Genomic DNA, 114,535 nt, shown 5'->3' with positions numbered 1-114,535 from the left:
GCGTTCCAGGTTCGGGGTACGCGGCATGCTGGGCGTGTCGGGCGTGGCCACGGCCGGGTTCTTCGCGGTCGTGCTGATGGCCCCGGCGGCGCTGGTGGCGGTCTCGGCGATGTTCTTCGTCGGGCTCGGCGTGGCCACGATCGCGCCGCTGACGCTGTCCCTGGCGGGCACCGCGACCGACGCGCCCGGACCGGCGATCGCCCAGGCGGGCGCCATGGGCTACGCGGGCCTGCTGCTCGGCCCGGTGGTGATCGGCTTCCTGTCGGACGCCACCTCGCTGCGCGGCGCGCTCGGCATCGCGGTCGTCCTGGGCGTGCTGATCGCCGTGGCCTCGCGGTTCCTGCCGCGCAAGGAGACGCCGGTGTTCGCGGCCGTTCCCGTCCGGGAGCCGGTGAAGGTCGCCGCGTAGGACATTTGTCATGGCAAGCCTCGTACATCCGTCCATGTCTGATCCAGGGCGGGCGTGCGAGGCTAAAGCCGTGTTCAAGCCATATGTCACCGCTGTCGTGTTCGTGGTCACGGCGGTTCCCAGCCTCCTCCAGTTCGCCCTCCCGGGGCTGGAGCCCGCGTGGATGCGGGACCCGGCCGCGATCTCGGGCGGCGAGTGGTGGCGGCTGGGTACGGCGCTCGTGGTCCAGGACGGCGGCGTGTTCGGCGTCCTGTTCAACCTGGCGTTCCTCGCGGTGCTCGGCTACGCCGCCGAGCGCGCGTTCGGGCCCGGCCGCTGGCTCCTGCTGTACGCCTCGGGCGCGATCGCGGGCGAGGCCGCCGGCTACCTCCTGAACGACCCCGGCGCCGGCAACTCCATCGCCCTGTGCGGCCTGGCCGGCGCTCTCGCCGTGGCGGCCCCCGGCACCCTGGAACGCTCGCTGGGCGCGTTCTACGCGGTGGTGTCGGGCGCCTGGGCGCTGTCGGCGTTCGGGACGGTCGGCGTCGTCCTCATGGTCGCGCTGGCCGCCGGCGGCTTCCAGCTCGTCGTGCACCGCGACCGCGTCCCCGGCCCGCTGTTCCCCGCGGTCGCGGCGGTGGCCGCTGTCGTCCTGTGCGTCCTGCCCGACCTGCACGGCTTCGCGCTGCTGGCGGGCGTCCTTGCGGGATGGGCCGGCGCGTACGCCCGGACCACGCCCGCGAGGACCGCGTGAAACCGCCGGGAACGGCCGAAGGCGGCGCCGCACGTCGTGCGGCGCCGCCTTCGCCTGGAACCTACTTGCGCTTGTCGACCTCTTCGGTGAGCTGCGGGACGACCTGGTGCAGGTCACCCACGACCCCGTAGTCGGCCAGCTCGAAGATCGGCGCCTCCGGGTCCTTGTTGATCGCGATGATGGTCTTCGCGGTCTGCATGCCGGCCCGGTGCTGGATGGCGCCCGAGATCCCGGCCGCGATGTAGAGCTGCGGCGAGACCGTCTTGCCCGTCTGGCCCACCTGGAACTGGTGGGGGTACCAGCCGGCGTCCGTGGCGGCGCGCGAGGCGCCCACGGCCGCGCCCAGCGCGTCGGCCAGGCCCTCGATGACGGAGAAGTTCTCGGCGGAGCCGACGCCCCGGCCGCCCGAGACCACGATCGCGGCCTCGGTCAGCTCGGGCCGGGCGCCCTTCTCCTGCTTGACGCGCTCGACGATGCGGGCGGCCTTGGCGGCCTCGCTCAGCGCGACCGACACCGCCTCCACCGCACCGGCGCCCGCGGCGGCCTGCGGGGCCGTCGAGTTCGGGCGTACGGCGACGATCGGCGTGCCCTTGCTCACCTTGGAGTGGACGTTGACGCCGCCACCGAAGATCGACTGGTCGGCCACGAAACCCTCGGACAGGCCCACGGCGTCGGTGATGACGCCGGAGTCGGTCTTGACGGCCAGGCGACCGGCGACCTCCTTGCCCTCGGCCGTGGCGGCCACGAGCACCGCGGCGGGCGACTTCTCGGCGACGAGCTGGGCCAGCAGCTCGGCCTTGGGCGCCACCACGTGGTCGACGATGTCGGCGGACGCGGCGTCGTAGATCTTCTCGGCGCCGTACTCGGCCAGCTTGGCCTTGGCGGCGTCGCCGAGGCCGGGACCGGCCCAGACGGCGGCGGGCGTGCCGAGCGAGCGGGCCAGGGTCAGCAGTTCGAGCGTGACCTTCTTGACCTCGCCTTCGACCTGCTCCACGAGAACGAGAATCTCCGACATATCAGTAAAACCCCCGTTCTCAGATGAACTTCTTGGAAGCGAGGAAGTCGGCGGCCTTCGTGCCGCCGTCGCCCTCGTCCTTGACGATCGTGCCGGCGGCGCGCGGCGGCGCGGCGGCGAAGTCGACCACCTCGGACCAGGCGGCGCCCAGGCCCACCTGCGCGGCGTCGATCTCGGCGTCGGCGATGGCGAGCGTCTCGACCGGCTTCTTCTTGGCCGCCATGATGCCCTTGAAGGACGGGTAACGCGGCTCGTTGATCTTCTCGACCACGGACACGACGGCCGGCAGCGAGGCCTGGACCCGGTCGAAGCCGTAGTCGGTGAGGCGCTGGACGGTGATCGAGGAGCCCTCGACGTCGACCTTGTTGGCCAGCGTGAGCTGGGCCGTGCCGAGGCGCTCGGCCAACATCGCGGCCAGCACGCCGGTACGGGCGTCGGTGGACTCCGAACCCAGGACGACCAGGTCGAACCCGATCTTCTTGAGCACCTGGGCCATCGCGTACGAGGTGGACAGCGCGTCGGAGCCGTGGAGGGCGTCGTCGCTCAGGTGGACGGCCTTGTCGGCGCCCATCGCCAGGGCCTTGCGGATGGTCTCGGTGGCCCTGCCCGGACCCATGGTGAGCACGGTCACCTCGCCACCGTGGGCCTCCTTGAGCTTCAATGCCTCCTCGACCGCGTACTCGTCAAGCTCGTTGACCACGCCGTCGACGGCGTCACGATCGAGCGTGTTGTCATCGGACCGCAGCTTGCGCTCGGTCGCCGTATCGGGGACCTGCTTCACGCAGACGACGATGTTCATGGCCGGTGGCCGACCTCCCGTGTTCGCGTGCGCCCACCGCGTCGCTGCGATAGGCGCCGAATGCAATGCTGACCAGACTGCCAGGTTCCCGGCGGGCTCCTGACACGGGGTGGGTCAGAGTCGTACCCTGGCTCCCGCGGTCATGTTACCCATGGGTAGCTTACGCGCAAACCGGCAGCTCCGTGCGACCGGCCCCGATAAGCCCTTTCCGTTCCCACCATACCGAACTTTATTCGGTACGGCCGTGTCACCCCGGGCGAATCAGGCGGACAGCAGGAAGACGATGCCCACCACCAGAGCCGTACCCGCGAACAGGGCAAGTGTGAACGTGCTGAACACCGCGGCCAGCCCGAAACACATCCCCACCGCCCCGGCCACGCTCGCCAGATCGACGATCATCCGGGCTCGCCGGTGGGGCCCGCGCGAGAACAGCGCCACGCCCGCGTCGCTCACGACGCCCAGCGCGTAGGCGGCCAGCAGGAAGAGCGCCACCTCGGGCAGCGGCTCGCGGGCGGCCGCGGCCAGCAGCGACACGAACAGGCCCGAGCCGATCAGCCACCGCCTGCGGACCTTCTCCCGGTGCCGGGCCCGCGACTCCTCCACCGACCGGCGGTGCCCTTCGGCGCCCGGCCGCCACTCCCTGGTGCTCATGTCGTCCGCGGGCCGGGGGCGCGCCGCCGCGGCGGACGGCTGGGGGCCGGACTGGGGGGCGTGCGAAACGGGGGCGACGCCCAGGCGGGCGCAGATCTGGGCGGCCGTGGGCCGGGCGGCGGGGTCGGTGGACAGGCACTCGCGTAACAGCGGCGCCAGCCAGTCGGGCACGCCGTCCAGGTCGGGCGGGTGGTGCACGACCCGGTAGGCCACCGCCGAGGCCGGACCCTGCCCGTACGGCTGCCGCCCGGTCGCGGCGAAGGCGAGTGTCGCGCCGAAGGAGAACACGTCGGCCTCGACGCCCGCGGCGCCGCCTTCGAGGATCTCGGGAGCCAGGTAGCCGGGCGTGCCGACCACCGCGCCCGAGGCCGTGACCGACAGCGAGTCGAGCGCGCTGGCGATGCCGAAGTCGATGACGACCGGGCCGTCCTCGCTCATCATCACGTTGGCCGGCTTGAGGTCGCGGTGGACGACCCCGGACTCGTGCATCGCGAGCAGCGCGTCCGCCAGGCCCGAGGCCAGCGGGCCCAGCCCGGCGACGGGCACGGGCACCGCGCTGAGCGGACGCCCCTGGACGTACCGGGTCACCAGGTAGGGTCTGGAGCCCTCCAGCGAGGCGTCGAGCACCTCGGCCACGTGCGGCCCGCCGACCCGGCGCATCGTCTCGACCTCGCGCGCCAGCCTGGCGAGGGCGAGACCGTCGGCCGCGACATGGGGATGCAGCACCTTGACCGCGACCGTACGCCCCTCGGCGTCGAGCGCCAGGTGCACCTCGCCGAACCCGCCCGCGCCGAGCCTGGAGAGAAGCTCATAAGGGCCGAGGCGCTCGCTCATATCTCATCTCTCCCCCGCCGAGCCGACGGGGACACTCAGGACCACGGAGTCAGGAACCCCAACCCCAGCCCGTCGAGCAGACTTTCGATGAGGCCGGTGATCAATCCGACGGTGCTCTGCCTGGCCTCGCTCGCCAGGTCGTCGATCACGCTCTGCGGAGCCCGCCAGGGTGCCCACACCGGGTCCTGGCCGAGCGCGAACATCACCGCGAACAGCGCCGCCGTACCCACCGCGACGACCGCGACCAGCGCCGCTCCGGGGCTGCGCAGCACGCCGGTGAGCGTACGGGTCACGGCCTTGCGCGGCGCGCCGCCGCCCGGCAACACGAACAGGCCACCCGCGAACGCCCCCGCCGCGAAGGCGGCGGCCTGGTTGGTGCCCATCCCGCCGGCCCAGTGGAGCGCTCCCCAGACGCAGGCGCCGAACAGCAGCGCGAGCGGCGTGTGGACCACCGTCACCAGCGCGGCCTTGACCAGCGCCCACGGCGTGCCGACCAGGGCGAGCAGCGGGTCGGCCGAGCTGCTGCCGCGGATCTGGCGCCGCTTGACCATGTCGCCGAAGAGGTATTCGCCCACCCGCAGCACCAGCGCCAGCGCGACGGCCACCGCGCCCATCACCACGGGCATCATGACGGTCAGCGCGACCAGCGTGGCCAGCAGCAGCAACCCGGTCACCTGGCTGCCGAACAGGTACCTCTTCCGCTCCGCCGGAGGCACGTGTCCGCGTGGCTGGGGCGGCGGCGTGTACGGGGGCGGCTGCCGCGGCGGCGCCGGGTAGCCCGCCACCCGCTGGTCGGTACGGGGCACCGGGCGGGCGGACGTCGGCGCGGGCACGTACGGCGGCGGCCGCTCCTCCCGCCGCGCGGGCGGCGGCGGGGGCGGCGGCGCCGGCTTGCGGTACTCGACCGGCGGCAGCAGGTCCGAGAACGTGTCCATCGCGCGCGTGCCGCCGCCCATGCGCTTGGTGCCGGTCGGCCCCTCGATCTCGTTGAACGTCGTCACCGACGGGTCGAGCGCCCTGGCCATCCGCAGCAGCTCCTGCGCGCCCGGCCGGTCGGCGGGATCGACCCGCAGCGCGCGCGACAACCAGCCGCGCAACCACGCGGGCGCGCGGTCGAGCTGGGCGCGCCCCTCCATGATGTTGAAGCAGACCGCCTCGAACGTCCCGGTGCCGAACGGCGGCGCGCCCGTCGCGGCGAAGAACACCGTCGAGGCCAGCGCGTGCACGTCGGCCGCCTGGGTGATCTCGGAGTCGCGGATGATCTCGGGCGCCAGGTAGCCCGGCGTGCCGACGAACATGCCCGTCTGGGTCAGCCGGGTCGCGTTCACCAGGTGGGCGATGCCGAAGTCGATGACCAGCGCCTCGCCGTCGACCAGCATGACGTTGGACGGCTTGAAGTCGCGGTGGATCACGTCGGCCGCGTGGATCGCGACCAATGCCTGGCACAATCCCTGGGCCAGCCTGATGACCTGCCGCGCCTCCAGGGCCCCCTCGCTCAGCACGGTCTCTTCCAGCGTGCGGCCCGGGGCGAAGCGGGTCACGACGTACGGCTGGCCCCCCACCAGCTCGGCGTCGATGACCTCGGCGACGTGCGGGCTGCGCACCCGGCGCATGGTCTCGACCTCGCGCGTGAGCCGGTCGCGGGCCTTGAGGTCGGCGGCGACATGGGGGTGGAGGACCTTGATGGCGACCTCGCGGCCCTCACCGTCGAGACCCAGGTGGACGACCCCCATGCCGCCCTCGCCGATCTTCCTGACGATGCGGTAGGGGCCGAGGCGTTCCGGCGCTTGGATGCTCATCGCCACCTTCCTCGGCTCAGCCGCCCGTCTTCAGGCTGGTGAGCTCCTTCGTCACGGGTGTGACGTCCAGCGGACTCCATACACTCCCCCTTGGCGTGTCCCCGAACGTGCCGTAGGCGAGGATCAGCGAGAGCGCGGCGCCCGCCGCCAACACTCCCGCCATCGCCATGGCCGCTGTTCTCGAGGGTACGAGCGATGAGAGCGTTCTGCGCATCTGCCGCCCCGGACCCTCGACGCCCGGACCGGCGCAGACGGTCCAGAGCGCGACCGCGGCGCCCCACGCGAGGGCGTTGGCCGAGTCCATCTTGACCACCACGCTGAGCAGCAGCGTCACCGGCAGGCCGAGGATGAGGGCGTACAGGACGAGGGCGAGCGTGATGCCCACCGACTTGGCCAGCGCCTGGGGCAGGGCGAAGACCCTGAGCACGTCGAGCGCGGCGGCCCCGGCGGGCCTGCGGCTGTTGAGTGCGGGCTGGGCCAGGTCGGCCGCGCGCAGCAGCACCGCGATCGGGATCGCCACCGCCGCCACCAGGACGGGCGCCGTCACGGCCGCCACGATCAGGAGGATCAGCAGCATGGCGCTCGCCACGCCGTACGCCTTCGAGCGCTGCAACGGCTGCCCCGGACGGGCGCCCTGCGCGTACGGCTCGTGATTGGCCTGCGAGTCCTGGGGCGGATACTGCTGCTGCTGCGCCGGGATGTAGGGCGGCGGCTGCATGGGGACCGGGCCGGGCCTGCCGTAGTCGGACTGGTCGGGACCCGCGTTCATCCGGCCGTGGTCCAGGTGGTCGGGACCGGCGTTGAGGCGGCCGAACTCGGCCGAGTCCGGGCGTACGCGCCGGGTGGGCACGTCGGCCTCGTAATGGTTGACCTGCGGCTGCGCATGCGGCTGCGGCTGCGCGTACGACTGCTGCGCGTGCGATTGGGAGTGCTGGTGCGGCGGGGGCTGTTGTTGCGGCCATGGCTGGCTGGGGCCGGCCTCGCGCTGGATCTGGCGCAGCTCCTCCGGCGACACCCGGCGGGTCGGCCACGGGTCACCGGCGCCCTGGCCCGGCAGCGCCTGGTTGGGCAGGCCCTGGCCGGGCACCGCCTGGCCGGGCGACCCGGCGCCCTGGTTGGGCAGCAGGGAGACGTAGTGCGGGTCGGCGGACGGCGGGACGGGCTGCTCCTGGCCCTCGATGAGCCGGCGCGGCGTCATCGGCGGCGTGGAGATGTCGTAGGAGGGCTTCTCCCCCAGGAACGGCGGCCGCCTGGTCGGGTAGTCCTCGGCCGGGGGCGCGTCGGGCCGCGGCACGGTGGAGATCTCCTCGGGCGCGCCCTGCGGCGGCCGCGGCAACATCCGGGCCGTCTGCTCGGCCAGGTCGGCGGCCTTGGGCCGCTTGGCCGGGTTGCGCTGGAAGCCCGCCTTGAGCAGCGGCTGAAGCTCGGACGGCACGCCGCTGATGTCGGCCTTGCCGGCGGTGATGTTGTAGAAGATCATCTCCAGCGTGCCCTTGCCGAAGGGCGGCTGGCCGGTGCCGGCGTAGAGCAGCGTGCCCGCCCAGGCGTGGATGTCGACCTCGGGGCCCGCCTCCTGGCCCTCGATGATCTCGGGCGCGAGGTAGCCGGGCGTGCCGATGAACATGCCGGTCTGGGTCAGCCTGGTCGCGTCGACCGCCTGCGCGATGCCGAAGTCGATCAGGACGGGCTCGCCGTCGAGGATCAGCACGTTGCCCGGCTTGAGGTCGCGGTGGATCACGCCGACGGAGTGGACGACGGCCAGCGCCGAGGCCACGCCGTGCGCGACCCGGACCAGCGCGGGCAGGTCGAGCGGCCCGTCGTCCTTGACGATCTCGTCGAGGGGACGGCCGGGCACGTAACGGGTGACGATGTAGGGACGATGACCGGTCACGTCCGCATCGAGCACTTCCGCGATGAATTTGCTGCGGACCCGGCGCATGGTCTCGACCTCACGCGAAAGCCGTCGCCTGGCGACCTCGTCGCCGGCGACCTCTCCGCGCAGGACCTTGACCGCCACCTGCCGCCCCTGAGGGTCGACAGCGAGGTGGACAACGCCCATCCCGCCTTCACCGAGCCGCCTGAGCAGCCGGTAAGGGCCTAGTCGGTCATCGTTCATGGCATGAAGCACCATACCGGCTTAATCCCCGCCCACGAGATGAACCATGAGGCCACATTCCCAGTCGTACAACGTCCGATACGGCCTCATCGGTTTCCCATCCAACGGTCTCGAATTGGCTTCAGTTCGGCTTCGGGGCACCTCAGGTCGTCAGGGACAGCACCTCGGCGCCCTTCAGCCCGGCCAGCGTGGCTCCCGGCACGGCGAGCTTCGACCTGCGCAGGCCGCTGCCGATCACCACTCTGGGATGGCCGGCGACGTGGGCGTCCACCAGGATCGGCCAGTCGCCGGGCAGCCCGATCGGCGTGATGCCGCCGTATTCCATTCCGGTCAGCTCGACCGCGTCGGCCATCGGCGCGAAACTCGCCTTCCGGGCGTCGAGGTGCTTGCGCACCACGCCGTTCACGTCGACGCGCATCGTCGCGAGCACCATGCACGCGGCGTAGCGCGTCTCACCGCCGCGTCTGGCGGCCACGACCACGCAGTTGGCGGACTCGTCCAGCCGTACGCCGTAGCGTTCACAGAAGGCGGCCGTGTCGGCCAGGTCCGGGTCGATCTCCGTCACCTCGGCACCCTCGATGCCCGGGACGGCGAGCGCCACCGGATCGGCCAGCAGGTCGCCGCGGTCGGTCGCGGGCACCCAGTGCAACGTCATCCTCGTCTCCTCGATCGCTCTCCCCGACCGACCCTATGCCGGTCCCGGGAGCAGCGTGCGACGTCACGTGGACTGCAGCACCCGCTGGTGCAGCAGGGTGACGGCGCTGCGGGCCGACTCCATGGCGCCTGCCTGCCAGGCGATCAAGTGGGTGAGCCAGTCGCCCGCGAAGTAAACCCTTCCGGCGGGGCGTTGCAGAAGAGTGAAGGACGAATCAAAGGACGGCCAGTACATCCAGCCTCCTTGGATGTGCTCCTGGCGGTGCCAGGCGATCGAGACGCTGCCCAGGAGGTTCTGGCGGTATTTGTCGCCGTGGATCTTCCTGCCCTGGGTGAGGGCCTTCCTCCTTCTGTCCTCGGGGGTGAGGGAGCCGTACAGGTCGGCGTTCTGCTCGGTGTTGTAGTAGCCGACGATCAGGCCGCGTTCGGAGTGGTAGCCGTGGGAGGGGTACCAGATGTGGGTGATGTCGAGGTCGGTCTCGGTGACGCCGCCGTAGATGCGGTCCTCCAGCTCCCACCAGCGGCGGCCGTACTCCAGTCCGATCTTTCCGGCCGAGACCGGTATGGGAGTGCTGAGGGCGCTGGTGACCTGGGCGCCGAGGTTGTGCGGGATCCTGGCGAGCAGGTGCGGCGGGAGGGTGGCGACGCAGTAGTCGGCCTTGACGCTGCCGCCGCTGTAGGTCACCTCGACGCCGTCGTCCAGGGTCGTGATCTTGGTGACCTTGGCGCCGGTCCTGATCCGGTCGGCCCCTACGGCCACGGTCAGCTTCCTGACGATCGCGTCCATGCCGCCGACCGGCTGGAACATGGGGGTGGCCATGTCGTAGCCGAAGTCGTTGGTGATGGCGCGGCCGGTGGCGGCGGCCAGGACGTCGTGGAGGCTGCCGGGCGGCGGGATGGGGGTGCCGGTGTCGAGCGCCGGATATTTGGTGAAACCGCGCCGGGTCGAGCCCTCGTAGTCAAGCTTGGGCCCCAGGTCGCCGAACCGGCGGAGGAATTCGAGCAGGCGTTGCTGGTCGTCGGCGGTGATGACCTTGTCGAGCGCGCCGATATTTGTGGCTTTGGCCAGCAGTTCTGCGACATATCCGTACATGTCGGCTCGGGCGGTGCGGGCCCGCACGGTCCGGCCGTTGGTGTGGACGTACGCGGAGGCGTTGTTGTTGACGAACGTCTCGATCGGGACGCCCAGCTCCCGGCAGTAGTCGAGGGTGACCATCCAGGGGGCGATGCGGCCGGGGCCGGCGTTGAAGTAGACACCCTCGCCGAACTTCACGTCCTGGGCCGGGCCGTTCAGCTCGGTCAGCCGGTCGCCGCCGCGCAGCGTGAGGTTCCGGCCGCCGGCCTTGTCCCTGGCTTCGAGCAGGGTGCAGTCGTAGCCGGCCTTGCCCAGCTCGTACGCGGCGGTCAGCCCCGCGACGCCCGCGCCGAGTATCACCACCTTGGCCGCGCCCTTGCCGCGCAGGGAGAAGTCGCCGGGCCGCGGCGCGGCGAACTCCTTGTTCTGTTCGGAGGGGGCGAGCCCGAGCGCGCCCATGGCGGCGTACATGGCGCCCGCGCCACCCACCGCCCCGATCCCGACGAGCAGCCCCCGCCGGGTCAGCGCCGCGCCTTCCACCGTCACCCGCTCCCTGAATCAGCAGTTACCGACATCTCAGCCGTAGGGCCCGCCGCAGCTCAGCCGTAGGGCCCGCTGCCGCAGGCCACCTGGCCGCCGATGGTGGCGAAGATCCCCAACAGCGCCATGATCTGGCGGAAGTCGTCGGTGGTGAACTCGATGTGCCGCGAACCGACGGACTTCACACCGGGGACCAGCGCCACAGCGGCGGCGATGGCAGTGGAGTTCCACTCCACCCCCAGCGTGTACGGCGCCTCCACCCGATAGGGCGTGAAGTCGCTCAACCGCGAAAGCCCGCGCGCCGCCGCCTCACGGATCCTTGCCTGGGCGACGCTCGGCGGCAGCAACTCGGCCGAGAACTTGTCGATCCCGCTCTTCACCGCGACCGTCTCGACGTCGCCGAGCAGCTCGCGCGCCTCCTCGCCGACGGCCTCGTCACCGGTCACCAGCACGACGGGCACGCCGTGGAAGCCCGCACATGCGGCGACCAGCCGGGTCTCGCCGCACACGTCGCCGTTGAGGTAGACGTTCTGGATCTCCTTGCCCATCCACGTGTGGTTGAGCACGCCGTGCTGGACGCCGGCCCTGGCGTGGTAGCCGACGAAGCACGCGGCCTGGAACGTCCCGTCGATGCCCTGGGCCATGCGCTGGGCCTTGCCCGGCCCGCGGATCAGGGTGGCCCGCGGGTCCAGGAGGTCGATCCGCAGGTTCTTGGTCGAGCCGTGCGCGTCGTTGACCAGCACCGACCCGGCGCCCGCGTCGAACGCGCCCTGGACGGCGGCATTGGCGTCGGCGGTCATCAGCTCGCAGCCGCGGTCGTAGCCGCGCCCGCCGGCGTGCATCTCCTCGGGGTCGGTCAACCCCGTCACGCCCTCCATGTCCACCGACAGATAGACCTTCACGCAGTCAACTCCTCGCACTTCGCCGGATCCGCCCCGAAGGCGGTCACGCGCCCCAAGTCTCCACCCGCCGCACCTCGGCCTCGGTCATGAGGCCGACCTGAGAGCTCAGGAAGGCGGCCGCCTCCGCGCGCCACGGCTCGGGGATCTCCTCGATCGCCGGGGGATAGCAGTGGTCGAGCCAGCTCGTGGACTCCTCGGTGGCCTCGAAGTGGTCCAGCGCCTTGGCGAACAGGGACCGTTCGATGCCGGGGACGCGGGCCAGGCCGTACTCGATCATCTCCTGGCCGCCGTACGGGGGCGGTTGCAGCCACTTGCGGGCGACGGGCCGGTCGGCGGTGACGGGGGTGTCCAGCGGGCGGCGCTCGACGGCCGCCTGGATCAGCTCCTTGTACAGGCACTTGCCGCAGGTACGGCAGGGGCCCTCGGTGCCGCGCAGGCACCAGCGGACCTGCTCCTTGAGCTCGGAGTTCAGGGCCAGCCGCATGGTGACGGCCTCGCTCACCCCGCCCACCGGGAGCACGATGTGCACGCCCGCCGCGGCGAACAACCGCCCCCACGCACCGTGCGGTGCCCACATGGGGTTGTCAGGCGTGAAGCGCAACAAGTAGCGGTCACCGCCGAGCCAGCGTGAACCGAGTTCATAGCCGAAGGCCAGGCCACCGAGGTTCATGCGGTCGGCGAGCAGAAGGGCGCCCGCCGCGACCGCGTGGTGCTCGGGATAACCCGGACGCGGCTCGGCGAGGGTGAACTCCAGGTCGGAGGTGACGGTGGTGAGCTCGCGGCCGGTGCGCTCGGCGAGCTTGGCCAGCACGTCCGAGCGGTAGTGCGGCCACCGGTTGGGCACCCTCGGGTGCGGCACCCGGCGGAAGTGCACGAACGGCGCGGACGGGTGGATGGCGGCGGCGGCCACGGAGTCCGCGCCGCCGCTGTAGGAGATCGCGAGCCGGGCACCGGTCCTGCGCGGTTCGGCGCCCACCGGCCCGGCCTCGATGCCCCACCCGTCGTACAGGGCGGCGGCCACCTCGGCGGAGACGGCCCGGTCGAACGTGATCCGCCGCCTGGTCCAGGGCGCCACGATCGTCCAGGCGGCCACGGCGTACAGATCGGGGTGGGCGTCGGCGGGCGCGCCGCCGATCGAGCAGGAGTTGGTCGCCAGCTTGACGGGATGGTCGTCGGCCGCCCTGCCGGTGATCTCGTCCTCGGCGTCGAGGCGGAAGGTCAGCCTGCCGCCGGACCAGGTCACGCGCACGGCCGGCCCCCCTCGGCGGCCCCCGGTACGCGGGCCCTCAGGTCGTCGATCGCCTGCCAGACGAGGACCTCGTTCTGGAGCACGTTGTCCAGCGACTTCGCGGTCTCCTGAGCCAGCCGGTACGTGTCGTCGGCCCGGGCCTTGTCGGCCACCGGCGGCCGGAGGTTCCGCAGCCGCTCGACCTCCCCCTGAAGGGTCGCCATCTCCCTGCGCAGGGTCTGGACCTCCCAGAGCGCGTCCCGGATGTCCTGCCGGTGGTCGGCGACGGAGATGTAACGGGAGTCGAACCACGTACGCACGGCTTTACGCAGCCGGGCGGGGACCGGGACGCGCATCATGGAACGCCACCATACTGGCAAACCCGCTTCCCCTTGGACGAGCTACGCCAATGGGACGGATTCGTACGGTGGGCCGGCGGTCACCGTCCGGTGAACTTGGGCTTGGCCTTCTCCGCGAAGGCCCGCATGCCGATCCTGGCGTCGTCTGTGGCGAACAGGCCCGCGAACTGCAGGCGCTCGATCTCCAGGCCCGAGTCGAGATCCACCTCGACGCCCTGGTCGACGGCCTGCTTGGCGGCACGCAGCGCCACGCTCGGACCGCCGACGAAGGTGGCCGCCCATTCCAGGGCCGCCGTGTACACCTGCTCGTCCGGCACCACCCGGTCGACCAGGCCGATGTCCAGGGCCTCGGCGGCGGGCACGTGCCGGCCGCTGAAGATCAGGTCCTTGGCGCGGGCCGGGCCGACGAGGCGGGGCAGACGCTGGGTGCCGCCCGCGCCCGGGATGAGCCCGAGCAGGACCTCCGGCTGGCCGAGCTTGGCCGACTCGCCCGCGACCCTGAAGTCGGCGCACAGGGCCAGCTCGCAACCGCCGCCCAGGGCGTAGCCGGTGACGGCGGCGATGACCGGCTTGCCGATGCGGGCCACCGTGGTGAAGCACGCCTGGAGCGTACGGGAATGGGTGGACATGTCGGCATAGGACATGTCGGCCATCTCCTTGACGTCCACGCCTGCGGCGAAGACCCGCTCGCCGCCGTAGAGGATCACCGCCTGCGTCTCGGCGTCGGCGTCGACCTGGAGCGCAGCCTCGACGAGCTCCCGCTGCACCTGGACGTTGAGCGCGTTCATCTTCGGACGGTCGAGACGGATCGTGGCGATCTGGTCGGCCACCTCGACGCTCACAAACTCAGCCATGATGCGAACCTAACAGAGCGCTCCCCGCTCACCCCGCCGCGGCAGCCCGTACCTCGTCGGCGGCCTTCTTGTCGTGCGAGACGCGCACCAGCGCCGCCGACAGGCGGACGAGGTCGTCGCCCGAGCGGGCCAGGCGGGCCAGGCCGCGTTCCTGGCGGGGCAACCCGAGCCGGGCCGCGCCGTCCAGCACCCGCCGGTCCAGATGCGGCGCGACCTGCGGCCACACGCCCTGGACCTCGCGCAGGAAGATGTCGGCGCCGGTCGGCCCGATGCCGGGGAACTCCCGCAGCAGCTCGCCGATGCGCCCGGGGTCGCCCCCGGCTTCGTCCCGCAGCCTGCGCAGGTCGCCCTTCCAGCGGTCGAGCAGCAGTTCGGCGCCGTCGCCGAGCATGGTCGAGGTGCGTTCGTCGTAGCGTCTGTAGTGGCCGCGGCCCAGGGCGTCCACGCGGTCCTGCCGGCTCGCACGTGCCATGTCACGCGGCGTACGGCAGCCGGCCGCGAACAACTCGCGCGCCGCCGCCACCGCCACCCCGGACGAGATGCGCGCGCTGAGCAGCGTGGCCAGCACGAGGAGCTGGTAGAGCGGCTGCGGCCGGTCGGCGAGCCTGATGCCCGCCTCCGCGGCGAACGACTGGCCGCACCGGTCGAGCAGGGCGTCCAGCACGTCCTTGTCCTTGACGGCGTTCTTCTCAGCCAAGACGTCAGCCATGACGGTCCGCTACCCCGGCGCCCCGCGCTCATCCCCGCGCGCGGGCGTTTGCCGCCCTGGTCACAGGGGAGGCGGGGGGTCTCAGGGAGAAGGAGCGCAATCGTGCTGACATTGACTGACAACGCCGTGGTCGCCATCCGTGACCTGATGGTCGGTGAGGACGTGCCCGCGAACGCCGGCCTGCGGATCGCTCCCAAACCGGACGAGGCGGGCACTTTGGAGGTGTCGCTCGCCAGCACGCCGTACGCCGGCGACCAGGTCATCGAACAGGAGAACGTCCGCGTCTTCGTGGCCGAGGACGCCGCGCCCATCCTCGACGACAAGTCGCTGGACGCCCAGCCGGGCACGCCGGGGCACCCGACGTTCCGGCTGGACCGGCGGACCTGACCGAGACCGTCCGGGCGGCCCGCCTCACACCCGGACGGGCCGCCCGGACGCCGTCAGCCCGCGCCGTCACACCGCGTCGCGGCCCGCCCGTACGGCGTCGGCCAGCTCGACCAGCAAGCGTTCGGTCTCCTCCCAGCCGACGCAGGCGTCGGTGATGCTCTGCCCGTACGTCAGGCCCTCCACCGGACCGGGCTCCTGCCGCCCCGGCAGCAGGAAGCTCTCCACCATCAGCCCGGCGATGCCCTTCTCCCCCGCCGCGAGACGGCCGGCCACCTCGCGCACCACCGCGGCCTGGCGCACGTGGTCCTTGCCGCTGTTGCCGTGGCTGGCGTCGATGATCAGCCGCTCCGGCAGCCCGGCCTTGGCCAGCAGCGCGAGCGCTTCGGCGAGGGGCTCGGGGCCGTAGTTGGGGCCGGTGCGCCCGCCGCGCAGGATGATGTGACAGTCGGGGTTCCCGGTGGTCGAGACGACCGCGGCCCGGCCCTCGTCGTCGATGCCGAAGAACACCTGCGGGTGCGAGGCCGCCTTGACGCCGTCGATGGCTACCTGCACGTCGCCGTCGGTCGCGTTCTTGAAGCCGACCGGCATGGACAGGCCGGAGGTGAGCTGGCGGTGCACCTGGCTCTCGGGCGTGCGCGCGCCGATCGCACCCCAGGTGACCGCGTCGGCGATGTACTGCGGGCTGGTGGGCTCCAGGAACTCGCAGCCCACCGGCAGCCCGGTGTCGAGCACGTCGAGCAGCACCGTCCTGGCCAGGCGCAGCCCGCGGTGGACGTCGTGGCCGCCGTCGATGTCCGGGTCGTTGATCAGGCCCTTCCAGCCGATGGTGGTACGCGGCTTCTCGAAGTAGACCCGCATGACCACGCACAGGGCGTCGCCGAGGTCGCGGGTGGCGGCGGCCAGGCGGCGGGCGTAGTCGAGCGCGGCCTCCGGGTCGTGCACCGAGCACGGGCCGACGATGAGCAGCAGGCGGTCGTCGTCGCCGGCGAGCACGTCGCGCACCGCGCTCCTGCTCGCCGCCACCAGGGCCTCGCGCTCGGGGCCGAGCGGCTGTTCACCGATCAGGTCGTGGGGCGTGGGCAGGGGTTCGAACGAGGTGATGCGCAGGTCGCTGGTCGTGGTCATGGGCTGTGTCCTCCGCTTTCGACAGGAGTTCGAAGGCGGTACGGCCCACGTCCGTGGCCCCCGGAACCGTCCGCCTGAACGACGAAAGGCAGAGACGGGACGTCTCTGCCTTTGGCTCCGGGTGATCAGTAAGTCAGCGCATGTGACCCTCGGCTCCACCCGGAGCCGGCACATAGCGCCAAAATCGGCTGATCACTGACATGGCATCGACGCTAGCAGACGCCGGGTGACCGCTCCAAATCCGGTCCGCTATCCGAGATCGGATTCCCAGCCGGGTTCGCGCAGGTCGCCGAGCCCGTACAGGCCGACCAGGGTGCCGTCGGCACGGGTGACGACGACGTGGTCGACGTTCGCGCCCTCCATGCGCCGGGCCAGGTCGTCGAGCTGTTCGCTGGGCCGTACGGTGGTGACGCCGGTGTTCATGGCGGACTCGGCGGTGCCGGTCAGGTCGGCGCCCTTGAGCTCGCGCGACCCGATGACCCCCTGGACGACGTCGTCCCGGTCCACCACGACCGCGAGCCCGGCCGGGTCGGCGACGATCCGCTCGGTGAGCTCCTCCAGCGGGTCCTCCAGGCCGGCCGTGACCGGGTCGCGCCGGGTGCCCGAGGCGACCAGCACGGCCTCCCCCTCGTACGGCAGGTCGGCCGACAGCCAATCCATCTTGCCGAGGCCGTAGTCGTGCACGTCGGCGAAGCCGAGCCGGGTCAGCCGGTGGGCCGCGCGCGGGCTCAGGTCGCAGAGCCAGTCGTGGCAGTAGACGACGACCGGCCGCGTCCGGTCCAGCAGGTCGCCGGCCAGCCGGTCGAGCGAGCCGAGCGGCAGGTGCACGGCTCCGGGCAGGTGGGCCCAGGCGTACTCCCGTTCGGGCAGCACCTCGGCGAGCTGGGCCCCGCGGGTCGCGAGCAGGTCCTGGACGCCCTCGCGGTCGATGATGTCCGTCATCAGGCGCTCAGCCCTCCCCCCGGCGGGGCCGTTCGGACTTGGGTCCTTCGGCGCGGTCGCCGCCCACCTTGCGCGGGCTCTTGTCCGGATCCGACTGCAGTTTCCTGGCCACCCGTTTCTTGAGCTCCTGCTCGCTCATCCCTTGCCGGTCCAGCTGCTTGCGGAGCCGGCGGCGCTCGTTGTCGTACGCGTGACTTCCGGGTCGAGGCATGACAGGTCCCCCTCTCCTCCCGATGCCCCGCTACCCCGCCCCCCACTCGGTAGTCCTTCGCCTCCTGGGCTGATCGGCCCCCCGTTAAGGGATGAAAAATATCTTCGCAAAGTTCTCGCCAGCGAAGGAAAATGTTGAGACGCTGATCTCGCACCACGCCCCCCAGTCAAGGAGCGGTTCATGCGCAGAGCGCTGGCGATCGCGGTCGTCGCCTTGTTGCCCTTAACCCAAGTTCCATCGGCCAACGCCGAAGAGCCCGCCGACCGGCAGCAGGCGTTCGCCGCCGCCGCCGACGAGTTCAAGGTCCCCGAGAGCGTGCTGCTCGGCGTCTCCTACCTGGAGTCCCGCTGGGACGCCCACGCGGGCCAGCCGTCCAGCGACGCCGGCTTCGGCCCGATGCACCTCACGGACGCGGCCGCGTACACCGACTCGAACCACCACGGAGACGGCGAGGAGGACGCCCGCGGCGACGAGAGCAGGCCCCTCGCCCCCACCCCGGTCCCCGCCACGACGGACATCCCCGCCTCGCTGCGCACGATGGAGCGGGCCGCGCAGCTCACCGGCGAGAGCCACGAGCGGCTGCGCACCGACGACGCGGCCAACATCCGCGGCGGCGCGGCGCTGCTCGCCGACTACCAGAAGAGCCTCGGCGCGCCTCTGAGCGCCAACCCGGGCGAATGGTACGGAGCCGTCGCCAAGTACTCCGGCGCGGAGGAGTCCGACGCGGCCAAGTTCTTCGCCGACGAGGTCTACGCCACCATCCAGGAAGGCGCCGAGCGCACCACGGACGACGGGCAGAAGGTCACCCTGCCCAAGGTCCCGGACCTGGAGAAGATCGAGAAGTGGCTGGAGAAGCTCGGCCTGCGGGCCCCGCGCCGCGACGGCGTCGAGTGCCCGGCCTCGATCTCCTGCGAGTGGATCCCGTCGGCCTACCAGGAGCTCCCGCCGGACGACTACGGGCACTACGACCTGGCCAACCGCCCGGTCAGCCAGAAGGTCGACTACATCATCATCCACGACATGGAGGGCTACTTCCTCCCGTCGATCAAGCTCAACCAGGACCCCAACTACGGCGCGAGCTGGCACTACTCGGTCCGTTCCACTGACGGGCACATCGCCCAGCACATCAAGACCAAGGACGTCGGCTGGCAGGCCGGCAACTGGTACATCAACGCCAAGTCCATCGGCATCGAGCACGAGGGATTCCTGGCCGAGGGTGCCACCTGGTACACCGAGGCGATGTACCGCTCGTCGGCCCGCCTCGTGCGCTACCTGGCGTTCAAGCACGGCGTGCCGCTCGACCGCGCCCACATCCTGGGCCACGACAACGTCCCGGGCACGATCCCGAGCACCGTACGCGGCATGCACGAGGACCCGGGGCCGTTCTGGGACTGGGCGCACTACTTCCAGCTCATGGGCGCGCCGCTGCACCAGCTCGGCGGCCCGAGGTCCGGCTCGGTCATGATCAAGCCGGACTTCGCCACCAACAAGCCCTACTTCTACGGCTGCGACCGCAAGAACCCCGAGGCGGCCTGCCCGCCGCTCAGCGCCGGCACGGTGTGGCTGCGCACCGAGCCCCGTGAGGACGCCCCGCTGATCAAGGACATCGGCAAGCACCCGACCGGCGGCTCGCTCTACAGCGTGTACGACCACAGCGCCAGGGCCAGCACGGGCCAGCGCTTCGCCGTCGCCGACCGGCAGGGCGACTGGACGGCGATCTGGTACCTCGGTCAGAAGGCGTGGTTCCACAACCCGGCGGCGGCCCCGACCGCGGTCCCGTCCATGGGACTCGTCGTGACCCCGAAGGCGGGCAAGGCGACCGTCCCGGTGTACGGCCGGGCCTACCCGGAGCAGGAGGCCTACCCGGCCGACATCCCGTACCAGGCGGTGACGCCGCTGCAGTACACGTTCTCGGCGGGCGAGAAGTACACGCTGGCCGGGCCGGCCGCCACCGAGTACTACCGGGCGGTCACCTTCAACCTGGCCGACCACAAGGTGGTCAAGGGGAAGACGAAGTACCTGGAGATCCAGTTCGGGCACCGGGTGATGTACGTCAAGGCTGACGACGTGCAGGTGACGTTCTCCGGGTGAACTCCTTGACGGCGCGCCTGGTGCTCGCGAGCGCCTCCTGAGAGGAGTCGAACGTACGCTGGGCGACGCCGACGAACACGCAGTCGACGACGAGGAGCTGGCTGATCCGGCTGGCCAGGGCGCCGGGACGGAACTCCGTCTCGCGCCCGGCCGAGATCAGCACGTGCTCGGCCAGCTCCGCGATCGTCGAGCGCGGGTTGTTGGTGACGGCCACCGTGGTGGCCCCCGCCTCGCCCGCCCGGCGCAGCGGCTCGATCACGTCGGGGGTTTCGCCGGAGGTGCTGATGCCGATCGCCACGTCGCCCGTCTTCAGCAGGACGGCGCTGGTCAGGGCCAGGTGGGCGTCCTGGAAGGCGTGGCTGGACAGGCCGATGCGCAGCAGCTTCTGGGCGACGTCCTCGGCGACTAAGCCCGAGGCGCCGACGCCGTAGGCGTCGATGCGCCTGGCCCCCACGATCGCGTCGACGACCAGCCCCAGGCGTTCGCTGGTGAGCTGGGCGACCGTGTCGTTGATGGCCTCGGACTCGGCCCTGGCCACCTTCTGGATGACCTCCGACAGCGGGTCGTCGGGCGCCAGGTCGCCGGGCACGAGCCGGTCGGGCTGCGCGGCGGCCGCCGCCAGGGCCAGCCTGAGCTGCGGATATCCGGCGAAGCCGAGCAGCCGCGCGGTGCGTACGATCGTCGCCTCGCTGGTGCCCGAGGCGGCCGACAGCTCCGTGATGGTGCTGCGCGCGACCGTGGCCGGATTTTCCAGGATGAGGCGGGCGACGGTCTGCGCGGCAGGCGTCAGGGATGGCAGCACACCGCGGACCGTGGCCACCAGATTGTCGGCCCGCAGGCCGTTCCCGCTGTCGTCCACGGTCCTGATTATGCACCGCCCGATCGCCGGGCCGGGCTGGTCCGGCGATCGGACATATCAGCGCAAGGTCCCGTTCGTCATCCCCACAGGCTCCTCAGGAACGGCGATCAGCCCCAATTCCGCAGGAGTGGCGGCATACGGGTGATACGGAACAACCCGAACGGTGTACCCGAAAGCCCCCGTACGGTCGAGCGGAACCCGTCCCGTCCAGTGGGCCCGGCCGTCGTCCTCCAGGGACTCCAGGGACAGCCGCGCGTACCGCGGGTGGACCAGCTCGTCGTGCGGCCCGACCTTGCCGTACGCGGCCTCGACCAGCACGTCCCCAGGCTCCAGGTCGCCGAGCGCGATCGTGGCGCGCAGTTCGACCGAGGCGCCCACCTCGGGGGTGTCCCCCACGCCCGACGCCTCGACGTGCTCGACCCGCACGCCTGGCCAGGCCCTCGCGACCCGGACGCGCCAGGCCGCGAACGCCTTGGCCGGGGCGTAGGAGTCGGCCGACAACGCGCGGGCCGACTGGGCGGCCGGCGTGTAGAGGCCGACCACGTAGTCGCGCAGCATGCGCCCGGCCAGCACCTTCGGCCCGAGGGAGGCCAGGGTGTGCTTGACCATCTCCATCCACCGGCGCGGCAGCTCGTCGAAGGGCCGGTCGTAGAAGCGGTCGGACACCTCGTGCTCGATCAGGTCGTACAGGGCGCCGGCCTCCAGCTCGTCGCGCCGGTCGGGGTCGCTCACCCCGTCGGCGGTCGGGATGGCCCAGCCGTTGGTGCCGTCGTACCACTCGTCCCACCAGCCGTCGCGGATCGACAGGTTGAGCCCGCCGTTCAGCGCCGACTTCATGCCCGAGGTGCCGGACGCCTCCAGCGGGCGCAGCGGGTTGTTCAGCCACACGTCGCAGCCCTGGACCATGAGCCGGCCGAGGGTCATGTCGTAGTCGGGCAGGAAGACGATCCGGTGGCGCACGTTGTGCTGGTCGGCGAACTTGACGATCTGCTGGATCAGCTTCTTGCCGCCCTCGTCGGCCGGATGCGCCTTGCCCGCGATCACGATCTGGACCGGCTTGTCCGGATCGAGCAGCAGACGGGCCAGACGCCGCGGATCGCGCAGCATGAGCGTGAGCCGCTTGTACGACGGCACCCGCCGGGCGAAGCCGATGGTCAGCACGTCGGGGTCGAGCGCCTCGTCGATCCAGCCCAGCTCGGCGACCGACGCGCCGCGCTCGCGCCACGACCTGCGCAACCGTTCGCGGGCGCCCTCGACCAGCCGCCCGCGCAGCTTGCCGCGGATCTCCCAGATCTCGCTGTCGGAGATCTTCTGGATGCCCTCCCAGCCGCGGGCGCGCTCGATCAGCGAGGGCAGCTCGCGGCCCGCCAGCTCCATGAACTCGCGGCCGACCCAGGTGGGCGCGTGCACGCCGTTCGTGATCGAGCCGATGGGCACCTCGTCGAGGTCGAAGCCCGGCCACAGGTCCTTGAACATCTCCCGGCTGACCTCGCCGTGCAGCTCGGAGACGCCGTTGACGCGCTGGGCCAGGCGCATGCCCATGACGGCCATGTTGAACCGGCCGGGCTCGGCCTCGGCGCCCAGAGCCAGGATGCGTTCGACGGGCACGGTCGGCCAGGCGGCCTCGCCGCCGAAGTGGCGTTCGATCAGGTCGCAGGGGAAGCGGTCGATGCCCGCGGGCACCGGCGTGTGCGTGGTGAACACCGTGCCCGCGCGTACGGCCTCCAGCGCCTCGTCGAACGACAGGCGCGACTCGGTCAGCTCGCGGATGCGTTCCAGGCCGAGGAAGCCGGCGTGGCCCTCGTTGGTGTGGAAGACCTCGGGCGCGGCGTGGCCGGTGATGCGGCAGTAGGCCCGGATCGCGCGTACGCCGCCCACACCCAGCAGCAGCTCCTGCATGAGCCGGTGGTCGGTGCCGCCGCCGTAGAGGCGGTCGGTGACGTCGCGGGCGGCGATGTCGTTCTCGGCCACGTCGGAGTCGAGCAGCAGCAGCGGCACCCGGCCCACCTGCGCCACCCACACCTGGGCGTGCAGGACGCGGCCCTCCGGCAGGCCGAGCCGGATCTTGACGGGTTCGTCGCCGTCCTTCAGCAGGGTCAGCGGCAGGCCGCCGGCGTCGAGCGCCGGGTAGTGCTCAAGCTGCCAGCCCTCTGGCGAAAGCGACTGGGTGAAGTAGCCGTGGCGGTAGAGCAGGCCGACCGCGAGGATCGGCACGCCCAGGTCACTGGCCGCCTTGAGGTGGTCACCGGCGAGGATGCCGAGACCGCCCGAGTACTGGGGCATCGCGGCGGCGATGCCGTACTCGGGGGAGAAGTAGGCGATGGCGCGGGCGACGTCGGGCAGCGTCTGGTACCAGCGCGGCGACGTCATGTACTCGCGCAGGTCGTCGGCCGCGTCGGCGAGGCGGCGCAGGAAACGGCGGTCGGCGGCCAGCTCGTTGAGCCGGGCCGGTGTGACGGCGCCGAGCAGGGCCACGGGATCGTGACCGACCTGTTCCCACAGGGCCGCGTCGACCTCGGCGAAGAGGTCGATCGTCTCCGGGTGCCATGACCAACGGAGATTGTGCACGAGCTCGCCCAGAGCGGCCAGCTCCGCGGGCAGGACGGTGCGGACGGTAAACCGGCGGATAGCTCTCACGTTTCTGCACCCTACGGGCTAGGAGGGACCTCTCAGTCCTTCACCCCCACGAAGCCCCTTCAAACCCCTCCAGGAAACAAGCATGAAGACGGACGATTGGGGCAACTTTCCTCTTTGTTGGCTCTCCCGCGAACACACTCGGGAGGTCTATCCGCTGCTGTCCACTATTTACGTGCAAGGATCGTTACCGGCGGGGTAGGCCGTATCCAGCGGCCCCTCGCGGTTGCGAAATCTTGCACCTACGGAAAGCCTCCGGCGGCACCGAGCGCGCCGCCGCAAACCCTGCGAATGCGATGATCGGACGAATTCCCATCACGGACATCTCCCCCGTCGTCGACTGCGGGCAGTGGCCCGCCAAGGCGGTCGCCGGCGAGACCTTCCAGGTCTCGGCGACCGTGTTCAGAGAAGGCCACGACGCCGTGGCCGCGGGTGTGGTGCTCACCGCGCCCGATGGACAACGTGGTCGTCTGAGACGCATGCGCGAGCTGGCCCCCGGCACCGACCGCTGGGGTGTCGACGTGAGCCTGCCGGCCGAGGGCGACTGGCTGTTCCGCGTGGAGGCGTGGAGCGATCCGATCAGCTCGTGGCTGCACGACGCGGAGATCAAGATCCCGCGCGGCCTCGACGCCGATCTGATGTGCGAGGAAGGCGCCCGCCTGTTCGAACGGGCCGCCAAGGCCGTCCGTACGGCCGACTGCCCGGCGCAGAACGGCCAGACGGGCGCCGGCAACGCCCATGCCAGGAACGGCATGGGCAACAGCAAGGGCAACGGCAACGGCGACAGCGCGTGCGGCCACCGCGCGGCGCTGCTGTCGGTCGCGGCCACGCTGCGTGACGACGAGCTCGACCCGCGCGCCAGGCTCTCCATCGCCCAGCTCCCCGAGACGGCCGCGCTGCTGGACGCGCATCCGTTCCGCGAGCTGGTGACCAGGGCGAAGCCCTACAAGGTGCGGGTGGACCGGCGCCGGGCGCTCTACGGCTCCTGGTACGAGTTCTTCCCCAGGTCCGAGGGCGCGGTCGTCAGCGAGCTGGGCGTCGCCAGGTCGGGCACCTTCCAGAGCGCGGCGAAGCGGCTGCCCGCGATCGCCAAGATGGGCTTCGACGTCGTCTACCTGCCGCCGATCCATCCCATCGGCCAGACCTTCCGCAAGGGCCGCAACAACACCCTCAGCCCGGAGCCCGACGAGCCCGGCTCGCCCTGGGCGATCGGCTCCGAGGACGGCGGCCACGACGCGGTCCATCCAGATCTGGGCACCCTTGAGGACTTCGAGGAGTTCGTCGGCCAGACCCGCGCGCTGGGCATGGAGGTCGCGCTCGACTTCGCCCTGCAGTGCTCGCCGGACCACCCGTGGGTCAAGGAGCACCCGGAGTGGTTCACGATCCGGGCGGACGGGACGATCGCGTACGCCGAGAACCCGCCGAAGAAGTACCAGGACATCTATCCGATCAACTTCGACCGGGATCCCGAGGGGATCTTCGCCGAGGTCCGGCGGGTGCTGCGGCACTGGATGGACCACGGCGTACGGATCTTCCGGGTGGACAACCCACACACCAAGCCGGTGGCGTTCTGGGAGCGCATGCTGGCCGACATCCACACGACCGACCCGGATGTGATCTTCCTGGCGGAGGCGTTCACCCGGCCCGCGATGCTCCAGACGCTGGCGAAGACGGGATTCCACCAGTCGTACACGTATTACACGTGGAAGAACTCGAAAGGGGATGTGGAGACGTACCTCTCCGAACTCGCGCATGAGACGTCCGCTTTCCTGCGGCCGAATCTGTTCGTCAACACCCCCGACATCCTGCACGAATACCTGCAGCACGGCGGCGGGCCGGCGTTCCGGATCCGGGCCGTGCTGGCGGCCCTCACGTCGCCGACCTGGGGGGTCTACTCCGGGTACGAGTTGGGGGAGAACGTCCCGGTACGTCCCGGTAGCGAGGAGTACCTCGATAGCGAGAAATATCAGTACAAGCCCCGCGATTGGGTGGCGGCCGAGCGCGAGGGAAGGACCCTGGCCCCGCTCATCACCCATCTGAATTTGTTCCGAAGAGCGCATCCCGCGCTGCAGGAATTGCGTAACCTACGGTTCCACAGGGTCGACCATCCGGACATCGTCTGCTTCTCCAAACGACTTCCGGGCGCCTACGACACGGCCACACGAAGGCACGGGCTGGGCGACGTCGTACTGGCGGTTGTCAATCTTGATCCTCACCACACCCACGAGGCGACGGTAGATCTCGACCTGCCCGCCATCGGTCTCGACTGGAACGCCGAGTTCGTCGTGGACGACGAGCTGTCAGGCGAGTCCTACCGCTGGAGGCAGAGCAACTATGTGCGTCTCGACCCTCACATCCAGCCTGCCCACATTCTCACCGTACGAGCCGCGCCACGGTAGAACAGAATTCAGCGGGGAGTCTTCAACGTGTGTGAAAGCACCCTCCTCATGAGCCCCTCGTGGGGGAGCCCATGAGCTCCACACCCATTCCCAACACCTTTGACGAGGAGAAGCCGCGCGATCCTTACTGGTACAAGCGCGCCGTCTTCTACGAGGTCCTGATCAGGGGGTTCGCCGACTCCAACGGCGACGGCACCGGGGACATCAAGGGCCTGATCAGCAAGCTCGACTACCTGCAGTGGCTCGGCGTCGACTGCCTCTGGCTGCTGCCGCTGTACGAGTCGCCGCTGCGTGACGGCGGCTACGACATCGCCGACTTCATGAAGATCCTGCCCGAGTTCGGGGACCTGGGAGACTTCGTGAAGCTGGTCGACGAGGCGCACAAACGCGGCATGCGGGTGATCGCCGACCTGGTGATGAACCACACCAGCGACGCCCACCCCTGGTTCCAGGCATCCCGGCACGACCCGGAGGGCCCGTTCGGCGACTTCTACGTGTGGTCGGACACCGATGAGAAGTACCAGGACGCCCGGATCATCTTCGTCGACACCGAGACGTCCAACTGGACCTACGACCCGGTGCGCGGGCAGTACTACTGGCACCGCTTCTTCCACCACCAGCCCGACCTCAACTACGAGAACCCCGACGTGCAGGAGGCCATGCTGGAGGTGCTGCGGTTCTGGCTGGACCTCGGCATCGACGGCTTCCGCCTGGACGCGGTGCCCTACCTCTTCGAGGAGGAGGGCACCAACTGCGAGAACCTGCCGAAGACGCACGAGTACCTCAAGCGCACCAGGAGCGAGGTCGACCGGCTCTTCCCGGACCGGGTGCTGCTCGCCGAGGCGAACCAGTGGCCTTCGGACGTGGTGGAATATTTCGGCGACCCGGTAGGCGGTGGGGACGAATGCCACATGGCTTTCCATTTCCCCCTCATGCCCCGCATTTTCATGGCAGTCCGTCGGGAGTCCCGCTACCCCATTTCGGAAATTTTGGCACAAACACCGAAAATTCCGGAACACTGCCAGTGGGGGATTTTCCTCCGCAACCATGATGAGCTGACGCTCGAAATGGTGACAGACGAAGAACGCGACTACATGTACACCGAATACGCGAAAGATCCGCGTATGCGGGCAAATGTCGGTATCCGTCGCCGGCTGGCGCCCCTGCTGGAGAACGACCGCAACCAGATCGAGCTGTTCACCGCCCTGCTCCTGTCGCTGCCGGGCTCCCCCGTGCTCTACTACGGCGACGAGATCGGCATGGGCGACAACATCTGGCTCGGCGACCGCGACGGCGTCCGAACCCCTATGCAGTGGGACCCCGACCGCAACGCCGGGTTCTCCGACTGCGACCCCGGACGGCTCTACCTGCCCGTGATCATGGACCCGATCTACGGCTACCAGGCGATCAACGTCGAGGCGCAGCAGAAGAACGCGGGCTCGCTCCTGCACTGGACCAAGCGCATGATCGAGATCCGCAAGCGCCACCCCGTCTTCGGGCTCGGCGAGTTCGCCGAACTCAACTCCTCCAACCCCAGCGTGCTCGCGTTCGTCCGGGAACTGGGCGACGACCGGATGTTGTGTGTCAACAACCTGTCGCGCTTCCCGCAGCCGGTCGAGCTTGACCTGCGCAGATTCGTCGGCGTCTCCCCCGTGGAAACCATGGGAGGGGTCCCATTCCCGGCAATTGGCGAACTACCGTATCTTTTGACGCTTCCCGGGCATGGGTTCTATTGGTTCACACTCCCACCGGCACACACCCAGGAGGAGTAGGGCGTGATAGACGAGCTCCTTGCTGCATGGATCGGCCGCCAGCGTTGGTTCGGCGGCAAGGGGCGCCCGATCGACGATCTGTCGATCGACGCGGACGTCGAGCTGACCCCGGGGCTGAGACACCTGATCGTGGCCATCTGGCAGGAGGGCTCGCGGGACCGCTACCAGATCCTGATGGGCGAGCGGCACGAACTGCCCGACCGGCTCACCCACGCCCTCATCGGCACCGTCGGCGACACCTATCTGTACGACGCCGTCCATGACGCGGACCGGATGAGCTGGCTGCTGGAGGGCATGGCGGGCGACGAGACCCGCAGCGGGCTGCGCATGCGGCACGCCCCCGGCGTCACCATCGACACCTCCCAGCGCAGCCTGGTGCTGGGGGCCGAGCAGTCCAACACCTCGCTCGTGTACGGCGACTCCTACATCTGCAAGCTCTTCCGCCGGCTGATCCCCGGCGTCAACCCCGAGCTGGAGATCATCAGCGCGCTGGCGGCCCGGCGCGCGCCGCACATCGCGCAGCCGTACGGGTGGATCGAGGCCGACGTGGACGGCACGGACACCACGCTCGCCTTCATGCAGGAGTACCTGTCCAACGCCAACGACGGCTGGGACCTCGCGCTGGCCAGCGTCCGCGACCTCTACGCCTCGCTGCCGGGCGTCACCGCCGCCGAGGCGGGCGGCGACTTCGCGGCCGAGTCCGTACGGCTCGGCATCGCCACCGCCCGCGTCCACCACGAGCTGGCCGAGTCCTTCCCGACGGAACTCGTCGAGATCCACGAGGTCAAGCGCATGGCCGAGGGCTTCAGGCGGCGGCTGGGCCGGGCCGTGGCCGAGGTGCCCGAGTTGCGGCGGCACGTACCGGCCCTGGAGAACGCCTATCACCAGGTGGAGCTGCTCACCAGAGAAGTGCCCGTGCAGCGTGTTCACGGCGATTACCACCTCGGCCAGGTGATGCGCACGCCCACCGACTGGGTCGTGCTCGACTTCGAGGGCGAACCCGGGCAACCGCTGGCCGAGCGCCGGGCGCTGTCGTCGCCGCTGCGGGACGTCGCGGGCATGTTGCGTTCGTTCGACTACGCGGCCCGGCACCTGCTGGCCGACCACTCGCAGGCCGCCGAGCTGGAACCCCGGGCCGAGGCGTGGGCCGACCGCAACCGCACCGCCTTCCTGGACGGGTATCGCGAGGGAGGCGGCGTGATCACGGTGGGGGACGCGGCGCTGCTGCGGGCGTTCGAGCTGTCCAAGGCGGTGTACGAGGTGGTCTACGAGGCCCGCAACCGCCCGTCCTGGGTCTCCATCCCCCTGGCCGCCTTCCGCCCCCGCCCCACCTGACCCACCCGGACGCCGGGGCCCGGCCTTGGCCCCCGGGGGGGCCGGGGCCGTGGGATGCCCCCGCCTGGCCGCAGGGCCCCATGGGGGGCGTTCCGAGTGGATTCGGTCGGGGTTTGGAGGGGCTAGCGGAGTTCTTCGATCAGGCTGGGGAGGCCTTCGGTGGCGTGGCCGCGGGCGGTGCGCTGGTCGATGATGGTCTTCATGGGCAGCAGGAGGTCGGGCTTGACGCGCTGCTCCCTGAACGTACGGACCAGGGTCTCCAGGCCCGCCCTGTTGACCTCCAGGTTCGACACCAGGGTCGTGTAGTCACCCGACTCGATGGACTGCACCCACTCCGGTTGCCCAGCGGCCATCGCGTTGAGCCAAGGGACCAGAAGGGTGCTGGTGAACTCGCTCAACGGGTAACCGGCCGACTCGACGAGCGCGACCGCCTCCAGGAAGCCGGCGATCTGGCCGTACATGCCGGTCAGCATCGCCAGGTCGAGCAGCGGGGCCATGCCCGGGTCGTCGCCCACGTACCGGGCGCCGGCCAGCGCGCCGAACGCCGCCTCGAAGCGGTCGTACGCCTGCCGGGAGCCGCTGTAGAGCACGAGCGCGCCGGGCCGGCCGATCATCTGCGGCACGGCCATGATGCCGCCGTCGAGGTAGTCGCCACCGCGTCCGGTCACCCAGTCCGCCGCCTCGCGGGCCTCGACGGGGCGGCCGGTGGTCAGGTTCGCCACGACCCGGCCCTCCAGCGGCACGTCGGCCAGCACTTCGTACACGGCCGGGTAGTCGAGCACGCAGACGATCACCAGCGGGCTCGCCGCGACCGCCTCCGCCACCGTCGCGGCGCGGGTGGCGCCCTTGGCGACCAGGGGCTCGGCCTTGTCCGCCGAACGGTTCCACACCGTGACCCGGTGCCCGGCGTCCAGGAGGGCGCCGGCCAGCGCCGCGCCCATGAGGCCGAGTCCGATCACCGAAATATCTGCAGACATCTCACGATTCCTTACGTTCGACTGATGCGTTCACCCTGCACGCGGGGGGTTATGGTCTGATTCGGAGTTGCTTATGGGGGGCGAGTTGCGGTTCGGGGTGCTGGGGGCGCTCGCCGTGTGGGGGCCAGGGGGCGAGCCGGTCCAGGTGCCGGAGGTCAAGGTCCGGGCGCTGCTGGCCGACCTGCTGGTCCACGCCGGGCGGCCGGTCTCCGCCGATCGCCTGGTCGAGGACCTGTGGGGCGGCAGGCCGCCGGCGAACGCCCTGGCCGCGCTGCGGGTGAAGGTGTCGCAGTTGCGCCGGGCGCTGGGTGACCGGGAGCTGGTGGCGTACCGGGCGCCGGGGTACGTGCTGCGGGTGGAGCCCGAGGACGTGGACGCGGGACGGTTCGCGGCCCTGGTCGCGCAGGCGCAGCGCAGCGCCGACCCGCGAGCCCGCGCCGGGTTGTTGCGGCAGGCCCTCGACCTGTGGCGCGGGCCCTCCTACGCCGAGTTCGCCGACGAGGAGTTCACCAGGGCGGCCGTGGCCAGGCTGGCGGAGCAGCGGCTGGTCGCCGTGGAGGAGCTGGCCGAGGCGCGGCTCGGGCTGGGCGAGCACGGGCTGCTCGCGGCCGAGCTGGCCGACCTGGTGGCCGAGCATCCGTTCCGCGAACGGCTGCGGGCCGCGCACGTACGGGCCCTGTACCGGGCCGGGCGGCAGGGCGAGGCGCTGGCCAGTTACGCCGACCTGCGGGCGCGGCTGGCCGATGAGCTGGGGCTCGATCCCGGTCCCGAGCTGGTGGCGCTGCACCAGGCGATCCTGGAGCAGGACCCGGCGCTCGACGGGCCGGCGCGGCGGCGTACGAACCTGCCCGCGCCGCTCACCGGCCTCGTGGGGCGGGACGAGGCGGTCGCGGACGTGCGCGCCCTGCTGCGGGCCAACCGGCTCGTCACGCTCACGGGCCCCGGCGGGGTCGGCAAGACCCGCCTCGCGCTCGCCGCGGCGGACACCCCCGGCCCGGCCGGGTTCGGCGGCGGCGTGTGGCTGGTGGAGCTGGCGGGGTTGCGTGCCGGGGCGCCCGCGGTCGAGGTGGCCGAGGCGGTGGCCGGGGTGCTCGGCCTGCGGGACGACGTGGCCGGCGCCGAGGCGGACCTGACCGCCCGGCTGGCGGGTGTTCTGCGGGGTGTTCCGGCGGGCACGGGGACGCTGCTCGTCCTGGACAACTGCGAGCACGTCGTCGACCAGGTCGCCGCGCTGGCCGGACGGCTGCTGCGGGCCGCGCCCGGGCTGCGGATCCTGGCCACCAGCCAGGAGTCGCTGCGCATCGAGGGCGAGGCCCTGTGGAGCGTGCCGCCGCTCGGACGGGAGGCGGCGGCGGAGTTGTTCGCCGCGCGCGCGGGCATCGAGCCCGACGACGACGTCGCCGAGATCTGCGAACGCCTCGACGGCATCCCGCTGGCTCTGGAGCTGGCCGCGACCCGGATGCGCGCCCTCACCCCGCGCCAGCTCGCCGAACGGCTGGACGACCGGTTCAGGGTGCTCGCCTCCGGCCGGCGGGGCGCGCCCGCGCGGCAGCAGACGTTGCGGGCGATGATCGACTGGAGCTGGGAGCTGCTGGGCGAGGACGAGCGCGTCGTGCTGCGGCGGCTGGCCGTGCACGCCGACGGGTGCACGCTGGAGGCGGCCGAGGAGGTCTGCGCCGAGCCGGGTGTGGACGTCCTGGACGTGGTGGCCCGGCTGGTGGACCGTTCGCTGGTGGTGCGGGCGCGGGGCGAAGGGGGGCCGCGGTTCCGGCTGCTGGAGTCCGTGGCGGCGTACTGCGTGGAGCGGCTGGGCGAGGCGGGTGAGCTGGAGGAGGTCAGGCTCCGGCACGTACGGCATTACAGGGGGCTGGCCGAGCGGGTGGAGCCGTACCTGAGGGGGCACGGGCAGCGGCGCGCGCTCGCGCAGCTCGACGCGGAGGGCGGCAATCTGCGGGCGGCGTTGGAGACCGCGGTGCGGCTCGGCGCGCCGGCCGAGGCGCTGCGCCTGGTGAACGCGCTGGCCTGGTACTGGATCCTGCGCGGCCGCCTGGGCGAGGGCAACCGCGCGCTGGAGACGGCGCTCGCGATCCCGGCGGGTGAAGGACCCGCAGGTGAGGAGCCCGGGGTCGCGGTGGCGCGGGCGTGGCTTGCGGGGATGCGGCTGTTGGTGGGGCAGCCGCCCGGCCCGGACGTGACGGAGTTGTTCGCCGCGATCACGGACCCCCGGGAGCGGGCCAGGGCGCGGTGGTTCGTCGGTTTCGCCCTGTTCGGGTACGACGACCTGTCGATCAGCACCGGGATGATCGAGACCGCACTGTCGGAGTTCGGCGAGCTGGACGACGAGTGGGGCATGGCCGCCGCGCTCGTCATCAGGGCCAGATGGGCGGGGATGCGCGGCGACCTGGACGGCATGCGGCGCGACGGCGAACGCGGCCTCGCGCTGTTCAGGCAGACCGGGGACCGCTGGGGCGAGTTGTGGGCGGCGGAGTCCCTGGGCAACCACGCCGAGATCATCGGCGACTACGACCGCGCCGCCGGGCTGCGCGCCGAGGGCCTGCGCATGGCCGAGGAGCTGGGCCTGTGGAGCTCGGTGTCCGACGCCCTTTCGCGCCTGGGCAGGCTCGCGATGTTGCGCGGTGACCACGCCACGGCCGAGGAGCACCACGAACGGGCCAGGCGGCTGGCGGTGTCGCAGTCGAACCGCCCGGCCGAGGAGTTCGCCGAGATCGGGCTGGCGCTCGGCGCGCGCCGCCAGGGACGCCTCGACGAGGCCGAACGGCGGCTGCTGCGCTGGCTGGACTGGGTGGTGGACGTGTCCGGCGAGCCGGGCGCGGCGCTGATCCTGGCGGAGCTGGGCTTCGTGGCCGAACTGCGCGGCGACGCGACGGGCGCGCCGGCGTACCAGCTTCGCGGGCTGGCGGCCGCGCGCCGGGTCGGCGACCCGCGCGCGACCGCGCTCGCGCTGGAGGGCCTGGCGGGGGCGCGGGCGCTCGGCGGCCGGTACGCGGAGGCCGCACGGCTGCTGGGCAAGGCCGCCGCGCTCAGGGAGTCCGTGGGCGCGCCGCTCCCGGCGGGCGAGCGGGGCGACGTGGACCGCATCACCACGGCCGTGGCGGCGGCACTGGGAGACACGGCACTGGCGGCCGGACGTACCGAGGGGGCCGGCAGCTCGGTGGACGACCTTCTCCAGGCCGTACCGGGCCACGACACGCCCAAGGATCATCCATGACGATCCTGCATCCTTCTGGGATCATCCCGGGATTTTGCACTTTCGGTGATTGTCACCGTGAAAGCGGGCAGTGCCTGGGATGGACGGTCATCATAAGGCAGGGTTGGGAGCATGCCCATGAGGACAGAGCTCGACCGCCTGGCTGGCGGGGCACACCACGATCCGCACTCCGTGCTCGGAGCGCATCCCGTCTCGGGCGGCGTGGTGTTCCGCGCGCTGCGCCCGCTGGCCGAGCGGGTGCAGGTGGTGCTCGACGACGGCACGGCCCATGACATGAGGCACCAGGCCCACGGCGTGTTCGAGACCACCGTCGCGGGGCTGGACAAGGTGCCCGACTACACGCTGCGCGTCCGCTACACCGGCGGGGAGCCGTACGAGGTCAGGGATCCCTACCGCCACTGGCCCACGCTGGGCGAGGTGGACCTGCACCTCATCGGCGAGGGGCGGCACGAGCGGCTGTGGGAGGTCCTCGGCGCCCGCGTGATGGAACACCAGGACGTGGACGGCACCGCGTTCGCCGTCTGGGCTCCGAACGCGCGCGGCATCAGGGTCGTCGGCGACTTCAACCACTGGGACGGCACCGCCTACCCCATGCGCTCGCTCGGCCGGTCGGGCGTGTGGGAGCTGTTCGTCCCGGGGCTGGGCACGGGTGAGCGGTACAAGTTCCAGATCCTCGGCGCGGACGGGCTCTGGCGCGACAAGGCCGACCCGATGGCCCGGCGCACCGAGGTGCCGCCGATGACCGCCTCCGTGGTCGACCAGTCGTCCTACGCCTGGGAGGACGACGCCTGGATGACCGACCGGCGCGAGCGGCCGGCGCGGCTCGGGCCGATGAGCGTCTACGAGGTGCACCTGGGCTCGTGGCGGCCGGGGTTGTCGTACGTGGAGCTGGCCGACCAGCTCTCCGAGTACGTGGCCGACATGGGGTTCACGCACGTCGAGCTGCTGCCGGTGGCCGAGCACCCGTTCGGCGGGTCGTGGGGCTACCAGGTGACGTCCTACTACGCGCCGACGGCCAGGTTCGGCACGCCGGACGAGTTCCGGCACTTCGTGGACCGCATGCACCAGCACGGCATCGGCGTGCTGCTGGACTGGGTGCCGGCCCACTTCCCCATGGACGACTGGGCCCTGGCCCGCTTCGACGGCACCCCGCTGTACGAGCACGCCGACCCGGCCAGGGGCGAGCACCCCGACTGGGGCACCTACGTCTTCGACTTCGGGCGCAGGGAGGTCAGGAACTTCCTGGTCGCCAACGCGCTCTACTGGCTGCAGGAGTTCCACGTGGACGGCCTGCGCGTGGACGCGGTCGCCTCGATGCTCTACCTCGACTACTCGCGCCGCGAGGGCGAGTGGACCCCCAATGTCTACGGCGGCCGGGAGAACCTCGACGCGGTCGAGTTCCTCAAGGAGATGAACTCGGTGTGCTACCGGGAGGCTCCGGGCATCTCGACCGTCGCGGAGGAGTCGACGGCCTGGCCGGGCGTCTCGCGGCCGGTGCACCTGGGCGGCCTCGGGTTCGGGTTCAAGTGGAACATGGGCTGGATGCACGACACGCTCGAATATTTGCGCCGCGAGCCGATCTTCCGGCAGTACCACCACCATCAGATGACGTTCTCGCTCATCTACGCCTATTCGGAGAACTACGTGCTGCCGCTGTCGCACGACGAGGTCGTGCACGGCAAGGGCTCGCTGCTCGGCAAGATGCCGGGCGACGAATGGCAGCGGTTCGCGCAGCTCAGGGCGTTGCTGGCGTTCATGTGGGCGCATCCGGGCAAGCAGTTGCTGTTCATGGGCGGCGAGTTCGGCCAGGGCTCGGAGTGGTCGGAGGAGCGCGGGCTCGACTGGTGGGTGCTGGAGTTCGACGGGCACAAGGGCGTGCAGCGGCTCGTCCGCGACCTCAACCGGATCTACAAGGAGACCCCGGCGCTGTGGGAGCAGGACGCCACGCCGGACGGGTTCCGCTGGATCGACGCCGACGACGCCTCCGGCAACACGTTCTCGTTCGTCCGGTACGCGGCCGACGGGTCGGCGGCGGCGTGCGTGGTCAACTTCAGCGGCGGGCCGCACGAGAGTTACCGGCTCGGGCTCCCGTACGGCGGTCACTGGGCGGAGGTCGTCAACACCGACGCCTACGACTACTGGGGCAGCGGCGTGGGCAACATGGGCGGCGTGGAGGCCGAGGCCGAGCCGTGGCACGGGTTGCCGTTCTCCACGACGTTGCGGGTGCCGCCGCTCGGCGCGGTGTGGCTGACCAAGGAGGCGCCGGCCGCGGCCAAGGAGACACTGGCCGAGCGCACCGGGACACCGGCCGCGAGCAGCGAGGCGCCGTCAGAGGTCGAGCTGTCCGATGTCGAGGGGACGCCGTCCGGTTCGCTGGACGTTTGAGGTGTGTGCGCTGAAAGTTCAATGAGAAACCGGGCTGGGGCCTGTGCCAGCGGGATAAATCGCCCTAAACTCCGAGATCATCCCCCTCGGAGGACGTGTGCGATTTCGCCCCCTGATCGTGTGCTCGATCGTCCTGGCCCTGCTGCCGGCCTCGGTCCCGGCCTTCGCCGACGACCCCACCACGACGCCGACTCCGACGCCCTCCCAGAGCAAGCTGGAGGAGGGCCTCGCGCTCGACGGTGACACCACCCGGGCCATCGTGGAGCTGACCGACGCCGCCCAGCACGAGCCGGTGGCCGGAACGGCGGCGGCCGAGAGCGTGGACGTGCTGCTGCAACCGCAGAGCCAGCCGTTCATGGTGGTGGAGGGCACCGCCGAGGAGCTGGCCAGGCTGGCCGAGGACCCGCGCGTGACCTCCATTCACCGGGACCGGACCTACGCCCCCACCGAGGTGAGCTCCAACCTCACCCAGATCGGCGCGGACAAGGCCCACGAGAAGAACTTCACCGGCGCGGGCCAGAACGTGGTCGTCCTGGACACCGGGATCGACCGCGACCACCCGTACTTCGGGGGCAGGCTCGTGGCCGAGGCGTGCTTCTCGGCCGTGGAGAGCGGCGTGGAGTCGCTGTGCCCGAACGGCCAGCCCCAGCAGACCGGCGAGGGCGCGGCCGACGCCACCACCGCCAAGTGCCTGGCCGACGGCGTGAACCTGTGCGAGCACGGCACGCACGTCGCCGGCATCGCGGCGGGCAGCGGCGGCGTGGCCCCCGGCGCCGGGATCATCGCGGTGCAGGTGTTCAGCCGGGTCAACGACGAGGACACCTGCATGGGCGAGTCGTCGTGCCTGCTGGCCTTCGAGTCGTCGCTGCGGCTGGCCATGGACTACGTGGGCACGCTGACGCAGCCCATCGCGGCGGTGAACCTGAGCCTGGGCGGCGCGCTGTCGGAGGGCGACTGCGACGCCACCGAGGAGGGCACGGTCTTCAAACCGAAGATCGACGCCCTGCTGGCCAAGGGCATCGCGACCGTGGTCGCCGCCGGGAACGAGTTCTTCGAGGGCGCCTCCTACCCCGCCTGCGTCTCCTCCGCGGTCGCGGTCGGCGCGAACGACGGATCCGACGCCATCGCCGACTTCTCCAACCGGGGCTCGCTGGTCGACTTCTTCGCCCCGGGCGTGGACATCGAGTCCTCGGTGCCGGACAACCAGATGGCCGTGCACAGCGGCACCTCGATGGCCACGCCGCACGTGGCGGGCGCGCTGGCGCTGATGAAGGCGGCCTCGCCGCAGACGCCGATCGCCGACCTGATCAACACACTGAAGACGACGGGCCGCCCGTACCAGTACGAGGCCAACGGGGCCCAGGTCACCACGCCGCGCCTGGACGTGGGCGCGGCCCTGGCCGGCACCGGCACGCAGCCGCCGATCACCCAGACGCCGAACCCGGTGCCCGACCCGACGGACAGCAGCGGCCCTGCGCCCGAGCCCGACCCCACGGACGACGAGCGGCCGGCGCCCGCTCCGACGCCCTCGGTCACGCCGGTCCCGCTGCCGACGGTCACGGTGACGGTGACCGTCACGCCGCCCCCCGCCCCGTCGTCCGCCGCCGTCTGCACACGCGGTACGGCCGGCGCCCGGATGACCGCCGGGAAGTGGGCCGTGGAGATCCACCGCAGCAGCGGGACGATCCCCGACAACACGCTCAACTGCTACCTGAAGCTGATCGGCAAGGCCAGCAAGGTGTTCCCCGAGCTGACGAAGGCGTCGTCGCTGGGCAAGGCGTACCGGGTGTTGAAGGGCACGAAGACGACCAGGGACAAGCTGGACAGCGCGCTGCTGACGGCCTGGCTGAACTGGGCGCACGGCACGAACGGCACGACCGTGTTGTCCGCCGCCGAGAAGGTGCGGCTGAGCAGCACGGCGTCGAAGGCGTCGCTGAAGAAGGCGACGAAGAACGTGCTCAAGTCCCTCTGAGCACCCTCATCGCGGATAGGGCCGGTCATTTTCGACCGGCCCTTTCCATTTCCTCCTGACCAGGCAAAAAGCCGCTCAGCTTTCTCCGGTTTCACATACGTCACTGACATCACACTTGTCACACCCGGGGATGCACACCTCACACCGGACGGTCTGACCTCGGAGGACTAAGTGAGGCTACGGTTCCTGCTGGCCGGCGCCACAGCGCTGGCCGCGACATCCGCCGTGCTCTGCGCGACACCACCGCTGCACGCCGACGCGCACGACACCGGCGACCCCATCATCAGCCCGGCCCTGGTCGCGGAGGTCCAGGCGAAGAACAAGGTCCGCTCGATCATCCAACTCAAACCCGGTCAGAACGTGCAGGCCGTGGCCAAGGACCTCGAACTCGCCTCCGAGGGCAGCCGGGTCCTGGAGACGACCCAGTCACCGCACTTCTTCGTGGCCGAGCTGGACGGCAAGACCCTGGCCCAGCTCACGAAGGACGACCGCGTCCAGGCGGTCTACAAGGACGAGCTGCGCCCGGCCCTCCTGGACACCAGCACGCGGGTGATCGGCTCGGACCGGGCCAACCAGGCCGGCTGGACGGGCAGGGGCACGGCGGTCGCCGTCCTCGACACCGGGATCGACCGCGACCACCCGTTCTTCGCCGGCCGGATCGTGGACGAGGCGTGCTTCTCCTCCTCCGACGCCAGTGACGGCTCGGTCTCGCTCTGCCCGAACAGCCAGCCGAGCCAGACCGGACCGGGCGCGGCGGACGCCGAGACCGCCCAATGCCTGGTGAACGGCGTCAACGCGTGCTCGCACGGCTCCCACGTGGCCGGCATCGCCGCGGGCCGGATGACGCCCGGCGCCCCCTCCGACGGTGTCGCGCCCGCCGCGGGCATCCTGCCGATCCAGGTCTTCAGCCGCATCGACAGGGCGATGACGTGCGCGATGATCGGCACCTCCGCTCCCTGCTTCCTGAGCTACACCTCCGACCAGAAGCTGGCCCTGGAGTACGTCGCGCGGGTGGCCACGGCCCAGCACGTCGCCTCGGCGAACCTGAGCCTGGGGGGTGGGGGGCCGTACCAGCAGAACTGCGACGCCGATCCGAGCGCGGCGGCGCTCAAGCCGGACTTCGACGCGCTCATCGCCCTCGGCGTCGCGCCCGTGGTCGCGGCAGGCAACAACGGCTTCGTGAACGGCGTCGCGGCGCCCGCCTGCATCTCCTCCGCCGTCGCGGTGGGCGCCACCGACGACCGGGACGCGGTGGCCGACTTCTCCAACCGGGGCCCGCTGCTCGACCTGTTCGCGCCGGGCGTGAACATCAGGTCCTCGGTCCCGGACGACGCATACGACGCCAAGAGCGGCACGTCGATGGCCGCGCCGCACGTGGCGGGGGCGTTCGCGCTGATGCGGCAGGCGTACCCGGATCTCACGGTGGCGCAGACCCTGGAGCGGTTGCAGGCCACGGGCCGCAACATCGACTACTCCACCGGCGGCGGCCAGGTGCGTACGGCCCGCATCGACCTGGCCAGGGCCACGCCGCCCGCACGGGCCACGGGCGATCCCCAGGCCTGACAGCAGCACGAAGGACGGGCCGGATCGGGATGATCCGGCCCTTTCGCGTATCAGAACAAGAAGCGATAACAGAACACAGGCGCCTCTCTGACATCTCTTGTCCAATATCTACACTTCTTTACACAAACACCCCCTGAACCCCCGGAGGATCAGTTGAGACTCACGTCTCTGCTGGCCGGTGCGATCACGCTCGCCGCCACCGCTGCGACGCTGATCACCACACCCGCCCTGGCCGACCCCGAGTCCAAGATCGACCCGGCGATCACGTCGACCGGCGAGCACCGTGTCATCGTCCGCGTACGCCAGCCCGCCCAGGTGCGGTCGGCCCTGGCCGGTGCGGAAGGGGTCAGGCAGGACAGGCGGAACGTCGAGGCCACGCCGCCCGCCGAGGTGGCGGACAAGCTGGACTTCTTCGTCTACCGCGGCACCCGCGCCGAGCTGGAGAAGGTGGCCGAGCAGCAGGACGTCGTCTCCATCCGCAAGGACCGGCTCAACGAGCCCTCGCTGGCCCAGAGCGTGCCGCTGATCGGCGCCGACCGGGCGCACCGGCAGGGCTACACCGGCAAGGGCACGGCCATCGCGATCCTCGACTCCGGCATCGACAACGACCACCCCGCCTTCGGCCGGCGCATCGCGGCCCAGGCGTGCTTCTCGGCCACCGACCCGGCCGACGGCTCGACTCCGCTGTGCCCGAACGGCAGCCAGTTCCAGATCGGCGACGGCGCGGCGAACTCCGAGACGCAGGCGTGCGTGAAGGACGCCCCGCACCCCCAGTACGGCCTGTGCTACCACGGCACCCACGTCGCCGGCATCGCCGCCGGCCAGGCCACCAAGGACTTCCCGAACCCCGGCGTCGCGCCCAAGGCGAAGATCATCGCGATCCAGGTCTTCAGCCGCTTCGACAACTCCCCCTACTGCGGCGCCGCGAAGTCGTGCGTGCTGGCCTACGACTCCTCGGTCCTGACCGGCATGGCGTACGCGAACGTGCTGGCCGACCAGTACGACGTCGCCTCGGTCAACCTGAGCCTGGGCGGCGGCAAGTACGACGCGTACTGCGACGAGGGCGACGGCGCGGACTTCAAGGCCGAGGTGGACAAGCTCCAGGCCAAGGGCGCCGCCACCGTCGTCGCCTCGGGCAACAACGGGTTCGACGCCTCGGTCTCCTGGCCCGCCTGCGTCTCCAACGTGGTGACCGTGGGCGCCACCGACAAGCAGGACGCCGTGGCCTCCTTCTCCAACCGGGGCACCCTGATCGACCTGTTCGCCCCCGGCGTCTCGATCACCGCGGCCATCAGCGGCAACGCGTACGCCACGCTGAACGGCACCTCGATGGCCTCCCCGCACGTCGCGGGCTCGTTCGCGCTGCTGCGGCAGAAGCGCGCGCACGCCACCTCCGACCAGCTTCTCGACGCCCTGAAGCGCACCGGCAAGCCCATCGCCTACACCAGCGCGGGAACCCAGGTCACCACTCCCCGCATCGACGTTCACGCCGCCCTCCGCAACCGCCACTGATCTCACCGGCGCGATTCCGGGCGGACGCCGTCACCCGTGCGTCCGCCTGGACGTCTCCCTTGGGCACGATTCGAAATGTGTCGCTTAGGGTGGCTGTATGGACGCAGGCAGGGCGATCTTCGAAACCGTCGACAAGCTTCGCCAGCGGCGCACCGGCCCGCTGGTCCTGGAGCTCGATCTCACCGAGGGCCTCACGGAAGGACCGCCGGCCGACCCGGTCGCCGCGGTGTTGTCCATGCGCAAGACCCGCCTTTCCGACGTGCTGTCCGGGCTCAGGCGGGCCCGGCGCGACTCCCGGGTCAAGGCGCTGGTGGTCAAGCTCGGCGGCAACCCCCTGGGCCTGGCCATGGTGCAGGAGCTGCGCGAGGCCGTGACCGGCTTCCGTGCCTCGGGCAAGCTGACCGTGGCCTACGCCGAGACGTTCGGGGAGTTCGGCGGCGGGACCGTGCCCTACTACCTGGCCGCCGCGTTCGAGCGCGTCTACCTCCAGCCGAGCGGCGACGTCGGGCTCACGGGCGTGGCCATGGAGCAGCGCTTCCTCAAGGGCGCGCTGGCCAAGCTGGGCGTGGAGGTCGAGGCCGGGCAGCGGCACGAGTACAAGACCGCGGTCAACACCTTCACCCAGGACCACATGACCGATCCCCACCGCGAGTCCATGACCCGCATCGTGGAGTCGGTCGCCGAGCAGCTCGTACGGGGCATCGCCGAGAACCGCCGGCTCGATCCCGCCAAGGTGCGCGAACTCCTCGACCGCGGCCCCTTCACCGCCGCCGAGGCGCAGGAGGCCGGCCTGGTGGACGGGCTCGCGTACCGGGACGAGGTGTACGACGAGGTCAAGCGTGCCGCGGGCGGCGAGGCCCACCTGCAGTTCGTCTCCCGGTACGCGCGCGGCGCGGCCGTGCGCAAGCTGCCGCACCCCATGGCCGACGGCATCGCGCTCGTCCACGGCAGCGGCCAGATCAGGGCCGGCCGCAGCGGACGCAGCCCGCTCGGCGGCGGCGGCGCGATGGGCTCGGACACGGTCAGCGCGGCCCTGCGCGCGGCCCGCCGGGACGAGCACGTCAAGGCCGTGGTCTTCCGCGTGGACAGCCCCGGCGGCTCGTACGTGGCCTCCGACACGGTGTGGCGCGAGGTGATGCTGACCCGGCAGGTGAAGCCGGTGATCGTGTCCATGGGCGACCTGGCCGCCTCGGGGGGTTACTTCGTCTCGATGGGCGCCGACGTGATCGTGGCCCAGCCCGGCACTCTGACCGGCTCGATCGGCGTTTATGGCGGCAAGCCCGTCATGACCGACTTGCTCCAAAAAATCGGGATAAATTCCGAACTGGTGGCGGAAGGGGCCAACGCCGGCATGTTCTCCACGGCCCGCGGCTTCTCCCCCGAGCAGTGGGACCGGGTGAACGCCTGGCTCGACCGCATCTACGACGACTTCGTGGGCAAGGTGGCCCAGAGCCGCGACCTCACCCGCGAACGCGTGCACGAGCTGGCCAGGGGCCGCGTCTGGACCGGCGCGGACGCCCACGCCAACGGCCTGGTCGACGAGCTGGGCGGCCTTGAGCACGCGCTCGGCCTGGCCCGCGAACGTGCCCGGCTGGCCGACGACGCCCCCGTGCGCTCCTACCCCAGGCTCAACCCGCTGGAGCGCCTGCGGGGCCCGGAGTCCAGCGAGGACAAATCCGCCGCCCTGGCCAGGATGCGCCTGGACGCCTGGGGCCCGCTGGCCCGCCTGTCGGCCGAGCTGGGCCTGCCCGCGGCCGGTCCGCTCTCTCTGCCCGGTTGGTACGTGATCAGGTAGCGCCGAAGAAGGCCGCGGCCCGTTCCAGGGCGCCGGTGTCGTGCAGGATGTCGCCGGGGCGGTTGGCGTAGCCGACGAGCGTGCCGCCCCACGACCCGAAGTACTCGGCCGAGCGGCGCAGCGTGCCGACCAGCGGATCGGCGACCGACTCGTCCTCCTCGCTGATCGTGGTGACCGCCCAGGTGGTCTTGCCCGCCATGCGCGCCTTGAAGTCGTACCCGGGTACGCGCATCCAGGCCGACCAGTAGTCCAGGTAGAGCTTGGTGGCGGCGGAGACGCTGTACCAGTAGAGCGGCGAGACGATCACCAGGTCGGTGGCGTCGAGGGTGGCCTCGGCGAGCAGCCTCTCGTTGCCCTCGGGGACGGGGTAGACGCCGTCACCGGAATGGCGGATGTCCCGGAAGGCCGGGAGCGGGTGGTCGTCGAGGCGCAGCCAGCGTTGCCGTACGTCCGGCGGGAGCGCGGCGGCGGCGTGCCTGGCCAGGGTCTCGGTGTTGCCGTCGAGACGGCTGCTGCCCAGGAGGAACAGGAAACTGCGCATTCAGGATCCCATCGGCCGGTAGCGGGCGCGCAGCCGTACCAGCGGCTGGAGCGCGGGGGCGACATAGGGGACGGCGAGGACCTGCGCGATGAAGAGCGTGTGGTCGCCGGCCGGGACGACCTGGGTCGTCTCGGCCTCCAGGGCCGCCACGCCGCCCTCGATCACCAGCGCCTCGGTGTGCGTCCCGCGGTGGTGGGGGGTGCCCGCCACCAGGAGGCGGGCGCTGGGGCGGCCCGGGGTGGCGAAGCGGCTGGCGATCGCGGCCTGGCCGCAGGACAGCAGCGAGGCCGCCCACCGGTCCTGCCGGAGCAGCACCTCGCTGAGATAGCCGCTGGAGGCCAGGCTGACCACGACGAGCGGCGGTTCGGCCGAGACCGACATCAACGCCGACACGGTCACGCCCAGGTCGTCGCGCCCGTCGCGAACGGTGATCACCGCGACGCCCGCGGCCAGTTGCGCCATCGCCTCCGTGAACTCGCTCACAGCGGAGGCCCCCATCCGGAGGCCCCCGCCGCGGGCGTCAGGCGAGGCCGTTGGAGGTCAGCCATTCCTTGGCCACCGTGGCGGGCTCGTCCTTGTTGACGGAGATCTTCTGCATCATGTCGAGCAGGGACTGCGTGCTCAGCTTGGCCGAGATGGCGTTGAGCGTGGTCCTGATCGCGTCGTTCGCGCCCGCCTTGAACAGCAGGGGCGTGACGTTCTGAGCGGGGAAGATGTTCTTGGTGTCCTGCAGCGGCACCAGGTTGTTCGCCAGCATCTTGGGGTCGGTGGTGAACACGTTGCCGACCTGGATCGAGCCGTCCTTCAGGGCGTCGGCCGTGGCCGGGCCCTTCGGCTCCCACTGCTTGAACTCGATGCCGTAGACCTCCTTGAAGCGTGCCTCCCACCGCTTCTTGAACTCGGGCGGGCCGCCGACGACCATGTTCTTGGAGACCTTGGCGAGGTCCTCCATGGTGTTCAGCGACTGCTTGGTCTGGGTGTCCTTGGTGACCGAGAGGCTGTCCTTGTCCTCGGCCGGGGAGGAGTCGAGCACTTCCAGCTCGGCCGGGAGCTTCTCCTTCAGCGCCGCGTTGACCTCGTCGGTCGTCGAGGCGGTGTTCTTCAGGTCGATGAAGGCCAGCAGGTTGCCGTTGTACTCCGGAACGATGGTCAGGCCACCGCTCTTGACCTGGTCGTAGACGGCCTCGCGGCTGCCGATGCGCGGCTTCTCCTCAACCTGCACGCCCTTGGCCTCAAGCGCCTGGGCGTAGATCGACGCGAGCAGCACACTCTCGTCGAAGTCGAAGGATCCGATGACGGCCTTGCCCCCGGCCGCGGAAGCCGTCCCACTGGGCGCCGCGCTCGTGGTGTCGAGCGGGTTGCCCCCACCGCCGCCACCGCCACCACAGGCGGCCAGCGCCAGCATCGCCGACATGAGCACCGCCGCGGTGCCGATCATGCGTCTCATTTTCGAATTTCCCTTCTAAAGCGGGAGGTAATACCGGAGACTATCGGACCTTCAGTCTCTGGCTCACCCCCGGCGAAACGGTCACCCTCTGGATGAGGGCGAACACGATCTGCACGACAAGCGCGAACAGCACGATCAGTACTGAACCCCCCACAACGCTCGCGTAATCCTTGGTCGCGAAACCGTCGATCACGAACCGGCCGAGGCCGCCGAGCCCCGTGTACGCGGCGACCGTCGTGGTGGAGACCACCTGGATCGCCGACAACCTGAGCCCGAGCAGGATCAGTGGCAGCGCCACCGGCACCAGCACCCGGCCGAGCACCTGCCCGCCGCGCAGCCCCATCCCGTACGCCGCGTCGCGCAGCTCGGGATCGACGCCCCTGATCCCCTCGTAGGTGTTGACCAGGATCGGCGGCACCGACAACAACACCAGCGGGATGATCACCGGCCAGATCGAGGACGTGCCGAGCAGCAACACGAACAACACCAGCAGGCCGAGCGTCGGCAGCGCCCTGGCCAGGTTGGCCGAGACCACCACGACGACCTCGCCGCGGCCGGTGTGCCCGATGGCCAGCCCCAGCGGCACCGCGATCAGCATCGCCAGCACCAGGGCCAGGACCGAGAACTCCAGGTGCTCCAGCAGCCGCGCCGGGATGCCGTCGGGGCCGGTCCAGTTGGCGCCAGTGCCGAAGAAGTCGGCCAGCCAGCCGAAGAACGCGCTCAACCAGTTCACGACGTCCCCTTCCGCGCGCGTACCCAGGGAGTCAGCAGGCGCTGGGCGAGGACCAGCAGGCCGTCGGCGACCAGGGCCAGCGCGACGATCAGCACGATGCCGGTGACCACCGGCGGCATGAACGGGTTCTGGTAGGCCCGGGTGAACAGGCCGCCGAGCCCGCCCTGGCCGATCAGCGCGCCCACGCTGACCAGGCTGATGCTGGAGACCGCGACCACGCGCAGCCCGGCCAGCACCACCGGCGTCGCGATGGGCAGCTCGACCTGGAGCAGGCGGCGCGTGGGCGTGAACCCCATGGCGACGGCCGACTGGCGTACGTGGTCGGGCACCGAGTTCAGCCCGTCGACCACGGCCGGGATGAGGACGGCCATGCCGTAGAAGGTCAGCGGGATGATCACGGTCGTCTGGGACAACCCGGTCACCGAGATCAGCAACATGAACACCGGCAGCGACGGCAGTGCGTACACGACGTTCATCAGGCCCGAGGTTGGCTGGTAGAGCCAGCGCCAGCGTACGCAGGCCAGGCCGAGCGGCAACGCCAGGACCAGCGCGGCCAGGATCGGGACCAGGGACATCGTCAGGTGGTCGGTCAGCAGGTTCCTGATGCTGTCGGCGCGGCCGGTGTCCCAGTTGCGCGCGATCCATTCCCAGATGCTGGGCGGACCTTCACGCATCGGCGGCCTCCGCCAGGGCCTCGTCCAGGGCTTCCCGGGTGGCCACGCCGACGACCTTGCCGTCCTCGTCCACGGCGACCGCGCAGCCGGAGGGCGACAGCAGCGCGGCGTCCAGCGCCGACCGCATCGAGTCGCGCCCGAGCACGAACGTCCCGTACGGCTCCAGCTCCTCGGGCCGCGAGCCGGCGTACCAGCCCACGGGCCGGTCGTCGGCGGTCACGACCAGCGACCACGGCTCGTCGCTCGCCACCCGGTCGCGCGCGGTCAGGTCGGTACGCAGCCGCAACCCCTTCGTGGAGACGAACTGCAGCCGCCTGATCCCCCGGTCGTGGCCCAGGAACTCGCGGACGAAGTCGTCGGCCGGCTCCGACAGCAGCGTCTTGGGGTCGGCGAGCTGGGCCAGCCGCCCGCCCACCCGCAGCACGGCCACGCGGTCGCCGAGCTTGATCGCCTCGTCGATGTCGTGGGTGACGAACACGATGGTCTTGTTCAGCTCCGCCTGCAGCCTGAGCAGCTCGTCCTGGAGGCTGGTGCGGACGATCGGGTCGACCGCGCTGAACGGCTCGTCCATGAGCAGCACAGGCGGGTCGGCGGCCAGCGCCCTGGCCACGCCCACACGCTGCTGCTGCCCCCCGGAGAGCTGGAACGGGTAACGACCGGCGAGCGCCGGGTCGAGCCCGACGCGTTCGAGCAGCTCCATGGCTCGCGCGCGGGCCTTCTTCTTGTCCCACCCCAGCAGGTACGGGACCGTCGCGACGTTGTCGACGATCTTGCGGTGCGGGAAGAGGCCGGCCTGCTGGATGACGTACCCGATGCCGCGGCGCAGCGTGGGCGGGTCGATGCCGCTCACGGGCACCCCGTCGAGGAGGATCTGTCCCTCGGAAGCGTCGATCATGCGATTGATCATCCGGAGGGACGTCGTCTTCCCGCAGCCCGAAGGGCCCACCAGCACGGTGATCTCGCCGGTGGGCGCCTCAAGGGTGAGGGCGTCCACGGCGGTCGTGCCGTCTGGATAGCGTTTGGTGACAGCGTCGAAAGTGATCACGCGTGACCTCTCGCTCGATGGCAGGGCCGCGGCCCCCCTGCCACGACCGCCGCATGATCTCGTTGGCCCACAAGACTACGGCGGTCCCCACCTCCATGTCCCCTCCGGGGATCGCTTAAGCGTTTCACTGACCAGGGAGATTTACTGAAATTCTCGATCAAGTGGTGCGCCGGACCTGGGAAAGTTGGCATGATTACCTCCACAATCTCCTGACGCGTACCCCTCGCCCTAGCGCCCGCACATTTAGCAAGAGGATCGGCCCCGTGTCCCAGCCGCTCACCGGTCAGCGCCCCCGAGCAGAACTGATCGCAGAGCTCTACGACCGCCATTCCGCCGGGCTGTTCGCGTACTGCGCGGACCAGCTCGGCGATCCGGGCACCGCGTCCGACGTGCTGGTGTCCGTGCTCGGCGGCGTCCCCGACGCCGTCCCGCCCCGCGCCGCCCTGTACGCCTACGCCCGCCGCCAGATCCGCCGCCGGGACGTCGTCTACGCCCCTCCCGTCGTGGACCCGCTCGTGGACCCCGCCTCGGCGCTCGTCGAGCGGGTGCTGCGCGAGCTGCGTCCGCAGCAGCGCGAGGTGCTCGTGTTGTGCGCGGTGTGCGGGCTGAGCATGGCCGAGCTGGCCTGGGTGCTCGACGTCGCGCCCGACACCGCCGAGGAGCTGGCCGTCGGCGCGGGTCAGCGCTTCCGCCAGGTCCTGGGCATGGCCCTCGCCGCGCTGGCCGAGGGCCGGGTGCCGCAGCCGGTCGCCGACGTGTACGGCGCGCTCGCCGTCGCGCCGCTGCGGGACGTCCTCGGACGCCTGCCCTGGCCGGAGCCGCCCGCGATCCTGCGCGTGCACTTCGCCGGCTCGGTGCCGGCCGAGCCCGGGCCGCTGTTCGTCAAGCCGCTCTGGCCCGCGCCGCCCGAGTGGCCGCAGCCGCTCGCCGAGGCGGACCCGGCGACCAGCACCGGGATCTTCCCGGCCGACCTGCTCGTGCCGCCCTCCCCGGGGCGGCCGTCCGTGCACGAGGCGACGACCGCGCCCATGCCCAAGCTGCGGGACCCGCTGGGGGCGCTGGACTCGACGAGCCTGCGCGACCCGGCCGCTCGGGCGGCGTCCGTACGGCCGTTCCTGCCCAAGTCCTCGCCCCAGCCCCAGCCTGACCCCCAGCCTGCGCCTCCCGCCGTCCAGCCGTTCAGTACGGGCGACTTCACCGCCTCGCCCGCTCCGTGGCCCCGGCCTGCGGCGCCGGCCGCTCGCGGGGAGGGCGCCGTCGTTCCCCCGCCCGGGGAGCGGCCCTTCTTCCTGGCCGCGCCCGTGCCCGCGGACGTGCTGGACGACGAGCCGGTGACGCAGGAGATGCCCGCCATCCGGGACGTGCCGGCGATCCGGGACGTGCCGGCGGACAAGGGACCGGCCCGCAACCCGCAGCGTCCTTTGGCGGGAGAGCAGCCGGGCAAGGAGGCCGCGCCGCTGTTCACCCCCAGGTCCAGGGCCGCCGCCGAGCCGGTCTACCGCATGCCGCTCCCCGAGCCCTCGTCCGAACCGGCCCCGTACGAACCGGCCGCGTCAGACTCAGCCCTGGCCACCCCCGGCCCGTCCGACCTGGCCGGCCCGTCCGACCTGGCCTCCGGCCGCAGCCGTGCCGCGGACTTCGCCTGGGAGCTCGCCCGCGAGCTCGAGGCCGACCGCGAACGTTACCCGGCCCGCGACCTCCAGGACCCGTCCCGCCGCGGGCCCCGCGCCGACCCGGCCCGCTCGCCGGGACGCGGCGGCGCCAAACCGGGCTCCAAGCCAGGCGCCAAACCGGGCGCCAAGCCAGGCGCCAAGCCGGGCGCCCGCAAGCAGCCGGCGGGCAAGAAGGCCGCGGCCAGGAAGAAGGCGGTCAAGCGGCGCCGGCAGCGGCACCACGACTGGGCCTGGGAGCTGATCGGCTTCCTGATCTGCGTGGCCATCGCGATGATCGTGTTCTTCTCCGTGCCGACGTTCCTGGGCCCGTGAGCACTACATGGTGTTCACGATCAGGCCGATGTGCGTGAAGTAGTTCAACGCGCCGAACAGCAGGAACGCCACCCCGGCGATCCCCCAGCACACGCCGGTGACGGTCGCGACCGGGCCGCCCCTGGCCCGCAACACGAACGGGAACAGCACCGCCCCCACCCCGACCAGCACGTACAGGCCGGAGATGAAGGTGGCCTCCAGCAGCGGCATGCCGGCGAAGGCCCCCGAGATGGGCTCCTGCGGCGGCGCGGCGAACAGCGTGTACGTCCACCCCGCCGCCGCGATCCCGAAGCAGGCCAGCCCCATGCCGAAAACGAACAGCGAGATCGGCCCGGCCGTACGCGCCACGACCTTGCGCCGGTCGGGCGCCACGGTGACCAGCCCCCAGCGTTTCCACAGGTAGAGCGCGGCTGCCAGCAGCAACACGCCGAACGCCAGCGAGGGCTCGCCGAAGATGATGTTGTCGAACGGGAAGCCCTGCCCCGCCAGCGGCCAGGTGAGCGTCATGTGCAGCCCGGTCACCGCGAGGATGGCCCCGACCGCGCCGAACGCCAGCGCCCACCCGTCCACGTGCTCCATCGGGTCGCCGCGGAGCAGCCGGCGGCCGAAGGCGACCACGAGCAGCAACCCGACGCCGGCGGCGACCGCCATGATCGTGTTGTACGTGGGCATCCTGGTCCAGTCGATCTTCAACTCCGGCTGGGCCAGAATCCCGCAAAATCCACTCATACAGGCACGATTACCCTATGTGGCCAAAAATGAACCGATAGTCATGCAGCCGACAGGATCAGCCCGCTCGTCGGCACGCCGGTCCCCGCCGTGACCAGGACGTTCCGTACGCCGGACACCTGGTTGGCGGCCGTGCCCCGGATCTGCCTGACCGCCTCGGCGATGCCGTTCATGCCGTGGATGTACGCCTCGCCCAGTTGCCCGCCGTGCGGGTTGACCGGCAGGCGGCCGTCCAGCTCGATGCCGCCGTCCCGCAGGTAGTCCGGGGCCTCGCCGCGCCCGCAGAAGCCCAGCTCCTCAAGCTGGGCCAGGACGAACGGGGTGAAGTGGTCGTACAGAATGGCCGTCTGGATGTCGCGCGGGGACAACCCCGACATGCCCCACAGTTGCCGCCCGACGACGGACATCTCGGGAAGGCCGCTCATGTCGTCGCGGTAGTAGCTCGTCATCATGAGCTGGCCCGCGCCCGAGCCCTGCGCGGCCGCCGTGATCAGCGCGGGCGACCTGCGCAGGTCGTGGGCGCGTTCGGCGGACGTCACCACCAGGGCCACCGCGCCGTCGCTCTCCTGGCAGCAGTCGAGCAGGTGCAGCGGCTCCACGATCCACCGGGACGCCTGGTGCTCGGCCAGGGTGATCGGCCGACCGTGGAACCAGGCGGCCGGGTTCGTGGCGGCGTGCCGGCGCATGGCCACCGCCACCCGGCCGAAGTCCTCCGACGTCGCCCCGAACTCGTGCATGTACCGCCGCGCGAACATGGCGACCCAGGCGGCCGGGGTCATCAGCCCGTACGGCACGTGCCAGCTCATCTCCAGGCCCTGCGAGGTCGGCTCGCCGGTCAGCCGGGCGTTCGGCTGGCCGAACCGGCGGCCCGAGCGCTCGTTGAAGGCCCGGTAGCAGACCACCGTCCTCGCCATGCCGGTGGCCACGGCCATCGCCGCGTGCGCGACCGTGCCGCAGGCCGCGCCGCCGCCGTACTCGACGCGGGAGAAGAAGGTGAGGTCGCCGATCCCGGTCTCCCGGGCGACGGCGATCTCCTGGTTGGAGTCCTGGGTGTAGGTCACCATGCCGTCCACGTCGGCCGGCGGCACCCCGGCGTCGTCCAGTGCGGCGAGCACGGCCTCGGCCGCCAGCCGCAGCTCCGACCGGCCCGAGTCCTTGCTGAACTCGGTGGCGCCGATGCCCGCGACCGCGGCCCGCCCGCTCAGCATCACGCGCTCCCGGGCAGGACGAAGGTGACGGTGCCGGTCGCGTGGTCGCCCAGGCTCACCCGGCCGCGCACCTCGGCGGTGTACCGGTCGCCGTCGCGCGCGACGATCACGCCGCTGAAGCTCAGCCGGTCCCCCGCGTACGCCGGGACGCCCAGCCTGACGTTGATGCTCGTGATGACCGCCTCCGGGCCCGTCCAGTCGGTGACGTAGCGTTGCACCAGGCCCATGGTGGTGAGGATGTTCAGGAAGATGTCCTTCGAGCCCTGGGCGCGGGCCTTGGCGGTGTCGTGGTGCACGGGGGTGAAGTCCCTGGTGGCCAGGGCCGTGGAGATCACGGTCGTGGGTGTCAGGTCGACGGCCAGCTCGGGCAGGGCCGTCCCGGTGGCGGGCGTCACGGCTCCTCCGGCGTCCACATCGGCAGGACGAGCTCGTCGTCCATCGGCCGGTACGTCACGCGCAGCGGCATCCCGACCTCCACCCTCTCGACCGGGCAGTCGATGACATTGCCCACGATCCGTACTCCTTCCGGCAGTTCCACCACGCCCACCACGAACGGGACCTCCCGCCCCGGCACCGGCGGGTGGTGGTGGACGACGTAGCTGTAGAGGGTGCCGCGACCGCTCACGACGACGTGGGAGCGGTTGGCCGAGCGGCAGTTCGGGCACATCGGTCCGGGCGGGTGGCGCAACTCACCGCAGTCCGCGCAACTCTGGACGCGCAGTTCGCCGTCGCGCACGCCCTCCCAGAAGAACGCGGTGTCCCTGTTGACGGCCGGCCGCAGCGGGTACGGCTCCCGCGCGCGGGCGGCGGGCGCCTTCGGCCGGAACTTCAGCACCCGGAAGAGCATCTCGGCGACCGGCCGGTCGTCGTCGCCGTACCAGGTGACGTTCCAGGTGGCGAAGAAGCCGTCGCCCAGGGCGGTGCGTTTCGGCCCGGCGAGTGAGGTGAAGCGGGTGGCGGGGGTCAGCAGCTCGCCGATCCTGACGTACCGGTGGTAGGTCTGCTCGCAGTTGGTGGCCACGACCCCGGTGTAGCCGCCGGCGTCGAGCGCGGCCATCAGATCGTCCACCGGCGAGCGGTCCTTCCCCCGCTCCCCCGGGCCCTGCATGGTCCACACCTGGGCCATCGCGGGCGGCGCGACACCCTCGTCGAGGTAGCGCGGGTTGGCGTCGCCCATGGCCGCCAGCCAGTGCCGGATCATGGGGGCGTTCACCGGGTCGGCGGCCGGGGTGCCGCGCAGCTCGCCCATGGCCACCTGCTTGGCGGCCAGCTCGTGCAGCTCCTCGTCGGTCATCGTGGCGTCGGTCATCGCGGCGTCGGTCATCGCGGCGGCCTCGGCAGGCTCAGGCCGAGCATCGCGATCAGCTCCCGCTGCACCTCGTTGACCCCGCCGCCGAACGTGAGCACCACCGCCCCCTTGACGCCGTGGTCCATGCGCTCGGCCAGCTCGGCCGTCTCCGGGTCGGCCGGGTCGCCGTACCTGGCCAGGATGTCGCAGACGACCCGGCCGATCTCCTGCATGCGCTCGGAGCCGTAGATCTTGGTGGCCGAGGCGTCGGGCGCGCCCAGCCAGCCGAGGTCCATGTTCGCCGCCACCTGCCAGTTGAGCAGCTCGTTCGTACGGAAGGCCGCCCGCACGCGGGCGAGCGCCCGCCGGACGTCCGGGTTGTCCGTCAGCCCGGTATGCCTGGCCCAGGCGAGGAAGCGGTCGTAGGTCTGGCCGAGGTTCCCGGCGGGGCCGAGGGTGACCCGTTCGTGGTTGAGCTGGTTGACGATCAGGTCCCAGCCGCGATCGACCTCGCCGACGACCATGTTCACCGGCACGCGCACGTCGGAGTAGTAGGTGGAGTTCGTGTGGTGGCGGCCGTCCATGGTGACGATCGGGGTCCAGGAGTAGCCGGGGTCGTCGGTGGAGGCGATCATCATGGTGATGCCCTTGTGCTTCTTGGCCTCGGGGTTCGTCCGGGCCGCCAGCCAGATGTACTGGGCGTAGTGCGCGCCGCTGGTGAAGATCTTCTGGCCGTTGACGACGTAGTGGTCGCCGTCGAGCACCGCCGTGGTGCGCAGGGAGGCCAGGTCGGTGCCGGCCTCGGGCTCGCTGTAGCCGATCGCGAAGTGGCACTCCCCGGCCAGGATGCGCGGCAGGAACAGCTCCTTCTGCTCCTGGGTGCCGTACTGCATGAGCGTCGGGCCCACCGTCTGCACGGTGATGATCGGGTACGGCACACCCGCGCGGGCGATCTCGTTGGCGAAGATCTGCTGCTCCAAGGGGCCGTAGCCGCCTCCGCCGTACTCCTTGGGCCAGCCCAGCCCGAGCTTGCCGTCGCGGCCGAGCCGGCGGCAGTGCTCCATGTACACCTCGCCGAACGGGTCGTCGGCGATCTTGGCGCGGTCCTCGGCGGTGAGACAGTCGCGGAAGTACGCCCGCAGCTCGTCGCGGAGCGCGCGCTGCTCGCGGGTCAGGTCGATCAGCATCAGGCGAGGGCTCCGATCAGGTCGAGCTGGGCGTCGGCGCCGCCGAGCAGGTGGGACAGGTGCTTGGCCTGCGCGAAGTAGCGGTGCAGCGGGTAGGTGACGTCGAGGCCGAGGCCGCCGTGCAGATGCTGGCAGGTGTAGAGGGCCTTGACGGCCTCGCACACGTGGAACGCGGCCAGCGCCACGTCCTCGTCGGCGGGCAGTCCCTCGGCCAGCCGCCACGCCGCCGACCACATGGCCACGTCGAGAGCCCGGCCCGCGATGTAGACGTCGGCGATCTGCATGGTCACGGCCTGGAACTCGGCCAGCGCGCGGCCGAATTGCCGTCTCGTCCTGATGTAGGAGGTGGTGAGGTCGAGCGCCCCGGCCAGGACGCCGCTCGCCTGCGCGGCGACGGCCACGGTGAAGATCAGCCCGGCGTCGGCGGCGGCCTCCGGCCCGCCCACCCGCTCGGCCGGCGTGCCGTCCAGGACGATCGTGCCGGCCGGCTCGCCGGTCGAGGTGAACTCGTGGCTCACGGGCGGCGACGACACCAGGAACAGCCCCTCGTCCGCCGTGACCAGCACATCGTCGGCCGGGTACGGCACCGAGACCTTGCGTCCCGTCAGCGACCAGCCGTCCCCGTCGGGCCGGGCGGCCGTCGCCGGCGGATCGGCGGGGGCCCGGCCTGGCTCGCGGCGCGCGAGGGTGGCCCGCGTGACGCGCCGCCACTGGCCGGGGTTGCCGTGGCGGGCGAGGGCCAGCGTGCTCACCAGCACCGGCAGCGCCGGTACGGCCGCCGCCCGCGCCCCGGTCTCGCGCAGCACCACGGCCATCTCGACGGGCCCCAGCCCGGCGCCGCCCGCCTCCTCCGGCACGCACACGCCCATGAGCCCGGCCTGCCACAACCCGGCGTCGGCCGCTCCACCGGCGCCCGCCTCCTCCCTGGTCAGAACCTCGGCGGTCAGTTTCTTCAGGTCCTGCTGGGTTTCGTCCAGATTGAAATCCATCAGCTCTCCAAGAGGTGGTGCCTGCCGTGCCGAACGAACTCCTCCTCGATCGCCTTGACGTCCACGCCGGTCAGGGGGCGAAACCCGGTCGGGGAACGCCACCAGACGGGGTCGCCGGTCCGCCACGCCTCCTTGACCAGGATGCGCTTGATGACCTTGTGCGAGGGAGTAAGCGGAAATTCCCGAGAAATCCGGATATAGCGGGGTAACGACTTGATCCCCAGGTCGGTGCGCCCGGCCAGGAACGCCGTGAACGCCTCGGCGTCGAACGCCCCCTCCATGATCAGCGCCGCCATGACCTGGTCACCGGCCGCCGCGTCCGGCACCGGGTAGACCGCCGCCTCGACCACGCCTCCGAACTCCCGCAGGGCTGCCTCAACGGGGGCCACGGCCAGGTTCTCGCCGTCCACGCGCAGGCGTTCGGTGCCGCGTCCGGCGAAGAAGACGTGGCCGCCGGGGTCGGCGTAGGCCAGGTCGCCGGACCAGAACGCGCCGTCCCTGATCCGTTCGGCGTCGGCGTCCGGGTCGTTGTAATAGCCCTCGAACAGGCCGGGGCCGGAGGTGTTGACCAGCTCGCCGACGGCCTCGTCCGGGTTGAGCAGGCGGCCGTCCTCGATGCGCGCGGGCGGGCAGGCGTGCCCGGTCAGAGGGTCGAGGATCCGTACGCCTTCGCCCAGCCGGCCGAGGCTGCCGGGCGGGCCGCCGGGGTCGGGGGTGAAGGAGATGGCCGTCTCGGTGGAGCCGAAGGCGTCGATCACCCGGCAGCCGAACCGCTCGCCGAACCGCCTGGTCGCGACCGCGCTGCCCTCGTTGCCGAAAGCGATCCGCAGGGGGTTGTCGGCGTCGTCCGGGCGTTCGGGGGTGGCCAGGACGTAGGAGAGCGCCTTGCCGACGTAGTGCAGGTACGTGCAGCCGTGCCGCCGTACGTCCGGCAGCAGGCCCGAGGCCGAGAACCGCCTGCGTACGGCCAGCGCCGCCCCTGAGGCCACGGCCGGGGCGTAGGCGGCCATCAGGGCTCCGGAGTGGAACAGCGGCATCGAGCAGTAGACGACGTCCTCGGGCGTGAGCAGCGCCGCCAGGCTCAGCCCCGGCAGGGCGAGCTTGCGCTGCGTGATCCGTACGGCCCGGGGCCGGCCGGAGGTGCCCGAGGTGAAGATCAGCATCACCAGGTCGCCGGGAGCGGACGGTGCCGGCCGCCCCTCGCCGTCGGCCGGCACCGTGGACAGCGCCATGCTCTCCAGGCCCAGCGCCTCGGCGACCGGACGGGCGACGTCCGCGAAGGGGGCGTCCCAGAGCAGGAGGTCCACGTCGGTGGCGCGGGCGTCGCGGATCAGCTCGTCGATCGAACGGGTCGGGTTCAGCGCGACCAGCACGTGCCCGCCGAGCGCCGCCCCGCCGAGCAGGAACAGCATCTCCGGGACGTTCTCCCCCAGCACGCCCACGTGCAGGCCGGTCCCGCGCCCGCTCAGCCAGGCCCCGGCGGCCCGGCAGCGGGCGACGTGCTCGCGCCACGACCACACCGCGCCCTCGAACATCAGCCCAGGTCGGTCGTCCTGCGCCCGGTCGAGGAGCAGGGCCGCCAGCGTCTGCGCGATCATCGAGCCTCCAGCAAGCGCTAGGTAAGCCGAATGGCAAACTAGAACAGATTCTAATATCTGTCCAGTACCGGCCTTCTTTGATATGTGGGGACATAGTCCTGTAACGCCTTAGACATGGGCCGATACGGCGTGTTTGTGACTCGCGGGTAACAAGCCGGGTTATCGAGAAATCAGATAACGTGTTCTTATGCGTACCTCGCCCGGGTCATTCTCCGCGCCCCCCAGCGACACCGAGGGGGCCACTGAGGGCCGCGCCGCGCCGGGCGGACGCAGTGTCCGCACCCGCAGCCAGCACCAACGCCGCAAGCGCATCGTCCAGGCCGCCGCCGCGCTGGCCTCGCGCGGCGGCGTCGAGGCCATGCAGATGCGCACGGTCGCCGAGCGCGCCGGCGTGGCGCTGGGGACGCTCTACCGCTACTTCCCGTCCAAGATGGACCTGGTCGTGGCCGTCGTGGGCGAGGAGATCGACCTGCTGGAGAGCAGCATCGAGCGCCGCCCGCCGGGGGCCTCGACGCCCGCCAGCAGGGCCGTCGACGTGCTGATGAGGGCGACCCGGGGGCTCATGCGCGAGCCCGAGCTGGCCGACGCGCTGATCCGGTCGTTGATCATGGCCGAGGTCCAGACGCCGTTCGGCGACCGCATGACAGGGCTGCTGCTGCGCGTGTCGGCCGACGGGCTGACGGTCGACCAGGCCGGCGAGGAGCAGCTCGACCTCGCGGGCTCGCTGGCCAGCGTGTGGGTGCAGGAGCTGCTGGAGATGTTGCGCGGGCGGCGCACGTACGACCAGATTCAGCGGCGCATCGAGACCGCCGCGAACCGCCTTCTAGCCGACATCTAGCACCTTCCCGACATATCCGTCACGCCCCAAAACGAGCCGGGCCGCCGCCGAAACCCGGTGTTTTGTCAGTGGCGATGGCTATACAGGGGGCATGAGCGAGAAGCCGACGAACGAGGACTTCCTCCGGCTGGCCGATCCGATGCGGCGCGAGCTGCTCGCGCACTGCTACCGGATGCTGGGGTCGGTGCACGACGCCGAGGACCTCGTGCAGGAGACGTATCTGCGGGCGTGGCGGGGCTTCGAGGGGTTCGAGGGGCGATCGTCGTTGCGCACGTGGCTCTACCGCATCGCCACCACCGCCTGCCTGACCGCGCTCGACAGCCGGGGCAGGCGGCCCCTGCCGACCGGCCTCGGCGCCCCCAGCACCGAGGCGAGCGCGCCGCTGGTCCAGGACGGCGAGGTGCCCTGGCTGGAGCCGGTGCCCGACACGCTGGCCGGGGTCGAGGCGGGCGGCGACCCGGCCTCGATCGTGACCTCGCGCGAGAGCGTCCGGCTCGCGCTCGTCGCCGCGCTGCAACACCTGCCGCCCCGGCAGCGCGCGGTGCTGATCCTGCGCGACGTGCTCAAGTGGCGGGCGGCCGAGGTCGCCGAGGCGGTCGGCGTCTCCACGGCGGCCGTCAACAGCATCCTCCAGCGGGCCCGCGCCCAGCTCAGCGAGGTGTCGCCGAGTCTCGACGACCCGGTCGAGCCGCTGTCGGCCGAGCAGCGCCACCAGCTCGACCGCTACGTCGCCGCCTTCGAGAACTACGACGTCGACGAGCTGGTCTCGCTGTTCACCAAGGACGCGATCTGGGAGATGCCGCCCTACGTGGGCTGGTACGAAGGCCCCGACGCGATCGGCGAGCTCATCTCCACGCAGTGCCCTGCCAGCCGGGCGGGCGACCTCAAGCTGTTCCCGGTCGCCGCCAACGGCCAGCCCGCGTTCGCGGTCTACTTCCGCGAGGACGACGTCTACCGCCGCTTCGCGATCATGGTGCTGGCGCTGCGCGAAGAGGGCATCAGTCACGTCGCCATGTTCTTCGACCTGCAGCTTTTCGACACGTTCGGGCTGCGTGGCGAGTTCCCCGCCGGAAGCGAGGCTTCCGCGACAAAGTAGAACGCGTTACAGTCGCGGCCAGAGCAACGTTCTGGAGGCGACTGTGGGCACACCTGTGATCGTCGAGGCCGTTCGCACGCCCATCGGCAGGCGGGGCGGATGGTTGTCGGAGCTCAAGCCGCAGCAGGTGCTGGCCGCGGCGCTCAACGGGCTGGTCGAGCGGGCGGGCCTCGATCCGGCCGCCGTCGGCCAGGTGTTCGCCGGATGCGTCACCCAGGCGGGCGAGCAGGGCGGCCACGTCGGACGCCACTCCTGGCTCTACGCCGGCCTCCCGTACCAGACGGGGGTCACCACGCTCGACGCCCAGTGCGGCTCCTCCCAGCAGGCCGTGCACCTGGCGGCGGCGATGATCAGGGCGGGCGTCATCGAGGCGGGCATCGGGTGCGGCGTCGAGGTCATGAGCAGGACGCCGCTCGGCAGCAACGTACGTCCCGCCAAGCCGCGTCCCGACGACTGGAACATCGACCTGCCCGACCAGTTCACCGCGGCCGAACGCATCGCGCGGCGGCGCGGGCTGACCAGGGAGCGGCTCGACTGGTTCGGCGCCCGGTCGCAGCGCCTGGCGGCCAAGGCGTGGGCCGACGGGCGGTTCGACCGGGAGATCGTGCCCGTCGGATCCGTACGCAGGGACCAGGGTTTACGCGAGACCACGGTCGAGAGCCTGGCCGGGCTCAAGCCGGTCGCCGAAGGGGCCATGCACACGGCCGGGACGTCCTCGCAGATCTCCGACGGCGCGGCCGCCGTGCTGGTGATGAGCGAGCAGGAGGCCCACCGGCGCGGGCTGCGGCCGAGGGCGCGCATCCTCGCCCAGGCGCTCATCGGGGCCGAGCCGTACTATCACCTCGACGGTCCCGTGGAGGCGACCGCGAAGGTGCTGACGGCGGCCGGGATGACCATGGGCGACATCGACAGGTTCGAGGTGAACGAGGCGTTCGCGTCCGTGGTGCTCTCGTGGGCCGGCGTGCACGAGCCCGACCTCGACCGGGTCAACGTCAACGGCGGGGCCATCGCGCTCGGCCATCCCGTCGGGGCCACCGGCGCCCGGCTCATCACCACCGCCCTGCACGAGCTCGAACGCTCCGACGGCGCCACCGCGCTGGTCACGATGTGCGCGGGCGGCGCCCTGGCCACGGCGACGATCCTCGAACGCGTCGCCTGACCTACCATTCAACGCACGTGCTCGATCGGGGGACCCGGTGGCGAAGACCAGGCGCAGGCCGTACTCGGAGCAGCGGCCGCAGGATCTCGGCGGCGGGGTGTGGAGCGTGCCGGTGCCCATCCCCGGCAACCCTCTCGGATACACGCTCGTCTACGCGGTCGATTCGCCGCGCGGGCCGGTGCTGGTGGACGCCGGCTGGAACCACCCCGACGCCTGGGAGGCGCTGAGCGGCGGGCTGGCCGCGCTCGGGCTCGACGTCGCGGCCGTGCGCGGGGTGGTCGTCACCCACTTCCATCCCGACCACGCCGGGCTGGCCGGCCAGGTCAAGGAGGCGTCCGGGGCCTGGATCGCCATGCACGAGGAGGACGCCGCGCTGGTCCGGCTCATGCACCGGTTCGCCGCGGAGGAACACGCGAGCTTCCAGTCCGACATGCTCAGGCGGGCCGGCGCCGATCCCGGCGAGGTAGGCGAGGCGATGGGCACCCGGCCGGACCCGCCCGCGCTGCCCGACCGCGAGCTGCGGGACGGCGACCTGGTCGACCTGCCCGGCCGCAAGCTGCGGGCCGTGCACACCCCCGGCCACACGCCGGGGCACATCTGCCTGCACCTGGAGGACGCCGACCGGCTGTTCACCGGCGACCACGTCCTTCCCGACATCACCCCGCACATCGGGATCTACCCGTACGACCGGGACGACGTCGATCCGCTGGGCGACTTCCTGGACTCCCTCAACCGGGTCGGCGAGCTGGGCCTCCTCGACGCTTTGCCAGCACATGAGTGGATATTTCATGATGTTGCCGCGCGCGCCGCCGAGATCCGCCACCATCACGAGGAGAAGCTGATCCGGTTGCGCACCCTCATGGCCGAGCGGTCGCGACCGCTGACCATCTGGGAGGTCGCCGCGATGATGACCTGGAACCGGCCATGGGACGACCTGGCCCCCGTGCTGAGAAGCATGGCGGCCGGCGAGGCCGCGGCCCATCTGCGCACCCTGGAGACCAGGGGCCTGATCCGCCGCGTCCCTGAGGTCGATCCCGTACGCTTCCAGGCTCTAGACTCCTAGACATCCGATGTCTAGGGAGAAAAGCGTGGCGGTTACCGACGCGGCCATCGACAAGATCAAGCAGATGATCCTCTCCGGCGAGCTGACTCCGGGCGATCGCCTGCCGAAGGAGGCCGACCTCGCCGAACGGCTCGGCCTGTCGCGCAACTCACTGCGCGAGGCCGTGCGCGCGCTCGCCCTGATCAACGTGCTCGACGTACGCCAGGGCGACGGCACGTACGTCACCAGCCTGGAGCCGCGCCTGCTGCTCGACACCATGTCGTTCGTGCTCGACCTGCACCGCGACGACACGGTGATCCAGTTCTTCGAGGTCCGGCGCATCCTTGAGCCGGCCGCGACCGCCATGGCCGCCGAGCTGATGGGCGACGACGAGATCGCCGAACTGCGGGTGATCCTCGACTCCCTGCCCGCCGAGCCGACGATCGAGGAGCTGGTCGCCAACGACCTGGAGTTCCATCAGCGCATCGCGCGGGGGTCGGGCAACAGCGTGCTCTGCTCGTTCATCGAGAGCCTGTCAGGTCCGACCACTCGGGCCCGGGTGTGGCGCGGCCTCACCCAGGGAGGCGCGCTGGAGAAGACCCGCGAGCAGCACACCGCGATCTACGAGGCCATCGCCGCCCGCCAGCCGGACGTGGCGCGTTCCTGGGCCACCGTGCACGTCGCGGGCGTGGAGGCGTGGTTGCGCAAAGCCCTCGACTGATCGGCGCGCTCTGCCCGGGTAGTAACCCGGTCGTGGCCGACAAACTGGAGCGATACCGCAAGAAACGCGACCCCAGCCGGACCCCCGAGCCCGTCCCCGAGACTCCCGCCGAGGATCGGGGCGGGGCGGCGTTCGTCATCCAGGAGCACCACGCCCGGTCCCTGCACTGGGACCTGCGGCTGGAACGCGACGGCGTCCTGGCGTCCTGGGCGGTCCCCAAGGGCCTGCCCGCCGACCCCGGCACCAACCACCTGGCCGTGCACACCGAGGATCACCCGATGGAGTACCTCACCTTCCACGGCGAGATCCCCAAGGGCGAGTACGGCGGCGGCACCATGACCGTCTGGGACACCGGCACGTACGAGACCGAGAAGTGGTCCGACCGCGAGGTCAAGTTCGTCCTGCACGGCAGGCGGGCCTCCGGCCGGTTCGTGTTGTTCCGGACGCGGGGCGAGAACTGGATGATCCACCGCATGGACGCCCCCGTCCGCGACCCGTTCCCGGACGTGCGGCCCATGCTCCCGGCCGAACGCGCCCGGCCGCCCAAGGACGCCGCCGCCTACGCCTTCGAGTTCGCCTGGGGCGGACGCCGGCTGCTGGTCGCCGTCGACGGCGGGCGTACGACGGCCGCGCGCGAGCATCCCTGGCTGCGCCCGCTGGCCGAGTCGTTCGGCAGCCGTACGGCGGTGCTGGACGGCGAGGTGGTGACGCTGGGCGGGGCCGAGATCCTGGTCTGCTACGACCTGCTGTACGACGAGGGCCGCTCGCTGGTGGACGAGCCGTTCACCGGCCGGCGGGCCGCCCTGGAGGCGCTGGAGCTGGCCGGGACCCGCTGGCAGACCGCGCCGTCGTGGCCCGGCGAGGCCGGCCCGGTCCGGCGGGCCGCCCGCGAGCAGGGCCTGCCCGGCGTGGTCGCCAAACGCCTGGACTCCCGCTACGAGCCCGGAACGTCCAGGTCCTGGCTGTTCATCCCCTCCTGAGCGCCGACCCGGCCGCCGCTCAGGTCAGCAGGCCCTCGGCCGTCAACTCCAGCCACAACTCCTCCGGGACCGGACGGGACCACAGGTCCGCGTTCGCCAGGACCTCCTCCGGCGCGCGGGCGCCCAGGACGATCGAGGCGACCGCCGGATGGCGCAGCGGGAACGCCATGGCCGCCTGCGGCAGCGAGACGCCGTGGCGCTCGCAGACCTTGGCGATCCTGACGGCCCGGTCGAGCAGCGGCGCCGGCGCGGGCGCGTAGTCGTAGGTGCCCGACGGGGTCGAGGTGGCCAGGACGCCGCTGTTGAACACGCCCGCGGCCAGCACCTTGACGCCGCGCCGCGCGCACTCCTCCAGCAACGGCAGGCCCGACTGGTCGAGCAGCGTGTAGCGGCCGGCGAGCATGACGACGTCGATCCCGGTCTCCTGGACGAAGCGCAGCGGCGCCCGCCACTGGTTCATGCCGACGCCGATCGCCCGTACCACGCCCTGCTCCCGCAGCTCGGCCAGCGCCGGGTACGCCTCGGCGATCGCCTGGTCAAGATGGTCGTCGGGGTCGTGGATGAGCGCGATGTCGATGCCCGGCACGCCGAGCCGGGCGAGGGAGTCCTCCAGGGAGTCGCGTACGCCGTCGGCCGAGAAGTCCCATTCGCGGCCCAGCCCGACGGGGACGTCGAACATCTCGTCGTCCTCGCGGACCTGCGAGGGCACCACCAGCCGGCCCACCTTCGTGGACAGGACGTAACCCGACCGCCCGGCGAGCGCGGCGCCCAGGCGGCGTTCGGACAACCCCAGGCCGTAGTGCGGCGCGGTGTCGTACAGGCGCACGCCGGCGTCCCAGGCCGCGTCGACGGTGGCGCGCGCCTGCTCGCCGGAGATCGCCTGGTAGAGGTTGCCGATCGGGGCGCCGCCGAAGCCGACGCGGGGCAACTCGATCACGTCATCTCCCAGACTCGCCTCAAGCCGCCCGACGACTTGTCGAAGTCGCCGTCGAGCAGGCGGTTCATCTGCCGCTGCCATGCCTGGTCGGCGGGGTCGTCCTTGAGCGCGGCCTGCAGGGCGGCGTAGTCCTCGACCTCCACGAAGTGGAACAGGTCCAGGCCGTCGCGGAAGATGCGCCACGAGCGCACCCCGTTGGCGCGCATGGCCGACTCGAGAGCCGGCGGGATCGTGGCGTGCTCCCTGTCGTAGGTCTCCTCGCACCCGGGCCTGAGCCTGGTGTGGAGGGCGAGGCGTTCCATCAGTCCTGCGCCTTTCCGCCGGCGATCCTGCTGATGATCAGGGCGATGAGAATGATGCCACCGTAGATGACCGGTTGCCAGAACCCGGAGACCCCGATGAGGGTGAGGATGTTCTGGACCAGGCCGATCACCAGCACACCGGTCAGGGCGCCGAGTACGGTGCCCTTGCCGCCGTCCATGCTGACGCCGCCGATGACGGCCGCGGCGAACACCATGAAGATCCAGCCGTCGCCCATCTCGTTGCCGATCGCGCCGAGGCGGCCGGTCTCCAGGATGCCCGCCACCGCGGCGAGGATCCCGCCGAGGACGAACACGCCGAACAGCACGCGGTCCACCCGGATCCCGGCGGCGCGGGCGGCGTCGGCGTTGCCGCCGATGGCGTACAGGGAGCGGCCGAGCCTGAGGTAGCTCAGGCCGAAGATGCCGGCGGCGAACAGCAGCGCGGCGATCCAGATGGCGGCGGGCAGGCCGAGCCAGGTGGCGCTGCCGAGGTAGAGCATCGAGTCGGGGAGCTGGAACAGCGTCTTACCCTGGGTGAGCCCCTGCTGGAGGCCGTCCACGATGATCAGCATGGCCAGCGTGACGATGAACGCCGACAGCTGGAACCTGATGATCAGGAATCCGTTGAACGCGCCGATGGCCGCGCCCACGAGCAGGGCCAGCGGGATCACCAGCCATCCGGGCAGCCCGAGGCCGAACCCGCCCGCCGAGGCCGGGACGACCAGCATCACGGCGATGCCGGGCGCGGTGCCGACCGTCGACTCCAGCGACAGGTCGAACTTCCCGGCGATCAGGATCATCGCCTCGGCCAGCACGAGCAGCGAGATCGCCGCCTGCTGCTGCAGGACGTTGGTCAGGTTGCCCGCCGTCAGGAAGGTCGGGTCCAGGAACGCGCCCACGACGAGCAGCAGCACGATCACCGGAACCAGGGTCAGGTCGCGGAACCTGGCCAGCCGCACCCGGGGGGCCGGCGCAGTCAATGTGGTCACTCTTGTATGCCTTCCATCACGGCCACGAGCTCGTGGTCGGTCCAGCCACGCGGCACGTCCTTGACGACCTTGCCGTGGAACATCACCAGCACCCTGTCGCAGATGCGCAGGTCGTCCAGTTCGTCGGAGACCACCACGGCCCCCGCGCCCCGCTCGACCGCGTCCTCGACCGCGCCGAGCAGGGCCTGCTTGGCCTTGACGTCCACGCCCGCGGTCGGGTTGATCACGACGAGCGCCTTCGGGTCGTCGACGAGCGCCCGCGCGAACACGACCTTCTGCGCGTTCCCGCCCGACAGGTCGCCGACGGGCTGGTCGGGCCCCTCGGTCTTGATGTCCAGGCTCTCGATCATCTGTACGGCCCGCTCCCGGCGCCTGGCGGGCGAGACGATGCCGAAACTGCCCAGTTTGTGGGCGATCGGGATGGTCGCGTTCTCCCCCACCGACAGCAGCGGCACGAAGCCCTCGTGGTGCCGGTCCTCCGGCACGAACCCGAGCCCGGCCCGCATCGCGGCGGGCACGTCGCCCGGCCTGACGCGGGTGCCGTCGATCGTGACCGTGCCCGCGTCGGGCCTGCGCAGCCCGACCAGGGTCTCGGCCAGGCCGACCTTGCCGCTGCTCGCCGAGCCCGCCAGGCCCACGACCTCGCCCGCTCTGACCGAGATGTCCACATCGTGGTAGCGGCCGGCCAGCGACAGGCCCGCGCCGGACAACACGACCGCCTCGCCCGGCGTACGCCGCCTGGCCTCGTAGGCGGCCGTGGCCTCGCCGGTCATCGCGGCGACCAGCTCGTCGTGCGCGAACCCGGCCACCGGCCGGGTCACGATGTGCCGGGCGTCGCGGAAGACCGTGACGCTCTGGCAGATCTCGTACACCTCGTCCAGGTGGTGGGAGATGTACATCATCGTGACGCCCTGCTCGCGCAGCGAGCGCATACGGGTGAACAACCGCTCGATGGCCGGGCCGTCGAGCCTGGCGGTGGGCTCGTCGAGGATGATGAAACGCGCGCCGAACGACAACGCCCTCGCGATCTCCACGAGCTGCCGCTGCTCGACGCTCAGCTCGCCGGCCAGCGCCCGCGGATCGACGTCCACCTCGTACGTGTCCAGCAGCTCGCGCGCCCTGGCCCGCAGCGCCCGCCAGTTGATCATCCGGCCGCGCTCGGTCTGGCGGTTGACGAACAGGTTCTCGGCGACCGTCAGCGCCGGGATGATCGTGGACTTCTGGTACACACAGGCGACACGCTGCCGCCAGGCGTCGCGGTCGGCGAGGGCGGGCGCCGTCTCTCCCGAGAACAGCACCTCGCCCTCGTCGGGCCGCTGGAGCCCGGTGAGGATCGACACGAGGGTGGACTTCCCCGCGCCGTTCCTGCCGACGAGGGCGTGGGTGTGGCCCTCGGCGATGGCGATCTCCGCGCCGTTCAGCGCGGTGGTCGGGCCGAAACGCTTGACGACACTTCGGGCTTCAACGTGATATTTCATCACTTGACCTGGTTACCCCAGAGGTTCTGGTCGTCCACGTTGTCCTTCGTCACCAGCGGCGCCGGGAGCTGGTCCTCGAAGCCGTTGGGCAGCTGGATGATGTTGCTGCCATGGTCCGTCGGGCCCGCCTGGAACGTCTTGCCGTCCACCGCCGCCTTGGCGTAGAAGATCGCGTACCGGGCGTACAGGTCGGCCGGCTGCGACACCGTGGCGTCGATGTTGCCCTTGCGGATCTCCTCGAACTCCTGCGGGATGCCGTCGTTGGAGACCACGAAGACGTGCTTGGGGTCGGCGGGCGGGACCAGCAGGTTCTTCTGCTTGAGCACCTGAAGCGTCGGGGCCAGGTGCACGCCGCCCGCGTGCAGGTAGATGCCCTTGATGTCCGGGTTCTGCTCCAGGCGGGTCTGGAGCATGGACGCCGCCTTGCTGCCCTCCCACTCGGTCGGCTCGCTGAACACCGTGATGCCGGGGAACTTCGTCTTCATGCACTCGGTGAACGCCTCGGACCTGTCACGGCCGTTGATCGAGCTGAGCGCGCCCTCAAGCTGCACGACCTTGCCCTTGCCGCCGAGCTTCTCGCCGAGGAACTCGCACGCCTTGGTCCCGTACGCGCGGTTGTCGGCGCGGACGACCATGTAGACCTTGCCCTTGTCGGGGCGGGTGTCCACGGTCACGACGGGGATCTTCTTGTTCTCCAGCTGCTGGAGCGTGTTGGCGATGGCGCCGGTGTCCTGGGGGGCCATGACGATCGCCTTGGCGCCCTGGCCGACCAGCGCCTGCACGTTGTTGACCAGCTTGGAGACGTCGTTCTGGGAGTTGGTGGCGGGCATGAGGTCGACCTTGAGCTCGGTCGCCATCTGCGGGACGTACTTGATGTAGGAGTTCCAGAAGTCGGAGTCGGCGCGCGGGTGGTCGATGCCGACCTTGCCGCTGCCTCCCCCTTCCGCCGCGGAGCCACTCGTACCGCTGGAGCCGTTGGAGCCGCACGCGGCGACGACCGCCAGCAGGGCCGCGCTCGCGACCACCGGACCGATCTTCATGGGGGGTTACCTTCCTCTAATTGGTTGGCCGGAGCCGCAGCCCCTGCATGCCGCCGTCGACCGCGAGCGCGGTGCCGGTGGTCGCGGCGGACTCGGGGCCCGCCAGGTAGGCGATCGCCGCGGCGACCTCCTCGGCGCTGACCAGGCGGCCCATGGGCTGCCGGGCGTTCAGCGCCGCGCGTTCGGCTTGGGGGTCGTCGGCCGCGTCGAGCAGCCGCCCCACCCACGGGGTGTCGGCGGTGCCCGGGTTGACGCAGTTGACGCGGATGCCCTCGCGTACGTGGTCGGCGGCCATGGCGAGGGTCAGCGACAACACCGCGCCCTTGGTCGCACTGTAGAGCGCCCGGTTCGGCAGCCCGGCGGTGGCCGCGATCGAGCAGGTGTTGACGATGGCCGCGTGCTCCGACCCGCGCAGGTACGGCAGCGCCGCCCGGCTCACCCGGACCATGCCGAGCACGTTGACGTCGAAGACCTTCCGCCACTCCTCGTCCGGGTTGTCCTCGACCGTGCCCTGGGCGCCGATGCCCGCGTTGTTGATCACGATGTCGATGCCGCCGAGGCGTTCCGCCGCCTCGGTCACCGCCGCGCGTACGGACCCGTCGTCCGACACGTCCGCCTTGATCCCGATGAAGGGGTCGCCGGGTGGGTTGAGGTCGAGGCAGGCGACCTTCATGCCGCGCTGCGCGAGCAGGGTGGCGGTGGCCAGGCCGATGCCGGAACCGCCGCCGGTCACAATGGCTTTGAGCGTCATGCCGTGGTCCTCCAGATCTCGCCGCCGGGGAAGGTGTGGGCGGCGATCGACGCCGCGTGCATCTCGGCGCTGAAGCCGGGTGCCATGGGAGCGGTGTAGCGGCCGTTGTCGATGACGACCGGGTGCACGAAGTGCTCGTGGAGGTGGTCGACGTACTCGATCACGCGGCCGTCCATCGTGCCGGTGACCGCCACGTAGTCGAACATCGACAGGTGTTGCACCAGCTCGCACAGCCCGACGCCGCCCGCGTGCGGGCAGACCGGCACGCCGAACTTGGCCGCGAGCAGCAGGATCGCCAGGTTCTCGTTGACCCCGCCGACCCTGGCCGCGTCGATCTGCAGGTAGGAGATCGCGCCGGCCTGGAGAAGCTGCTTGAAGACGATGCGGTTCTGGACGTGCTCGCCGGTGGCGACCGGGACCGGCCTGATGCCCTCGGCGATGGCGGCGTGGCCGAGCACGTCGTCGGGGCTGGTCGGCTCCTCCACCCAATGCGGCTGGTACGGGCTCAGCGCGCTGACCCACTCGATGGCCGAGGCGACGTCCCAGCGCTGGTTGGCGTCGATCGCGATCGGGTAGTCGGGGCCGCAGACCTCGCGGGCCACGCGGAAGCGGCGCAGGTCGTCTTCAAGGTCGGCGCCGACCTTGAGCTTGATCTGGCCGAACCCCTGGTCGAGAGCCTCCTTGCAGAGGCGTCGCAGCTTGTCGTCGTCGTAGCCGAGCCAGCCGGGAGAGGTGGTGTAGGCGGGGTAGCCGGTCTCGATCAGCCGCTGGATCCGCTCTTCCTTCCCCTCTTCCGCATTTTTCAGGATCTGGAGGGCTTCGTCCTGGGTGAGCGCGTCGCTCAGGTAGCGGAAGTCGATGAGCCCGACGATCTCCTCCGGGGACATCTCGGACAACAACCGCCAGACCGGCTTGCCCGCCCGCCTGGCCTTCAGGTCCCACAGGGCGTTGACCACGGCGGAGATCGCCATGTGCATGACGCCCTTCTCCGGCCCCAGCCACCGCAGCTGCGAGTCGCCGACCATCTCCTTGTAGAGCGCGCCCAGGTCCTCGACGTCCCGGCCGATCACGTACGACTCCAGCGCCCTGATCGCCCCGGTCTGTACGTCGTTGCCGCGCCCGATCGTGAACGCGAACCCGTGCCCCTCGACCCCGTCGTCGGTCTTCAGCACCACATAGGCCGCGGAGTAGTCGGGATCCGGATTCATCGCATCCGACCCGTCCAGGTCCCGCGACGTCGGGAAGCGCACGTCGTGCGTCTCCAGCGCGACGATCCTGTACGACATCAGGCCTGCCCCACCGTCTGCCGCTGGCGGCCGAGCCCGTCGACCTCCAGCTCCATCACATCCCCCGCACGCAGGTACGGCTGACCGGGAATGCCCATCGCGACCCCGGCGGGAGTGCCGGTGTTGATCACGTCACCGGGTTCGAGCACCATGAACCGGCTCAGGTACCGCACGATCTCGGCCACGTCGAAGATCATTTCCTTGGTGTCGCCGTTCTGGCGCAGCTCGCCGTTCACCCAGAGGCGCAACCCCAGGCTCTGCGGGTCGCCGGCCTCGTCCGCCGTCACCAGCCACGGGCCCAGCGGGTTGAACGTCTCGCACGACTTGCCCTTGTCCCACTGGCCGCCGCGTTCGAACTGGAACTCGCGCTCCGACACGTCGTTGGAGATCGCGTACCCGGCGATCACGTCGAGGGCCTCCTCCCGGCTGTCGAGGTAGCGGGCCCGCTTGCCGATCACGACCGCCAGCTCCACCTCCCAGTCGGTCTTCACGCTGTCGCGCGGCACCAGCACCTCGTCGTACGGGCCGATCACCGTGTTGGCGGCCTTCATGAACACCACGGGCTCGGCGGGCGGCTCCGCGCCGGACTCGGCGGCGTGGTCGCGGTAGTTCAGCCCGATGCAGACCACCTTGCCCGGCCGAGCGATCGGCGCGCCGATCCGCAGCCCGGCGGCGTCGACGACAGGCAGGTCGCCGCGCTCCAGCGCGTCACGCACGCGCGCCACTCCCCCGGAGGCGAGGAAAGCCCCGTCGATCTCGGGCTCCCCGATGTCGCGGAGGTTGCCGGAGGCATCCATCACCACCGGTCGCTCCTGCCCGACAGGTCCAACTCGCAGCAGCTTCACACCGCACCCTTCGCTTTATTCATCGGATGTCTGCGCTACCGATGCTGCTGGGCAGCGACAGCGCCTGTCAAGGGCACCCAGCCCGATACATCCGATCCGTAACCCGAAATCCCCCCTCGAACCACGACACCCCTCCCCCTGGACCCCCCACAGCTCCGACGCCTCCCCACCCGCCACCTTCCTCCTCACCTTGCAAAACATCGGAGGTACCCTCCAAACCCCACCCCCTCCCCCCGCCCCACCACCTCACCTCCGCCCCACCGCCCGACCCCACCACCCAAACCCTCCGCCCGAACCGTTCGCTCAACCCCACGGCTGCACCCACTCACCCGACCACCCACCCCCTCCGCCCGACCCCACCACCCCCAAGCCCCGAACCCGGAAGTCAGAAGCCAAAGGTCGGAGTCCACTACTCGGAGCAAGAAGCCGGGACCCGACGCATGGGTCCCGGCGCACGGGGTCCGACGCCCGGGGACCCGACGCACGCGGACCCTTGCCCGGGGCCCGGAACCCGGAGGCCGGAGGCCGGAGGCCAGGACCGGAGGCCAGGACCGGAGGCCAGGACCGAGGGCCAGGACTCGCGCCAAGAGACCTAGGTCAGGCGTCCGACAGCCAGGCGCCCACGAGCTGCGGACGGTGAGCCGCGGGCGCAGGTGCAGGTGCGGGCATGGCCGCGGGTGAGAAGTTGACCGTGACTGCAGGTGGACCGTGGGCCGTGGCCGCGGGCATGGGCGCGGGATGGCCGCGGGCGCTCGGCCGCGGGTGCGGGTGCGGGTGCGGGTGCGGGTGCGGGTGCGGGTGCGGGTGCGGGTGCGGGTGCGGGTGCGGGTGCGGTGAAAAGTTGACCGTGGGCGCGGGGGACCGTGGGCGCGGGATGCCGCGGGGCACGGATGCCGCGGCCGTGGGATGTCGCGGACATGGGCCGCAGATGTGGGGGTGGGTTCTGAACGGAAGTTCCGGGTTGTTGGCCGGGCGGCCGTGAGGAGGTGGCCGGCGGTTGGCCGTCTCTTGGGGTGTGGCTGATGGGGCGTCTGTCTGCATGTGGGGGGTGGGGTTGGTTGGCGGCCGAGGGCGGGAGCGGGGGGAGCGGCTCGGGTGTTCCTTGCGGGGGTGGGACAGTGTTGTTGTTGTCGGGCGGGGCATACGGCGACGGCGGGCTACTTGACGACCGTACAGTGACGTAATAGAACACGTTTCAGTACGCTTAAACCAAGCGCTTGATCAAGAGGTGACCGCGCGTGCATATCGACCTTGTCGACAGGGACCGTTACGCGACTTCCGGCCCACCCCACGAACAGCTCGCCTGGCTCCGTGCCAACTCCCCCGTCCATTGGCACGACGGCGAGCCGGGCTTCTGGGCGGTCACCCGCTACGAGGACGTCGTGCACGTGTCCCGCCACTCCGACCTGTTCTCCTCGTCCAAGAAGCTCGCCCTCTTCGAAGAGCTACCCGAGGACCAGATCGCCCTCCAGCGGCTGATGATGCTCAACCAGGACCCGCCCGAGCACACCAGGCGGCGTTCCCTGGTCAACCGGGGCTTCACGCCCCGGACGATCGGCGCCCTCGAACAGCACATCCGCGACATCTGCGACGACCTCCTCGACAAGTGCTCCGGCGAGGTGGACTTCGTCACGGAGGTCTCCGCCCCCCTCCCCCTGTACGTGATCTGCGAGCTGCTGGGCGCCCCGGCGACCGACCGCGACAAGTTGTTCTCCTGGTCGAACCGCATGATCGGCGCCCAGGACCCCGACTACGCGTCCACACCCGACGAGGGCTCCGGCGCCGCCATGGAGGTGTACGCCTACGCCAACGAACTCGCCGCGCAGCGCAGGGCCACCCCCAAGAACGACATCATCACCAAGCTCCTGCAACCCGATGAGAAGGGCGAAACGCTCGGCGAGGACGAGTTCGACCTCTTCGTGCTCCTGCTGATCGTCGCGGGCAACGAAACCACCCGCAACGCGGCCTCGGGCGGCATGCTCACCCTCTTCGACCACCCCGACCAGTGGGACCGCCTGGTCGCCGACCCCACGTTGGCCAGGACGGCGGCCGACGAGATCGTACGGTGGGTGTCGCCGGTCAACCTGTTCCGGCGTACCTCCATGGCGGACCAGGTGCTCGGCGGGCAGGAGATCAAGGACGGCGACAAGGTCGTCGTCTTCTACTCCTCCGCCAACCGGGACGCCTCCGTCTTCCCGGACCCGGACGTCTTCGACATCGGGCGCACCCCCAACACGCACATCGGCTTCGGCGGCGGCGGCGCGCACTTCTGCCTCGGCAACCATCTCGCCAAGCTGGAACTGCGTGTCCTGTTCGAGCAACTGGCCCGACGCCGGCCCCGGATCCGCCAGGCCGGACCGGCCCGCCGCCTCCGCTCGAACTTCATCAACGGCATCAAGGAGCTTCCGGTCACCATCGCCTGACCCCGCCCGACATCAGCCCGCCCCAGGCTCCCGTCCCAGGCCCCCGATCCCAATCCCAGGCCCCGTCCCAGGCTCTCGCCTCCGACGGTCCCTGTCGGGAAGGGGGCGCGTCCGGATGGCTGATTCATGAGAAGCGTCTGTGTCTGGGATGGCGGGGGACTTTGCGGCGGGCTGCGCGGATCTGGCGGAGGATGCGGGTGGTGCCTTCCGGGCCGGGTTGCCAGCCGCGCTGGATCAGGGCGTCGGCCACGCTGCGGAGCAGGTCGGCGATCTGGCCGGGGATGACATCGCGGCGTACGGCGATCACGCGCCAGCCCAGCCGCCGCAGCTCCTCGCGGCGGTCGGTGTCGCGTTGCCGGTCTCCGGGTGAGGTGTGATGCTCCTGGCCGTCGTACTCGACCCCCAGCCTGTACGGCTCCCACCCCAGGTCGAGGTACGCCCGCCTGCCCCCGCCCAGGTCCACACCGAGCTGGGTGGCGGGACGGGGCAGGCCGCCTTCGACGAGGATCACCCGCAGCCAGCTCTCCCGGGGTGAGGCGGCGCCGTGATCGACGAGGCTCAGCGTGTCGCGCAGACGCCAGGAGTTGAGCGGGCGATGCCACAGAGCCTCGATGTCGACGCCCCGCCGGGCGAACTGGTCGAGGGCCGCCACGGCGTCCAGGCGCGGCAGTGACCGGGCGCAGTCGAGAGCCGTACGGGCCATGGTGGTGAGGCGGACGCCCTTGTGCTCGGTGACGTCGTCGGCGGGGAGCTCACCCACGTACGTGACGCAGCCGGGGACCGTCAGGTGGGCGGGGGCGATCACCTCCACCGGCCAGTCGGGCTCCGGGACGGAGAGCACGCTCAGGCCCCAGATGTGTGCGGCCGTCTGCCGGCAGGCGACGGCCTGCCGGACCGAACGGGTGATGCGCTCGGCGCGGTGGAGCAAGGAGAGTGAGGCGTTCACGCCGTCCAGGGTGACGGCTCGGCCGGGACGCCACCGGTCCGAATCGGGTTCTGTGGAAAAGGGGCCGAGCCAGGCCGAACCCTGTGGACAAGTCCCCCGAGCCGAGGCGCCGGGGGGGCGAGGGCGCCAGGGCACAACGGCTGGGGAGCAGGGACGGGGCCGGAAGCGAGAGCGGCGAGGCGAGAGGGCGGTTCTGCAGGTGGAGAGGGGTCAAGCAGTCTGGGGGCGGAGGGTGGGGAGGACTTCTGTGGCGAGGCGTTCTGCTTGTGCGCGGGGGTCGGGGCCGACGGGCATGAAGTTCATCGACGTGAAGCCCATGCGTACGAACTCCGCCAGCCGATCGCTCACCTCCCACACCGATCCCGCGACCACCCCCTCCCCCTCCGCAGGACCGTCCAGGCGGAAGGGGACGTTGTACACGCATTCCACCGTCCGCCCCGACGACAGGATCCGCTCCCTCATCGCCGCCGCCCGCTCCGGCGGCGCGAACCCCAGGGAAGGGATCCAGCCGTCCGCCAGCCGTCCGGTGGCCTCCAGGGCGCGCGGCCCGTACGTGCCCAGCCAGATCGGGATGGGACTGAGCGGCTTGGGCTCGATGGTGGCACCCTCGGTACGGTAACGAGAGCCTTCGTACGTGAAGTCCGATTCCGACCAGAGGCCGCGCATGATGTCGATCGCCTCCACCATGCCGTCCACCTTCTCCCGAGGCGTCGGCACCCCCAGCCCGAACGCGCGGAACTCCTCGTCGGAGTAGCCGCCCCCGAGCCCGAGGATCAACCGGCCGCCCGAGAGCCGGTGCAGCGTCTCGGCCATCTTGGCGACCATCGCGGGCGGCCGGTACGGCACCCCCAGCACCCGCGTCGCCACCCTGATCCGCGAGGTCGCGGCGGCCACCCAGGTCAGCATCGTCCACACCTCGTACGACGGCTCGCTCCCGCAGGGGTGATCCGAGGCCGAGACGAAGTCGAAGCCCAGTTCCTCCGCCGCACGGGCGTCCCCCACGGGATCGGCCCCCGGGCCCGCCGAAGTCGAAATGCCCAGTCCGAACATGCCACGTCCCCCAAGCATCAGGTTGGTTTACATGTAACCTAAACCGAGGTCGGTTACACGTCAACTAAACTGCGTGACATGGAGCCACGCTGGCTGGACGACGCCGAGTTCCGGGCCTGGATCGGATACCGCAGGATGCGGCTGCTGCTGGACGCGCAGGTCAGCCGCGATCTCATGCGCGACTCGGGGTTGTCTGCCCCGGATTACGACGTACTGTCCGCGCTGACCTCGACGCCCGACCACCGTTGGCGGCTCACCAGGCTGGCCGACCGCATGCTCTGGTCGAAGAGCCGCCTTTCGCGGCACATCTCCCGGATGGAACAGCGGGGGCTCGTCACGCGGGAGGGGTTCGAGGGCGACGGGCGCGGGGCCGTGGTCGTACTGACGGAGGGTGGGCTGCGGGCCATCCGGGAGGCGGCGCCCGACCACGTGGAGTCCGTCCGCAGGAACTTCATCGACCTGCTCTCGCGCGAGCAGGTCGAGGTGCTCGCGACGATCGCCGAGACCGTCCTCGACCATCTGTCGGACAACTCGGACAGTTCGGACGGCGACGGGGAGCAGCCCGGCTGACCCGACGGTCAGTGGTGAAAAGCCGGGGAAGGGACCCCGGCCCCTCCCGCCGGGCCCTGGCAGTCCGTACGGTCAGGCTTCGACCCACATCGGCCGCCAGTCCGGCACCTCGTGGTAGCGCCGCAGCTCCGCCACCCCGGCCAGCATCCCGCCCCAGGCCGCGTACGGCGGCTGCGCGGCGTCGAACCCGCTCTGCACCAGCGTCAGCCGCGTCCTGCCGCCGGAGCCCTCCAGCTCCCACGTGCCCACCCCGGTGCCGCCCCAGTCGACACTGAACCGGCGCTCCGGCTCCAGCTCCAGCACCTTGGCCGGCTCCGGGTCGTTCGCGAACCCGCCCATGGCGAACCGCCCGCCGACGTACGGCTCGATCTCGATCGGGAACCCGAACCACTTCGTCACCGACTCCGAGTCGATCAGCGACTCGAAGACCTGAGCGGGCGCGGCGTCGATGGTGACCTCCGCGCGCAGCTCGCGCGCGGTGAAGTCGGTACGCGGCGTGAGCTCCCGTCCCTCGACGTGCTCGGCCAGGCTGCCCAGCACCTGGTACCAGTACGTCTGCAGCACACCTCTGATGCTCTTGCCGGTGACGACGTCCTGGAAGTCGAAGTGCGACTGCGACACCGAGACGATCGTCGCGGTCTCGCCGTCCTCCTCCGCCGTGAGCTCGGCGGTCGTCTCGACGCCGTCCAGCAGCCAGGCGAGCCGCACCGTGCGCTCGCCGGCCGCCACCACCCGCTGGTGCGGCGCGTCGCCCTCAGGCGTCGTACGGCCCCAGAACTCGTACCGGGCCGGCAGGTCCACCTCGGCGTGCTCGGCCAGCCAGACCCGCGCCTCGGCCGAATCGGTGAGCGCGTGCCACACCTCCTTGACCGGCGCCTGGACGCGGACCCGGACGATCATCGGCTCACTCATGCTCATCTCCCTTGGGGTAGCAGGCGACGGCGAGCTTGAAGGCATCACCTTCGGCGCCGCCGTATCGGGCGAACAGGTCCTGCAGCATGGACTGCAGGTCGTTCAGGAACTCCTGGCGGTTCTCCGGACGTACGTGGATCTCGCCGGACAGGCCGATGGACGGCAGCTCGGGCGCGTCCCGGTCGAGCGCGGCGATGTCGGCCTGGACCTCCTCCATAAGGTCGAGCAGGTAGCCCAGGCTCAGCTCGTCACGCGCCTTACGCAGCCCGATCCGGCCCACCAGACGCGGCGACAACCAGTACGAACGGGCGCCGGCCCTGTAGATGCCCTCGTGGATGCCGCGCACCTTGCGCTCCGACACCTGGTCCACGAGACCGGCCTCGACCAGCCGCTTGACGTGGTAATAGACCCGCTGCGGCGTCTGCCCGAGACGTTCGGCGACCTCCGAGCACGTACGCGGCTCGGCCAGTTGCCTCAGCACCTCGACGCGCTGGGGCTTGAGCAGCGCCTCGGCCTGCTCGATGTGTTCCAGATACAGGACATCTCTCATCGCAAAAACAATCTTTTACATAAAAATCCCTTTTGTCAATGACTCCGCAGAGATCGCCCCGGCCCAGCAAGGAGGTGGCCGCGCCCTGGGGAATCAAGCACAGGAGGACAGAAAGCGACGGTCCGAGGGCGGGATGACGGGGTCGGACACCGAGTGCCGCGGGCGGCGGCTGACCACGCGGGTGGCCCACAGTGCGCCCCGTGGCGGTGGTGCGCCGGTGAAGGGTCAGGGGGCGTTTCCCTGGAGGGCCCTCAGCCGAAGTGCGGCGGGTGGTGAAACCACGCGAAGCCGTAAAGAACGGAAGGACAGAAGGGAGGAACGGGCCCGCACATGAGAACGGGCCCGCGCATGGAAGCGGGCCCGTGCATGGGGGCGCTGTCAGAGGAGGGGAACGATCACGGCCAAGAGCTGTCCTGATCGGGGTCGCCGCCGGCGGAGAGGAGGCGGAGGTCGCTTTCGACCATCATCGCGACCAGTTCGTCGAACGACACGCTCGGCTCCCACCCCAGCTGCGCCCGCGCCTTCTTCGGGTCCGCGCACAGCAGGTCCACCTCGGCCGGCCGGTGCAGCGCCTGGTCGACCACCACGTGCTGCTCCCAGTCCAGCCCCGCGGCCGAGAAGGCGGCCTCCACCAGCTCGCGCACCGACTTCATCCGCCCGGTGCCGATCACGTAGTCCTCGGGGCTGGCGGCCTGCAACATCAGGTGCATCGCCTTCACGTAGTCGCCGGCGAAGCCCCAGTCGCGGCGCGCCTCCAGGTTGCCCAGCCGCAGCTCCGTGGCCAGTCCGAGCTTGATCCTGGCCACCCCGAGCGTGACCTTCCTGGTCACGAACTCCGCCCCGCGCCGGGGCGACTCGTGGTTGAACAGGATCCCCGACACGGCGAACATCCCGTACGACTCGCGGTAGTTCTGGGTGAGGAAGTGCCCGTACGCCTTGGCCACCCCGTACGGGGAGCGCGGGTGGAAGGCGGTGCGCTCGTTCTGGGGTGTCTCGGTGACCTGCCCGAACATCTCGGACGACGAAGCCTGATAGAAGCGCATCTGCCCGGACGGCGACGCCGCGCCACCCCGCGACACGCCTGAACACACCCGGATGGCCTCAAGCATCCGCAGGACGCCCATCCCGGTCACCTCGGCGGTCAGCTCGGCCTGCTCCCACGACATGGGCACGAACGAGATCGCCCCGAGGTTGTAGACCTCGTCCGGCTGAACGCGTTCCACCGCGGAGATCAGCGAACCCTGGTCCAGCAGGTCGCCGCGGACGACCTGGACGTCGGCGAGCAGCTTGCGCATGCGCGAGACGCGCGGGTTCGCCTGCCCGCGGGCCAGCCCCCACACCTCGTACCCCTGGTCGAGCAGGTGCTCGGCCAAGTAGGAACCGTCCTGGCCGGTGATGCCGGTGATCAGAGCGCGCCTGGCCAAGGGTCCTCCAACTATCACGTGGGTACGGTCGCCCGCACCGCGTCCCTTTGGGACGGGAATGTACAGCTAAGCGCCTGGACACAGCACCAAGCCACCTAGAACGCGTTCCACCGAACCACGCTCGGTTACCTTAATGTCGCAGTTCGCACGGCTTATGGATGCCGTTGTGAACAATTCCAGGTGACCTACCGAATGGTAGCCTTCTCGGACTAAGGTCATCTTTCACGGTACACGCCCGCCTCTTGGGACCTACCGCAGAAAACATGGGCCTACCGGCGGAGAAAGGGGTGTCCGTGAGCGAGGCGCTACGGATCGCGCTGCTGTCCTATCGCAGCAAGCCCACCTGCGGCGGTCAGGGCGTCTATCTCCGGCACCTGAGCCGTGAGCTGGTCGCGCTCGGGCACCACGTCGAGGTGTTCTCCGGACCGCCCTACCCGGAGCTGGACGAAGGCGTCATCCTGCGCGAGGTGCCGAGCCTCGACCTCTACCGCGACGAGGACCCGTTCAGGACGCCGAAGCTGGCCGAGTACCGCGACTGGATCGACCTCCTGGAGGTCGGCACCATGTGGTCCGCCGGTTTCCCCGAGCCGCTGACCTTCACCCTGCGCGCCTACCGCGAGCTGAAGAAGCGGGTCGGCGACTTCGACGTCGTCCAGGACAACCAGACACTCGGCTACGGCCTGCTCGGCATCCAGAAGCTGTTCCCCGTGGTCGGCACGATCCACCACCCGATCAGCGTGGACCGGCGGATCGAGCTGGAGGCCGCCACGGGCTACAAGAAGCTCACCATGCGCCGCTGGTACGGGTTCGTGAAGATGCAGGCCCGCGTCGCCCCCCGGCTCAGCCCGATCCTCACGGTCAGCGAGTCGTCGCTGGCCGACATCCACCGCGACTTCAACGTCCCGCAGGCCAACATGCGGCTGATCCCGCTCGGCGTGGACACCCGCTACTTCCACCCACGTCCGGACAAACCCCGCCGCAAGGGCTCGATCGTCGCGGTCGCCAGCGCGGACTCGCCGATGAAGGGCGTGGCCACGCTGCTGCGGGCGGTCGCCAAGCTCGCCACCGAGCGCGACGTGAACCTCACCGTCGTCAGCAAGCCCACCCCCGGCGGGCCGACCGAGCGGCTCGTCCAGGAGCTCTCCCTCCAGGACCGGGTGCGTTTCGTCCACGGCATCTCCGACGACGAGCTGGGCGAGCTGATCGCCACCTCCGAGATCTCGGTGGTCCCGTCGCTGTACGAGGGCTTCTCGCTGCCCGCCGTCGAGCACATGGCCTGCGCCACGCCGCTGGTGGCCAGCCGTACGGGGGCGCTGCCCGAGGTCGTGGGGGACGCTGCCGTCCAGGTGCCGCCGGGCGACGCCGAGGAGCTGGCCGCCGTACTGCGCCGTCTGCACGACTCCCCCGAGGAGCGCGAGCGGGTGGGCAAGGCCGGCTACGACCGGGTCATGGAGCGTTACACCTGGCACGTCGTGGCCAAGCGGACGGTCGAGGCGTACCGCGAGGCGATGGCCGCGCACAAGGGCCGTCGCTGACCCCCGTACGAAAGCCCCCAAGAGCTGATCAAGGAGAAGCGACAAAGTGCTGACCGTGGACTTCGCCCGGCTCCCCGTGGGCCCCGGCGTGCGCGTGCTCGACCTGGGCTGCGGCGGCGGGAGGCACGCCTTCGAGGTGCTGCGCCAGGGCGCCGACGTGATCGCGTTCGACATGGACCAGTCCGAGCTGGACAACGTGGCGGCCATGTTCGTGGCGATGGACAAGGCGGGCGAGGTGCCGCTGGGCGCGACCGGCGAGACGGTCCAGGGCACGGCGCTGGACATGCCGTTCGAGGACGGCGTCTTCGACCGGGTCATCGCGGCCGAGGTGCTGGAGCACATCCCCGACGACATGGCCGCGATGCGGGAGATCTTCCGCGTGCTCAAGCCGGGCGGCACGGCGGCGATCACCGTGCCGAGCTTCCTGCCCGAGCGCATCTGCTGGGCCCTGGACGAGGACTACCACACCGCCCCCGGCGGCCACGTGCGGATCTACACGCTGGCCGAGCTGTCGGCCAAGCTGAAGTCCATCGGCTTCGAGATCGGCCCGCACCACCACGCCCACGGCCTGCACGCGCCCTACTGGTGGATCAAGTGCGCGGTGGGCGTCAACAACGACGACCACCCGGTCGCCAAGGCCTATCACGAGCTGCTGGTGTGGGACATCATGAAGCGCCCGGCCGCCACCAGGATCGCCGAGGCCCTGCTCAACCCGATCATCGGCAAGAGCGTGGTCCTCTACGTCAAGAAGCCATGATCTCCCGCGAGGAGGCCGTCCGCACGGCCCTCAGCATCGCGGCCCTTCAGCAGGACGACGGCGGCGTGCCCTGGCCCGAGGGGCACGTCGACGCCTGGAACCACGTCGAGTGCCTGATGGCCATGACCGTGGCCGGGCTGACCGAGCCGGTACGGCGCGGCTACGAATGGCTGGCCCGCCACCAGCGCCCCGACGGCTCCTGGCCGATGAAGCTGGCCGGCGGCGTGGCCACCGAGCTGGGCGGCGAGTCCAACCACGCCGCCTACGTCGCCGCCGGCGTCTGGCACCACCACCTCGTGACCGGCGACCGCGGGCACGCCGAGCGGTACTGGCCCATGGTCAAGGCCGCGCTCGACTACGTCGTGGGGCTGCAGACCGAACGGGGCGAGATCGTCTGGGAGCGTGACGCCCACGGCAGGGCGGCGGCGTACGCGCTGCTGACCGGGTGCGCCTCGATCCACCAGGGGTTGCGCTGCGGCGTACTGCTGGCCGACCACCTCGGCGACCCGCAACCGCACTGGGAGCTGGCCGCCGACCGGCTCGCCCACGTGTTGTCGGCGCATCCGGAGGCGTTCGCCGACAAGAGCCGGTTCTCGATGGACTGGTACTACCCGGTGCTCGGCGGCGCGGTGCGCGGGCGGCAGGCGTTCGAGCTGCTGGACCGCGAGTGGTCCACGTTCGTGGTGGCGGGGCTCGGCATCCGGTGCGTCTCCGACCAGCCGTGGGTGACCGGGGCCGAGACGTGCGAGCTGGTGCTGGCGCTGGACGCCGTGGGCGACCGTACGCGGGCCGCCGCGCTCTTCGCCGACATGCAGCACCTGCGGCACGAGGACGGCTCGTACTGGACCGGCTGGCAGTTCGCCAACCGCAAGCACTTCCCGCACGAGCGGTCCGGCTACACCGCGGCCGCGGTCGTCCTCGCCGCGGACGCGTTGCAGCGTTTCTCCCCCGGGTCCGGGCTGTTCCGCGACATCGCGGGCACGTCGGTGTCCGACCCCGAGGTGTGCGGGTGCGTGGAACGGCCGTCGTTCAGGTCGGCGCCGCCCGGCTGAGCCCCCTCCGCGGACGCCCGGCCGCCGAAGAGGTGACGCAAGGGCTTTTGCGGGTTCTTTGCCGGGGACATCCGGTGCGCCGCCGGTGAATGGCGCAATGGGGTTACTAGCTTCGTGTCTGGCCGTAGGAGGCGTCTTCGGGGGAAGCGTGGGCGACACGGGCACAACAGCGTTCTTGGATCAGGTCAGGATCGAGCCGACACTGTCCCCGGCACGGGGGCTGCGGAGGTTTCTGACCAAGGATCCGTCGGAGTCCGATCTGGGCCGGCGCAGGTTCCGGCTGCGCGGCGGGGCTCCCCGAACAGTCTTCGCGGATGCCGAGAACTCGTACGTGTTCGGCTTCAACGCGGTGATGTCGCGGGAAGTCGAGAAGATCGAAGACCTTGTACCTGAGCAGCGGCCTTTCGGCTACGAGGGCGCGGCGGCGGCCTGCACCGTGCTCGACCTGCTCACCTTGACCCGGGGCCGGCGCCTTCACGAGCTACTTGCCGGCCCCGCCCAGCATCACCGCCACGCCGCGTACGTCGGCGCCGGACGCGGCTACGCGCTGCTGCGGATGCGTCCGGTCTGGGGCGCGCGGCGGGCCCACCCGCTGCTGCGCTGGCTGACCGTGGACGGGTTCGGCTTCCAGTGGAGCCTGTCGCGCGCCGACCGCATGGTGGGCCGCAGGAGCATGCCCGACCTGCTCACCCGCGCCCACTGCGCGGTCTTCGACCAGGGGCTCGGACGGCTGCTGTGGTACCACGAGTGCGCCTCGCCCGACGACGTCGGCGCGCGGGTCGCCGGTTTCCCCGCCTCCCGGCGGGCCGACCTGTGGAGCGGCGTGGGGTTCGCGGCCACGTACACGGGCGGGGCCGACAGCGACGAGCTGTGGTGGCTGAGCGAGCACGCCGGCGCCGACGGCTTCCGCGCCCATCTGGCGCAGGGCTGCGCGTTCGCGGTCGCGGCGCGGCTGCGGTCGGGGGCGCTGCCGGACCACGCCAGGCTGGCCGTGCCGATCCTGGCCGACGTCCCGCCCGACGAGGCGGCCGCGTGGACGGACCAGGCGCTGCTGGCCCTCGGCCACGACGCGCACACCCACGAGGACTTCCAGCGCTGGCAGGCCCACACCCGCAGGTCGTGGACCCGCCGCCACCGGAGCTGAACGCGACTCAGATGCCGGGGCCGGTGCGTTCGAGCACGCGCAGCGACCCCTCCACCGACACCTCGCGGAACGCGCCCGACTCCAGGGCCCGCAGGTAGACCTGGTAGGGCGCCTGGCCGCCGTCGGCCGGGTCGGGGTAGATGTCGTGGAAGACCAGCGCGCCGCCCTCCATGACGTGCGGCGCCCAGCCCTCGTAGTCGCGCGTCACCGGCTCCTCGGAGTGGCCGCCGTCGATGAACAGCAGGGCGAGCGGCGTGTTCCACAATGCGGCGACGCGGTCGGACCGGCCCACGACGGCGACCACCTCGTCCTCCAGACCGGCGGCGGCGATCGTGGCGCGGAAGACCGGCAGCGAGTCCATCTTCCCGAAGCGCGGGTCCATCAGCGTGGGGTCGTGGTGGGCCCAGCCGGGCTGGATCTCCTCCGAGCCGCGGTGATGGTCGACGGTGACGACCACCGAGCCGACCTGCCGGGCCGCCGCGCCGAGGTAGATCGCCGACTTGCCGCAGTAGGTGCCGATCTCGCAGACCGGGCCCCGGCCGCCGTAGTGGCAGGCCGCCTCGTACAGGGCCAGCCCCTCCTTCGGCGGCATGAATCCCTTGGCGTGCTCCGCTGCGTGGAGCAGCTCGGGCGGCATCGTCATAGGCATGCACCCTAGCCGAACCGAACAACATTCCGGCGACCTCTTGCCGCGCTTCTCTGCAACCTGTTCTACTTGGCACGTGAATCAGCGCGCTCGCATCGCGATGTCCGACGACGAGGTCACCGCGTTCCTGGAGGGTTCGCGCAAGGTCCAGCTCGCGACCATCAACCCTGACGGGACACCGCACCTCGTGACGATGTTCTACGGGCTGGACGAGGGCCGCATCGCCTTCTGGACGTACGGGAAGGCGCAGAAGGCACGCAACCTGGCACGCGACCCTCGGGTGAGCTGCCTGGTCGAGGCGGGCGACGACTACGACGAGCTCCGGGGCGTCCTCGTGTACGGCCTCGCCGAGCAGGTCGACGACCGGGACCGCGTGCTCGGCATCGGCATGGCGATCGCGCGCCGGATGACCCCGGGCGTACCGGACGACCTGCTGACCCCGTACGTCGAGCAGACCGGGCGGAAAAGGATCGCCTACGTCGTCGAGCGCACCAAAGTGGTCTCATGGGATCACAGGAGGCTCACATGAAGGTCAATGTCGACGAACTGGTCTGCGAGGCCAACGCCGTCTGCATGGGGCTCGCGCCCGAGGTGTTCGAGTTGGACGACGACGACCAGCTGCACATTCTGCTCCCCGAACCACCCCCCGAGATGCAGGACCGCGTCCGCAGCGCGGTCAGGTCCTGCCCGAAAGCCGCCCTGTCGCTAGAGGACTAGCCGTAGCCGGAGGAGGAACCCCATGCGCGCCGCGATCCTGCACGCCGTAGGCAACGACAAGCTGGACATCCGCGACGACATCACCCTGGCCCCAGTCGGGCCGACCGATGTCCGCGTACGGATCAGAGCCACGGGTGTGTGCCATTCGGACCTGTCGGCCATGTCCGGTGTGCTGCCGCAGCCGGTCCCGCTGGTCCCCGGCCACGAGGGCGCGGGCGAGGTGGTCGAGGTGGGCGAGCACGTCACGTCGGTCGCGCCGGGCGACCACGTGGTCATCAGCTGGCGCCCGGCCTGCGGGGCCTGCGACCTGTGCGTGGGCGGGCAGCCGTACATGTGCATGAAGTACGTCATCGAGTCGTTCAGCAAGGGCTACTTCCGTTTCGGCGGGGACGACGCGACGGCGTTCGGCATGGCGGGCTGCGGCACGTGGGCCGAGGAGATCATCGTGCCCTGGCAGGGCGCCATCAAGATCGACGAGGACGTGTCATGGGAGGCGGCGGCCCTGATCGGCTGCGGCATCACGACCGGCGTGGGCGCCGCGATCAACACCGCCAAGGTGCGTCCCGGCTCCACGGTCGCGGTGATCGGCTGCGGCGGCGTCGGCCTGTCGGTCATCCAGGGCGCCCGCCTCTCCGGCGCCAGGACGATCCTCGCGATCGACCCGCTGGAGTCCAAGCACGCCCTGGCCAAGAAGGTCGGCGCGACCCACGCGGTCACGCCCGAGCAGGTCCCCGAGGCCCTGAACGAGCTGACCGGCGGCAGCGGCTTCGACTACGGCTTCGAGGTCGTCGGCAAGGCGGCGACCATCCAGAGCGCCTGGCAGGTCACGCGGGCCGGCGGCGACGTCGTCGTGGTCGGCGCCGGCGCGCTGGACGACATGGTCTCGATCTCGGCCTTCAGCCTGCTGTTCGAGGGCAAGAAACTGCTGTCCAGCCTGTACGGCGAGGCCGACGTGCGGCACGACTTCCCGTACTTCGCCAAGCTCCACAAGGCGGGACAACTCGACCTGGAGTCCATGATCAGCGCCCGCATCCGGCTGAGCGACCTGAACGACGCGGTCGCCGCGCTGCGGGGCGGCGAGGTGCTCCGCCAGATCGTCATCATGGACTGACGCCGAACGCCCGGCCCCCATCCTCCCTGGGACGGGGGCCGGGCGATCGGCCGTACTGGTCGCCTGCGGGCCATTGCACAGGAAAGTTTCCTAATAGATACTCCGGGTTGAGTGCCCACACCCCCCAAGGAGTATCCATGCTTCGTCGCGGCCTCGCTCTGCTCTCGCTCGCCGCCGCCGCCCTGCTCGGCGTCGCGGCGCCCGCCCACGCGGCCGTCGTGGACGTGCCCTTCGGGCCCCTCTCGATCGGCGAATACTGTCACGCCAAGGTCAGCTCGTCCTCGTGGATCGGCTTCTACGAGTCCAGCGGCCTGCGCTGCTACATCGACGGCCCCGGCGGCACCCTGCAGTACGCCGGGTCCGGCGACCCCTACCTGGCCTGCAAGTACCTCACCACCGACGTGGTGATGACCGCCCTGCGCGGCCAGTCGAACGCCCTGGTCTGCCGCGTCGTCCGCTGATCCGGCTCCGGTGAGACGTCCCGGCGGCGCCGGATCCGGCCGCCGCGGGACGCCGTCGTCCTCGGCGAGTGAGCGCGCGCCCCGCACGGCGCCGCGCCCACCGCCGAGGACGGCGAGGACGACGGGAGCCGGAGGTCAGGAGGGCAGGAGGCGGTCGAGGGGGACGTCGGGGTCGGCGAGCCCGGCTCGGTCCACGGGCTTGCGGGAGCGGATGAGGGCCTGGGTGTGGTCGGTGACGTCCCAGATGTTGACGTTCATCGCGGCCAGCACCTTGTCCTCCGCCAGCCAGAAGGCGATGAACTCGCGGGCGTCCAGGTCGCCGCGGATCACGACGTCCGGGGATTCGCCGGGCGGGATGTGGCCTACGTACTCCATGCCCAGGTCGTACTGGTCGGTGTAGAAGTACGGCAGGTTCTCGTAGGCGTCCGCGCGGCCGAGCATCGCGCGGGCGGCGGTGGCGGGCTGGTTGAGCGCGTTCGCCCAGTGCTCGACCCGGACGTGGCGTTCCAGCAGCGGATGGTAGGCGTTGGCGATGTCCCCGGCGGCGAAGATGTCGGGGTCGGAGGTGCGCAGGTCGGCCCCGACCTGGACGCCGTCGTCCACGGTCAGCCCGGCGGCCCGCGCGAGCGAGGTGTCCGGGGCCGCGCCCACTCCCGCCACGACCACGTCGGCCTCGATGCGGGTGCCGTCGCCGAGCAGGACACCCGAGTCGGTGATCTCCGTGGGGTGGGCGTCGAAGACGAACTCGACGCCGTGCTCCCGGTGCAGCGCGGTGAACACCTGCGCGACGTACGGACCGAGCACGCGCAGCAGCGGGGCGGACGCCGTCTCGATCACGGTGACCTCCACGCCCGCGGCCCGCGCCGCGGCGGCGACCTCGAGCCCGATCCAGCCGGCGCCGATGATCGCGATGCGGCCGACGCGGGCGAGGGTGGCGCGCAGGTGTTCGCTGTCGTCCACGGTACGCAGGTAGAGCACGTCGGGACGGTCGCCGCCGGGGATGGTGAGACGGCGCGGCTCGGAACCGGTGGCCAGCAGCAGCTTGTCGTAGCCGAGTTGTTCCCCGCCGGTGAGGGTGACCCGGTGGGCGGCCGGGTCGATGCCGGTGACCTCGACGCCGAGCCGCAGTTCGACGTCGTGCTCGGCGTACCAGGAACGGTCGTGGACGAAGATCTTGTCGCGCTCGCCCGCGCCCTGGAGGTAGTCCTTGGACAGCGGCGGCCGCTCGTACGGCAGATGGGTCTCCCGGCCGACCAGCACGAGGCGGCCGTCGAAGCCCTCGCCGCGCAGGGTCTCTGCGGCCTTGGCGGCGGCGAGGCCGCCGCCGGCGATCACGAACGTTGCGGGTCCGGGCATGGTCGGATCTCCTGTTCCTGGACGAAGGATTCAGACGAAGGATTCAACGGACCGCCGGCAGGCGGCGTGAGGATCGCGGCGCACATCAGCTCCCGCCGAGCGCGCTGAGCAGCACCAGTACGACGGTCGCGACGGCGAACAGGCCGTGACCGGCGACGACGGGAACGGGGAAACCCCGTTCGGCCGGCACCGGGGCCCCCTCCGCCGGGGCCGGGCCCGAGCCGAGCCGCGCGACCCGGCCACGATGGACGGGGATCCACCTCGCCAGCATCACGAACCCGAGCAGCGCGACCGGCACGAGCAGCCCGAACGCGAGCCAGGCCAGCGCGGTCACGTCGGCGAACAGGTAGATGATCCAGACGACCAGGCCGGCCGCGGCGAGCAGGAAGTGCCCGAAGATCACCGGAGCGGGCAGCTTGGACTCACCGGTCTTCTGCTGGCGTACGCCGCCGCGGGCGATCCACGTGCCGAGCATGTAGAAGCCGCCGAGGGCGGTGACGAGCCAGGTGATCAGTGCGGCGATCTCCATGATTCTCCTTCTTTCCAGACGAAGGCATTCGTATGTCCGAGGTGGCGCTAAACCTCGCCCGCCGGGCGGTCAGCCGGTGGTGCGCGCGGTGTCGAACCCCTCGGCCTGGGTGTGCTCGTCGGCGACGCGGACCCCGTAGCGGAAGGCGAGCTTGCCGCCCAGGTAGCCCGACACCGCCAGCACGGCCAGGCACACCGCCGACAACACGATCTGTCCCACCGGTACGGGCCCCGCCTGGCGGCCCGGTTCGCTCAGCCGCCAGGCGAATCCGGCCGCGTACCCGGCGGTGACCGCCAGGTTGAGCCCCATGTGCACCAGGCCGGTCCGGAACGCGGGCGTACGCGGCGGAATGGCGAACAGGTCCAGGAATCCGACCGAGGCGGCGGCCAGCGCGCCGATCCCGCCGAGGGCGATCAGCCACACCGACCCCTGTGCCAGGAAGCCGCCCGGCGACACCAGGTGGGAGGCGACGTCGAAGACCAGGCTGGCCACCCACGCCCCGATCGGCACGGTGACCAGGATCGGGTGCACCGGATGGCCGTACGGGCCCGCGAGCACCGTCACCGGCTGCTTGGCCTGTCGGGTCGGCTCGTCCATGACCACCTCCTATTTCACCAACAAGTCTTGGACATATTCCCGATCGCCGTCAACCTCCCGCGTACAAAGAGATGTCTTCAGGTGTTTCACATGATTTGCTAGGCGTTATCGTGGATGTGTGACGTCCGACTCCACGAGCCTCGCGGCGGTCGCCGCGCTCAGCGACGACCTGCGCCGCAGCATGTACGAGTTCATCCGCCGGGCCGGACGCGCCGTCACCCGCGACGAGGCGGCCCAGAGCGTGGGCATCTCCCGCAAGCTCGCCGCCTTCCATCTGGACAAGCTGGTGGACGCCGGGCTGCTCACCACCCGCTACGAACAACCGGGCGGGCTACGCCGCGTCGGCCGCACCCCCAAGGTCTACGAGCCCTCCGCGCTGGACGTCCAGGTCAGCATCCCCCAGCGCGAACCCGTCCTCCTCGCCGACATCCTGATCGACGCCGTCCTGGCCGAAACCCCAGGCGAGAGCGCCGGCGAAGCCGCCCGCCGCCTCGCCGGCGAACGCGGCCGCCACCTCGGCCACACCGAACGCGCCGGCCTCCGCGGCGCCAGGCTCGGCCCCGAACGCGCCCTGACCTGCGCCCAGCACGTCCTGGAACGTCATGGTTTCGAGCCCAGCCGCGACACCCCCACGCTCGTCCGGCTGCGCAACTGCCCGTTCCATCCCCTCGCGGCCAGGGCGCCCGAGCTGGTGTGCGGCATCAACCACGCCTTCCTGACCGGCTTCCTCACCGGCCTGGACGCCCCGGCCGTACAGGCCACGCTCATCCCCCGTCCGGGCCACTGCTGCGTGGAACTCGGCGTCCCCGGCGCGGCGGGGGATCAGGAGGCGGCCTGCGGCAAGGACGCGCCTCCAGAGAGCCCTTGACCGGCTCCGGCGGCCACGCAGGGGAGCCGTACGGACTGCGGCCCTCTCGGCCGATCACCTGAGGGGGCTCGACGGCCGACGCCGGAGCGTTGACTCCACGGCGGCGACGCGCTGAGGACGTTCGCGGGGAGGCCGGCAGGCGGTGCCCCGAAGGCCCCTGGCCGTCCGTGAGGGAGCGCCGCTTCACTCCGGGCCGGGGGGCGGGTTGTGGCGGGCCAGGCTGCTTCCTGGTGGCATGTGTGCGGCCCTGTTGAGACCGGGTCAACGCTTCTCGGGCACGGTGTCGTCGACATGCCTGGGGGCTCGCCGGTGTCAACGTCGTGACGCTCGGGGCCGCCGACAGCTGCGGGGCTCACGGTGGTCGACTGCCGGGAGGCGGAAACCGGCGGGGTGGGCTCCCGTCGTCAAGCCGGTAACCAGGTGAGGGGTGGCGGCCGGGGCGCCGGAGGCGCCCGAAGGAACGGCAGCCTGAGCCCCCGGCGCGCCAGCGCCCCAGGGCGAAGCCTGTTCTGGGGCGCGCCCGGGAGGCCCTTCTAGCCGGCGGAGAAGGCTGCGTCGAAGGACGAGGCCGGGGGCGTGATCGAGTTCAGCCGGCGGATGTACCCCAACGCCTCCCGAGCCCCGTCCAGCCGATCCATCCCCGCGTCCTCCCACTCGATCGAGATCGGCCCGTCATACCCGATCGAGTTCAACGCCCGGAAGCAGTCCTCCCACGGCACGTCCCCTCGCCCTGTGGAGACGAAGTCCCAGCCCCGCCGCATGTCCGCCCACGGCAGGTGCGACGACAGCCGCCCCTTGCGCCCGTCCCCGATCCGGACCCGCGTGTCCTTGCAGTCCACGTGGTAGATCCGGTCCCTGAAGTCCAGGATGAACGCCACCGGGTCCAGGTCCTGCCACACCATGTGCGAGGGATCCCAGTTCAGCCCGAACGCCGGACGGTGCCCGATCGCCTCCAGCGTCCGCTGGGTGGTGTAGTAGTCGTAGGCGATCTCGCTCGGGTGGATCTCGTGCGCGAAGCGCACCCCCACCTCGTCGAACACGTCGAGGATCGGGTTCCAGCGGTCGGCGAAGTCCTGGTACCCGGCCTCCACCATCGACGCCGGCACCGGCGGGAACATCGCCACGGTGTGCCAGATGGACGACCCGGTGAACCCCACCACCGTGTCCACGCCGAGCGCCGCCGCCGCCCTGGCCGTGTTCTTCATGTCCTCGGCCGCGGCCCGGCGTACGGACTCCGGGTCGCCCGAGCCCCAGATACGCGCGGGCAGGATCGCCTTGTGCCGCTCGTCGATCGGGTGGTCGCAGACGGCCTGGCCCACGAGGTGGTTGGAGATCGTCCACACCTTCAGCCCGTGCTTGTCGAGCTGGGCGCGCTTCTGCTCCACGTACGACGGATCCGCCACGGCCTGGGCCACGTCGAAGTGGTCACCCGAGCAGGCGATCTCCAGGCCGTCGTAACCCCATTCGGCCGCCAGCCTGCACACCTCCTCGAACGGCAGGTCGGCCCACTGCCCGGTGAACAGCGTGACTGGTCTCATGAGTCCTCCACAGTGGTGTATCGGCTGCCGTCAGCCGCGCTCGCCTCCACCGCCGCCAGCACGCGCTGCACCCGCAGCCCGTCGGCGAACGACGGCTCGGGGTCGGTGCCGGTGGCGACGGCCTCCAGGAAGTCCTTGATCTCGTGGGTGAAGGTGTGCTCGTAGCCGAGCCCGTGCCCCGGCGGCCACCACGCGCCGACATAGGGGTGGTCGGGCTCGGTGACCAGGATCCGCTCGAAGCCGCCCCCGCCCGCGCTGAACCACAACTCGTTCATGGACTCGAAGTCGAACGCCAGGCTGCCGAGCTGCCCGTTGATCTCGATGCGCATCGCGTTCTTGCGCCCGGTCGCGAACCTGGTGGCCTCGAACGAGGCCAGCGCGCCGCCCGACATCCGCCCGATGAACAGCGCGGCGTCGTCGACGGTGACCGCCCCCCTCTCCTCGGTACGGCAGCCGCCCAGCCCCGCCGACTCCCCGGCCAGCGGACGTTCCTTGACGAACGTCTCCATGAGCCCCGACACGCCCACCACGTGCTGACCGGTGACGAACTCGGCGGCGTCCACGATGTGCGAGCCGATGTCGCCGAGCGCGCCCGCGCCCGCCTTGTCCTTCTGCAACCGCCACACCAGCGGGAACTCCGGGTCCACGATCCAGTCCTGGAGGTACTGGGCCCGTACGTGCCGGATCTCGCCGAGCCTGCCCTCCTGGACGTACCGGCGGGCCAGCGCGACCGCGGGGACCCGCCGGTAGTTGAAGGCCACCATGCTCCTGCCCGGCGCCGAGGCCGCCGCCGCGACCATGGCCTCGGCCTCGGCTACGGTGTTGGCCAGCGGCTTCTCGCAGATCACGTGCTTGCCGGCGCGCAGGGCGGCGACGGCGATCTCGGCGTGCGAGTCGCCCGGCGTGCAGATGTCGACGATCTGCACGTCGTCCCGCCGTACGAGCTCTCTCCAGTCCGTCTCGACGTCGGCCCAGCCGAGCCGCGCGGCCGCGGCGGCGGTGTGCTCCTTCGACCGGCCCCCGAGCACCGCCATGCGCGGCGCGAGCGGCAGGTCGAAGAACGCGCCGACGTTACGCCAGGCCTGGGAGTGGACGCGGCCCATGAACGCATACCCGATCATGCCCACGCCGATGGTGGTCTTGTCTGACATGCAACCCCCGATCAGGATTCGAATCCGAGCGCCAGATACTTGTCGACGTTCTCCTTGGTGATCGTCTCCGACGCGAGGGTGATCGACTGCGGGACCTGGTTCTCCACGAGGTCACTCATGCCCTTGCCCTGTGCGATCAACCTGGCGAGCTTGACGGCCGAAGAGGCCATCGTGGGGCTGTAGGTGACCGTCGCCTTCAGCACCGAGGTGCCGGCCTGGATCTCCTTCATGGCGTTCAGCGAGCCGGCGCCGCCGACCATGACGAACTCGTCGCGGCCGGCCTCCTTGATGGCGGCCAGCACACCGACGCCCTGGTCGTCGTCGTGGTTCCACAGCGCGTCGATCTTCTTGTGGGCCTGCAGCAGCGAGGTCGCCACCTGGTTGCCGGTCTCGACGGTGAACTTGGCGTCCTGCTTGGCCGTCACGCTGAACCCGTACGTCTTCAGCGCGTCGGCGAAGCCCTTGCTGCGGTCCTGGGTCAGCGGCAGTGTGGCGATGCCCTGGATCTCGACGATCACCGGGTTGGCGACGCCCTTGTCCTTGAGCTGCTTGCCGATGTAGTGCCCGGCCGCGACACCCATGCCGTAGTTGTCGCCGCCGATCCAGGTCCGGTAGGCCAGCTTGTCGGGGAAGACCCGGTCGAGGTTGATGACCGGGATGCCGGCCTGCGCGGCCTGGAGCGCGACCTGGTTGAGCTGCTGGCCGTCGTTCGGCAGGATGACCAGGGCGTTCACCTTGGCCGCGATCAGCGACTCGACGGCGGAGATCTGCTGGTTGATGTCGTTGGTCGGCTCGACGGGCTTGAAGTCGATGTCGGCGTACTGCTTGGCGGCGCTCTCGGCGTTCTTGGCGATGGCCGCGATCCACCCGTGGTCGGCGGCCGGCGCGGAGAAGCCGATCGTCACCTTCTGGCCGGGTTCGTCGTTACCGCCGGCGGCGGGGGAGGGCACGGGCGCCGCCGACGAGGGCGCGGCCGCGGGCTCGTTGCTGGTGCAGCCCGCCGCTAACAGCACTGCCCCGCCGACGAGGAATCCCCTGCGCGCGACGTTCTCACTCATATTGCTCTCGCTTTCAGGTTCCGCCGCTGGAGAAGGACGGCGACGACGATGATCAGGCCCTTGGCGATCAGCTGGTCGCTGGTGTTGAGCCCGTTGAGGATGAACAGGTTCGTGATGAGGGTGAAGATCAGCAGGCCCAGGATCGAGCCGATGATCGTGCCCCGGCCTCCGGTGAGCAGGGTGCCGCCGATGATGACGGCGGCGATGGCGTCGAGTTCGTACAGGTCGCCGTGGGTGGACGAGCCTGTGGTCGTGCGGGCCATGATGAGGATCGCGGCGACGCCGCAGCAGAAGCCGGACAGGGCGTACAGGAGCATCGTGTGCCTGCGTACGTCGATGCCGGCCAGCCTGGCCGCCTCGGGGTTGCCGCCGACCGCGTACGTGCGGCGGCCGAACGTGGTGCGGTTCAGGACGATCCACCCCAGCACCACGACCAGGGCGAACACGTAGACCAGCAGCGGGATGCCGAGCAGCCGCGTGGTGGACAGCTGCACGATGCCCTCGACCTGGATGAGCTGGGTCTTCCTGTCGGACATGCGCTGGGCCAGGCCGCGCGCGGCCACGAGCATCGCGAGGGTGGCGATGAACGGCACCATGCGCCCGTAGGCGATCAGCAGCCCGTTCACCAGCCCGGCCCCGGTGCCGACGAGGATCGCGCAGATCGCCATGACGACGGGCCCGTACGACTGCGTGGCCAGCGTGGTCGCCCACACCGAGGCCAGCGCCATGACCGCGCCGACGGACAGGTCGATGCCGCCGCCGATGATCACGAACGTGGCCCCGACGGTGATCACGCCGATGGTGGCGGCCAGGGCCAGGATGCTGACCAGGTTGGAGGCGGTGGCGAAGTTCTCCGGCCGGGTGACCAGGCCGACGACGACGAGCAGCGCGAGCGCGCCCAGCAGGCCGACGTGGCGGATCTCGGCGAACCCGTTCAGCAGGGACGGTCTCGGCCCGGCGATCCCGGCGGCGGGACGTTCGGGCGCTTCAATGGGGTCGCTCATCACGCGGCCCTCCCATCCATGATCATGTCCAGTACGCGGTGCTCGTCCAGGCCGGCCGCCTCGCCCTCGTGGATGACGGCGCCCTCGCGCAGCACGAGCACCCGGTCGGCGAGGCCCAGCACCTCGGGCACCTCGCTGGAGACCAGCAGCACGCCGATGCCCTGGTCGGCCAGGTCTCGGATGACGGCGTACAACTCGGCGCGGGCGCCGACGTCGACGCCTCTGGTCGGTTCGTCGAGCAGCAGCAGCCTGCGTCCGCCGAGCAGCCAGCGGGCGAGCACCGCCTTCTGCTGGTTGCCGCCCGACAACGTCCTGATCGGGCGTTCGGGGTCGGGCGGGCGGATGTCGAGGAGTTCGGCCAGGCGTTTGGCCTCGGCCCGCTCGCGCTTGCGGTCGATCCACCCGAACCTGGCGAATCCCGGCAGGGTGCCGAGCGTGATGTTCGCGGTGACGCTCTGGTCGAGGAGCAGGGCCTGGGCCTTGCGTTCCTCGGGGGCCAGGCCCATGCCCTGCCGGACGGTGCCGACGACGCCGCGCCGCGCCGGTCTGCCCGCGAGCGTGACGCGGCCGGCGGCGGGACGGGCTCCGTAGACGGCCTCCAGGATCTCCGAACGGCCGCTGCCGACGAGCCCGGCCAGCCCGACGATCTCGCCCGCCCGCACGGTGAAGGAGACGTCGGCGAACAGGCCGGGCGCGGTCAGGTTCTCCACGCGCAGCACCTCCTCGCCGGGGGGCCGGGTGGGGCGGGGCGGGAAGACGTACTCGACGTTGCGGCCGGTCATGAGGGAGACGATGCGTGCGGTGGGGGTGTCGCGGGCGGGCAGGCCGACGGCGACCGTACGCCCGTCCTTGAGCACGGTGACGCGGTCGCCGATCTCGCGGATCTCCTCCAGCCGGTGGGAGATGTAGACGACGGCCACGCCTTGGGCGGTCAGCTCGCGGATGATGCGGAACAGGTTGGCGACCTCGTCGTGGGCGAGGGCGGCCGACGGTTCGTCCATGATGATCAGGCGGGCGTCGTGGGAGAGGGCGCGGGCCATCGAGACGACCTGTTTGGCGGCCGGCGAGAGCCGTCCGACCTCGGCCGACGGGCGGATCTCGCCGTGGCCGAGGCGTTCCAGCACCTCGCGGGCGGCGCGCCGGGCGGCCTGCCGGTTGACGAAGCCGAAGCGGGCGTGCTCGTGGCCGAGGAAGATGTTCTCGGCGACGCTGAGGCCGTCGACCAGGTCGAGTTCCTGGTAGATGGTGGCGAAGCCGAGCCTGATGGCGTCGATCGGGCTGTTCGGGCGCACCGGCGCGTCGTTGAAGACGATCGTGCCCTCGTCGGGCTGGTGGACGCCGGCCAGCACCTTGATCAGGGTGGACTTGCCCGCGCCGTTCTGGCCGAGCAGGCAGTGCACCTCGCCCGCCCGTACGTCGAGGTCGACCCCGTCCAGCGCGCGCACTCCGGGGAACTGCTTGACGATGCCCTTCATGACCAGCATCGGGGGTCCCCTTCAGGCGTTGACGATGCGGTTGATGTTGTCCGGTGACAGATAGTGCTCGATGGCGAGCAGGCCGGCGCCGAGCGCGGCGGCGTTGATCCCGGTACGGCTCGGGGTGATGGACAGCTGATGGGTGGCCAGCGGCAGCGATCTGCGGTAGATCGTCTCCCTGATCCCGGCCAGGAGGTGTTCGTGGACCCGGGACAGCGCGCCGCCGATGACGATGACCTCGGGGTTGAAGAAGTTGACCAGGCCGGCCAGCACCTCGCCGATGAGCCGTCCGGCCTCTCTGACCAGCCGCAGCGCCTGGGTGTCGCCTCCTTGGACGAGCGCCACGACGTCAGCGCCGCTCTCGGCGGGCAGGCCCAGCTCGGTGAGCCGCCGTGCGATGGCGGCGCCGCCGGCCACGGCCTCCAGGCAGGCGCTGTTGCCGCAGCGGCAGCCGGCGTCGTCGTGGCCGCTGACCCGGATGTGGCCGATGTCGCCGGCCGAGCCCTGGGCGCCTCTGTGCAGCTTGCCGTCGGCCACGATGCCGCAGCCGATGCCGGTGCCGACCTTGACGAACAGCAGGTGGTTGGTCCCGGGGAAGGCGTTGCGGTGCTCGCCGAGCGCCATGACGTTGACGTCGTTGTCGACCAGCACCTCGATGCCGTCGAAGTACTCGGGGACGGGGTAGTCGTTCCAGCCGGGCATGATCGGCGGGTTGTTGGGGCGGCCGGTGGCGAACTCGACCGGGCCGGGCACGCCGATGCCGATCGCGCGCAGCGCCCGGCGCGGCCGTCCCACCTCGCCGAGCAGCCGGTCGAGCCGCTGGTCGACGTGGGCGAGCACCTTCTCGGGGCCCTCGCCGATCACCACCGGGTCCTCGCACTCGGCCAGCAGGCCGCCGGAGATGTCCATGAGCGCGACCCGGCAGTGGGTGGCGCCCAGGTCGACGCCGGCGAAGGCGTGCTGCTCGGTGTGCAGGCGGAGCTGGCGTGGTGGCCGGCCGCCGGTGGACTCGCCGCTCTCGGTCTCCTCGACGAGGCCGCGCTCGATGAGCGCGTCCACCCGCTGGGAGATCGTGGATCTGGCCAGTCCGGTGAGGCGCGCGAGATCGGAACGGGTGGTCGCCGATCCGGCGCTGATGAGCGTCAGTACGTCGGCAGCCGAGCCCGGCTGGGGGGTCATGCGGAGACAATAAGATCACTGATGCGGCAAATCAAGAGTCTGATTCGACCAAACTTGGCTGACTTATGCCGAAGATCGAACAAAGCCTGACGTATGGCGTCCGTCAAACGCCCCCGGAACGCACGGAAGCCGGCCGCCGCCCGGACGGGCGATGACCGGCTTCGCGCAGGTCGCGGACGCTAGAGCATGGCCTTCATCGAGTCGCCGGCCGTCAGCACGTACGGCTGCTCGGCCATCACCGACCCCCAATTGCCGGCGATCGACTCGGGCGTGAGGTCGTCGGTCTTCCAGCCCGGCCCCTCGGCCACGAACACGCGGGCCACCCGCCCGCCGCCGACGGTGAACACCTCGCCGCTGGACTCGCACGAGTCGTGCACGAGGTAGGCCACGAGCGCGCTCACCCGCTCGGGGGTGAACTTCTCCTCGAACTCGGCGGGCAGCAGCGCCTCGGTCATCCTGGTCCAGGCGATGGGCGCGATGGCGTTGGCCTTGATGCCGTTGCGCGCGCCCTCGATGGCCAGCGTCTTGGTCAGGCCCACCAGGCCCATCTTGGCCGTGGAGTAGTTGGCCTGGCCGAAGTTGCCGAACAGCCCGGCCGGGCTGGAGGTGTTGACGATCCGCCCGTGTCCGGCCTCCTTCATCAGCGGGTACGCGGCCTGGCTGACCAGGTACGAGCCGCGTACGTGCACGGCCAGCACGCTGTCGAAGTCCTCGACCGTCATCTTCCCGAACGACTTGTCGCGCAGGATGCCGGCGTTGTTGACGACGATGTCGACCTTGCCGAACGCGTCGACGGCCGTCTGCACGAGCGCCTGGGCCCCCTCGGGGGTGGCCACGTTGTCGGTGTTGGCGACGGCCCGGCCGCCGTTCTTGGTGATGAGCTCGACCACCTCGGCGGCGGGGCCCGTGGACGCGCCGGTGCCGTCGAGGGCGCCGCCGAGGTCGTTGACCACGACCTGGGCGCCCCGCTCGGCGAGCAGGAGCGCGTGCGCCCTGCCGAGACCGTGCCCGGCGCCCGTGATGATGGCGACCCTGTCATCGAACCGAAGCATCGAACCCTCCAGAGCAAGAGAACAACATTCTGGTAGGAGTACGATAACCGACCCGCTCAGGCGCGTCTCCAGAGCTCGGGCTCGCCCTCCTCCCTGCGTACCCTGCCCTGGGCCGCCAGCCATACCAGGTGGGCCAGCGTCTCGTTGTTGGCCGCCCGGCGCATGAACGGCGGGATCGTCTCCCAGGGCCGCGACCAGCTCAGCCGGGTGGCGACGTCCCAGCAGGTCACGCCGTCGTCCGCGCCGACGACCCGCTCGATCTCGGCCAGCCGCTCGTCGTGGTGGGCAATGACGTGGTCGACCCGTCCGGCCAGCTCCAGGAAGCGGTACTCGTGGCCGGGCAGCACCTCGTCGACCTCCAGCTTGCGTACGGCGGCCAGCGAGTCGAGGTAGTCGGCCAGCGGGTTCGGGCCCGACTGGGGATGCACGGCCACGATCGGCGTGATCTTGGCCAGCACGTGGTCGCCGGACAACAACAACCTGCGCGCGGGCGAGACGAAGCACAGGTGGCCGGGGGTGTGCCCGGGGGTGTGGAGGGCCCGCAGGTCCCAGCCGGGCAGCCCGAGGTCCTCGCCGTCCTCGATCAGCCGGTCCGGACGGGCCATCGTGACCATGTGCCTGATCATCATGGACGCCCCGGCCAGCTCGTCCAGGCTCAGTTCGGGCACGCCGGAGCGCCGCAGCAGGGCCCGTTCCCGCTGGACGAGCGAGTCGATGGCGGCGTCGTCGTACCGCTCGCGCACGAGGCCCGCGTCGGCCGGGTGCAGGCCGATCCAGGCGCCCGACGCCTCGCGGACGCGTCCCGCCAGGCCGTAGTGGTCGGGGTGCAGGTGGGTGACCAGGACGGCCCTGACGTCGGCGATCCCGTAACCGGCCACGGCCAGCCCGGCGGCGAGGGCGTCGTACGCCTCGTCGGTGTTCCAGCCGGCGTCCACGATCGCCACGCCGTCGGGCAACTCCAGGGCGTAGACCAGCACGTACCGGAGGGGGTTGATCGGGATGGGCACCGGGATGGACCACAGCCCCGGACGTACCCGCTCGACCTCGGGAACCGCCCCGCTCAGCCATGCCTCGCGCTGCGCCGCGTTGGAAGGAGTCACCACGAACTTCGCCATGCCCCGAATATAGTTCTGGTCCCGAATCATGTTCTACTAGGGGTCATGAAGCTGAGCCGCGAGATCTCAGACGATGGCCGCTTCGTCCGGCAGCCGAACCGCTTCACCGAACGGCTCGGGCCGCCCGAGCCCGGCCGCTACCGGCTCTACGCCTCCTACGCCTGCCCGTGGGCACAGCGCGTGCTGATCGTCCGCGCCCTGCTCCGCCTGGAGGACCTGCTGGACGTCACGATCGTCGACCCCATCCGCGACGACAAGGGCTGGCGGATCCCCGACGGGGACCCCCTGTACCTGTCGGAGCTCTACCACGCGACCGATCCGGGCTACACGGGCCGCTACACCGTTCCGTGCATCTGGGACACCCGGGACGAACGCATCGTCACCAACGACTTCCCGCAGATCACCCTCGATCTGGAGACGTCGTGGGGCACCTCACCCGACCTGTATCCGGAACGCCTGCGCCCGGACATCGACATCATGAACGACCGCCTCTACCACGGCCTCAACAACGCGGTCTACGAAGCCGGCTTCTCCCGCGGGCAGCAGGCCTACGAGGAGGCCGTCGCCCGCGTGTTCACCACGCTCGACCTGCTGGAGGTGCGCCTGGCGGAGTCGGAGTTCCTCTTCGGCACGCTCACCGACAGCGACGTACGGCTCTACACGACGCTGGTCAGGTTCGACACGGTCTACCACGGCCACTTCAAGTGCTCGATCAGGCGGCTGGCGGACTATCCGGCGTTGTGGGCGTACACGCGCAGGCTCTACGCGATCCCCGCCTTCCGCGACACCACGGACTTCGACCACATCAAGCGCCACTACTACATGACGCAGACCAACATCAACCCGAGCAGGATCGTTCCGGTAGGACCTGAGCTCGACTGGAGCGCGTGACGCCCGGCCTCGGCATCGCGGCGAACAGCAGCGCCGAGGCCAGCACCACGCCGGAGGCCACCCACCAGGCGGTGGCCGCACCCGCCTGCGCGGCCAGCACGCCCAGCGTGGAGTTGGCCAGCACCCCGCCGGCCTGCAAGGACAGCGAGGACGTCGAGGTGACCGTGGTGCGCTCGGCGGCCGAGACCGCGTTGTGCTGCATCTCCAGGCAGAGCAGCGCGGTCACCGACAACCCGGCGAACATGACCAGGTAGGCCAGCCCGGCCGCCACCAGGCCGGGCGCCCCGCCGAGCCCGGCGGTGGCGGCCAGCGAGCCGACCGACAGCGCGCAGAGCACCGCGCCCGCCGCGGCGCCCCGGGCCGAGCTCCCCGCCAGCCGCGCCACGCGGGGCGCGAGCGCGCTGCCCAAGGCGCTGGCGGCGTAACCCAGGGCCGCGACGACGGCGTAGGCGAGGCTGCCGCGTTCGGCCGTGCCCGCCAGCTCGGCCAGGCGCCCGGGGGTCAGCAGCTCGATCGTCATCAGCAGCACGCCGGACGCGGCGGCGGCGGCCATCAGGCGGCGCAGCACCGCGTTCCCGGCGGCGAGGCGGACCCCGGAGACCATCGTGGCCGGCACCTCGCGCAGCACGCTCCCCAGCGACCGCCGGTCATGGGCCGGCTCCGGCAGCGCGAACACCACCACGACCAGCAGGACGACGGCCGCCACGGCCCCCAGCAGCGACGGCACGGCCAGCGGCGTCATCAGACCCGGCGGCACCAGCAGCGGCACCGCGCCGCCCACCAGCACGCCCGCGCACAGGGCCGCCGACTCCATCGCGTTGCCGCGCGCCAAGCCGGGCTTGAGGTCGGCGTCGCCGCCTTCGATGCCGTGGAGGGTGTCGACGTACCAGGAGGTGGCCGGGCCGCTGGACAGCGCCCTGGCCACACCCTTGAGCACGCCGCTGACCAGGAACATCCAGAACACCGTGGAGACGCTCATCAGCGCCAGCGCCGCCGCCGTGAACACGGCCGAGGCGGCCAGCACCCTCCGCCGCCCGATGACGTCGGCCAGGCCGCCCGTGGGCAGCTCCAGGGTCGCGGTGACGACCGAGAAGACGGTCACGGACAGGCCGATCTGGGTCAGGCTGAGCCCCCGGTCGGTCATCAGCAGGACCATGCTGGCGACCATCAGGCCCAGGGGCAGCCAGGTCAGGAAGCTGACGAGCATGTAGCGCCGCAAGGCGGATCGGGCGGTCATCGGTCCTGCTCCTCGATCTCAGGGTTCTCGGCGCGGTCCTTGGCGCGGGGGAAGCCGCCGATCCAGATGTGGACCTGCTGGGTCTCGGGGTCTCCCGCGTGGCGGGCGGCCAGGTCGCGGATCAGCTCCTCGACCTTCTCGTCCAGCTCCTTGAGCCCGGCCGGGGGCAGCTCCACGAAGTCGTCGCTCATCCCGGCCGCGCTCACCCACTCGGGGGACCAGTCGCGCTCGTCGTAGTCCTGGACGACGCGGGCGAGTGACTCGACCTGGCGCATCCGCATGATCCGGACCGCCTCGCGGCCCTCGTCGGTCCCGATCAGCTCGCCGCTGTCCCACGAGGTGTAGCGGTGGCGGGCCCGCCAGCGCCGCTCACGGCCGTCGCGCCGCTCGGGGTCCTCCTCGATGAAGCCGTACTTGAACAGCTCGCGCAGGTGGTAGCTGGTCGAGCCGGAGCTCTCCCCCACCTTGCGCCCCAGCTCGCTCGCGGTGGCCGGGCCGTCGCTGCGCAGCAGCCCGAGCAACCGCACCCGCAGCGGATGGGCCACCACCTTGAGCACCTGCGGGTCACTGATCTTGTACTGCTCTTCCATGAGCACGACACTAAACCACAAAGACAATTTTGCAAAGTGATTTTTGTGGTTTCCCCGGCCTTCTAAACTGGGCGGATGCTCGATGAGATCCAGGTGGACGACGCCGTCCTCGCCCTGCGCCCCGACTTCGCCGTGCTGGTCATGTTCGCCCACGGCCTGCGCAACGGCCCGACGGACGACCGCACCCGCGCCTGGCTGGCCGAGGCGTCGGCGGCCGAGGTGCAGACCGACAAGATCGACGCCTGGAAGGACGCCTACCGCGCCTTCGGCGCCAAGCCGCAGCGCACCAGGCCCTCGGTCGACGCGCTCACCCGCCGCATGCCGCTGCCGGAGATCAACCGGGTGGTCGACGCGTACAACACGATCAGCGTGAAGCACGCGCTGCCCATCGGCGGCGAGGACCTCGACCACTACGCGGGCCCGGCCCGGCTGGTGCGGGCGACCGGCGACGAGGCGTCGGAGGAGGCGCTCGGGCAGCCCGAGCCCGGCGAGGTGATCTGGCGCGACGACGCCGGAGTGACCTGCCGCCGCTGGAACTGGCGTCAGGTGGCGCGCACCCGGCTCACCGAGGAGACGACCAACGCGATCTTCCTGCTCGAACGCCTGGAGCCGATGTCGATGGAGGAGCTCCAGCAGGCCGGCAAGGAGCTGGCGGACCTGCTGTCGGAGTTGTCACCCGAGGTGCGGATCACCAGCCGGATCGTGTCCGGCGGGAAGTAAACCTGCCGCCCACACGTTGATACCAAACAGTAACAAAGACGGCTCTCCCTGGATTGACTAGGCGCGCGTGACCTCTACGGCATGTCCTGAGAGGATCGTTCGAGGCGGCACGTGCTCTTCGGCGCGCGCTGCCGGTCCGGGCGAGTAGCCTTGGACAGGTTCTCTAACATCAACGCCGATCTGCGGAAGAGGGCGATTTCCGCCGTGTCGTCTGAGTCGTCGCGGACAAACCCGCTGGCAAGCTTTGGTCAGAACGAGTGGCTTGTCGACGAGCTGTACCAGAAGTATCTTCAAGATCCAGAGTCTGTCGACAAGGCCTGGTGGAACTTCTTCGCTGACTACAACCCTGATAGCGGAGCGGGCCGGACCCCGGTCAGGGAGGCGGCGAACGGCACTGCGACCGCGCCCGCTCCTCCCAAGGCGCCCCCGAAGGCGCCTCCGGCAGCCGAGAAGCCGAAGCAGCCGGCCACCCCGGTGCCCAAGGGCGCCGAGGAGGTGAAACTGCGCGGCGCCGCGGCGCGCACGGCCGCCAACATGGACCTGTCACTGTCGGTCCCGACGGCGACCAGCGTCCGTGCCATCCCGGCCAAGCTGCTCATCGACAACCGCATCGTGATCAACAATCACCTCAAGCGGGGGCGTGGCGGCAAGATCTCCTTCACTCATCTCATCGGCTTCGCGATCGTCAAGGCGCTGAAGGCGATGCCGGAGATGAACCACTCCTACACGGAGATCGACGGCAAGCCGACGCTGGTCAAGCCCGAGCACATCGGGTTCGGCCTGGCGATCGACGTGCAGAAGAGCAACGGCGAGCGCCAGCTCCTCGTGCCCTCGATCAAGGGCGCGGAGGAGATGGACTTCCGCCAGTTCTGGGTGGCCTACGAGGAGGTCGTCCGCAAGGCCCGCGCGGGCAAGCTGGGCGTCGACGACTTCTCCGGCACCACGATCTCGCTGACCAACCCCGGCACGATCGGCACCGTCCACTCGGTCCCGCGCCTGATGCCCGGCCAGGGCACGATCATCGGCGTCGGCGCGATGGAATACCCGGCCGAGTACCAGGGCGCCTCGCCCGACACGCTGTCACGTCTGGCCGTCTCCAAGGTCATGACGCTGACCAGCACCTACGACCACCGGATCATCCAGGGCGCCCAGTCGGGCGACTTCCTGCGCCAGATCCACCGGTTGCTGCTCGGCGAGAACGGCTTCTACGACGAGATCTTCGAGGCCCTGCGCATCCCGTACGAGCCGGTGCGCTGGGTCCAGGACATCTCAGCCTCCCACGACGACGACGTGGCCAAGTCGGCCCGTGTCATAGAGCTGATCCACGCCTACCGCGTGCGCGGCCACCTGATGGCCGAGACCGACCCGCTGGAGTACAAGCAGCGCAAGCACCCAGACCTGGACATCCAGTCCCACGGGCTGACCCTCTGGGACCTTGAGCGCGAGTTCGCCACCGGCGGTTTCGGGGGCCGTGCGCTGATGAAGCTGCGCGAGATCCTGGGTGTGCTGCGCGACTCCTACTGCCGCACGGTCGGCATCGAGTACATGCACATCCAGAACCCCGAGGAGCGGGCCTGGATCCAGGCGCGGGTGGAGAAGCCGCACGCCTCGCCCGAGCGCGACGAGCAGCTCAACATCCTGTCGCGGCTCAACACCGCCGAGGCGTTCGAGACGTTCCTGCAGACGAAGTTCGTCGGCCAGAAGCGGTTCTCGCTGGAGGGCGGCGAGTCCCTGATCCCGCTGCTCGACTCGGTGATCAGCGACGCCGCCGACGAGGGCCTCGACGAGGTCGTCATCGGCATGGCCCACCGCGGCCGCCTCAACGTGCTGGCCAACATCGTGGGCAAGTCCTACGCCCAGATCTTCGGCGAGTTCGAGGGCAACATCGACCCGCGTACCGCCCACGGCTCCGGCGACGTCAAGTACCACCTGGGCGCGAGCGGCGAGTTCACCGCGCCCAGCGGCAAGATGATCACCGCTTCCGTGGTGGCCAACCCCTCCCACCTGGAGGCGGTCGACCCGGTGCTGGAGGGTGTCGTCCGCGCCAAGCAGGACCTCCTGGAGCGCGGCGAGGAGGGCTTCACCGTCCTTCCCGTCCTCGTCCACGGCGACGCGGCCTTCGCCGGCCAGGGCGTGGTGGCCGAGACGCTCAACCTGTCGCAGCTGCGCGGCTACCGCACCGGCGGCACCGTGCACGTGGTGGTCAACAACCAGGTGGGCTTCACCACCTCGCCCGCCTCCTCCCGCTCGTCGGTCTACGCGACCGACGTCGCGCGGATGATCCAGGCGCCGATCTTCCACGTCAACGGCGACGACCCCGAGGCCGTGGTGCGCGTGGGCCAGCTGGCCTACGAGTACCGCCAGGCGTTCCGCAAGGACGTCGTCATCGACCTCATCTGCTACCGCCGCCGCGGCCACAACGAGGGCGACAACCCCGCCTTCACCCAGCCGCTGATGTACGACCTGATCGACGCCAAGCGCTCGACCCGCAAGCTCTACACCGAGGCGCTGATCGGCCGGGGCGACATCACGGTCGAGGAGGCCGAGTCGGCGCTGCGCGACTACCAGGCCAAGCTGGAGCAGGCCTTCACCGAGACGCGCGAGGCGGCCAAGAAGCCCAAGGAGGCGGCCGCCATGCGGGTGCCGCCGGCCGAGGTCGTCAAGTGGTCCCACGCCGACACGGCGACGGCGATCAGCGACGAGACGCTCAAGCGCATCGTCGACACCCAGCTCAACCTGCCCGACGGCTTCACGCCGCACCCGCGCCTGGCGCCGGTGCTGCAGCGCCGCGGCCAGATGGTCGAGACCGACTCGATCGACTGGGCGATGGGCGAGACGCTGGCGTTCGGCTCGCTGCTGATCGACGGCCACCCGGTCCGCCTGGTCGGCCAGGACTCCCGGCGCGGCACGTTCACCCAGCGGCACGCGGTGCTGGTCGACCGGATGACCGGCGCCGATCACACGCCGCTGAAGACGTTCAACGAGGGCACCACGAAGTTCTACGTCTACGACTCGCTGCTCAGCGAGTTCGCGGCGCTCGGCTTCGAGTACGGCTACAGCGTCGTACGCCCCGACGCCCTGGTCGCCTGGGAGGCGCAGTTCGGCGACTTCGTCAACGGCGCCCAGACGATCATCGACGAGTTCATCTCGTCCGGTGAGCAGAAGTGGGGCCAGCGCTCCTCGGTCGTGCTGCTGCTGCCGCACGGCTTCGAGGGCCAGGGTCCCGACCACTCCTCGGCCAGGATCGAACGGTTCCTTCAGGTCTGCGCGCTCGACAACATGACGGTCGCGCAGCCGTCCACGCCGGCCAACTACTTCCACCTGCTGCGCTGGCAGGTGGAGTCCAACCGGCACAAGCCGATGGTGGTCTTCACGCCCAAGTCGCTGCTGCGGCACAAGGCGGCCACCTCGAAGGCGTCCGACTTCACGACGGGCACCTTCCAGCCGGTCCTGGGCGACACCACGGTCGATCCGGCCAAGGTCACCCGGGTGGTCCTGGTCTCGGGCAAGCTCTACTACGACCTGGCCGCCCATCGTGAGAAGTCGGGCCGCGACGACGTCGCGATCGTCCGGCTTGAGCGGCTCTACCCGTTCCCGACCGAGGAGCTCACCGCCGAGCTGGCCCGCTACGGGCAGCAGGCCGAGCTGGTGTGGGCGCAGGACGAGCCGGTCAACATGGGCCCGTGGCCCTACCTGACGCTGAAGCTGGCCGAGGACCCGCAGACGCTCGGCGGCCGGTCGCTGCGCCGCGTCTCGCGTACCCCGAACAGCTCGCCCGCGACGGGTTCGCACAACTCGCACGACACGGAGCTGGAGGAGATCCTCCACCAGCTCTTCGGCTGAGCAGGCCGCCAGTGAGCCCCCGGCCGTCCGGCCGGGGGCTTCTGTGTTGACCGGCAGGGTGAGGTCCCTGCCCGCACGAAGGAGAGACACCCATGTACTTCACCGATCGAGGGATCGAGGAACTGGTCGCTCGGCGGGGCGAGGAAGAGGTCAGCCTGCTCTGGCTCGGCGAGCGGCTGCGTGAGTTCGTCGATCTCAACCCCGAGTTCGAGACCCCGGTCGAGCGGCTGGCCACCTGGCTGGCCCGGCTCGACGACGAGGACGACGACTGACGCGACCCGGCCTCCCGGGACGCGATACATCTTGAGTTTTCGCGAGACGCGACATATCGTGTCTCGTAGGAGACGTACTCGTCGAGGAGGCATACGTTCATGGAGAAGTGGACGCTGGAGGCTCCGGAGCAGCTCACGTTCGGGCCGGTCGAGTCACTTGTCGTGCGGATCGTCGCCGGGCGGCTGGCCGTCCTGGCCAGCGAGGGCCCGCCCACGATGGAGCTGACCGAGATCGAGTCGGCCGCGCCGCTGCTGGTCAGCTACGACGAGCTGACCAAGGAACTGATCGTCGCCTACGAGGGCCTGACGTGGGACGGCCTGCTCGGCTGGCTGAAGCGCGACCGGCGCAGGACCAACCTCACGATCACCGTGCCCAAGGGCTGCCGGGTCAGCACGGAGGTGGTCTCGGCGTCCACGGTGCTGGCCGGGTTCGAGCGGTCCACCCGGGTCAAGAGCGTGTCCTCCGAGGTCGTCCTCGACGGCGTGAGCGGCGAGGTGAGCGCCACGACGGTCTCCGGCTCGATCGAGAGCCGGGCCATGGACGGCGACCTGGCGCTGAAGACCGTCTCCGGCGAGCTGACGCTGGCGGACGGCACCCCGAGGCGGCTCAAGGCCAGCACGGTCTCCGGCCGCATCACCGCCGACCTGCGGCTGCGCCCGACGAGTCATGTGACGTTCAACAGCGTCTCGGGTGCCGTCCTGGTGCGGGTGCCGGAGAACGTCGAGTCCGACGTCAGCATGAGGTCCACGTCCGGCAGGCTGAGCTCGACGTTCGACGGCCTGTCCGCGAACAACAGTCCCGGCTCCAAGACGTTGTCGGGGCGCCTCGGCGGCGGCATGGCCTCGCTGTCGGCGGTCACGGTCTCGGGTGAGGTCGCCCTGCTCAAGGGAGAGAAGGAATGAGCCCTGTCTTCGGTCACGGCCGGCTCCGGCTGTACCTGCTCAAGCTGCTGGAGGAGAGCCCGCGGCACGGCTACGAGGTCATCCGGCTGCTCCAGGACCGCTTCCTCGGCGTCTACTCGCCCTCGCCCGGCACGATCTACCCGCGCCTGGCCCGCCTGGAGGAGGAGGGCCTGGTCACCCACGAGGTGGTCGAGGGCAAGAAGGTGTTCTCCATCACCGACAAGGGCCGCGAGGAGCTCAACGCCCGGCTCGACGAGCTCGACGACCTGGAGCAGGAGATCTCCGCCTCGGTGCGCGACATCGCCCGCGAGGTCAAGGAGGACGTCCGCGACACGGTGAAGTCGCTGCGCGACGAGCTGACCCGGATGGCCAAGGACGTCCGCACCGGCACCCGTGACAGCGCCCAGACCCGGGCCGAAGACATCAAACGGCTCAAGGAGCAGCAGAAGCGGCAGTGGATGGCGCACGCCAACCAGTGGCAGGTCGAGGGCGACCGGCTGGCCGGCGAGTGGCGGCGGATCTGGTCGGACATCTGGAGCACGCTCGGCGGCGACACCGTACGGCGGACCGAGCTCGACAACGAGCTGGGCGAGCTGCTGGCCGACTTCGTGGCGCAGGCCCGCCAGGAGGCCACCGACGCCGCGCTGACCACGCAGAAGCTGGCCGAGCTGCGGACGGTGCTCGACGAGGCGTCCGCCCGCGTCCACGACATCCTCGAACGCTGAGCCGTCCTAGGCGGAGCGCAGCGACCGTTCCACGTGCCTGACGCTCCGGGCCGCCCGGCGCGCGTGGTAGGCGACGGGCATGTAGCGCAGCCGTTCGGGCAGGCGCGGCGTCAGCATCGCCACCGCGTGCCCGATGTGCCGCAACCGCCGTTCGTCCCGGGCCGTCCAGCGCAGGCCGAGTTTCCTGCGCGCGGCCGGCGGCAGCGTGCCGACCGTCACGAAGTGGTTGAACTCCCCCGAGCCCACCCCCACCGGCGTCCACAACCGGCGCAGCGGCCTCGGCAGGCCGGGCGGCGCCGGCGTGCCGCGCAGGACGGCCAGCACCTCCAGCGCGGTCGGGTGCGCTTCCAGCCGTTCGGCGATCATCGTGTCGAAGTAGCGCCAGAACGCCTCCAGGTCCTCCGGCATCTCCCGCTCGGGAACCCGCAGGATCGCGCCGAGCTGCCGCGACTCGGCGTACATGCGGCGCTGCTGCTCCACGGTGTACGGGGTGCCGAAGTAGCGGTTGAGCGTGACGAAACGCTCGAACAGCGACAGGTGCACCCAGGCCCATGCCTCGCCGTTCAGCGCGTGGTAGGCGCGGCCGTACTCGTCCACACCGCTGATGGACTTGTGCAGCTCGCGCAGCCGCCTGCCCTCGGCCAGGCCGCCGGTGCCGCCGTAGACCCATTTCTGCACCGAGGCGAGCGTGCGGTTGAGCCGCCCCCACGGGTCGTCCTTGTACGTCGAGTGTTGCGCCACGGCCGCGCCGACCGCCGGATGCATGGTCTGGAGGACCAGAGCGCTGCCGGCCACGAGCAGGTTGCGGTATTCGCCCGCGGTGTCCCAGTGCATCGAACCTGGACCGAAGGGCTGAACGTCCATCGTGCCGCCTCCCGGGTGATGCCACCTCATCCTCTCTGTATCACCCAGGAGACGCAGAAGTAACCCTTCACTTATTCAGCTCGTAAAGACGATTTTTCCGAAGATCTCCCCTTCGGCCATGGCCGCGAACCCGTCGCGCGCCTCGGCCAGCGGCAGCGTCCGGTCGATCACCGGCCGCGCGCCCGTCTGCTCCAGGAACACCGCCAGCCTGCGGAGCTGGTCGCGGGTGCCCATGGTGGTGCCGACCACGGAGAGCTGCAGGAAGAAGACGCGGTTGAGGTCGGCGGACGGTACGGCGCCGCTCGTGGCCCCGGAGACCACCACGCGCCCGCCCGGCCTGAGCGACTTGAGCGAATGGTCCCAGGTGGCCTGGCCGACGGTCTCCATGACGGCGTCCACCCGTTCGGGCAGCCGCGCGCCCGGCTCGAAGACCTGGTCGGCGCCGAGGGCTCGGGCCCGCTCGCGCTTCTCCTCCGAGCGGCTGGTCGCCCAGACGCGGAACCCGCCCGCCCGGCCGAGCGCGATCAGCGCCGTGGCGACACCGCCGCCCGCGCCCTGCACCAGCACGGTCGAGCCCGGTTCGAGCCCGGCCTTGTCGAACAACATGCGGTAGGCGGTCAGCCAGGCCGTCGGCAGGCAGGCGGCCTCCTCGAAGCTGAGCGCGGCCGGCTTGGGCACGAGGTTGCGCCGCGGCACGGCCACCCGCTCGGCGAACGTCCCGTCGTGCACCTCCGACAGCAGCGAGCGCTTGGGGTCGAGGGTCTCGTCCGCGCCGGTGCCGATCACGGCGTGCACGATGACCTCGTTGCCGTCCTCGTCCACGCCGGAGGCGTCGCAGCCGAGCACGATCGGCAGGCGGTCCTGGCGGATGCCCACGCCCTTGAGCGTCCACAGGTCGTGGTGGTTGAGCGCGGCGGCCCGTACGGAGACGGTCGTCCAGCCGTCGGGCGCCTCAGGCTCGGGGTGCTCCCCGAGCGTCAGCCCGGCGAGCGGATTGTCGGGATCGGTCTGTGTGGCGGTTACGGCGAACATGGCCGAACCCTACTAACGGACCCCTCGGCGACCACGGCGCCGCCCCGCCTCTCACCGCCCGAGCGTCACCCGGATCCCGGCGAGCGCGCGCTTCCTGAAGTCCGCCGACCCGGCGACGGCGATCTCCACGTCCCCCTGGCAGGTCCACTCGCCCGGATACCCGCGTCCGGCGATCACCGACGGCAGCCGGGCCTTCCTGGCACAGTCGGGCATGGGCACGAGCGCGACCACCTCCCGTACTCCCCCGCCGAACCACAGTTGCGGGCCGACCGGATCACCCTGCGCCGTGGCCCCGTGCCCGGCGAGCCGTACCGATCCCTTGCCCGACAACACCAGGAAGCCGTCCTTGGTCGTCCTGCCGCGCAGCTCCCGCGCCAGCGCCATGCGCTGGTCGAAGGTCAGCCCCTGGCCCGGGTCCTGCATCACCACCCGCCACTGCCCGAACACGAACAGCAGCGTCTGCCCCTCGCCCCCGCTGCCCGGCTGGCGCGGCCACAGGGTGACGTCGGGCCCGTAGCTCCTGATCGGCCGGCCGCCGCCGGTCACCTCGGCCACCCCGTTGTACGGGACGCCCAACCGCCGGAACTGCCCGTCGATCCAGGCCCCCTGGAACGGCCGCACCCCCAGCTCGTTGAGGTCGAGATCGGCCGGGTAGCGTACCTCGGCCCTGCGTCCGTCGGGGAAGACGACGTCGATGATCTCGTCGTGGCCCTTGGTCCTGGCCGGGACCCGCAGGGCATGGGGGCCGTTGTCGATCCTGGTCAGCGACCGGATGGGCGCGGTGGAGGACGGCGTAGGCAGCCCCGAACCCGGGTCCCGGCTGAGCAGCAGGCTGACGGCCGGGATCACCAGGAGAGTCAGCACCACCGCGAGCCCGATCCACCGGCGGCGGCCGCGCCCACCTGCCTCGATGACGTCGAACTGGTCGGACACGACGTGCCTCGCCGGGTTAGTGCGGGTTGCGCCCTTTACTTAAGTTCAGTGGAGTTACATCCGCCCGCGCAAGCCCTGGAACCTGGCGAAATCGCGGTCCGAGGTCACAACTTCACAACCTCGACCGATGAGCGTCGCCAGATCACCAGGTCACCAGGTCGCCCGGTTGAGCCGTCCGTCGGTGACCAGGTCGACCCGCTGCCCCACCAGCTCCCTCGACATGGCGTCGGCCAGCAGCTCCGCCTCCAGCACGTGCGCGTGCGCCCGCGCGCCGCCGGGCAGGTCCACGACGAGGACGCCCTTCTCGGCCGCGCCGTCCCGGCCGTGGGCGACCGTGTACCCGGCCACGGTGGCGGGCCCCGCGTAGGAGTCCGCCAGAGGCACCCCGGAGGCCGTGAACACCGGTGTCGCGTCCCCCAGGTGTCCTCCCGGCTCGCCGGACCACACCGCGTACGTGTGCTTCGTCAGGTGCATCCCCACGCCGGTCACCAGCCCGTGCCCCGACTGCGCCCGCAGCAGGCCGGCCATCGTGGCCGTCGAGTGCAGCACGTAGTCGCTGGCCGGGCCGCCGGCGTACGGGAGCCCACCGGTCACCGTCAGGCCGCGCCGGTCGTACGGGTCGAGCCCCGTCGCGTCGCACGCCTGCCGCAGCGCGACGGCGAAGCAGCTGTACAGGTCGAGCGCGTCCATGTCGGCGAGCCCGAGCCCGGCGCGCCGGAAGGCGGCCCGCGCGGCGGCCCCGATCGCCTGCGAGGAGCCGAGCGCGGGCCGCGCCGCCACCTCCCAGGTGTCCTCCGCGTACGCCCAGCCGCGCAGGTACACCCGCCGCTCCTCCGGCACCCCCAGCCGGTCGGCCAGGGACGCGCTCGCCAGGACGACGGCCGCCGCCTGGTCGACCTCCATGACGGCCACGGTGTTCCTGGTGTACGGCCAGCCGACGAACCGGTTGCCCTTCACCAGCTCCTCGGGCGTGCGCACGACCCGCCGCCACGCGTACGGGTTGGCCGCGGCCACCTCGGTCATCGGCGCCATCATCCGTCCCCGGTCGAGCATCTCCTCCTCGACCGTCATCCCGGCCGCCGCCCGCCGCGCGGTCTCCATGATCGCGTACGTGTGCACCGGCAGGAACAGCTCGTGCGCCAGCTCGGCGGGGTGCGGCGGGCGTTCCCAGGCGTAGGGCGGCTTGGGATCGGCGGCGTGGCTCCACGGCACGTGCTCGCCCGCCCGCCGGTAGGCCCGCCGCGTCGCCAGCGCCTCGGCCCCTGTGACCAGCGCGCAGTCCAGCTCGCCCGCCGCGATCCCGGCCGCCGCCGCGCCGATGAGCAGTTGCGGGGCCGTACCGCTGACCTTGGAGTAGGCGTGGTGGCGCGGCGTGGCCCCGAGGCGCTCGGCCAGCCGCCCGGTCGGCGAGTCGTACTGCCAGGAGTCGGTGTGGACGATCTGGATCGAGTCGAGCCGCCCGACGGGAAGGCGGGCGTCGTCGGCCGCCTCGCGGGCGACCGACTCCCACAGGTCGAGCGGCTCCGGGCCGGGTTGTTCGCGAACGGTCCGCTGCGCGACGCCGATGAGACAGGGGGTGCGTGGATCCATGCGAACCATCTAACCAGAACAACATTCGGTTGATAAGTAAATGGCATCCGATAATCAGCGCTACGACTGTTGCCGAAGGCCATTCATCACGACTCTGACCTGCACAGATGCCTTTCAGGAATACCTATTTCCATAACGGAACGGACCCTCTTCACGTCGGCTACTGATCGGCGGTTGCGCCATTCATTGGCGCGCCCATCGTTTTCCTGAACCACCGGGGACCGACCCGCGCAACCCGAGGAACTGGCGGTACTGCCCGCGCACGAGGCCCCGGGTCGCCCCCGGCGGGATCCGGGGCCTTCCCCGGGCGGCCCTCTCGTCAGACGCGGAAGACGGGCCCGGTCGAGACGGCGAGCTCGCAGGCGTTGGGGAACCTGTGCGAGTACCGGTACCGGGCGCCGTCCCAGACACCCCACGCCTGTACGTCCACGGGCTGATAGTCGGCGGTGCAGGAAACGTCCCCGCGCCGGCTCAACCGGGCCGGGTTCCCGCCCACGTGTTCGAGCGCGAGGCAGGCGTCGACCTGCCCGGGAACGACCCGGCCGGGCGTGCACTCCAGCACTCCTTGCCGATCTCCCACGCTGATCCGGAAATGCCTTTGGCTCTTGAACGACGCCTCGACATCGGGTGGGCCGGTCGTGGCGTTCGCCACTGGAGCGGCGGCGAATGCCGCGCAGGAAAGCGCGGCCATGGCGAGAATTCGGTGCATACGGGCAGCCTCCATCATGCCTCTGACCTGCGGCAACGACCGACACGCGTGATCATTTAGACGTATCGGGAGGGATCGGCTGATGGTGTCCTTATCGCACACGGTCCACTCTTGATCAGGTAACGAATCTCTATCCGGGCTGCAATACAGGCAGTTGATCTGGAAAAATCCACCCTTACGACCCTAAGAAAGGCATTTCATGATCTCCCGGGCCAGGCAACTGGCGGCGGCCGCCCTAGGCGGCGCGCTGCTGTTGCTGCCTGCCTTCACGGGGATCGCGAACGCCGCACCGGCCAGCAAGGTCTACAGCGTCACCCTGGCCAGGACGGCCACCGACATGAAGAAGGTCGCCGACTACTGGCGGCCCGACCGGCTCAAGCAGGCCGACAACTACAGCCCCGCCACGCCGGGCGCGCAGGCCGCCCCGACCTCCTCGGCGGGCGCCGTCTCCGGGCCGAACGCGCCCGCCACGACGGCGCAGCGGACGTCCGCGGGGCAGGACGTGACGCCCGTCGCGCCCAAGCAGGGCGGCGCGGCCAAGACCATGGGCAAGGTCTTCTTCAGGTTCGGCGCCAAGGAGTACTGGTGCTCGGCCAGCGCGGTCGCCTCCAGGAACCGCAGCGTGGTGGCCACGGCCGGACACTGCGCGTACGACTCGCGGCAGGCCAAGCCCGCCGAATACTGGATCTTCGTCCCCAACCCCGGCCCCAACGGCGAGACGCCCGACGGCATCTACGTGGGCGCGGCGATCACCATGCACGAGGACTGGGCCGGCAAGGGCGACTACGACTTCGACTACGCCTTCGTGACCGTGCACCGCGGGTTCGTCTGGGAGCAGGCGAAGGACGGCACGTACTCGATGAAGGACGTCGGCAGGCTCCAGGACAACGTGGGCGGCCAGGGCCTGGAGGTCAACAGGAAGCCGGCCGCGTACGTCGTGGCCGCGTTCGGCTTCCCGGCCGGCGCGCAACCCGACGGCACCCGGCCGTTCGACGGCAAGACGTTGCGTACGTGCCAGGGCGGCGTCACGTACTGGACCGCGGCCCCCGCGCTCGACCTGCAGAAGGGCGTACGGCTCCAGCCGTGCGACTTCAGCCCCGGCGCCAGCGGCGGCCCCTGGCTGGTGGACTACGACGCGACCCGCAGGCTCGGCGACCTCAACGGCGTCAACAGCCTGACCTGGAACAGGGACGCCAAGGGCGCCTACGATGCGGTGTCCTCACCGTACTTCGACATCACCGCCGGCGAGGTCTACCGGCGCGCCGCAGCCCTCACCACACCGGGAAATGTGACGTAAGTCACATGCAACTACATGATCACTGCACGTGATCAGCCGATCCATTGATCTCGGTACGGTAACGGCGAGGCGTGGGAGCGCTGACACGATCTACCGAAAATTTCCATTAGCCCAGTCAGCGGTATAGGTTCCGGGTCGTCCGTTTGCTGAGTTTTGGGGTGCACGAGGCGCCTCCTGTCAGCGCAACCTGGAGTTACCTTGAAGCGAATCCTTCTCCCCGTCGGCGGTGCCGTCCTGGCCACCGGCCTCCTGGCCGCCGGGCTGTCCGCCACCGCCCAGGCCGACGGCGACATCTCCAACGACCCGTTGGCCCGCAGCAACTCCGATGCGGCCTCGATCGCGTCCTTCTGGATCGCCTCCAACGGCGCCGCGCTCCGCCAGGCCACGCAGTACACCTGGGACTCCAAGGAAGTGCGGAAGGTCGTCTCCAAGGGCGGCTACGACCCCGACGGCCGTCCCGGCATGACCGCGCCCACCGGCGAGCAGAAGGCCGGCGCCTCCCAGAACGTGAACCTGCCCAAGAGCATCGGCAAGGTCTTCTTCGTCGACGGCTCCGGCAAGTTCCGCTGGTGCTCGGCCACCTCCATCCAGTCGGGCAACCGCAACCTGGTCGCCACCGCCGGCCACTGCGTGTACGACACGGACAGCAACAGCGACACGCTGTCCAAGTGGGTCTTCGTCCCCGGCTACTACCAGGGCAAGGCCCCGTGGGGCATCTACGTGGGCAAGCAGGCCTTCACCCACTACGACTTCGACACCTACGAGGACTACGACCGCGACTACGCGTTCGTCACCGTCTACAACGGCATCCAGTTCGACGGCGTCAAGCAGGTGGACCGCAAGGACTTCGACCGCTTCAGCGGCCCGAAGCGCGCCTGGGGCGGCCACTACTACATCCTGCTGTCCAAGGACGCCGGCCGGCTCGGCGACGCCGTGGGCGGCCAGGGCTTCGCCTGGAACCAGGCTACGGGCAAGTACGTCCGCACCTTCGGTTACCCGGCCGCCCCGCACCCCGACGGCAGCAAGCCGTACAGCGGCGTCACGCCGAAGAACTGCTACGGCAAGACCACGTCCAAGGCCGTGGGCGCGTCCTGGCTCAAGATCGAGGAGCACGTCGGCCTGAAGTGCGCCGTCACCCCCGGGTACGACGGCGGCGCGTGGCTGCTGAACTACAACAACGCCAAGCGCCTCGGCTACGTGAACGGCGTGACCAGCACGTTCGCGGACCAGGACGGCAACGACCGCATCGACTACATCACGTCCCCCTACTTCGACGGGGAGACGGCGGCCGTGTACAAGGCGGCCACGAACTACCCGTCCGGGAAGATCGTGGGCCCTAACGGCGAGCTGTTCAAGTAAGCCCTCACCAGGGTAACGAGGGTCCCGGCGTTGCTCCTTGCCGCCGGGGCCCTCACCTGTTTTCCGGCCCCTCGCGCTTTCCGATCAGTGGAGTTGAGCGTTTCGGGACGTGATTCGCCAGCCCTTGTGGCGCAAGATGTCGGTATGACCGAGGATCACGACCAGACCAAGACCGCTCCCGGCACGACGGACCTACAGGTCACGATCACTCTCGACCCTCACGTCAAGGCGTACGTCGATCGAGCGGTCGAGGACGGTGACTTCGAATCGGTGTCCGCCGCCTTCAACGAGGCGATGCTGGAACGGATGCGCCGCCGTACCCGCGTCCGCAGCTGGTGACCACTTCGAGCGTACGAGAGCCGAAGGCGCCCGTACTTCGCGTCCCCGCACCGACGGGGGCTATCGGGTCACAAACGTCCCACGCCCATGGACGACGACCAGCAGGCCCCGCTCCGCCAGATCCTTGACCGCCCGGCGAACCGTCACCCGTGAGACGCCGTACTGACCGGCCATCTCCAGCTCGGTCGCCAGCTTGGCGCCCGGAGCGAGCGCGCCGGAGGAGATGTCACTCTCGACGTCCTCGGCCACCTGCCGCCA

Annotated in this window: 104 protein-coding genes (2 of these 104 only partly in view); 40 read left to right on the top strand and 64 right to left on the bottom strand. The window is 70.7% G+C overall.

Features of this window, described 5'->3' with window-relative positions; all coding sequences use genetic code 11:
• Positions 1-409: the final stretch of an MFS transporter gene (locus tag IEZ27_RS08105; RefSeq protein ID WP_189646656.1), read on the top strand. 779 nt of this gene lie to the left of the window's left edge; the window shows 409 of its 1,188 coding nt (coding positions 780-1,188); the start codon falls outside the window, past its left edge; the stop codon is at positions 407-409.
• A 70-nt stretch (positions 410-479) separates the two neighbouring features.
• Positions 480-1,142, top strand: a complete 663-nt coding sequence (locus IEZ27_RS08100) for a rhomboid family intramembrane serine protease (RefSeq protein ID WP_189646655.1) — start codon at positions 480-482, stop codon at positions 1,140-1,142.
• 61 nt (positions 1,143-1,203) lie between these two features.
• Here IEZ27_RS08100 and IEZ27_RS08095 read toward each other — a convergent pair whose 3' ends face one another.
• The 12 genes from IEZ27_RS08095 to IEZ27_RS08040 form a co-directional block, all read right to left on the bottom strand.
• Positions 1,204-2,157 carry an electron transfer flavoprotein subunit alpha/FixB family protein gene (locus IEZ27_RS08095; RefSeq protein ID WP_189646654.1) on the bottom strand — a complete coding sequence of 318 codons (954 nt, stop codon included), beginning with the start codon at positions 2,155-2,157 and terminating at the stop codon, positions 1,204-1,206.
• Between the two features lie 19 nt (positions 2,158-2,176).
• Positions 2,177-2,956 carry an electron transfer flavoprotein subunit beta/FixA family protein gene (locus IEZ27_RS08090; protein WP_125637223.1) on the bottom strand — a complete coding sequence of 260 codons (780 nt, stop codon included), beginning with the start codon at positions 2,954-2,956 and terminating at the stop codon, positions 2,177-2,179.
• 261 nt (positions 2,957-3,217) lie between these two features.
• Positions 3,218-4,441, bottom strand: coding sequence for a serine/threonine-protein kinase (locus IEZ27_RS08085; protein ID WP_189646653.1), 1,224 nt, complete (start codon positions 4,439-4,441; stop codon positions 3,218-3,220).
• Positions 4,442-4,476: 35 nt separating this feature from the next.
• Positions 4,477-6,240, bottom strand: coding sequence for a serine/threonine-protein kinase (locus IEZ27_RS54905; protein ID WP_189646652.1), 1,764 nt, complete (start codon positions 6,238-6,240; stop codon positions 4,477-4,479).
• Positions 6,241-6,256: 16 nt separating this feature from the next.
• Complete coding sequence (locus IEZ27_RS08075; RefSeq protein WP_268246045.1) at positions 6,257-8,356, bottom strand: serine/threonine-protein kinase; 2,100 nt, start codon at positions 8,354-8,356, stop codon at positions 6,257-6,259.
• Positions 8,357-8,498: 142 nt separating this feature from the next.
• A complete protein-coding gene (locus IEZ27_RS08070) occupies positions 8,499-9,011 on the bottom strand; it encodes a YbaK/EbsC family protein (RefSeq protein ID WP_189646650.1) in 513 nt (170 codons plus the stop codon).
• A 63-nt stretch (positions 9,012-9,074) separates the two neighbouring features.
• Positions 9,075-10,631, bottom strand: coding sequence for a flavin monoamine oxidase family protein (locus IEZ27_RS08065; protein ID WP_229823640.1), 1,557 nt, complete (start codon positions 10,629-10,631; stop codon positions 9,075-9,077).
• A gap of 53 nt (positions 10,632-10,684) precedes the next feature.
• The gene (locus IEZ27_RS08060) at positions 10,685-11,527 is read right to left on the bottom strand and encodes a M55 family metallopeptidase (protein WP_189646649.1); all 843 of its coding nucleotides are present in this window, start codon (positions 11,525-11,527) and stop codon (positions 10,685-10,687) included.
• A 43-nt stretch (positions 11,528-11,570) separates the two neighbouring features.
• Complete coding sequence (locus IEZ27_RS08055; RefSeq protein ID WP_189646648.1) at positions 11,571-12,776, bottom strand: DUF6395 domain-containing protein; 1,206 nt, start codon at positions 12,774-12,776, stop codon at positions 11,571-11,573.
• Positions 12,767-13,114 carry a hypothetical protein gene (locus IEZ27_RS08050; RefSeq protein ID WP_189646647.1) on the bottom strand — a complete coding sequence of 116 codons (348 nt, stop codon included), beginning with the start codon at positions 13,112-13,114 and terminating at the stop codon, positions 12,767-12,769. The genes IEZ27_RS08055 and IEZ27_RS08050 overlap by 10 nt, the downstream gene beginning before the upstream one ends.
• A gap of 80 nt (positions 13,115-13,194) precedes the next feature.
• Positions 13,195-13,968: an enoyl-CoA hydratase/isomerase family protein gene (locus IEZ27_RS08045; protein ID WP_189646646.1), complete on the bottom strand. Its 774-nt coding sequence runs from the start codon at positions 13,966-13,968 to the stop codon at positions 13,195-13,197.
• Between the two features lie 28 nt (positions 13,969-13,996).
• Positions 13,997-14,677, bottom strand: coding sequence for an HhH-GDP family DNA glycosylase (locus tag IEZ27_RS08040; RefSeq protein ID WP_189646645.1), 681 nt, complete (start codon positions 14,675-14,677; stop codon positions 13,997-13,999).
• A 102-nt stretch (positions 14,678-14,779) separates the two neighbouring features.
• Here IEZ27_RS08040 and IEZ27_RS08035 point away from each other — a divergent pair, with 102 nt between their 5' ends.
• The gene (locus IEZ27_RS08035) at positions 14,780-15,064 is read left to right on the top strand and encodes a hypothetical protein (protein WP_189646644.1); all 285 of its coding nucleotides are present in this window, start codon (positions 14,780-14,782) and stop codon (positions 15,062-15,064) included.
• A gap of 66 nt (positions 15,065-15,130) precedes the next feature.
• Here IEZ27_RS08035 and IEZ27_RS08030 read toward each other — a convergent pair whose 3' ends face one another.
• The 3 genes from IEZ27_RS08030 to IEZ27_RS08020 form a co-directional block, all read right to left on the bottom strand.
• A complete protein-coding gene (locus tag IEZ27_RS08030) occupies positions 15,131-16,189 on the bottom strand; it encodes a 3-deoxy-7-phosphoheptulonate synthase (RefSeq protein WP_189646643.1) in 1,059 nt (352 codons plus the stop codon).
• 249 nt (positions 16,190-16,438) lie between these two features.
• On the bottom strand, positions 16,439-17,131 hold the full coding sequence (locus IEZ27_RS08025; protein WP_189646642.1) for a CBS domain-containing protein: 693 nt from the start codon (positions 17,129-17,131) through the stop codon (positions 16,439-16,441).
• Between the two features lie 7 nt (positions 17,132-17,138).
• Positions 17,139-17,342 carry a hypothetical protein gene (locus tag IEZ27_RS08020; protein WP_125637235.1) on the bottom strand — a complete coding sequence of 68 codons (204 nt, stop codon included), beginning with the start codon at positions 17,340-17,342 and terminating at the stop codon, positions 17,139-17,141.
• 180 nt (positions 17,343-17,522) lie between these two features.
• Here IEZ27_RS08020 and IEZ27_RS08015 point away from each other — a divergent pair, with 180 nt between their 5' ends.
• Complete coding sequence (locus IEZ27_RS08015) at positions 17,523-19,433, top strand: N-acetylmuramoyl-L-alanine amidase (RefSeq protein WP_189646641.1); 1,911 nt, start codon at positions 17,523-17,525, stop codon at positions 19,431-19,433.
• On the opposite strand, the gene IEZ27_RS08010 is transcribed toward IEZ27_RS08015, so the two are convergent.
• Together IEZ27_RS08010 and glgP are read right to left on the bottom strand one after the other, a co-directional pair.
• Positions 19,396-20,292 carry a MurR/RpiR family transcriptional regulator gene (locus IEZ27_RS08010; RefSeq protein WP_189646640.1) on the bottom strand — a complete coding sequence of 299 codons (897 nt, stop codon included), beginning with the start codon at positions 20,290-20,292 and terminating at the stop codon, positions 19,396-19,398. The genes IEZ27_RS08015 and IEZ27_RS08010 overlap by 38 nt on opposite strands.
• A gap of 57 nt (positions 20,293-20,349) precedes the next feature.
• On the bottom strand, positions 20,350-22,929 hold the full coding sequence (gene glgP, locus IEZ27_RS08005) for an alpha-glucan family phosphorylase (protein ID WP_189646639.1): 2,580 nt from the start codon (positions 22,927-22,929) through the stop codon (positions 20,350-20,352).
• 293 nt (positions 22,930-23,222) lie between these two features.
• Here glgP and IEZ27_RS08000 point away from each other — a divergent pair, with 293 nt between their 5' ends.
• From IEZ27_RS08000 to IEZ27_RS07990, 3 genes are all read left to right on the top strand, one after another.
• Positions 23,223-25,325 (top strand): alpha-1,4-glucan--maltose-1-phosphate maltosyltransferase, encoded by a 2,103-nt coding sequence (locus IEZ27_RS08000; RefSeq protein ID WP_189646638.1) that lies wholly within the window; start codon positions 23,223-23,225, stop codon positions 25,323-25,325.
• A gap of 71 nt (positions 25,326-25,396) precedes the next feature.
• The gene (gene treS, locus IEZ27_RS07995) at positions 25,397-27,097 is read left to right on the top strand and encodes a maltose alpha-D-glucosyltransferase (RefSeq protein WP_189646637.1); all 1,701 of its coding nucleotides are present in this window, start codon (positions 25,397-25,399) and stop codon (positions 27,095-27,097) included.
• 3 nt (positions 27,098-27,100) lie between these two features.
• A complete protein-coding gene (locus IEZ27_RS07990) occupies positions 27,101-28,432 on the top strand; it encodes a maltokinase N-terminal cap-like domain-containing protein (protein WP_189646636.1) in 1,332 nt (443 codons plus the stop codon).
• Positions 28,433-28,554: 122 nt separating this feature from the next.
• Here the strand turns inward: IEZ27_RS07990 and IEZ27_RS07985 are convergent, their stop codons facing one another.
• A complete protein-coding gene (locus IEZ27_RS07985; RefSeq protein WP_189646635.1) occupies positions 28,555-29,409 on the bottom strand; it encodes an NAD(P)-dependent oxidoreductase in 855 nt (284 codons plus the stop codon).
• Positions 29,410-29,482: 73 nt separating this feature from the next.
• On the opposite strand from IEZ27_RS07985, the gene IEZ27_RS07980 reads away from it, so the two are divergent.
• The 6 genes from IEZ27_RS07980 (at position 29,483) to sppA (ending at position 41,865) form a co-directional block, all read left to right on the top strand.
• Positions 29,483-32,638: a BTAD domain-containing putative transcriptional regulator gene (locus IEZ27_RS07980; RefSeq protein WP_229823639.1), complete on the top strand. Its 3,156-nt coding sequence runs from the start codon at positions 29,483-29,485 to the stop codon at positions 32,636-32,638.
• Between the two features lie 117 nt (positions 32,639-32,755).
• A complete protein-coding gene (gene glgB, locus IEZ27_RS07975; RefSeq protein WP_189646634.1) occupies positions 32,756-35,023 on the top strand; it encodes a 1,4-alpha-glucan branching protein GlgB in 2,268 nt (755 codons plus the stop codon).
• Between the two features lie 97 nt (positions 35,024-35,120).
• A complete protein-coding gene (locus tag IEZ27_RS07970) occupies positions 35,121-36,995 on the top strand; it encodes a S8 family peptidase (RefSeq protein WP_189646633.1) in 1,875 nt (624 codons plus the stop codon).
• A 171-nt stretch (positions 36,996-37,166) separates the two neighbouring features.
• The gene (locus IEZ27_RS07965; RefSeq protein ID WP_189646632.1) at positions 37,167-38,558 is read left to right on the top strand and encodes a S8 family peptidase; all 1,392 of its coding nucleotides are present in this window, start codon (positions 37,167-37,169) and stop codon (positions 38,556-38,558) included.
• 153 nt (positions 38,559-38,711) lie between these two features.
• Positions 38,712-40,070 carry a S8 family peptidase gene (locus IEZ27_RS07960; protein WP_189646631.1) on the top strand — a complete coding sequence of 453 codons (1,359 nt, stop codon included), beginning with the start codon at positions 38,712-38,714 and terminating at the stop codon, positions 40,068-40,070.
• A gap of 97 nt (positions 40,071-40,167) precedes the next feature.
• Positions 40,168-41,865, top strand: a complete 1,698-nt coding sequence (gene sppA, locus IEZ27_RS07955; RefSeq protein ID WP_189646630.1) for a signal peptide peptidase SppA — start codon at positions 40,168-40,170, stop codon at positions 41,863-41,865.
• On the opposite strand, the gene IEZ27_RS07950 is transcribed toward sppA, so the two are convergent.
• Genes IEZ27_RS07950 through IEZ27_RS07925 form a run of 6 tightly spaced genes read right to left on the bottom strand, consistent with a single transcriptional unit; the run spans position 41,858 to position 46,305 of the window.
• Positions 41,858-42,406 carry a flavodoxin family protein gene (locus tag IEZ27_RS07950; protein ID WP_125637248.1) on the bottom strand — a complete coding sequence of 183 codons (549 nt, stop codon included), beginning with the start codon at positions 42,404-42,406 and terminating at the stop codon, positions 41,858-41,860. The two genes, sppA and IEZ27_RS07950, sit on opposite strands and share 8 nt — an antisense overlap.
• Complete coding sequence (locus IEZ27_RS07945) at positions 42,407-42,889, bottom strand: flavin reductase family protein (RefSeq protein WP_229823630.1); 483 nt, start codon at positions 42,887-42,889, stop codon at positions 42,407-42,409. It abuts the gene before it with no gap.
• 37 nt (positions 42,890-42,926) lie between these two features.
• A complete protein-coding gene (locus IEZ27_RS07940; protein WP_189646628.1) occupies positions 42,927-43,853 on the bottom strand; it encodes an ABC transporter substrate-binding protein in 927 nt (308 codons plus the stop codon).
• A 40-nt stretch (positions 43,854-43,893) separates the two neighbouring features.
• Positions 43,894-44,586: an ABC transporter permease gene (locus tag IEZ27_RS07935; RefSeq protein ID WP_189646627.1), complete on the bottom strand. Its 693-nt coding sequence runs from the start codon at positions 44,584-44,586 to the stop codon at positions 43,894-43,896.
• Positions 44,583-45,260 (bottom strand): ABC transporter permease, encoded by a 678-nt coding sequence (locus tag IEZ27_RS07930; RefSeq protein ID WP_125637252.1) that lies wholly within the window; start codon positions 45,258-45,260, stop codon positions 44,583-44,585. The genes IEZ27_RS07935 and IEZ27_RS07930 overlap by 4 nt, the downstream gene beginning before the upstream one ends.
• Positions 45,253-46,305, bottom strand: a complete 1,053-nt coding sequence (locus tag IEZ27_RS07925; protein WP_189646626.1) for an ABC transporter ATP-binding protein — start codon at positions 46,303-46,305, stop codon at positions 45,253-45,255. The genes IEZ27_RS07930 and IEZ27_RS07925 overlap by 8 nt, the downstream gene beginning before the upstream one ends.
• Before the next feature lie 263 nt (positions 46,306-46,568).
• On the opposite strand from IEZ27_RS07925, the gene IEZ27_RS07920 reads away from it, so the two are divergent.
• The gene (locus IEZ27_RS07920) at positions 46,569-48,290 is read left to right on the top strand and encodes a sigma-70 family RNA polymerase sigma factor (protein WP_189646625.1); all 1,722 of its coding nucleotides are present in this window, start codon (positions 46,569-46,571) and stop codon (positions 48,288-48,290) included.
• Between the two features lie 3 nt (positions 48,291-48,293).
• Here the strand turns inward: IEZ27_RS07920 and IEZ27_RS07915 are convergent, their stop codons facing one another.
• The 7 genes from IEZ27_RS07915 to IEZ27_RS07885 are packed head-to-tail and all read right to left on the bottom strand — an operon-like array spanning position 48,294 to position 55,289.
• Positions 48,294-49,019, bottom strand: a complete 726-nt coding sequence (locus IEZ27_RS07915) for a DUF981 family protein (RefSeq protein ID WP_125637255.1) — start codon at positions 49,017-49,019, stop codon at positions 48,294-48,296.
• Positions 49,020-49,060: 41 nt separating this feature from the next.
• The gene (locus tag IEZ27_RS07910; protein WP_229823628.1) at positions 49,061-50,227 is read right to left on the bottom strand and encodes a lipid-transfer protein; all 1,167 of its coding nucleotides are present in this window, start codon (positions 50,225-50,227) and stop codon (positions 49,061-49,063) included.
• Positions 50,227-50,622, bottom strand: coding sequence for a MaoC/PaaZ C-terminal domain-containing protein (locus tag IEZ27_RS07905; protein WP_229823626.1), 396 nt, complete (start codon positions 50,620-50,622; stop codon positions 50,227-50,229). The genes IEZ27_RS07910 and IEZ27_RS07905 overlap by 1 nt, the downstream gene beginning before the upstream one ends.
• Entirely contained in the window at positions 50,619-51,551 is a 933-nt protein-coding gene (locus IEZ27_RS07900) for a bifunctional MaoC family dehydratase N-terminal/OB-fold nucleic acid binding domain-containing protein (protein WP_229823622.1), read from the bottom strand. Before IEZ27_RS07900 ends, IEZ27_RS07905 begins: the two co-directional genes overlap by 4 nt.
• The gene (locus tag IEZ27_RS07895) at positions 51,548-52,702 is read right to left on the bottom strand and encodes an acyl-CoA dehydrogenase family protein (protein ID WP_189646623.1); all 1,155 of its coding nucleotides are present in this window, start codon (positions 52,700-52,702) and stop codon (positions 51,548-51,550) included. The genes IEZ27_RS07900 and IEZ27_RS07895 overlap by 4 nt, the downstream gene beginning before the upstream one ends.
• A complete protein-coding gene (locus IEZ27_RS07890) occupies positions 52,702-53,691 on the bottom strand; it encodes an acyl-CoA dehydrogenase family protein (RefSeq protein WP_189646622.1) in 990 nt (329 codons plus the stop codon). The genes IEZ27_RS07895 and IEZ27_RS07890 overlap by 1 nt, the downstream gene beginning before the upstream one ends.
• The gene (locus tag IEZ27_RS07885; RefSeq protein WP_189646621.1) at positions 53,691-55,289 is read right to left on the bottom strand and encodes an AMP-binding protein; all 1,599 of its coding nucleotides are present in this window, start codon (positions 55,287-55,289) and stop codon (positions 53,691-53,693) included. The genes IEZ27_RS07890 and IEZ27_RS07885 overlap by 1 nt, the downstream gene beginning before the upstream one ends.
• 187 nt (positions 55,290-55,476) lie before the next feature.
• On the opposite strand from IEZ27_RS07885, the gene IEZ27_RS07880 reads away from it, so the two are divergent.
• From IEZ27_RS07880 to IEZ27_RS07855, 6 genes are all read left to right on the top strand, one after another.
• Positions 55,477-56,127 (top strand): TetR family transcriptional regulator, encoded by a 651-nt coding sequence (locus tag IEZ27_RS07880; protein ID WP_189646620.1) that lies wholly within the window; start codon positions 55,477-55,479, stop codon positions 56,125-56,127.
• Positions 56,128-56,218: 91 nt separating this feature from the next.
• On the top strand, positions 56,219-57,223 hold the full coding sequence (locus IEZ27_RS07875; protein WP_189646619.1) for a sigma-70 family RNA polymerase sigma factor: 1,005 nt from the start codon (positions 56,219-56,221) through the stop codon (positions 57,221-57,223).
• A 43-nt stretch (positions 57,224-57,266) separates the two neighbouring features.
• A complete protein-coding gene (locus IEZ27_RS07870) occupies positions 57,267-58,382 on the top strand; it encodes a steroid 3-ketoacyl-CoA thiolase (protein WP_189646618.1) in 1,116 nt (371 codons plus the stop codon).
• A 37-nt stretch (positions 58,383-58,419) separates the two neighbouring features.
• Positions 58,420-59,445: an MBL fold metallo-hydrolase gene (locus IEZ27_RS07865; protein WP_189646617.1), complete on the top strand. Its 1,026-nt coding sequence runs from the start codon at positions 58,420-58,422 to the stop codon at positions 59,443-59,445.
• Between the two features lie 25 nt (positions 59,446-59,470).
• A complete protein-coding gene (locus tag IEZ27_RS07860) occupies positions 59,471-60,145 on the top strand; it encodes a FadR/GntR family transcriptional regulator (protein ID WP_125637265.1) in 675 nt (224 codons plus the stop codon).
• A gap of 32 nt (positions 60,146-60,177) precedes the next feature.
• Entirely contained in the window at positions 60,178-61,125 is a 948-nt protein-coding gene (locus IEZ27_RS07855) for a DNA polymerase ligase N-terminal domain-containing protein (RefSeq protein ID WP_189646616.1), read from the top strand.
• A 19-nt stretch (positions 61,126-61,144) separates the two neighbouring features.
• Here the strand turns inward: IEZ27_RS07855 and IEZ27_RS07850 are convergent, their stop codons facing one another.
• The 8 genes from IEZ27_RS07850 to IEZ27_RS07815 are packed head-to-tail and all read right to left on the bottom strand — an operon-like array spanning position 61,145 to position 68,705.
• Entirely contained in the window at positions 61,145-62,062 is a 918-nt protein-coding gene (locus tag IEZ27_RS07850) for an aldo/keto reductase (RefSeq protein ID WP_229823614.1), read from the bottom strand.
• Entirely contained in the window at positions 62,059-62,364 is a 306-nt protein-coding gene (locus tag IEZ27_RS07845) for an L-rhamnose mutarotase (protein ID WP_189646614.1), read from the bottom strand. The genes IEZ27_RS07850 and IEZ27_RS07845 overlap by 4 nt, the downstream gene beginning before the upstream one ends.
• The gene (locus IEZ27_RS07840) at positions 62,364-63,353 is read right to left on the bottom strand and encodes an ABC transporter permease (RefSeq protein WP_229823609.1); all 990 of its coding nucleotides are present in this window, start codon (positions 63,351-63,353) and stop codon (positions 62,364-62,366) included. The genes IEZ27_RS07845 and IEZ27_RS07840 overlap by 1 nt, the downstream gene beginning before the upstream one ends.
• The gene (locus IEZ27_RS07835; RefSeq protein WP_125637269.1) at positions 63,350-64,831 is read right to left on the bottom strand and encodes a sugar ABC transporter ATP-binding protein; all 1,482 of its coding nucleotides are present in this window, start codon (positions 64,829-64,831) and stop codon (positions 63,350-63,352) included. Before IEZ27_RS07835 ends, IEZ27_RS07840 begins: the two co-directional genes overlap by 4 nt.
• Positions 64,831-65,871, bottom strand: a complete 1,041-nt coding sequence (locus tag IEZ27_RS07830; RefSeq protein ID WP_189646613.1) for a sugar ABC transporter substrate-binding protein — start codon at positions 65,869-65,871, stop codon at positions 64,831-64,833. Before IEZ27_RS07830 ends, IEZ27_RS07835 begins: the two co-directional genes overlap by 1 nt.
• Before the next feature lie 16 nt (positions 65,872-65,887).
• A complete protein-coding gene (locus tag IEZ27_RS07825; protein ID WP_189646612.1) occupies positions 65,888-66,622 on the bottom strand; it encodes an SDR family NAD(P)-dependent oxidoreductase in 735 nt (244 codons plus the stop codon).
• Positions 66,619-67,908, bottom strand: a complete 1,290-nt coding sequence (locus IEZ27_RS07820; RefSeq protein WP_125637272.1) for an L-fuconate dehydratase — start codon at positions 67,906-67,908, stop codon at positions 66,619-66,621. The genes IEZ27_RS07825 and IEZ27_RS07820 overlap by 4 nt, the downstream gene beginning before the upstream one ends.
• Positions 67,908-68,705 (bottom strand): fumarylacetoacetate hydrolase family protein, encoded by a 798-nt coding sequence (locus IEZ27_RS07815; protein WP_379478562.1) that lies wholly within the window; start codon positions 68,703-68,705, stop codon positions 67,908-67,910. The genes IEZ27_RS07820 and IEZ27_RS07815 overlap by 1 nt, the downstream gene beginning before the upstream one ends.
• A 1,286-nt stretch (positions 68,706-69,991) precedes the next feature.
• Here IEZ27_RS07815 and IEZ27_RS07810 point away from each other — a divergent pair.
• Positions 69,992-71,176: a cytochrome P450 gene (locus IEZ27_RS07810; RefSeq protein WP_189646610.1), complete on the top strand. Its 1,185-nt coding sequence runs from the start codon at positions 69,992-69,994 to the stop codon at positions 71,174-71,176.
• A 124-nt stretch (positions 71,177-71,300) separates the two neighbouring features.
• Here the strand turns inward: IEZ27_RS07810 and IEZ27_RS07805 are convergent, their stop codons facing one another.
• Both IEZ27_RS07805 and IEZ27_RS07800 read right to left on the bottom strand, forming a co-directional pair.
• Positions 71,301-72,122: a DUF559 domain-containing protein gene (locus IEZ27_RS07805; RefSeq protein ID WP_189646609.1), complete on the bottom strand. Its 822-nt coding sequence runs from the start codon at positions 72,120-72,122 to the stop codon at positions 71,301-71,303.
• Between the two features lie 210 nt (positions 72,123-72,332).
• A complete protein-coding gene (locus IEZ27_RS07800) occupies positions 72,333-73,124 on the bottom strand; it encodes an LLM class flavin-dependent oxidoreductase (protein ID WP_189646608.1) in 792 nt (263 codons plus the stop codon).
• A 126-nt stretch (positions 73,125-73,250) separates the two neighbouring features.
• Between IEZ27_RS07800 and IEZ27_RS07795 the strand changes: the two genes are divergently transcribed.
• The gene (locus IEZ27_RS07795; protein WP_189646607.1) at positions 73,251-73,742 is read left to right on the top strand and encodes a MarR family winged helix-turn-helix transcriptional regulator; all 492 of its coding nucleotides are present in this window, start codon (positions 73,251-73,253) and stop codon (positions 73,740-73,742) included.
• Between the two features lie 72 nt (positions 73,743-73,814).
• Here the strand turns inward: IEZ27_RS07795 and IEZ27_RS07790 are convergent, their stop codons facing one another.
• The 3 genes from IEZ27_RS07790 to IEZ27_RS07780 all read right to left on the bottom strand — a co-directional run bounded on the left by IEZ27_RS07790 (position 73,815) and on the right by IEZ27_RS07780 (position 76,628).
• Positions 73,815-74,654 carry an SRPBCC family protein gene (locus IEZ27_RS07790; RefSeq protein ID WP_189646606.1) on the bottom strand — a complete coding sequence of 280 codons (840 nt, stop codon included), beginning with the start codon at positions 74,652-74,654 and terminating at the stop codon, positions 73,815-73,817.
• A complete protein-coding gene (locus IEZ27_RS07785) occupies positions 74,647-75,204 on the bottom strand; it encodes a transcriptional regulator (RefSeq protein ID WP_189646605.1) in 558 nt (185 codons plus the stop codon). The genes IEZ27_RS07790 and IEZ27_RS07785 overlap by 8 nt, the downstream gene beginning before the upstream one ends.
• 395 nt (positions 75,205-75,599) lie before the next feature.
• A complete protein-coding gene (locus IEZ27_RS07780) occupies positions 75,600-76,628 on the bottom strand; it encodes a GDP-mannose 4,6-dehydratase (RefSeq protein WP_125648281.1) in 1,029 nt (342 codons plus the stop codon).
• A 263-nt stretch (positions 76,629-76,891) separates the two neighbouring features.
• On the opposite strand from IEZ27_RS07780, the gene IEZ27_RS07775 reads away from it, so the two are divergent.
• The 4 genes from IEZ27_RS07775 to IEZ27_RS07760 all read left to right on the top strand — a co-directional run bounded on the left by IEZ27_RS07775 (position 76,892) and on the right by IEZ27_RS07760 (position 81,116).
• Positions 76,892-78,163, top strand: a complete 1,272-nt coding sequence (locus IEZ27_RS07775) for a glycosyltransferase family 4 protein (RefSeq protein ID WP_125648278.1) — start codon at positions 76,892-76,894, stop codon at positions 78,161-78,163.
• A 46-nt stretch (positions 78,164-78,209) separates the two neighbouring features.
• Positions 78,210-78,920: a class I SAM-dependent methyltransferase gene (locus tag IEZ27_RS07770; RefSeq protein ID WP_185845279.1), complete on the top strand. Its 711-nt coding sequence runs from the start codon at positions 78,210-78,212 to the stop codon at positions 78,918-78,920.
• Positions 78,917-79,972 carry a glycoside hydrolase family 15 protein gene (locus tag IEZ27_RS07765; RefSeq protein WP_189646604.1) on the top strand — a complete coding sequence of 352 codons (1,056 nt, stop codon included), beginning with the start codon at positions 78,917-78,919 and terminating at the stop codon, positions 79,970-79,972. The genes IEZ27_RS07770 and IEZ27_RS07765 overlap by 4 nt, the downstream gene beginning before the upstream one ends.
• 175 nt (positions 79,973-80,147) lie before the next feature.
• Positions 80,148-81,116, top strand: a complete 969-nt coding sequence (locus IEZ27_RS07760) for a DUF1702 family protein (protein ID WP_185845278.1) — start codon at positions 80,148-80,150, stop codon at positions 81,114-81,116.
• 7 nt (positions 81,117-81,123) lie between these two features.
• On the opposite strand, the gene IEZ27_RS07755 is transcribed toward IEZ27_RS07760, so the two are convergent.
• A complete protein-coding gene (locus IEZ27_RS07755; RefSeq protein ID WP_229823607.1) occupies positions 81,124-81,765 on the bottom strand; it encodes a class I SAM-dependent methyltransferase in 642 nt (213 codons plus the stop codon).
• Positions 81,766-81,838: 73 nt separating this feature from the next.
• Between IEZ27_RS07755 and IEZ27_RS07750 the strand changes: the two genes are divergently transcribed.
• The 4 genes from IEZ27_RS07750 (at position 81,839) to IEZ27_RS07735 (ending at position 84,051) form a co-directional block, all read left to right on the top strand.
• Complete coding sequence (locus tag IEZ27_RS07750) at positions 81,839-82,291, top strand: pyridoxamine 5'-phosphate oxidase family protein (protein WP_189646603.1); 453 nt, start codon at positions 81,839-81,841, stop codon at positions 82,289-82,291.
• Positions 82,288-82,479, top strand: a complete 192-nt coding sequence (locus tag IEZ27_RS07745; RefSeq protein ID WP_189646602.1) for a ferredoxin — start codon at positions 82,288-82,290, stop codon at positions 82,477-82,479. The genes IEZ27_RS07750 and IEZ27_RS07745 overlap by 4 nt, the downstream gene beginning before the upstream one ends.
• Before the next feature lie 22 nt (positions 82,480-82,501).
• Positions 82,502-83,590 carry a Zn-dependent alcohol dehydrogenase gene (locus IEZ27_RS07740; protein WP_125648260.1) on the top strand — a complete coding sequence of 363 codons (1,089 nt, stop codon included), beginning with the start codon at positions 82,502-82,504 and terminating at the stop codon, positions 83,588-83,590.
• A 137-nt stretch (positions 83,591-83,727) separates the two neighbouring features.
• A complete protein-coding gene (locus tag IEZ27_RS07735) occupies positions 83,728-84,051 on the top strand; it encodes a hypothetical protein (protein WP_125648257.1) in 324 nt (107 codons plus the stop codon).
• 135 nt (positions 84,052-84,186) lie between these two features.
• On the opposite strand, the gene IEZ27_RS07730 is transcribed toward IEZ27_RS07735, so the two are convergent.
• The 3 genes from IEZ27_RS07730 to IEZ27_RS07720 all read right to left on the bottom strand — a co-directional run bounded on the left by IEZ27_RS07730 (position 84,187) and on the right by IEZ27_RS07720 (position 86,533).
• A complete protein-coding gene (locus IEZ27_RS07730; protein ID WP_189646601.1) occupies positions 84,187-85,407 on the bottom strand; it encodes an NAD(P)/FAD-dependent oxidoreductase in 1,221 nt (406 codons plus the stop codon).
• 85 nt (positions 85,408-85,492) lie between these two features.
• A complete protein-coding gene (locus IEZ27_RS07725; RefSeq protein ID WP_189646600.1) occupies positions 85,493-85,936 on the bottom strand; it encodes a hypothetical protein in 444 nt (147 codons plus the stop codon).
• 69 nt (positions 85,937-86,005) lie between these two features.
• Complete coding sequence (locus IEZ27_RS07720) at positions 86,006-86,533, bottom strand: DUF2231 domain-containing protein (RefSeq protein ID WP_189646599.1); 528 nt, start codon at positions 86,531-86,533, stop codon at positions 86,006-86,008.
• Positions 86,534-86,651: 118 nt separating this feature from the next.
• Between IEZ27_RS07720 and IEZ27_RS07715 the strand changes: the two genes are divergently transcribed.
• Positions 86,652-87,401, top strand: coding sequence for a helix-turn-helix transcriptional regulator (locus tag IEZ27_RS07715; RefSeq protein ID WP_229823605.1), 750 nt, complete (start codon positions 86,652-86,654; stop codon positions 87,399-87,401).
• 533 nt (positions 87,402-87,934) lie between these two features.
• Here IEZ27_RS07715 and IEZ27_RS07710 read toward each other — a convergent pair.
• The 8 genes from IEZ27_RS07710 to IEZ27_RS07675 form a co-directional block, all read right to left on the bottom strand.
• The gene (locus tag IEZ27_RS07710; protein WP_189646598.1) at positions 87,935-88,939 is read right to left on the bottom strand and encodes a sugar phosphate isomerase/epimerase family protein; all 1,005 of its coding nucleotides are present in this window, start codon (positions 88,937-88,939) and stop codon (positions 87,935-87,937) included.
• The gene (locus tag IEZ27_RS07705) at positions 88,936-90,090 is read right to left on the bottom strand and encodes a Gfo/Idh/MocA family protein (RefSeq protein ID WP_189646597.1); all 1,155 of its coding nucleotides are present in this window, start codon (positions 90,088-90,090) and stop codon (positions 88,936-88,938) included. Before IEZ27_RS07705 ends, IEZ27_RS07710 begins: the two co-directional genes overlap by 4 nt.
• A gap of 11 nt (positions 90,091-90,101) precedes the next feature.
• Entirely contained in the window at positions 90,102-91,148 is a 1,047-nt protein-coding gene (locus IEZ27_RS07700; protein WP_189646596.1) for an ABC transporter substrate-binding protein, read from the bottom strand.
• Positions 91,145-92,152, bottom strand: a complete 1,008-nt coding sequence (locus tag IEZ27_RS07695) for an ABC transporter permease (protein ID WP_189646595.1) — start codon at positions 92,150-92,152, stop codon at positions 91,145-91,147. The genes IEZ27_RS07700 and IEZ27_RS07695 overlap by 4 nt, the downstream gene beginning before the upstream one ends.
• Positions 92,152-93,636 carry a sugar ABC transporter ATP-binding protein gene (locus tag IEZ27_RS07690; protein WP_125648230.1) on the bottom strand — a complete coding sequence of 495 codons (1,485 nt, stop codon included), beginning with the start codon at positions 93,634-93,636 and terminating at the stop codon, positions 92,152-92,154. The genes IEZ27_RS07695 and IEZ27_RS07690 overlap by 1 nt, the downstream gene beginning before the upstream one ends.
• A 12-nt stretch (positions 93,637-93,648) precedes the next feature.
• Entirely contained in the window at positions 93,649-94,806 is a 1,158-nt protein-coding gene (locus IEZ27_RS07685) for an ROK family transcriptional regulator (RefSeq protein ID WP_189646594.1), read from the bottom strand.
• A 179-nt stretch (positions 94,807-94,985) separates the two neighbouring features.
• A complete protein-coding gene (locus tag IEZ27_RS07680) occupies positions 94,986-95,858 on the bottom strand; it encodes an SDR family oxidoreductase (protein WP_189646593.1) in 873 nt (290 codons plus the stop codon).
• Between the two features lie 56 nt (positions 95,859-95,914).
• On the bottom strand, positions 95,915-96,973 hold the full coding sequence (locus IEZ27_RS07675; protein WP_229823603.1) for an MBL fold metallo-hydrolase: 1,059 nt from the start codon (positions 96,971-96,973) through the stop codon (positions 95,915-95,917).
• Positions 96,974-97,018: 45 nt separating this feature from the next.
• Between IEZ27_RS07675 and IEZ27_RS07670 the strand changes: the two genes are divergently transcribed.
• Positions 97,019-97,864: a glutathione S-transferase family protein gene (locus IEZ27_RS07670; protein WP_189646591.1), complete on the top strand. Its 846-nt coding sequence runs from the start codon at positions 97,019-97,021 to the stop codon at positions 97,862-97,864.
• On the opposite strand, the gene IEZ27_RS07665 is transcribed toward IEZ27_RS07670, so the two are convergent.
• Together IEZ27_RS07665 and IEZ27_RS07660 are read right to left on the bottom strand one after the other, a co-directional pair.
• The gene (locus IEZ27_RS07665; protein WP_189646590.1) at positions 97,812-99,101 is read right to left on the bottom strand and encodes an MFS transporter; all 1,290 of its coding nucleotides are present in this window, start codon (positions 99,099-99,101) and stop codon (positions 97,812-97,814) included. The two genes, IEZ27_RS07670 and IEZ27_RS07665, sit on opposite strands and share 53 nt — an antisense overlap.
• A complete protein-coding gene (locus IEZ27_RS07660) occupies positions 99,098-99,691 on the bottom strand; it encodes a winged helix-turn-helix domain-containing protein (protein WP_229823597.1) in 594 nt (197 codons plus the stop codon). The genes IEZ27_RS07665 and IEZ27_RS07660 overlap by 4 nt, the downstream gene beginning before the upstream one ends.
• Before the next feature lie 75 nt (positions 99,692-99,766).
• On the opposite strand from IEZ27_RS07660, the gene IEZ27_RS07655 reads away from it, so the two are divergent.
• From IEZ27_RS07655 to IEZ27_RS07635, 5 genes are all read left to right on the top strand, one after another.
• Positions 99,767-100,411, top strand: coding sequence for a B3/B4 domain-containing protein (locus tag IEZ27_RS07655; protein ID WP_125648210.1), 645 nt, complete (start codon positions 99,767-99,769; stop codon positions 100,409-100,411).
• 204 nt (positions 100,412-100,615) lie between these two features.
• Positions 100,616-104,254, top strand: a complete 3,639-nt coding sequence (locus IEZ27_RS07650; protein WP_189646588.1) for a multifunctional oxoglutarate decarboxylase/oxoglutarate dehydrogenase thiamine pyrophosphate-binding subunit/dihydrolipoyllysine-residue succinyltransferase subunit — start codon at positions 100,616-100,618, stop codon at positions 104,252-104,254.
• 92 nt (positions 104,255-104,346) lie between these two features.
• The gene (locus tag IEZ27_RS07645) at positions 104,347-104,526 is read left to right on the top strand and encodes a DUF6104 family protein (RefSeq protein WP_189646587.1); all 180 of its coding nucleotides are present in this window, start codon (positions 104,347-104,349) and stop codon (positions 104,524-104,526) included.
• A 99-nt stretch (positions 104,527-104,625) separates the two neighbouring features.
• The gene (locus IEZ27_RS07640; RefSeq protein ID WP_189646586.1) at positions 104,626-105,429 is read left to right on the top strand and encodes a DUF4097 family beta strand repeat-containing protein; all 804 of its coding nucleotides are present in this window, start codon (positions 104,626-104,628) and stop codon (positions 105,427-105,429) included.
• Positions 105,426-106,154, top strand: a complete 729-nt coding sequence (locus IEZ27_RS07635; RefSeq protein WP_189646585.1) for a PadR family transcriptional regulator — start codon at positions 105,426-105,428, stop codon at positions 106,152-106,154. The genes IEZ27_RS07640 and IEZ27_RS07635 overlap by 4 nt, the downstream gene beginning before the upstream one ends.
• A gap of 6 nt (positions 106,155-106,160) precedes the next feature.
• Here IEZ27_RS07635 and IEZ27_RS07630 read toward each other — a convergent pair whose 3' ends face one another.
• From IEZ27_RS07630 to IEZ27_RS07610, 5 genes are all read right to left on the bottom strand, one after another.
• A complete protein-coding gene (locus tag IEZ27_RS07630; protein WP_189646584.1) occupies positions 106,161-107,018 on the bottom strand; it encodes an oxygenase MpaB family protein in 858 nt (285 codons plus the stop codon).
• Between the two features lie 75 nt (positions 107,019-107,093).
• Complete coding sequence (locus IEZ27_RS07625) at positions 107,094-108,050, bottom strand: zinc-binding dehydrogenase (protein WP_189646583.1); 957 nt, start codon at positions 108,048-108,050, stop codon at positions 107,094-107,096.
• Between the two features lie 51 nt (positions 108,051-108,101).
• Positions 108,102-108,983, bottom strand: a complete 882-nt coding sequence (locus IEZ27_RS07620) for a hypothetical protein (RefSeq protein ID WP_189646582.1) — start codon at positions 108,981-108,983, stop codon at positions 108,102-108,104.
• 150 nt (positions 108,984-109,133) lie between these two features.
• Positions 109,134-110,573 carry an acetyl-CoA synthetase gene (locus IEZ27_RS07615; protein ID WP_189646581.1) on the bottom strand — a complete coding sequence of 480 codons (1,440 nt, stop codon included), beginning with the start codon at positions 110,571-110,573 and terminating at the stop codon, positions 109,134-109,136.
• A gap of 319 nt (positions 110,574-110,892) precedes the next feature.
• On the bottom strand, positions 110,893-111,282 hold the full coding sequence (locus IEZ27_RS07610; protein ID WP_185845277.1) for an SSI family serine proteinase inhibitor: 390 nt from the start codon (positions 111,280-111,282) through the stop codon (positions 110,893-110,895).
• A gap of 199 nt (positions 111,283-111,481) precedes the next feature.
• Between IEZ27_RS07610 and IEZ27_RS07605 the strand changes: the two genes are divergently transcribed.
• The 3 genes from IEZ27_RS07605 (at position 111,482) to IEZ27_RS07595 (ending at position 114,277) form a co-directional block, all read left to right on the top strand.
• Positions 111,482-112,579: a trypsin-like serine peptidase gene (locus tag IEZ27_RS07605; RefSeq protein WP_189646580.1), complete on the top strand. Its 1,098-nt coding sequence runs from the start codon at positions 111,482-111,484 to the stop codon at positions 112,577-112,579.
• A gap of 198 nt (positions 112,580-112,777) precedes the next feature.
• Positions 112,778-113,938, top strand: a complete 1,161-nt coding sequence (locus tag IEZ27_RS07600; protein WP_189646579.1) for a trypsin-like serine peptidase — start codon at positions 112,778-112,780, stop codon at positions 113,936-113,938.
• 144 nt (positions 113,939-114,082) lie between these two features.
• On the top strand, positions 114,083-114,277 hold the full coding sequence (locus IEZ27_RS07595; RefSeq protein WP_125648174.1) for a ribbon-helix-helix domain-containing protein: 195 nt from the start codon (positions 114,083-114,085) through the stop codon (positions 114,275-114,277).
• A gap of 60 nt (positions 114,278-114,337) precedes the next feature.
• On the opposite strand, the gene IEZ27_RS07590 is transcribed toward IEZ27_RS07595, so the two are convergent.
• On the bottom strand, positions 114,338-114,535 hold the 3' portion of the coding sequence (locus tag IEZ27_RS07590) for a GntR family transcriptional regulator (RefSeq protein WP_189646578.1). 54 nt of this gene lie beyond the right edge of the window; 198 of the gene's 252 nt are visible here — the last part of the coding sequence; the start codon falls outside the window, past its right edge — the gene reads right to left on this strand; it ends in the stop codon at positions 114,338-114,340.

Source organism: Nonomuraea spiralis, from assembly GCF_014648435.1.
GTDB lineage: Bacteria > Actinomycetota > Actinomycetes > Streptosporangiales > Streptosporangiaceae > Nonomuraea > Nonomuraea spiralis.
This window is presented reverse-complemented; position numbering and strand designations above follow the sequence as displayed.

Coding starts and splice junctions, on each gene's coding strand:
- IEZ27_RS07740 (WP_125648260.1), top strand. CDS start 82,502: ATGCGCGCCGCGATCCTGCACGCCGTAGGCAACGACAAGCTGGACATC.
- treS (WP_189646637.1), top strand. CDS start 25,397: ATGAGCTCCACACCCATTCCCAACACCTTTGACGAGGAGAAGCCGCGC.
- IEZ27_RS07895 (WP_189646623.1), bottom strand. CDS start 52,702: ATGCTGATCGACCTGACCCGCGAGCAGCGCGCGCTCCGCGACGAGCTG.
- IEZ27_RS07775 (WP_125648278.1), top strand. CDS start 76,892: ATGGGCCTACCGGCGGAGAAAGGGGTGTCCGTGAGCGAGGCGCTACGG.
- IEZ27_RS08000 (WP_189646638.1), top strand. CDS start 23,223: ATGATCGGACGAATTCCCATCACGGACATCTCCCCCGTCGTCGACTGC.
- IEZ27_RS07985 (WP_189646635.1), bottom strand. CDS start 29,409: ATGTCTGCAGATATTTCGGTGATCGGACTCGGCCTCATGGGCGCGGCG.
- IEZ27_RS07665 (WP_189646590.1), bottom strand. CDS start 99,101: ATGACCGCCCGATCCGCCTTGCGGCGCTACATGCTCGTCAGCTTCCTG.
- IEZ27_RS07765 (WP_189646604.1), top strand. CDS start 78,917: ATGATCTCCCGCGAGGAGGCCGTCCGCACGGCCCTCAGCATCGCGGCC.
- IEZ27_RS07875 (WP_189646619.1), top strand. CDS start 56,219: ATGAGCGAGAAGCCGACGAACGAGGACTTCCTCCGGCTGGCCGATCCG.
- IEZ27_RS07790 (WP_189646606.1), bottom strand. CDS start 74,654: ATGAGTGAGCCGATGATCGTCCGGGTCCGCGTCCAGGCGCCGGTCAAG.
- IEZ27_RS07940 (WP_189646628.1), bottom strand. CDS start 43,853: ATGAGACGCATGATCGGCACCGCGGCGGTGCTCATGTCGGCGATGCTG.
- IEZ27_RS07610 (WP_185845277.1), bottom strand. CDS start 111,282: ATGCACCGAATTCTCGCCATGGCCGCGCTTTCCTGCGCGGCATTCGCC.
- IEZ27_RS08040 (WP_189646645.1), bottom strand. CDS start 14,677: ATGGCTGACGTCTTGGCTGAGAAGAACGCCGTCAAGGACAAGGACGTG.
- IEZ27_RS07675 (WP_229823603.1), bottom strand. CDS start 96,973: ATGGCGAAGTTCGTGGTGACTCCTTCCAACGCGGCGCAGCGCGAGGCA.
- IEZ27_RS07785 (WP_189646605.1), bottom strand. CDS start 75,204: ATGAGAGATGTCCTGTATCTGGAACACATCGAGCAGGCCGAGGCGCTG.
- IEZ27_RS07890 (WP_189646622.1), bottom strand. CDS start 53,691: ATGGATTTCAATCTGGACGAAACCCAGCAGGACCTGAAGAAACTGACC.
- IEZ27_RS07635 (WP_189646585.1), top strand. CDS start 105,426: ATGAGCCCTGTCTTCGGTCACGGCCGGCTCCGGCTGTACCTGCTCAAG.
- IEZ27_RS07680 (WP_189646593.1), bottom strand. CDS start 95,858: ATGCTTCGGTTCGATGACAGGGTCGCCATCATCACGGGCGCCGGGCAC.
- IEZ27_RS07820 (WP_125637272.1), bottom strand. CDS start 67,908: ATGTCGTACAGGATCGTCGCGCTGGAGACGCACGACGTGCGCTTCCCG.
- IEZ27_RS07900 (WP_229823622.1), bottom strand. CDS start 51,551: ATGACCGACGCCGCGATGACCGACGCCACGATGACCGACGAGGAGCTG.
- IEZ27_RS07980 (WP_229823639.1), top strand. CDS start 29,483: ATGGGGGGCGAGTTGCGGTTCGGGGTGCTGGGGGCGCTCGCCGTGTGG.
- IEZ27_RS07735 (WP_125648257.1), top strand. CDS start 83,728: ATGCTTCGTCGCGGCCTCGCTCTGCTCTCGCTCGCCGCCGCCGCCCTG.
- IEZ27_RS54905 (WP_189646652.1), bottom strand. CDS start 6,240: ATGAGCATCCAAGCGCCGGAACGCCTCGGCCCCTACCGCATCGTCAGG.
- IEZ27_RS07815 (WP_379478562.1), bottom strand. CDS start 68,705: ATGGATGCCTCCGGCAACCTCCGCGACATCGGGGAGCCCGAGATCGAC.
- IEZ27_RS08070 (WP_189646650.1), bottom strand. CDS start 9,011: ATGACGTTGCACTGGGTGCCCGCGACCGACCGCGGCGACCTGCTGGCC.
- sppA (WP_189646630.1), top strand. CDS start 40,168: ATGGACGCAGGCAGGGCGATCTTCGAAACCGTCGACAAGCTTCGCCAG.
- IEZ27_RS08025 (WP_189646642.1), bottom strand. CDS start 17,131: ATGACGGACATCATCGACCGCGAGGGCGTCCAGGACCTGCTCGCGACC.
- IEZ27_RS07710 (WP_189646598.1), bottom strand. CDS start 88,939: ATGAGACCAGTCACGCTGTTCACCGGGCAGTGGGCCGACCTGCCGTTC.
- IEZ27_RS07690 (WP_125648230.1), bottom strand. CDS start 93,636: ATGCTGGTCATGAAGGGCATCGTCAAGCAGTTCCCCGGAGTGCGCGCG.
- IEZ27_RS08085 (WP_189646653.1), bottom strand. CDS start 4,441: ATGAGCGAGCGCCTCGGCCCTTATGAGCTTCTCTCCAGGCTCGGCGCG.
- IEZ27_RS07845 (WP_189646614.1), bottom strand. CDS start 62,364: ATGGAACGCCTCGCCCTCCACACCAGGCTCAGGCCCGGGTGCGAGGAG.
- IEZ27_RS08020 (WP_125637235.1), bottom strand. CDS start 17,342: ATGCCTCGACCCGGAAGTCACGCGTACGACAACGAGCGCCGCCGGCTC.
- IEZ27_RS07910 (WP_229823628.1), bottom strand. CDS start 50,227: ATGCTGAGCGGGCGGGCCGCGGTCGCGGGCATCGGCGCCACCGAGTTC.
- IEZ27_RS07625 (WP_189646583.1), bottom strand. CDS start 108,050: ATGTTCGCCGTAACCGCCACACAGACCGATCCCGACAATCCGCTCGCC.
- IEZ27_RS07880 (WP_189646620.1), top strand. CDS start 55,477: ATGCGTACCTCGCCCGGGTCATTCTCCGCGCCCCCCAGCGACACCGAG.
- IEZ27_RS07685 (WP_189646594.1), bottom strand. CDS start 94,806: ATGACCCCCCAGCCGGGCTCGGCTGCCGACGTACTGACGCTCATCAGC.
- IEZ27_RS07755 (WP_229823607.1), bottom strand. CDS start 81,765: ATGCCTATGACGATGCCGCCCGAGCTGCTCCACGCAGCGGAGCACGCC.
- IEZ27_RS07705 (WP_189646597.1), bottom strand. CDS start 90,090: ATGTCAGACAAGACCACCATCGGCGTGGGCATGATCGGGTATGCGTTC.
- IEZ27_RS08050 (WP_189646647.1), bottom strand. CDS start 13,114: ATGATGCGCGTCCCGGTCCCCGCCCGGCTGCGTAAAGCCGTGCGTACG.
- IEZ27_RS08045 (WP_189646646.1), bottom strand. CDS start 13,968: ATGGCTGAGTTTGTGAGCGTCGAGGTGGCCGACCAGATCGCCACGATC.
- IEZ27_RS07615 (WP_189646581.1), bottom strand. CDS start 110,573: ATGGATCCACGCACCCCCTGTCTCATCGGCGTCGCGCAGCGGACCGTT.
- IEZ27_RS07915 (WP_125637255.1), bottom strand. CDS start 49,019: ATGAGTGGATTTTGCGGGATTCTGGCCCAGCCGGAGTTGAAGATCGAC.
- IEZ27_RS07630 (WP_189646584.1), bottom strand. CDS start 107,018: ATGGACGTTCAGCCCTTCGGTCCAGGTTCGATGCACTGGGACACCGCG.
- IEZ27_RS08075 (WP_268246045.1), bottom strand. CDS start 8,356: ATGAACGATGACCGACTAGGCCCTTACCGGCTGCTCAGGCGGCTCGGT.
- IEZ27_RS07725 (WP_189646600.1), bottom strand. CDS start 85,936: ATGGAGATCGCCGCACTGATCACCTGGCTCGTCACCGCCCTCGGCGGC.
- IEZ27_RS07720 (WP_189646599.1), bottom strand. CDS start 86,533: ATGGACGAGCCGACCCGACAGGCCAAGCAGCCGGTGACGGTGCTCGCG.
- glgB (WP_189646634.1), top strand. CDS start 32,756: ATGAGGACAGAGCTCGACCGCCTGGCTGGCGGGGCACACCACGATCCG.
- IEZ27_RS07595 (WP_125648174.1), top strand. CDS start 114,083: ATGACCGAGGATCACGACCAGACCAAGACCGCTCCCGGCACGACGGAC.
- IEZ27_RS07745 (WP_189646602.1), top strand. CDS start 82,288: ATGAAGGTCAATGTCGACGAACTGGTCTGCGAGGCCAACGCCGTCTGC.
- IEZ27_RS07605 (WP_189646580.1), top strand. CDS start 111,482: ATGATCTCCCGGGCCAGGCAACTGGCGGCGGCCGCCCTAGGCGGCGCG.
- IEZ27_RS08030 (WP_189646643.1), bottom strand. CDS start 16,189: ATGACCACGACCAGCGACCTGCGCATCACCTCGTTCGAACCCCTGCCC.
- IEZ27_RS07695 (WP_189646595.1), bottom strand. CDS start 92,152: ATGAGCGACCCCATTGAAGCGCCCGAACGTCCCGCCGCCGGGATCGCC.
- IEZ27_RS07640 (WP_189646586.1), top strand. CDS start 104,626: ATGGAGAAGTGGACGCTGGAGGCTCCGGAGCAGCTCACGTTCGGGCCG.
- IEZ27_RS08095 (WP_189646654.1), bottom strand. CDS start 2,157: ATGTCGGAGATTCTCGTTCTCGTGGAGCAGGTCGAAGGCGAGGTCAAG.
- IEZ27_RS08090 (WP_125637223.1), bottom strand. CDS start 2,956: ATGAACATCGTCGTCTGCGTGAAGCAGGTCCCCGATACGGCGACCGAG.
- IEZ27_RS07825 (WP_189646612.1), bottom strand. CDS start 66,622: ATGACGCTCAAAGCCATTGTGACCGGCGGCGGTTCCGGCATCGGCCTG.
- IEZ27_RS07830 (WP_189646613.1), bottom strand. CDS start 65,871: ATGAAGATCGGTCCGGTGGTCGCGAGCGCGGCCCTGCTGGCGGTCGTC.
- IEZ27_RS07885 (WP_189646621.1), bottom strand. CDS start 55,289: ATGATCGCGCAGACGCTGGCGGCCCTGCTCCTCGACCGGGCGCAGGAC.
- IEZ27_RS07700 (WP_189646596.1), bottom strand. CDS start 91,148: ATGAGTGAGAACGTCGCGCGCAGGGGATTCCTCGTCGGCGGGGCAGTG.
- IEZ27_RS07660 (WP_229823597.1), bottom strand. CDS start 99,691: ATGGAAGAGCAGTACAAGATCAGTGACCCGCAGGTGCTCAAGGTGGTG.
- IEZ27_RS07730 (WP_189646601.1), bottom strand. CDS start 85,407: ATGCCCGGACCCGCAACGTTCGTGATCGCCGGCGGCGGCCTCGCCGCC.
- IEZ27_RS07670 (WP_189646591.1), top strand. CDS start 97,019: ATGAAGCTGAGCCGCGAGATCTCAGACGATGGCCGCTTCGTCCGGCAG.
- IEZ27_RS07835 (WP_125637269.1), bottom strand. CDS start 64,831: ATGAAATATCACGTTGAAGCCCGAAGTGTCGTCAAGCGTTTCGGCCCG.
- IEZ27_RS07645 (WP_189646587.1), top strand. CDS start 104,347: ATGTACTTCACCGATCGAGGGATCGAGGAACTGGTCGCTCGGCGGGGC.
- IEZ27_RS07950 (WP_125637248.1), bottom strand. CDS start 42,406: ATGCGCAGTTTCCTGTTCCTCCTGGGCAGCAGCCGTCTCGACGGCAAC.
- IEZ27_RS07930 (WP_125637252.1), bottom strand. CDS start 45,260: ATGCGTGAAGGTCCGCCCAGCATCTGGGAATGGATCGCGCGCAACTGG.
- IEZ27_RS07795 (WP_189646607.1), top strand. CDS start 73,251: ATGGAGCCACGCTGGCTGGACGACGCCGAGTTCCGGGCCTGGATCGGA.
- IEZ27_RS07655 (WP_125648210.1), top strand. CDS start 99,767: ATGCTCGATGAGATCCAGGTGGACGACGCCGTCCTCGCCCTGCGCCCC.
- IEZ27_RS08015 (WP_189646641.1), top strand. CDS start 17,523: ATGCGCAGAGCGCTGGCGATCGCGGTCGTCGCCTTGTTGCCCTTAACC.